Annotated in this window: 93 protein-coding genes (1 of these 93 running past the window's edge); 43 read left to right on the forward strand and 50 right to left on the reverse strand. The window is 50.9% G+C overall.

Annotated elements, in window-relative coordinates; all coding sequences use genetic code 11:
• The 5 genes from I0P70_RS04750 to I0P70_RS04770 all read left to right on the forward strand — a co-directional run.
• Positions 1-390: UDP-glucose/GDP-mannose dehydrogenase family protein (locus I0P70_RS04750; protein WP_255530921.1), on the forward strand; the 390-nt coding region annotated here is incomplete at its 5' end.
• A gap of 6 nt (positions 391-396) precedes the next feature.
• Positions 397-1,020 carry a sugar transferase gene (locus I0P70_RS04755; RefSeq protein WP_196115044.1) on the forward strand — a complete coding sequence of 208 codons (624 nt, stop codon included), beginning with the start codon at positions 397-399 and terminating at the stop codon, positions 1,018-1,020.
• A 157-nt stretch (positions 1,021-1,177) separates the two neighbouring features.
• Positions 1,178-1,777 (forward strand): acetyltransferase, encoded by a 600-nt coding sequence (locus I0P70_RS04760; protein WP_196115045.1) that lies wholly within the window; start codon positions 1,178-1,180, stop codon positions 1,775-1,777.
• Positions 1,778-1,779: 2 nt separating this feature from the next.
• Entirely contained in the window at positions 1,780-2,913 is a 1,134-nt protein-coding gene (locus tag I0P70_RS04765) for a DegT/DnrJ/EryC1/StrS aminotransferase family protein (RefSeq protein WP_196115046.1), read from the forward strand.
• Between the two features lie 352 nt (positions 2,914-3,265).
• The gene (locus tag I0P70_RS04770) at positions 3,266-5,197 is read left to right on the forward strand and encodes a nucleoside-diphosphate sugar epimerase/dehydratase (RefSeq protein ID WP_196115047.1); all 1,932 of its coding nucleotides are present in this window, start codon (positions 3,266-3,268) and stop codon (positions 5,195-5,197) included.
• A gap of 184 nt (positions 5,198-5,381) precedes the next feature.
• Here I0P70_RS04770 and fahA read toward each other — a convergent pair whose 3' ends face one another.
• From fahA to I0P70_RS04785, 3 genes are all read right to left on the reverse strand, one after another.
• Complete coding sequence (gene fahA, locus I0P70_RS04775) at positions 5,382-6,653, reverse strand: fumarylacetoacetase (protein ID WP_196115048.1); 1,272 nt, start codon at positions 6,651-6,653, stop codon at positions 5,382-5,384.
• Between the two features lie 136 nt (positions 6,654-6,789).
• Complete coding sequence (locus I0P70_RS04780; RefSeq protein WP_007656779.1) at positions 6,790-7,056, reverse strand: NifU family protein; 267 nt, start codon at positions 7,054-7,056, stop codon at positions 6,790-6,792.
• Between the two features lie 5 nt (positions 7,057-7,061).
• Entirely contained in the window at positions 7,062-8,165 is a 1,104-nt protein-coding gene (locus tag I0P70_RS04785) for an Mrp/NBP35 family ATP-binding protein (RefSeq protein WP_007656776.1), read from the reverse strand.
• Positions 8,166-8,463: 298 nt separating this feature from the next.
• On the opposite strand from I0P70_RS04785, the gene dnaG reads away from it, so the two are divergent.
• The 3 genes from dnaG (at position 8,464) to I0P70_RS04800 (ending at position 12,776) form a co-directional block, all read left to right on the forward strand.
• Positions 8,464-10,392 (forward strand): DNA primase, encoded by a 1,929-nt coding sequence (dnaG, locus tag I0P70_RS04790; RefSeq protein ID WP_196115049.1) that lies wholly within the window; start codon positions 8,464-8,466, stop codon positions 10,390-10,392.
• Between the two features lie 254 nt (positions 10,393-10,646).
• Complete coding sequence (locus I0P70_RS04795) at positions 10,647-11,888, forward strand: bifunctional 3,4-dihydroxy-2-butanone-4-phosphate synthase/GTP cyclohydrolase II (RefSeq protein WP_007656772.1); 1,242 nt, start codon at positions 10,647-10,649, stop codon at positions 11,886-11,888.
• A gap of 210 nt (positions 11,889-12,098) precedes the next feature.
• The gene (locus tag I0P70_RS04800; RefSeq protein WP_196115050.1) at positions 12,099-12,776 is read left to right on the forward strand and encodes a hypothetical protein; all 678 of its coding nucleotides are present in this window, start codon (positions 12,099-12,101) and stop codon (positions 12,774-12,776) included.
• Positions 12,777-12,785: 9 nt separating this feature from the next.
• On the opposite strand, the gene I0P70_RS04805 is transcribed toward I0P70_RS04800, so the two are convergent.
• The 3 genes from I0P70_RS04805 to I0P70_RS04815 form a co-directional block, all read right to left on the reverse strand.
• The gene (locus I0P70_RS04805) at positions 12,786-13,556 is read right to left on the reverse strand and encodes an ABC transporter permease (RefSeq protein ID WP_196115051.1); all 771 of its coding nucleotides are present in this window, start codon (positions 13,554-13,556) and stop codon (positions 12,786-12,788) included.
• 7 nt (positions 13,557-13,563) lie between these two features.
• Entirely contained in the window at positions 13,564-14,454 is an 891-nt protein-coding gene (locus I0P70_RS04810) for an ABC transporter ATP-binding protein (protein WP_196115052.1), read from the reverse strand.
• 207 nt (positions 14,455-14,661) lie between these two features.
• Positions 14,662-15,417 (reverse strand): DUF2490 domain-containing protein, encoded by a 756-nt coding sequence (locus tag I0P70_RS04815; protein ID WP_196115053.1) that lies wholly within the window; start codon positions 15,415-15,417, stop codon positions 14,662-14,664.
• An 83-nt stretch (positions 15,418-15,500) separates the two neighbouring features.
• Here I0P70_RS04815 and I0P70_RS04820 point away from each other — a divergent pair, with 83 nt between their 5' ends.
• The 3 genes from I0P70_RS04820 to I0P70_RS04830 all read left to right on the forward strand — a co-directional run bounded on the left by I0P70_RS04820 (position 15,501) and on the right by I0P70_RS04830 (position 18,024).
• Positions 15,501-16,100, forward strand: coding sequence for a DUF3267 domain-containing protein (locus tag I0P70_RS04820; protein ID WP_196115054.1), 600 nt, complete (start codon positions 15,501-15,503; stop codon positions 16,098-16,100).
• Positions 16,101-16,103: 3 nt separating this feature from the next.
• Positions 16,104-16,763, forward strand: a complete 660-nt coding sequence (locus tag I0P70_RS04825; protein ID WP_196115055.1) for a CPBP family intramembrane glutamic endopeptidase — start codon at positions 16,104-16,106, stop codon at positions 16,761-16,763.
• A gap of 61 nt (positions 16,764-16,824) precedes the next feature.
• The gene (locus I0P70_RS04830) at positions 16,825-18,024 is read left to right on the forward strand and encodes a dipeptidase (RefSeq protein ID WP_196115056.1); all 1,200 of its coding nucleotides are present in this window, start codon (positions 16,825-16,827) and stop codon (positions 18,022-18,024) included.
• A 277-nt stretch (positions 18,025-18,301) separates the two neighbouring features.
• On the opposite strand, the gene I0P70_RS04835 is transcribed toward I0P70_RS04830, so the two are convergent.
• The 4 genes from I0P70_RS04835 to I0P70_RS04850 form a co-directional block, all read right to left on the reverse strand.
• A complete protein-coding gene (locus tag I0P70_RS04835; RefSeq protein ID WP_196115057.1) occupies positions 18,302-19,783 on the reverse strand; it encodes a PQQ-dependent sugar dehydrogenase in 1,482 nt (493 codons plus the stop codon).
• A gap of 122 nt (positions 19,784-19,905) precedes the next feature.
• Positions 19,906-21,657: a M14 family metallopeptidase gene (locus I0P70_RS04840; RefSeq protein WP_196115058.1), complete on the reverse strand. Its 1,752-nt coding sequence runs from the start codon at positions 21,655-21,657 to the stop codon at positions 19,906-19,908.
• A 60-nt stretch (positions 21,658-21,717) separates the two neighbouring features.
• Positions 21,718-22,164: a DoxX family protein gene (locus I0P70_RS04845; protein ID WP_007656753.1), complete on the reverse strand. Its 447-nt coding sequence runs from the start codon at positions 22,162-22,164 to the stop codon at positions 21,718-21,720.
• A gap of 40 nt (positions 22,165-22,204) precedes the next feature.
• Positions 22,205-22,837 (reverse strand): mechanosensitive ion channel protein MscS, encoded by a 633-nt coding sequence (locus I0P70_RS04850; protein WP_196115059.1) that lies wholly within the window; start codon positions 22,835-22,837, stop codon positions 22,205-22,207.
• Between the two features lie 120 nt (positions 22,838-22,957).
• Here I0P70_RS04850 and surE point away from each other — a divergent pair, with 120 nt between their 5' ends.
• Positions 22,958-23,731 carry a 5'/3'-nucleotidase SurE gene (gene surE / locus I0P70_RS04855; protein WP_196115060.1) on the forward strand — a complete coding sequence of 258 codons (774 nt, stop codon included), beginning with the start codon at positions 22,958-22,960 and terminating at the stop codon, positions 23,729-23,731.
• A gap of 67 nt (positions 23,732-23,798) precedes the next feature.
• Here surE and I0P70_RS04860 read toward each other — a convergent pair whose 3' ends face one another.
• From I0P70_RS04860 to I0P70_RS04885, 6 genes are all read right to left on the reverse strand, one after another.
• Positions 23,799-25,061, reverse strand: a complete 1,263-nt coding sequence (locus I0P70_RS04860) for a TonB family protein (protein WP_196115061.1) — start codon at positions 25,059-25,061, stop codon at positions 23,799-23,801.
• Positions 25,062-25,163: 102 nt separating this feature from the next.
• Entirely contained in the window at positions 25,164-26,603 is a 1,440-nt protein-coding gene (locus tag I0P70_RS04865) for a M56 family metallopeptidase (protein WP_196115062.1), read from the reverse strand.
• On the reverse strand, positions 26,587-26,979 hold the full coding sequence (locus I0P70_RS04870; RefSeq protein WP_196115063.1) for a BlaI/MecI/CopY family transcriptional regulator: 393 nt from the start codon (positions 26,977-26,979) through the stop codon (positions 26,587-26,589). Before I0P70_RS04870 ends, I0P70_RS04865 begins: the two co-directional genes overlap by 17 nt.
• Positions 26,980-27,122: 143 nt before the next feature.
• Positions 27,123-28,490 (reverse strand): RagB/SusD family nutrient uptake outer membrane protein, encoded by a 1,368-nt coding sequence (locus I0P70_RS04875; RefSeq protein ID WP_196115064.1) that lies wholly within the window; start codon positions 28,488-28,490, stop codon positions 27,123-27,125.
• Between the two features lie 20 nt (positions 28,491-28,510).
• Positions 28,511-31,606, reverse strand: a complete 3,096-nt coding sequence (locus I0P70_RS04880) for a TonB-dependent receptor (RefSeq protein WP_196115065.1) — start codon at positions 31,604-31,606, stop codon at positions 28,511-28,513.
• A 249-nt stretch (positions 31,607-31,855) separates the two neighbouring features.
• On the reverse strand, positions 31,856-32,449 hold the full coding sequence (locus I0P70_RS04885; protein WP_196115066.1) for a histidine phosphatase family protein: 594 nt from the start codon (positions 32,447-32,449) through the stop codon (positions 31,856-31,858).
• Between the two features lie 406 nt (positions 32,450-32,855).
• Between I0P70_RS04885 and I0P70_RS04890 the strand changes: the two genes are divergently transcribed.
• The 3 genes from I0P70_RS04890 (at position 32,856) to I0P70_RS04900 (ending at position 35,774) form a co-directional block, all read left to right on the forward strand.
• The gene (locus I0P70_RS04890; RefSeq protein WP_230392005.1) at positions 32,856-33,965 is read left to right on the forward strand and encodes a glycosyltransferase; all 1,110 of its coding nucleotides are present in this window, start codon (positions 32,856-32,858) and stop codon (positions 33,963-33,965) included.
• A 40-nt stretch (positions 33,966-34,005) separates the two neighbouring features.
• Complete coding sequence (locus tag I0P70_RS04895; protein WP_196115067.1) at positions 34,006-35,103, forward strand: glycosyltransferase; 1,098 nt, start codon at positions 34,006-34,008, stop codon at positions 35,101-35,103.
• A gap of 107 nt (positions 35,104-35,210) precedes the next feature.
• On the forward strand, positions 35,211-35,774 hold the full coding sequence (locus I0P70_RS04900; protein ID WP_230392006.1) for an NUDIX hydrolase: 564 nt from the start codon (positions 35,211-35,213) through the stop codon (positions 35,772-35,774).
• Positions 35,775-35,777: 3 nt separating this feature from the next.
• Here the strand turns inward: I0P70_RS04900 and hisC are convergent, their stop codons facing one another.
• Complete coding sequence (gene hisC / locus I0P70_RS04905; protein ID WP_230392007.1) at positions 35,778-37,931, reverse strand: histidinol-phosphate transaminase; 2,154 nt, start codon at positions 37,929-37,931, stop codon at positions 35,778-35,780.
• Positions 37,932-38,139: 208 nt separating this feature from the next.
• Between hisC and I0P70_RS04910 the strand changes: the two genes are divergently transcribed.
• The 3 genes from I0P70_RS04910 (at position 38,140) to I0P70_RS04920 (ending at position 40,819) form a co-directional block, all read left to right on the forward strand.
• The gene (locus I0P70_RS04910) at positions 38,140-38,592 is read left to right on the forward strand and encodes a MarR family winged helix-turn-helix transcriptional regulator (protein WP_196115069.1); all 453 of its coding nucleotides are present in this window, start codon (positions 38,140-38,142) and stop codon (positions 38,590-38,592) included.
• A gap of 76 nt (positions 38,593-38,668) precedes the next feature.
• Positions 38,669-39,469, forward strand: a complete 801-nt coding sequence (locus tag I0P70_RS04915; RefSeq protein WP_196115070.1) for a TerB family tellurite resistance protein — start codon at positions 38,669-38,671, stop codon at positions 39,467-39,469.
• A gap of 159 nt (positions 39,470-39,628) precedes the next feature.
• A complete protein-coding gene (locus I0P70_RS04920; protein ID WP_196115071.1) occupies positions 39,629-40,819 on the forward strand; it encodes a serine hydrolase in 1,191 nt (396 codons plus the stop codon).
• 74 nt (positions 40,820-40,893) lie between these two features.
• Here the strand turns inward: I0P70_RS04920 and I0P70_RS04925 are convergent, their stop codons facing one another.
• The 4 genes from I0P70_RS04925 to I0P70_RS04940 all read right to left on the reverse strand — a co-directional run bounded on the left by I0P70_RS04925 (position 40,894) and on the right by I0P70_RS04940 (position 47,015).
• Positions 40,894-41,751 (reverse strand): DUF4846 domain-containing protein, encoded by an 858-nt coding sequence (locus tag I0P70_RS04925; RefSeq protein ID WP_196115072.1) that lies wholly within the window; start codon positions 41,749-41,751, stop codon positions 40,894-40,896.
• Between the two features lie 235 nt (positions 41,752-41,986).
• Positions 41,987-45,280 carry an amidohydrolase family protein gene (locus tag I0P70_RS04930; protein WP_230392008.1) on the reverse strand — a complete coding sequence of 1,098 codons (3,294 nt, stop codon included), beginning with the start codon at positions 45,278-45,280 and terminating at the stop codon, positions 41,987-41,989.
• Between the two features lie 301 nt (positions 45,281-45,581).
• Positions 45,582-46,439 (reverse strand): hypothetical protein, encoded by an 858-nt coding sequence (locus I0P70_RS04935; RefSeq protein WP_196115073.1) that lies wholly within the window; start codon positions 46,437-46,439, stop codon positions 45,582-45,584.
• A 33-nt stretch (positions 46,440-46,472) separates the two neighbouring features.
• Positions 46,473-47,015, reverse strand: a complete 543-nt coding sequence (locus I0P70_RS04940) for a hypothetical protein (protein WP_196115074.1) — start codon at positions 47,013-47,015, stop codon at positions 46,473-46,475.
• Between the two features lie 368 nt (positions 47,016-47,383).
• Here I0P70_RS04940 and I0P70_RS04945 point away from each other — a divergent pair, with 368 nt between their 5' ends.
• The 6 genes from I0P70_RS04945 (at position 47,384) to I0P70_RS04970 (ending at position 54,355) form a co-directional block, all read left to right on the forward strand.
• A complete protein-coding gene (locus I0P70_RS04945; RefSeq protein ID WP_196115075.1) occupies positions 47,384-47,665 on the forward strand; it encodes an ATP-dependent Clp protease adaptor ClpS in 282 nt (93 codons plus the stop codon).
• Between the two features lie 11 nt (positions 47,666-47,676).
• Complete coding sequence (gene recR, locus I0P70_RS04950) at positions 47,677-48,285, forward strand: recombination mediator RecR (protein ID WP_101445725.1); 609 nt, start codon at positions 47,677-47,679, stop codon at positions 48,283-48,285.
• Positions 48,286-48,513: 228 nt separating this feature from the next.
• The gene (locus I0P70_RS04955) at positions 48,514-49,722 is read left to right on the forward strand and encodes a pyridoxal phosphate-dependent aminotransferase (RefSeq protein WP_196115076.1); all 1,209 of its coding nucleotides are present in this window, start codon (positions 48,514-48,516) and stop codon (positions 49,720-49,722) included.
• A complete protein-coding gene (locus I0P70_RS04960) occupies positions 49,722-50,741 on the forward strand; it encodes a bifunctional heptose 7-phosphate kinase/heptose 1-phosphate adenyltransferase (protein WP_196115078.1) in 1,020 nt (339 codons plus the stop codon). Before I0P70_RS04955 ends, I0P70_RS04960 begins: the two co-directional genes overlap by 1 nt.
• Positions 50,722-52,521: a TrkH family potassium uptake protein gene (locus tag I0P70_RS04965; protein ID WP_196115080.1), complete on the forward strand. Its 1,800-nt coding sequence runs from the start codon at positions 50,722-50,724 to the stop codon at positions 52,519-52,521. Before I0P70_RS04960 ends, I0P70_RS04965 begins: the two co-directional genes overlap by 20 nt.
• Before the next feature lie 34 nt (positions 52,522-52,555).
• The gene (locus I0P70_RS04970; RefSeq protein ID WP_196115082.1) at positions 52,556-54,355 is read left to right on the forward strand and encodes a TrkH family potassium uptake protein; all 1,800 of its coding nucleotides are present in this window, start codon (positions 52,556-52,558) and stop codon (positions 54,353-54,355) included.
• Positions 54,356-54,568: 213 nt separating this feature from the next.
• Here the strand turns inward: I0P70_RS04970 and hemE are convergent, their stop codons facing one another.
• The 3 genes from hemE to I0P70_RS04985 all read right to left on the reverse strand — a co-directional run bounded on the left by hemE (position 54,569) and on the right by I0P70_RS04985 (position 57,183).
• Positions 54,569-55,606 (reverse strand): uroporphyrinogen decarboxylase, encoded by a 1,038-nt coding sequence (hemE, locus tag I0P70_RS04975; RefSeq protein ID WP_196115084.1) that lies wholly within the window; start codon positions 55,604-55,606, stop codon positions 54,569-54,571.
• Positions 55,607-55,759: 153 nt separating this feature from the next.
• The gene (locus I0P70_RS04980) at positions 55,760-56,380 is read right to left on the reverse strand and encodes a MarC family NAAT transporter (protein WP_196115085.1); all 621 of its coding nucleotides are present in this window, start codon (positions 56,378-56,380) and stop codon (positions 55,760-55,762) included.
• A gap of 185 nt (positions 56,381-56,565) precedes the next feature.
• The gene (locus I0P70_RS04985) at positions 56,566-57,183 is read right to left on the reverse strand and encodes a MarC family NAAT transporter (protein WP_040575002.1); all 618 of its coding nucleotides are present in this window, start codon (positions 57,181-57,183) and stop codon (positions 56,566-56,568) included.
• Between the two features lie 150 nt (positions 57,184-57,333).
• On the opposite strand from I0P70_RS04985, the gene I0P70_RS04990 reads away from it, so the two are divergent.
• Together I0P70_RS04990 and purE are read left to right on the forward strand one after the other, a co-directional pair.
• Complete coding sequence (locus I0P70_RS04990; protein ID WP_196115087.1) at positions 57,334-58,464, forward strand: 5-(carboxyamino)imidazole ribonucleotide synthase; 1,131 nt, start codon at positions 57,334-57,336, stop codon at positions 58,462-58,464.
• 1 nt (position 58,465) lies between these two features.
• Complete coding sequence (gene purE, locus I0P70_RS04995) at positions 58,466-58,990, forward strand: 5-(carboxyamino)imidazole ribonucleotide mutase (protein WP_007660413.1); 525 nt, start codon at positions 58,466-58,468, stop codon at positions 58,988-58,990.
• 118 nt (positions 58,991-59,108) lie between these two features.
• On the opposite strand, the gene I0P70_RS05000 is transcribed toward purE, so the two are convergent.
• The 4 genes from I0P70_RS05000 to dnaK all read right to left on the reverse strand — a co-directional run bounded on the left by I0P70_RS05000 (position 59,109) and on the right by dnaK (position 64,434).
• Positions 59,109-60,344: a porin family protein gene (locus tag I0P70_RS05000; protein ID WP_196115089.1), complete on the reverse strand. Its 1,236-nt coding sequence runs from the start codon at positions 60,342-60,344 to the stop codon at positions 59,109-59,111.
• A gap of 46 nt (positions 60,345-60,390) precedes the next feature.
• On the reverse strand, positions 60,391-61,629 hold the full coding sequence (locus tag I0P70_RS05005; protein ID WP_196115091.1) for an outer membrane beta-barrel protein: 1,239 nt from the start codon (positions 61,627-61,629) through the stop codon (positions 60,391-60,393).
• A gap of 35 nt (positions 61,630-61,664) precedes the next feature.
• Positions 61,665-62,330: an outer membrane beta-barrel protein gene (locus I0P70_RS05010; protein ID WP_196115093.1), complete on the reverse strand. Its 666-nt coding sequence runs from the start codon at positions 62,328-62,330 to the stop codon at positions 61,665-61,667.
• A 172-nt stretch (positions 62,331-62,502) separates the two neighbouring features.
• The gene (dnaK, locus tag I0P70_RS05015; RefSeq protein WP_196115104.1) at positions 62,503-64,434 is read right to left on the reverse strand and encodes a molecular chaperone DnaK; all 1,932 of its coding nucleotides are present in this window, start codon (positions 64,432-64,434) and stop codon (positions 62,503-62,505) included.
• Between the two features lie 504 nt (positions 64,435-64,938).
• Between dnaK and I0P70_RS05020 the strand changes: the two genes are divergently transcribed.
• Positions 64,939-68,124, forward strand: coding sequence for a glycosyl hydrolase (locus I0P70_RS05020; protein ID WP_196115106.1), 3,186 nt, complete (start codon positions 64,939-64,941; stop codon positions 68,122-68,124).
• A gap of 152 nt (positions 68,125-68,276) precedes the next feature.
• On the opposite strand, the gene I0P70_RS05025 is transcribed toward I0P70_RS05020, so the two are convergent.
• A complete protein-coding gene (locus I0P70_RS05025; protein WP_196115108.1) occupies positions 68,277-68,747 on the reverse strand; it encodes a hypothetical protein in 471 nt (156 codons plus the stop codon).
• A gap of 146 nt (positions 68,748-68,893) precedes the next feature.
• Between I0P70_RS05025 and I0P70_RS05030 the strand changes: the two genes are divergently transcribed.
• A complete protein-coding gene (locus tag I0P70_RS05030) occupies positions 68,894-69,460 on the forward strand; it encodes a PepSY-associated TM helix domain-containing protein (protein ID WP_196115110.1) in 567 nt (188 codons plus the stop codon).
• Positions 69,461-69,465: 5 nt separating this feature from the next.
• On the forward strand, positions 69,466-71,877 hold the full coding sequence (locus tag I0P70_RS05035; protein ID WP_196115113.1) for a TonB-dependent siderophore receptor: 2,412 nt from the start codon (positions 69,466-69,468) through the stop codon (positions 71,875-71,877).
• 2 nt (positions 71,878-71,879) lie between these two features.
• Here the strand turns inward: I0P70_RS05035 and I0P70_RS05040 are convergent, their stop codons facing one another.
• From I0P70_RS05040 to I0P70_RS05050, 3 genes are all read right to left on the reverse strand, one after another.
• Positions 71,880-73,238 (reverse strand): M24 family metallopeptidase, encoded by a 1,359-nt coding sequence (locus I0P70_RS05040; RefSeq protein WP_196115115.1) that lies wholly within the window; start codon positions 73,236-73,238, stop codon positions 71,880-71,882.
• Between the two features lie 70 nt (positions 73,239-73,308).
• Positions 73,309-73,890, reverse strand: a complete 582-nt coding sequence (locus I0P70_RS05045) for a hypothetical protein (protein WP_230392009.1) — start codon at positions 73,888-73,890, stop codon at positions 73,309-73,311.
• A gap of 205 nt (positions 73,891-74,095) precedes the next feature.
• Positions 74,096-77,032, reverse strand: coding sequence for a glycosyl hydrolase (locus I0P70_RS05050; protein WP_196115117.1), 2,937 nt, complete (start codon positions 77,030-77,032; stop codon positions 74,096-74,098).
• A 201-nt stretch (positions 77,033-77,233) separates the two neighbouring features.
• Here I0P70_RS05050 and I0P70_RS05055 point away from each other — a divergent pair, with 201 nt between their 5' ends.
• Positions 77,234-78,211 carry a YpdA family putative bacillithiol disulfide reductase gene (locus tag I0P70_RS05055; protein ID WP_196115119.1) on the forward strand — a complete coding sequence of 326 codons (978 nt, stop codon included), beginning with the start codon at positions 77,234-77,236 and terminating at the stop codon, positions 78,209-78,211.
• Between the two features lies 1 nt (position 78,212).
• Here the strand turns inward: I0P70_RS05055 and I0P70_RS05060 are convergent, their stop codons facing one another.
• The 6 genes from I0P70_RS05060 to fabG form a co-directional block, all read right to left on the reverse strand.
• Positions 78,213-78,770 (reverse strand): hypothetical protein, encoded by a 558-nt coding sequence (locus I0P70_RS05060; RefSeq protein ID WP_196115121.1) that lies wholly within the window; start codon positions 78,768-78,770, stop codon positions 78,213-78,215.
• Positions 78,771-78,788: 18 nt separating this feature from the next.
• The gene (locus I0P70_RS05065) at positions 78,789-80,072 is read right to left on the reverse strand and encodes an LVIVD repeat-containing protein (RefSeq protein ID WP_196115123.1); all 1,284 of its coding nucleotides are present in this window, start codon (positions 80,070-80,072) and stop codon (positions 78,789-78,791) included.
• A 117-nt stretch (positions 80,073-80,189) separates the two neighbouring features.
• Positions 80,190-80,873, reverse strand: a complete 684-nt coding sequence (locus I0P70_RS05070; RefSeq protein ID WP_196115125.1) for a pseudouridine synthase — start codon at positions 80,871-80,873, stop codon at positions 80,190-80,192.
• Between the two features lie 277 nt (positions 80,874-81,150).
• On the reverse strand, positions 81,151-81,762 hold the full coding sequence (locus I0P70_RS05075; protein ID WP_196115127.1) for a GNAT family N-acetyltransferase: 612 nt from the start codon (positions 81,760-81,762) through the stop codon (positions 81,151-81,153).
• A 16-nt stretch (positions 81,763-81,778) separates the two neighbouring features.
• On the reverse strand, positions 81,779-83,860 hold the full coding sequence (locus tag I0P70_RS05080) for a vWA domain-containing protein (protein ID WP_196115129.1): 2,082 nt from the start codon (positions 83,858-83,860) through the stop codon (positions 81,779-81,781).
• 198 nt (positions 83,861-84,058) lie between these two features.
• Positions 84,059-84,805, reverse strand: a complete 747-nt coding sequence (fabG, locus tag I0P70_RS05085) for a 3-oxoacyl-[acyl-carrier-protein] reductase (RefSeq protein WP_007652979.1) — start codon at positions 84,803-84,805, stop codon at positions 84,059-84,061.
• 277 nt (positions 84,806-85,082) lie between these two features.
• On the opposite strand from fabG, the gene I0P70_RS05090 reads away from it, so the two are divergent.
• Positions 85,083-86,420, forward strand: a complete 1,338-nt coding sequence (locus I0P70_RS05090) for a peptidoglycan DD-metalloendopeptidase family protein (protein WP_196115131.1) — start codon at positions 85,083-85,085, stop codon at positions 86,418-86,420.
• Between the two features lie 497 nt (positions 86,421-86,917).
• Here I0P70_RS05090 and I0P70_RS05095 read toward each other — a convergent pair whose 3' ends face one another.
• Positions 86,918-87,586, reverse strand: a complete 669-nt coding sequence (locus I0P70_RS05095) for a tetratricopeptide repeat protein (RefSeq protein WP_196115132.1) — start codon at positions 87,584-87,586, stop codon at positions 86,918-86,920.
• Between the two features lie 211 nt (positions 87,587-87,797).
• On the opposite strand from I0P70_RS05095, the gene lpdA reads away from it, so the two are divergent.
• The 6 genes from lpdA to I0P70_RS05125 all read left to right on the forward strand — a co-directional run bounded on the left by lpdA (position 87,798) and on the right by I0P70_RS05125 (position 95,161).
• Complete coding sequence (gene lpdA / locus I0P70_RS05100) at positions 87,798-89,192, forward strand: dihydrolipoyl dehydrogenase (RefSeq protein WP_196115134.1); 1,395 nt, start codon at positions 87,798-87,800, stop codon at positions 89,190-89,192.
• A 140-nt stretch (positions 89,193-89,332) separates the two neighbouring features.
• Positions 89,333-90,085 carry a hypothetical protein gene (locus I0P70_RS05105; protein ID WP_196115137.1) on the forward strand — a complete coding sequence of 251 codons (753 nt, stop codon included), beginning with the start codon at positions 89,333-89,335 and terminating at the stop codon, positions 90,083-90,085.
• A 370-nt stretch (positions 90,086-90,455) separates the two neighbouring features.
• Positions 90,456-91,568, forward strand: a complete 1,113-nt coding sequence (locus I0P70_RS05110) for an acyl-CoA desaturase (RefSeq protein WP_196115139.1) — start codon at positions 90,456-90,458, stop codon at positions 91,566-91,568.
• A 224-nt stretch (positions 91,569-91,792) separates the two neighbouring features.
• The gene (locus I0P70_RS05115; protein WP_196115141.1) at positions 91,793-92,911 is read left to right on the forward strand and encodes an acyl-CoA desaturase; all 1,119 of its coding nucleotides are present in this window, start codon (positions 91,793-91,795) and stop codon (positions 92,909-92,911) included.
• A gap of 209 nt (positions 92,912-93,120) precedes the next feature.
• Positions 93,121-93,711, forward strand: a complete 591-nt coding sequence (locus tag I0P70_RS05120; protein WP_196115143.1) for a hypothetical protein — start codon at positions 93,121-93,123, stop codon at positions 93,709-93,711.
• 220 nt (positions 93,712-93,931) lie between these two features.
• Positions 93,932-95,161, forward strand: coding sequence for a DEAD/DEAH box helicase (locus tag I0P70_RS05125; RefSeq protein ID WP_196115145.1), 1,230 nt, complete (start codon positions 93,932-93,934; stop codon positions 95,159-95,161).
• Positions 95,162-95,367: 206 nt separating this feature from the next.
• Here I0P70_RS05125 and I0P70_RS05130 read toward each other — a convergent pair whose 3' ends face one another.
• On the reverse strand, positions 95,368-95,646 hold the full coding sequence (locus tag I0P70_RS05130) for a glycine zipper domain-containing protein (RefSeq protein WP_196115147.1): 279 nt from the start codon (positions 95,644-95,646) through the stop codon (positions 95,368-95,370).
• A gap of 216 nt (positions 95,647-95,862) precedes the next feature.
• Here I0P70_RS05130 and I0P70_RS05135 point away from each other — a divergent pair, with 216 nt between their 5' ends.
• Together I0P70_RS05135 and I0P70_RS05140 are read left to right on the forward strand one after the other, a co-directional pair.
• On the forward strand, positions 95,863-96,387 hold the full coding sequence (locus I0P70_RS05135; protein ID WP_196115149.1) for a GNAT family N-acetyltransferase: 525 nt from the start codon (positions 95,863-95,865) through the stop codon (positions 96,385-96,387).
• Positions 96,388-96,406: 19 nt separating this feature from the next.
• Positions 96,407-96,913 carry a hypothetical protein gene (locus tag I0P70_RS05140; RefSeq protein ID WP_230392010.1) on the forward strand — a complete coding sequence of 169 codons (507 nt, stop codon included), beginning with the start codon at positions 96,407-96,409 and terminating at the stop codon, positions 96,911-96,913.
• A gap of 11 nt (positions 96,914-96,924) precedes the next feature.
• Here I0P70_RS05140 and I0P70_RS05145 read toward each other — a convergent pair whose 3' ends face one another.
• Positions 96,925-97,827: a DMT family transporter gene (locus I0P70_RS05145; protein WP_196115151.1), complete on the reverse strand. Its 903-nt coding sequence runs from the start codon at positions 97,825-97,827 to the stop codon at positions 96,925-96,927.
• Positions 97,828-97,908: 81 nt separating this feature from the next.
• Here I0P70_RS05145 and I0P70_RS05150 point away from each other — a divergent pair, with 81 nt between their 5' ends.
• The 4 genes from I0P70_RS05150 to I0P70_RS05165 all read left to right on the forward strand — a co-directional run bounded on the left by I0P70_RS05150 (position 97,909) and on the right by I0P70_RS05165 (position 103,850).
• Complete coding sequence (locus I0P70_RS05150) at positions 97,909-99,075, forward strand: AI-2E family transporter (protein ID WP_196115153.1); 1,167 nt, start codon at positions 97,909-97,911, stop codon at positions 99,073-99,075.
• A 164-nt stretch (positions 99,076-99,239) separates the two neighbouring features.
• Complete coding sequence (locus I0P70_RS05155) at positions 99,240-100,508, forward strand: replication-associated recombination protein A (protein WP_196115155.1); 1,269 nt, start codon at positions 99,240-99,242, stop codon at positions 100,506-100,508.
• A gap of 542 nt (positions 100,509-101,050) precedes the next feature.
• Positions 101,051-102,814, forward strand: coding sequence for a signal peptide peptidase SppA (gene sppA, locus I0P70_RS05160; protein WP_196115157.1), 1,764 nt, complete (start codon positions 101,051-101,053; stop codon positions 102,812-102,814).
• A 220-nt stretch (positions 102,815-103,034) separates the two neighbouring features.
• A complete protein-coding gene (locus I0P70_RS05165) occupies positions 103,035-103,850 on the forward strand; it encodes a purine-nucleoside phosphorylase (protein WP_196115159.1) in 816 nt (271 codons plus the stop codon).
• A gap of 79 nt (positions 103,851-103,929) precedes the next feature.
• Here I0P70_RS05165 and I0P70_RS05170 read toward each other — a convergent pair whose 3' ends face one another.
• From I0P70_RS05170 to I0P70_RS05210, 9 genes are all read right to left on the reverse strand, one after another.
• Complete coding sequence (locus I0P70_RS05170; protein WP_196115161.1) at positions 103,930-104,697, reverse strand: CPBP family glutamic-type intramembrane protease; 768 nt, start codon at positions 104,695-104,697, stop codon at positions 103,930-103,932.
• An 8-nt stretch (positions 104,698-104,705) separates the two neighbouring features.
• Positions 104,706-105,521: a DUF4249 domain-containing protein gene (locus I0P70_RS05175; RefSeq protein WP_196115163.1), complete on the reverse strand. Its 816-nt coding sequence runs from the start codon at positions 105,519-105,521 to the stop codon at positions 104,706-104,708.
• Positions 105,521-107,836, reverse strand: coding sequence for a TonB-dependent receptor (locus I0P70_RS05180; protein WP_196115165.1), 2,316 nt, complete (start codon positions 107,834-107,836; stop codon positions 105,521-105,523). Before I0P70_RS05180 ends, I0P70_RS05175 begins: the two co-directional genes overlap by 1 nt.
• 160 nt (positions 107,837-107,996) lie before the next feature.
• Positions 107,997-109,868: a peptidase M61 gene (locus I0P70_RS05185; RefSeq protein ID WP_196115167.1), complete on the reverse strand. Its 1,872-nt coding sequence runs from the start codon at positions 109,866-109,868 to the stop codon at positions 107,997-107,999.
• A 24-nt stretch (positions 109,869-109,892) separates the two neighbouring features.
• Positions 109,893-110,345 (reverse strand): DoxX family protein, encoded by a 453-nt coding sequence (locus tag I0P70_RS05190; RefSeq protein ID WP_196115169.1) that lies wholly within the window; start codon positions 110,343-110,345, stop codon positions 109,893-109,895.
• 3 nt (positions 110,346-110,348) lie between these two features.
• Positions 110,349-111,569, reverse strand: a complete 1,221-nt coding sequence (locus I0P70_RS05195; protein WP_196115171.1) for a hypothetical protein — start codon at positions 111,567-111,569, stop codon at positions 110,349-110,351.
• A 116-nt stretch (positions 111,570-111,685) separates the two neighbouring features.
• The gene (locus I0P70_RS05200) at positions 111,686-114,076 is read right to left on the reverse strand and encodes an ABC transporter permease (protein WP_196115173.1); all 2,391 of its coding nucleotides are present in this window, start codon (positions 114,074-114,076) and stop codon (positions 111,686-111,688) included.
• Between the two features lie 159 nt (positions 114,077-114,235).
• Entirely contained in the window at positions 114,236-114,955 is a 720-nt protein-coding gene (locus tag I0P70_RS05205) for an ABC transporter ATP-binding protein (protein WP_196115175.1), read from the reverse strand.
• A 47-nt stretch (positions 114,956-115,002) separates the two neighbouring features.
• A protein-coding gene (locus tag I0P70_RS05210; protein WP_196115177.1) for an efflux RND transporter periplasmic adaptor subunit crosses the window boundary here: on the reverse strand, positions 115,003-115,343 show its 3' end. The gene runs 913 nt beyond the window's last position; the window shows 341 of its 1,254 coding nt (coding positions 914-1,254); its start codon lies beyond the right edge, outside the window; its stop codon occupies positions 115,003-115,005.

Genomic DNA, 115,343 nt, shown 5'->3' on the forward strand with positions numbered 1-115,343 from the left:
TGGGGCCTCTCCTTCAAGCCCAAGACCGACGACATGCGCGAGGCGCCCTCGCTGGTCATCATCGAGAAGCTGCTCGAGCGCGGTGCCAGGGTGAAAGCCTACGACCCGGTGGCCATGAAGGAGGCCCGCCACACGCTGGGTGACTCCATCGAGTACGGCAAGGACGAGTACGAGACGCTGATCGACGCCGACGCGCTGCTGCTGGTGACCGAGTGGCCTGAGTTCCGCTCGCCCAACTTCGCCGTGGTGAGCAAACTGATGAAGGAGAAGGTGGTCTTCGACGGAAGAAACATCTACGACTGCAAGGAGATGGAGGAGAAGGGCTTCACCTACTTCGGCATCGGCATTAAGCAGGTCCAGGTGACACAACAAACGAAGGAGACGGTATAACGCAACATGAAGATATATAGCCGTTTCTTCAAGCGCCCAATTGATTTTGTGCTTAGCCTGGCGGCTTTCATCGTGCTGCTGCCCGTATTCATGGTGGTCACGCTGCTGCTGGCGATTGCCAATGACGGCAGACCTTTTTTCCTGCAGCCGCGGCCAGGCAAAAATGGGTATATCTTTCGCGTCATCAAGTATAAGACTATGAACGACCGGCGAAACGAAAAAGGCGAGCTGCTTTCCGATGCCGAGCGTCTAACGCCGATCGGTGCTTTTGTGCGCAAGACCTCCCTGGATGAAATACCGCAGCTGCTCAACGTGATCAAGGGTGACATGTCGCTGATCGGTCCGCGCCCTTTGCTGGTAGAATACCTGCCCCTCTACAACGAAACCCAACGCCGCCGCCACGAAGTGCGCCCCGGCATCACTGGTTGGGCCCAGGTAAATGGCCGCAACGCCATCAGTTGGGAAGAGAAGTTTCGCTATGACGTGTGGTACGTGGATAACATTTCCTTTTGGCTGGATGTGAAGATCATCTTTAAAACCATCGGGAAAGTGTTTAAGTCTGAAGGAATCAGTGCTGAGGGGGTAGCGACGATGGAACGGTTTAGGGGGAGTAACTACGTAAAAGATTAACCCACCCGTGCCCCTTTCGAAGGGGCACGGGAATCCTTTAAATCATTAAATCCTGTAAATCCTGATTCAGACAAGCAGGTTTCCAGATTTCTCACTAGCGTTCGGAATGACAAATTGAGAATTCTTACCTTTGCATCTGCACTAAGTCAAAATAACTATGTACCTGTACGGCGCGAGCGGACATGCGAAAGTGATCATTGACATCCTGCGGGATAGTGGCATTCCTGTGCTTGGAGCTTTTGATAAGAACCCCGCTATAAAAGAAGTAGGCGGTATACCTGTACTGGGGGCTGAAATAGAAGAGGAACTGGAGCAGCCGGTGATTATCAGCATTGGAGACAATGCTATCCGTCGCCGCGTGGCTGAAAAGCTGGAAGTCGTTTTCGGCAAAGCCATCCACTCAACAGCGATCATCTCGCCCTCTGCCACTATCGCCGAAGGCACCGTGGTGATGCAGGGTGCCATTATACAGGCTGATGCTATAATTGGCAAGCATGCCATTATCAATACAGGAGCTAGCATCGACCATGACTGCCAGATCGGGGATTATGCCCACATCTCGCCATGCGCAGTGCTCAGCGGGAACGTGCAGGTAGGAGAAGGCACACATATAGGAGCCGGGGCCGTGGTAATCCCGAATCTGAAAATAGGCAAGTGGTGCAGAATAGGGGCAGGTGCCGTAGTCATACGCGATCTGCCTGATGGCGTAACAGCAGTTGGTAACCCGGCCCGAATCATAAAAGAACATCAGCAATAACTATGAATACAAAAATCTGGCTCTCTTCCCCGCACATGGGGACAAACGAGTTCAAAAATGTAAATGAGGCTTTTGACACCAACTGGATCGCGCCACTTGGTCCGCATGTAGACGGCTTTGAGCGTGATTTGGCGGAGTTTCTGGGTGAAGGCGTGCATGTGGCAGCTCTGAGCTCGGGCACAGCAGCCTTGCACCTGGCGCTGATCATGCTGGGGGTGCAGGCCGGTGACGAGGTGATCTGCCAGAGCATGACCTTCTCGGCTTCTGCCAACCCGATCGCTTACCAGGGTGCTACGCCAGTGTTTGTAGACAGCGAGGCCCTTACCTGGAACATGTCACCTGAGCTACTGGAAACCGCGATCGAAGACCGCATCAGCAAAGGCAAAATGCCGAAGGCCATCATTGTGGTTCACCTTTACGGTATGCCAGCAGAGATGGACCGCATCATGGCCATTGCCGATCGTTTTGCTATACCTGTGGTGGAGGATGCAGCGGAGGCGCTGGGCTCAACCTATAAAGGCCGTAAACTGGGTACCTTCGGGGCGATGAGCATTCTGTCCTTCAACGGCAACAAGATCATTACTACGTCTGGTGGCGGTGCGCTGGTGTCAAATAACGAAGCTTATATCAAGCAGGCCCGTTTCCTGGCTACGCAGGCACGTGACGCAGCTCCGCATTACCAGCACTCGCACATCGGGTATAACTACCGCATGAGTAATATCTGCGCTGCCATCGGGCGCGGCCAAATGGATGTGCTTTCGGATCGTGTGCAGCAGCGCCGTGCTAACTATACCTTCTATCGTGAAGAACTGGCTACTATACCTGCTATTCAATTTGCAGAAGAGCCGAATGAAGATTTTTATTCTAACCGCTGGCTCAGCACGGTGCTGGTGGATAATACCCAAGGAGTGAGTCGGGAAGATATCCGACTGGCGCTGGAACGTGAGAATATTGAAACACGTCCGCTCTGGAAGCCGATGCACCTGCAGCCTGTGTTCGCTGATTCTCCTTATTACGGCGACGGCACCAGCGAGCGCCTGTTCGACAAAGGACTCTGCCTGCCTTCCGGATCCAACATGTCAGACGAAGAGAGGGAACGTGTACTTCAAGCCATTAAGGATTGCTTTGCGCGATAGGCGCGCGACAGAGCAAATAAAATAAAATCCACCTGCGCAGCGATGTTATTCGAAAAGCGCAGGTGGATTTTTACGTATAGGCTATTAGCTGTGCTACTTGATTAACAGTAAGTTAAAAGCTGAACTTTTCAGATTTTTTGTGTAATTTTGGACGGCATCTATGTCTTTTAAAATGTAAAGGATATAAGTATGCAGGTGAAGTGGCATTATGAATTAGTTAATGTGAGAACTATTGAGTGAATCTTAACGTAAGCTGGAACTTTTGATTGGACAAAACAGGTATTAATTTAAATCAAAACGAACGCCAGCTTAATGCCGTAATCTAAGCTCTTCTCTACCCTGAGACTACCGTATGAAAACATTTTTACAGAACAAAGCTTTACCGAAATGGATCATTCTGATCATCGATCAAATTATCTCCACCTGGTCTTTCGCTTTGTCTTTCTTTATTATCCGCCAGTTTGATTTTGAAACGATCCTGCGCGGTCACTTCTTTGTTTACAGCGGTATTTACCTGATGATCTCTGTGATGGTGTTTTACGCCATGCGCATTCATACCGGTCTGATCCGCTACTCCAGCACTGACGATATTTACCGCATCTTTACCGCTGTGCTGATGGCCAGTCTGGTTTATGGCGCCATCGTAGGTCTGTGGGTTGCGCCTGCCTATCACATCGACTCTGTGAACATCTATGTAGTGCTCCTGGTCAACTTTTTTATAAGTTCTTCGGTGCTGATTATGATGCGCCTGGGTGCCAAGGCGTTGTTTTACTACATTAAGCGTGGTGACAGCGGCAATAAGGAAACAGTGCTGATCTACGGAGCTGACAGCTTTGCCATTCTGGTGAAGCAGGCGCTCGAGGTAAGCAATGCCGGTCGCCTGACAATTGCCGGTTTTGTAGATGACAACCCCAATAAGATCGACAAGCACATCCAGCAGAAGCGGGTATACCACATCAACGATATCGAAAAACTGCAGAGCAAACTGCATATTGATAAATTGGTAATCCTGAGCGAGGACCTGAAATCAGACGCCCGTAAGAACGCCATCGAAACTTGCGTTGAGCTCGGTATAAAAGTAGTAACCGTGCCTCCAACCGAGCAGTGGATGTCGGGCCAGTTGCGCATGAACCAGATACAGGACCTGCGCATCGAGGACCTGCTGCAGCGTCCACCGATTGTGATCGAGAATGACAAAATATCAGCTGACCTGGCCGGTAAGCGTATCCTGATCACAGGCGGTGCCGGTTCTATTGGTTCAGAAATTGTGCGCCAGGTGCTTTCTTACAAACCAGAAATGGTGATCATCTGCGACCAGGCCGAGTCGCCCCTGCATGACCTGCAGCTGGAGATGGAGGAAGAATTCCCGGATGCGAACCTAAGGCTCTGCATTGCGGACATTCAGAACTTTAACCGCATGTATGCCTTGTTTAAGGAGTATACTCCCCAAGTGGTATACCATGCTGCCGCTTACAAGCATGTGCCGATGATGGAGAGTAACCCATCCGAAGCTATCCTGACAAACGTGCTGGGTACCAAAAACCTGGCAGACCTCTCCATGACCTTTGATGTAGAGAAGTTTGTGATGGTCTCTACTGACAAAGCTGTTAACCCAACCAATGTGATGGGTGCTTCGAAGCGTATCGCAGAGATTTACATTCAGTCACTCAACAACATCAGTGCACAGCCTCGGCTTCAGGACAATGTACAGGGTACAGCCCTGCAGCAAACCCGCTTTATCACAACTCGTTTTGGCAACGTGCTGGGCTCGAATGGCTCAGTGATTCCCCGCTTCCGCTCCCAGATCGAAAAAGGCGGCCCGATCACTGTTACACATCCGGACATCACCCGCTATTTCATGACGATACCAGAGGCGGTGCAGCTGGTGCTTGAAGCTGGTACGATGGGCAGAGGGGGTGAGATCTTTATCTTCGACATGGGGCAGCCCGTGAAGATCGTGGACCTGGCCCGCAAGATGATCAAGCTGGCTGGTCTGACAGCAAACGACATTGAGATTGTATTCTCAGGACTTCGTCCGGGTGAGAAACTCTACGAAGAGCTGTTAAATCAGGAAGAGCACACCATTCCGACCCACCACGAAAAGATCAAAGTATCGAAAGTGCGCGAGTATACCTATAACAAGGTCCTCGCCAGCATCAACGAGCTCCTTAACCTTAACAAGGAGGGCGACGAGCTGGATACAGTCAAGCAAATGAAAAAGATCGTTCCCGAGTTCAAGAGCAAAAACTCCAGGTTCGAAGAACTGGATTCGATGGTGCAGTAAGACCTCCCAGTGTTAGATAAAAACAGCAGAAGGCCCGGGCTAGCCCGGGCCTTCTGCTGTTTTACCATTTAACGTTTTTTAAGTGTTGAGAAAAGTCCCCCTTCAAAGCGGGACTTTTAATCAAAAATGCATGAAGCGATATTGAATTCTGGGAAGGGATCCATCGGCAAAAGGAAAACAGCGCTTACAACGCCGGCAGCACCTTACTTTTCACTTCCCCAAAACCAACTCTTATGCCATTCCGCTCCGCAAAGCCGCGCATGATCACGGTATCATAATCGTTGATAAACTTACGCTCGGTGCCGTCTGAAAGCTGTATAGGTTGGGTGCCGCGCCAGGTGAGCTCGAGCATGGAGCCGTAGGAGGTTTTGTCCGGGCCGCTGATGGTGCCGGAGGCATACATGTCGCCTACCTGTATGTTGCAGCCGTTGCTGCTCTGGTGGGCCAGCTGCTGGTTCATGTTCCAGTACATATACCTGAAGTTGGAGCGGCAGATGCTGTTCTCAGCTCCGTCTTCCGGTTGCAAGAGCACTTCCAGGTTAATGTCATAGTTGTGGTCGCCGTGGAACTCCAGGTAGGGTAGTGGTTTCGGGTCCTGCACAGGGCCTTTCACGCGGAAGGGCTCCAACGCATCCAGTGTCACGACCCAGGGGGAGATGGAAGATGCAAAGCTCTTGGCCAGGAATGGGCCTAGCGGTACATACTCCCAAGTTTGCATGTCGCGGGCTGACCAGTCGTTGAAGAGTACCAGACCAAAAATGTAATCATCTGCTTCATCTGGGCTGATCATTTCGCCTAGCTTTGTCTCGCGGCCTGTGATAAAGGCCACCTCCAGCTCGAAGTCGAGCAGGCGGGAAGGGCCAAAGGTAGGGGCAGCGGCATCAGGGGCTTTGGTTTGCCCGTTCGGGCGGCGAATGTCAGTACCTGATACAATGATGGAAGAGGCCCGACCATGGTAACCAATCGGGATGTGCTTCCAGTTGGGTAATAGGGCATTTTTAGGGTCGCGGAACATAGTCCCCACATTGGTAGCGTGCTCAATGCTGGAGTAAAAGTCGGTGTAGTTACCTACTTTGACGGGCATCAGCATACGAACTTCTGCTTGCTTGATCAGGCATTCCTGCATCAGCCTGCTGTTACCGCTGATCTCGTCGTTGTCGTTGCGCAATAGCTCCGACACACGGTTGCGCACGGCACGCCAGGTGGGCTTACCCAGTGCGATAAAGTCATTTAGGTATGGGCGATGGAAAACAGTAGGGTCAACATCAAGGAGCTCGAACAGGTTGTGCTGGGCAACAGCGCAAAGGTCGAGCACGTAGTCGCCGATGGCTACGCCTACACGCGGGTCTTTGGTAGCTGACTCGAATATACCGAATGGAAGGTTCTGTATCGGGAAGTCGCTCTCAGGAGATATTTCGATCCAGGAATGCAATGCAGGGTCATTCGCTTTTATCATAGTGCAAGAAAATCTGGGTTGTTAGACAAATATAGGGATTTTGAAGGGTATGGGGAAACAAAAAAAGCAGGTACTGATTTCTCAGCACCTGCTTACAATTTCTCTTCTTTATTAGGAAATCTTTTATCTACAAAGCCTAAGGCAGTGGCGTCACATTGACAGCCTCTACGGCTTTAATTTCCGGGATAGCTTTGAGCACCGACTGTTCCACGCCGGCCTTAAGCGTCATGGTAGACATCGGGCAGGTACCACAGGCGCCCAGCAGCTCCAGCTTCAGGGTCATATCATCGGTTACTTCGAGCACCTTGACGTTGCCGCCGTCAGCTTCCAGGTAGGGCCTGATCTGGTCGAGGGCACTCTCGATGCGAAGTAAAAAATCGTTGTCAACATTAATGGTTGCCATCTGTCTTAGCTTTTAATTTCTACTGGTTGTGTTTTGGCCAAAGTCGCATTGCGAACAGACACCTGCTGGGCAACAGCCTGGGCCAACTCTCTGAAAACACCGGAAGCCGGAGAATCGTTCTGCAGGGCCACCGGAGTTCCCTCGTCGCCGCATTCGCGTATACCTTGCACCAGTGGCACCTGGCCCAAAACCGGCACATCAAACTTCTTGGCCAGGTTCTGACCGCCTTCCTGTCCGAAGATGTAATACTTGTTCTCTGGAAGTTCAGCAGGCGTAAAGTAAGCCATGTTTTCGACTACACCTAGTACCGGCACATTGATCTGAGGCTGACGGAACATCTGCAGACCTTTCTGCGCATCGGCAATCGCCACTTTCTGAGGCGTCGTCACGATCACAGCGCCTGTAACCGGCAGCACCTGCACCATGGTGAGGTGAATATCAGAGGTCCCCGGAGGAAGGTCGAGCAACAGATAATCCAGCTCGCCCCATTCTACATCGCTGATAAATTGCTTCAGGGCAGAGCTTGCCATAGGGCCTCTCCAGATCACTGCGTGATCAGGCGGCGTCAGGAAACCGATTGACATCAGCTTTACACCATATTTCTCAACCGGAATGATGTAGTTTTTGCCATGATCTCCCTGCACCATGCTCGGGCGCTGGTCTTCCACACCAAACATAGTAGGTATAGAAGGTCCGAAAATATCGGCATCAATCAGGCCAACCTTAGCACCCGACTGCGCCAGGGCAATGGCCAGGTTACTCGTAACAGTCGACTTGCCCACGCCGCCTTTACCGGAGGCAATGGCGATGATGTTTTTTACGCCGGTGAGTACTTCGCTACTGCCCGCACGGCCGGAAGTAACACGGGAAGTCATGTTCACGGTCACTTCTGCCTCTTTGTCTACCATTGTATGGATGGCGCGGATGCAGGCATTGCGAATGAGGTCTTTAAGTGGGCAGGCTGGAGTAGTCAGGATCACGGTAAAGCTCACGTTCTTTCCATCCACCTGCACATCCTCGATCATGTTGAGTGTCACCAGGTCTTTGCCAAGATCCGGTTCCTCGACATAGCTGAGGGCTTTTAGTATATCTTCTTTTGTAATTGCCATAGTATTAACAGCTTTTGTAAAGCCTTACAAAGATACAAACAAAAAAACTTTAAACATGATTTGAGGGCAGGGGATTATGTCTGAATCAGGATTTTCAGGATTTATGGATTTACAGGATTTTCGTGGAAAACAAACGCTTATACCGCAAGTTTAGCATTAGCGCAACTTGCGGTATATATGGTACAACCTGGGATTTGCGCTCCCCTCTGGCATGATCCATTCTGAAAATTCTTTAATCCTTCAACCCTTATTCAGAGAATTTAAACCTTATATTTGTAGCCCCTCAACCAGTATACCCATGTCCCTGATCCCAAAAGAAGTAGTTGACCAGATCCTTGCCCAGGCTGATATAGCGGAAGTGGTGGGGGACTTTGTGTCGCTCAAGAAGAAGGGACAGAACCTGTGGGCCTGCTGCCCTTTCCACCACGAGAAGTCACCTTCTTTCTCCGTTTCCCCTGCTAAAGGCATTTACAAGTGCTTTGGTTGCGGCAAGGCGGGCAACTCAGTGCAGTTTATCATGGATGTGGAAGGCACCAGCTTTCCGGAGGCGCTCAAGTATTTGGCTAAGAAGTATGGCATCGAGGTGCCGGAAGACCAGCCGAACCCCGAATACGCCAAAGAACAGAGTGAGCGGGACAGCCTGTACATCGTCTCCGATTTTGCCAGCAAACACTACCAGCAGTTGCTGCAAAGCCACGATGAAGGCGCCATTGGGCAGTCTTACCTGAAGGAGCGTGGGTTGAGCGGTAACACTATTCGGAAGTTCGAGCTAGGGTATAGCCTTGATGCCTGGTCTGACCTGACAGATGCTGCCCTGAAGGCAGGGTATAAGCAGAAGTATCTGGAGGCGACGGGACTGACTATTGCAAAGGAAGACGGGAAAAAGTACGACCGCTTCCGGGGACGTGTCATGTTCCCGATCCATAATATATCAGGACGTGTCATCGGCTTCGGTGCCCGTACCCTCAAAAGCAACGATAAGAAAAGCCCGAAGTACCTCAACTCTCCTGAGTCGGAGATCTACCACAAGAGCAATGTGCTCTACGGCATGTACCAGGCCAGGCAAGCGATTCGCATGCAGGACATGTGTTACATGGTGGAGGGCTACCTCGACGTGCTTTCGCTGCACCAGGGCGGGATTGAGAACGTAGTAGCCTCTTCGGGTACATCACTTACCGAGGGACAGATCAAGCTTATCGCCCGCTATACCCAGAACATCACAGTGCTCTACGACGGTGATGCGGCAGGTATAAAGGCCTCCCTGCGCGGGATTGACCTGATTCTGGAGAATGGTCTGAACGTGAACGTGGTCACTTTCCCGGCAGGGGAGGACCCGGATTCCTATATACACAAAGTGGGCGACGAGAAGTTCAAAGCCTATGTGGCAGAGCATGCGCAAGACTTTATCTCGTTCAAGACTAGTTTGTACGCTGAGGAGTCGAAGGGCAACCCGGTAAAGAAAGCGGAGGCCATACGGGAGATCGTGACCTCTATCTCCAAAATTCCGGATCCGATCAAACGGACTGTTTTCTTTCAGAGCTGCAGCCTGATCTTTGACATTGATGAGCAGCTGCTGATATCGGAGTACAACAAGATGCACCTGCAGGAGCGCCAGCAAAAGCAGCAGCGCTCGGGTAGTCCGGAGGATTTAGCAGAAGCGGAGGCCTATGAAGCCGAGCAAATGGAGGCTGAAAAGCCAGCCACGGAAGCTGATGGTCTGAAACGCTACGAACGGGAGATTGTGCGTATGCTGCTCAATTACCCGGATAAGGTGCTGGTGGATGGACAGAATACCTGCCAGTATATGCTGGAGCAGTTGGAGGATGTGGAATTCCGGACGCCGCTCTACGCCCGCCTGATCGAGGTGGTAAAAGAGAAGTTACAACAAAGTGTTATACCTTCTGCAGAGGACTTCATCAACTACCCGGACCAGGAAATACGAACCGAAGCAACCAACCTGCTGTCGGACCCCTACGAGCTTTCCCACAACTGGGAAACGCATCAGATTTACGTTCCCCACGAGTCGGACCTGCTGCCCTATGGCGCCGAGCGGGCTGTGCTACGCCTGAAGTGGCGTAACGTGCAGCTGCTTATGAAAACCGAAATGGAGAAGCTCCGCCTTGTCACCGACCCCACCGAACAGGACCGTGTACTACAAATCATCTTCCAGCTCAAATCCTTCGAAAAGCAGATCGGGGATCTGCTGGGGATTGTGGTCAATAAGTAGCACTAGTGTTTATTATCTGTGAGAGGACTATCTCTTCAAGGGTATCATTGCCAGAATAACCAGACTGGTTATGATCTAGTGTATTTTAGTCCGTGCAATGTTCACGTGATCTTCCATTGAATACTTCTCTCCCAGATTGTGTTGTGAAATAAGAAGGCAATGCGGTATAAACTTTTTACCTTTGCAGCGCATTTCATAGTATAGACAATCACCTTGCTGATAACCATAGGTATAGCAGGTATATGGAGTAACACATGGAAACTAATTCATTAGAGCCAATCAAGCTCGATTCAATAGAAGAAGCGATCGAAGACATCCGCCAGGGTAAGATTATTATTGTGGTGGATGACGATGACCGCGAAAACGAAGGTGACTTTATCTGCGCCGCAGAAATGGTTACACCGGAGATCATCAACTTCATGGCGACGCACGGCCGTGGTCTGATCTGTGCCCCTCTTACTGAGGAGCGCTGCGATGAGCTGGGTCTCGAGCTGATGGTAGGCCGCAACACGGCCCTGCATGCCACACCGTTCACGGTATCCGTTGACCTGATCGGCCATGGCTGCACCACCGGTATATCCGCCTCTGACCGTGCCAAGACCATTCAGGCGCTGGTTGATCCTAATACAGATCCGAACTCGCTTGGTAAGCCTGGACATATTTTCCCGCTCAAGGCTAAGAAAGAAGGCGTATTGCGTCGTCCAGGCCACACAGAGGCTGCCGTTGATCTGGCCCGCCTGGCTGGACTTGCACCGGCTGGTGTGCTGATCGAGATCATGAACGAAGACGGTACGATGGCCCGCCTGCCGGATCTGGTAAAAGTCGCGGAGCGTTTCAACCTGAAACTGATATCGATTAAGGACCTGGTAGAGTACCGCCTGAAGAAGGAAAGCCTGATCGACCGTGAGATCGCGGTGGAACTGCCAACTGACTTTGGAAATTTTGATCTGTATGCCTTTACACAGCGCAGCAACGGTGCCAAGCACCTGGCCCTGGTGAAAGGAGACTGGAAAGATGACGAACCGGTGTTGGTTCGTGTGCACTCCTCTTGTGTAACAGGTGATATCTTCGGATCATGCCGTTGCGACTGCGGTCCGCAGCTGCACGAAGCCATGCGTATGGTGGAGCGTGAGGGCAAAGGTGTGATCGTATACATGAACCAGGAAGGACGTGGCATCGGCCTCATCAATAAACTGAAGGCCTACAAACTGCAGGAACAAGGCCGTGATACGGTTGAGGCTAACCTGGAGCTTGGTTTCGGTATGGACGACCGTGACTATGGCGTAGGAGCCCAGATTCTGCGTGACCTTGGTGTAACGAAGATGCGCCTGATCACCAACAACCCGAAAAAACGTGTTGGCCTGATTGGTTATGGACTGGAGGTAGTGGAAAATGTGCCGATAGAAATCGCACCGAACCCGCATAACCAGAGCTACCTGACCACCAAGCGCGACAAATTGGGGCACGAGATCCTAAAAAATACGGTTGTGCGCTAAACAGCCTTGAATTACTGAACAGAGAGCCCGTACCGCCAGGTACGGGCTTTTTTTTGTACCAGGCGCAGGAGCGTAGATAAACAATTATTTGGTGAAAGGTCTATCCCGCTTCTGTTTTCTTACGTTATGAATTGTATGTAATCTTTTGTGAAACAATAGGTTAGGTAGGTAGTTTTATAATAGGTTGTTCACAATTTTAACGTTTTGCTAATGAAAAGACTGAGTACCAAATATTTGTTTTTTACATTATTAGTGGCATTTGCCTGCGAAAGTGGATGGGCTTGGGCACAGATGCGGGAAGGATTTGACACAGAGCGATGGCTGTATGGAAAAGTTGTACTAACCAGCGGAGACAGTTTGCAGGGGGCAGTAATTTATCATCCGGCAAAAGATGTTGTGCAAATAGCATCAGAAGACGGCACTATCAATTCTCTTTCTGCCGTTAATGTCAGCCATTTTATGATCAGCGGTGTTTACGATGGCAAGCCACAGATCTTTCGCTCACTGCCCTGGAACAGAGGGAGCTTTCAGAGTGATTTTAGGGTACCGGTATTCTTCGAGCAGATAAATCAGGGGGAACTCATGCTCATGAAAAGATACGTGGGCGTGACAGCTGCGAAAGGTGAACAGCATCAGCAACAGGCAACAGCATCGCTGCAAACACATTATTTTCCGCACTTTGCCACGGCCGGAGACGAACTGCAGGAAATTATGTATGTGATGCTACCGGACGGGGAGATAGTGCAGCTACGCAAGCACAAAAAAGACCTGCTTAAGCTTTGCGGTACGCAAGCAGGAAAAGTGAAGCAGTATGTAAAGGCTAATAAGCTTGACTACAATAATTCCAAAGACTTACTCAGCATCGTCGACTATTATAATTCTCTCTAGAGCAAAGGCTTAGAGATCGCGGAGCCGCACCAGCAGAATGGATGCGAATACAAGCACTGCGATATAAAATAATGCGGGCAGCACAGCCCAGGCCGGACTAAGTGCCATCATGGGGCTGGTGAGGCCATCTATAATCTCCTGCCCCGGCGTAGGAGTAAGGCTCCCAAACACCTTCATGGGCATAAAACGATCGATCTGGTCATCGATCTGGTAGTGTATGATGGGCTCCACTATTTTAGACCAGGCCAGAAAGGCGATGATGGCCAGCCCGCTCTTACGGATCAGAAAGGCAAAGAACATGGCCAGGCACATGTAACCGACAGCCTGCACAAAAAAGTAGGAGAGGTGATCGATCTTGCCGAATATGGCTCCCATGCTGGTGTCGGAGCTGTAAATTAATCCGAAAAACAAGCCCATCACCAGGAGAAACACAGCGGCCGATGCTGCCAGGCCCAGCGTGACGTAAAATTTGGCCAGAACGGCCTCTGTGCGCGATCGCCCATCTATGACCTGTTGTCTGAGCGTGCGATAGCTGTACTCATCCGTGATCAACACGATCACCAATATACCCAGGAGCAAGTTGAAAAAGTAGGCGACGTAAGTGAAGCGCATCCAAAGGTTAGGGAAATCATAAAGCGATTTGCCCAGCGACTGCCCGCCTACCATCATGTTGCTGCTGAAGTAAATCAGCAGCACCTGCAGTAGCACATAAGTGGCCATGATCGCCCAGAAAGTAGGGTATTGGAGTATCTTCCTGAGCTCAGTTCTGATCAGATTCATGCGGGGCTTATTTTTGGGTGATTTCAAGAAATTGCGCCTCCAGGCTTTTGCGGCGCACCAGGAGTTGGGATAGCACAATGCCCTGTGCAAACATATCGCGGTTGAGGTCAGTACTGGTGTAGCCTTCAGAGAGTGTGAGGCTGATGTAATTCTTCTCCTGCGCAAATTTCACGATGTAAGGCAGACGCTCCAATAGCTGCAGTACCGGGGCTAACTCATCGGCGCTAATCAGCAGCTGATCCTGCGTAGAGAGTATGTCCTCCACCGGACCATCGGCCTTGAGTTTGCCTGCCTGCAGCACGGCTACGTGTGTGCATACCTTCTCTACCTCGTCAAGCAAATGACTGGCCAGCAGAATTGTTTTGCCTTGTGCAGCAATCCGGGTGATCAGGTCACGTACCTCGGCTATACCTTGTGGATCAAGGCCATTGGTTGGCTCATCGAGCACCAGCACTTCCGGATCATTGAGCATGGCGGCGGCTAGTGCCAGACGCTGTTTCATACCCAGCGAGAAGCCTTTGAAGGTGGTGTGGCTGCGTGTGCCAAGGCCTACCATATCGAGCATCTTGTTGATATGCCGGTGGTCTGCCTGCTTGGTGTCGGCTGCTACTTCCAGGTTGGCGCGTGCTGTGAGGTAGGGGTAGAAATTGGGCGTTTCGAGCAGAGCGCCGACCCTACGCTTCGTTTCGCTGCTTATGGAATCCCCAAACCATTGAAAACTGCCTCCGCTCGGCCGGATCACGTCCAGCACCATACCAAGCGTAGTAGTTTTGCCGCTTCCGTTCGGGCCAAGCAAACCGTAAATGCTGCCTGCCTCCACTTGCAGGGTCAGCCGATCCACGGCCTGCAGGCTTCCGTATTTCTTTGAGAGTTCGTTCAGGTATAGGACTGTTGCCATAGCGGAGAGTCGTTTAGACAAATATAGCGTTTTTCTGATATCGGCTGAGAAAAGAAAAGCGCCCCTGCTATACCTGAGCAGGCGCGCTTTTCTTACAGTAAAGTAGATTTAATGCCTCTTGTCTTGCTGTTCAGTGCTTTAGTTTAAGTGATGGCAGGCCTCTGCTATCTACTACCAAGATCCTTACAGGATGACAAATAAGGACGGCTAATTGTTCTTGCTGAAGTCGAGGTTGTAAAACAGGCTTACCTGCAGGGTATGGTTGTGTTCGAACACAGTGCCATTGGCCTTCTGCACAATCTGGTTAAGGTAGCCCAGTTCTAGCGTCGCAGCACTGCTGATCTTATATCCTAGGGCAGCATAAGCCCGGTTCTGGTCGAAAATGTTTCGCTGGATGTTGTTACCAAAACCAATGAAAATCTCGTCATAGGCTGCCAGGAAGGGCTCGCCCACATCGATGCTGGTACCGATGAGTGGCAGGGTGGCCTTGAGCATGTAGCGTGCCCGGTTGAGGTAGGTGGTGGTTTCGGCTCCGGCTGGTTTGATCCAGCGTTGCTCCAATCGGTAGCGGTGCATCAGGCCTACACGCGACACACTGTTCCTGAGCTGCAGCTGCTGGTAAATGCGATGCTCCGGGAAAGTACCCGCCGCCGGAAAGTCGCCGTAAGGGTGCGTTTCGATGTAGCCGTAGCCGAGCGTGAACATGGCTGATGGCGTCAGATCATAGTTTATACCGGTGCGAATAAGCAGTTGCTGCGGGTCTTTGAGTATATTGTGGCGGCGCCATTGCACCTCGGTATGCAGTCCCCACTTCTCGTTGAGTTTGTGGTCGCCGAAGTACATGTACCAGCCGTTGCTGTTGAAATCTTTTACACGCTCGCTTTGCGCCTGTGCCGGAGCGCTCAACCATAGGAGCAGGCTCAGGGCCGGTAAAATTCTGAAAAGTACACCTTTGATATCCATGCTGACAAAGTTCGACCCCAAAAGGCTGAAATTCAACTTGAATATTCGCCTATTTTTTGCTACTTATAAGTGATTATTAGCTTATGCAAGTAGATAAAGAAAAATACAAGACCACAGAACTGAGCATGACGGTTGCCGAGGCCAATGTACGGGCACTGGTTTTCATCGTGCCGATTCTGGTGATCTATGTGGGGGCTTATCTGCTCATCTGGCCGGAACAGTTCTCTTCCCATAACCTGCGGCAGCTTGTGCAAACAAACCGGGACCTGCTGATGATCTCCCCGATGCTCATGCTGCTGGTTTTTATAGTTGGAGCAGTGGTGCACGAGTTGCTGCATGGGCTCACCTGGGCTGTGTTCTGCAAAAACGGTTTAAAGTCAATCAAATACGGCGTGTACTGGAAAATGCTGACACCCTACTGCCATTGCAAAGAAGTACTACCGCTGAGGCAGTACGCCATAGGCGGGATGATGCCGGGGCTGGTGATGGGGCTGTTGCCAGCTTTGGCAGGTATAGCCATGGGGCATTTCCTGCTCTTCCTGTTTGGCCTGTTCTTCAGCATGGCCGCTGCCGGTGACTTGCTCATTCTTTGGATGCTGCGTCATCAGCATAGCTCCGACCTCGTGCAGGACCACCCCGACAAGATCGGCTGTTATGTGCTTAGCTCAAGAAAATCTGCTTAATAGATGTCAATACCTATCCGTCCGCAAGATGTCAGCCAGAAGCGCCTGCTATTGCCAGGCTTTCTGCTACTGCCCGTAACCTTTGCAGCCTTTTATTTCCTGCCGCAGCTTTTGGGCAAAACAGCTGGTTACCTGGCTAGTTTTGTGCTGTACTGGAGTTGGTGTATAGTGCATGGGCTGGTGTTGAAGAAGGGTGATGTGGTCAAACGCTATAGCTGGCCTCCTCACACAAGTACAAACATACTTTGGGCGGTGCTTTGCTTTTTGCCGGTAATCGGTGCATTTACGGCAGCATTTTTGGTCGCATATCCTTTTCTTAGCCCTGAGCTATACCTGATGCTGGCACTTGCTGCACTCACAAACGGTTTTGTGGAGGAGTTTTACTGGCGTGGTGCCTATACGAGTAGGTATGGACAAAACAAACTGTACGCCTTCGTGCTGCCTACGCTGCTCTTTGGGCTCTGGCATATTTCGGTTTATGCCGCCTATGGCATCAGCTACCAGGGAGGGTTCTTACCTTTGGTTGGTGGCGCATTTTTTATGGGATTGATTTGGGGCTATACCGCTTTCCGGCAACAACGCATCCTTATACCTACGCTGGCCCATATCCTGACCAACTTTTTTGCCTTCTCTAATCTGATCGTGGAGAATTGGATACGCTAGGAAAGTCGCGCCTTTTGGCTATATTTAAGGTATGGCTCTATGAGACTTTAAGCACCAGACTATGAATTATAAGAAACTATTAGGCGGAGGCCTCACCCTGGCAACCGTGCTCTGCGGCAATCTGCAGGTATCAGCTCAGGATTACAAGCAATTGCACGAGCAGGCTATTGTGGTAGACACGCACAACGATGTGTTGATCTCGGTACTGGAAGGGCTGCGACTGGAAGATGACCTTCGAGGCAAAACACACTCAGACCTGGCACGCTTCAAGGAAGGAGGAGTCGATGTACAGGTATTTTCAGTCTGGAGTGATGGTACGTATGGGAAAGGCAAAGGCTTCAAGTTCGCCAACCTTCAGATCGATTCCCTCTACGCCATCGTAAACCGAAACCCTGACAAGATGATGATTGCCCGCACACCAGCCGATATAGAGCAGGCCGTCGCACAAAACAAAATGGCGACTATGATCGGGGTCGAGGGTGGCCACATGATGGAAAGCAACCTGAAGTACCTGGAAGCACTGCACAAGCGCGGTACCATCTACATGACCCTGACCTGGAACAACTCCACTCCCTGGGCCACTTCTGCCATGGACGAGGAGGGAGGCAAGCTGCCTAAGAACCGCAAACCCGGACTTACCAAATTTGGCAAGCAGGTGGTGCGCAAAATGAATGAACTAGGTATGCTGGTCGACCTGAGCCACGTAGGGGAGCGTACTTTCTGGGATGCCATGGCTACGACCACCAAGCCAGTACTGATCTCGCACAGCTGCGTACATCACTTCAACCCGCATTTCCGCAACCTGAAAGACGACCAGATAGAAGCCATCGCCAAAAACGGCGGTGTGATCCACCTCAATTTCTTCTCCGGCTTCCTGGATCCGGAGTACGACAAGCGCATGAATGGTTTCCGGGCCAGACACAAGGCCGAAGTAGACTCGCTGCGCAAAGAAGGAAAGAACTCTATTGAGGTATTTGACTGGGCGATGGAAAACTATCCGGAAGAAGCCTCAGAACTGCGTCCACCCCTGTCTATCCTGCTCGACCACCTTGACCACATCGTGAAGCTGGTCGGCGTAGACTACGTAGGCCTCGGCTCTGACTTTGATGGTGTCACTTCCACACCGCAGCAGCTCGACAGTGTAGCCGATATGCCAGTGATTACCCGTGAATTGCTTGCCAGAGGGTATAGCGAAGAGGATATCAAAAAGATACTAGGCGAAAACTTCCTGCGCGTGCTGCGTGCAAATGTGAGTTCATAAGCAGGTTTGGGTATAATTGCAAAAGGTCAGGCCCTTATCCAGAGCCTGACCTTTTGCAATTACTCCCTCGCTCGCGTCCCGCGAGTGTGAGCTATCGGGTGGACTCTGGCCGCTTTGATCTGTAGCCTTGGTACTAGTGGCGGGACACCACAGGGTAACCCACACTCGCGGGACGCAAGTGTGGGTAGTGCCTATACCTATACCTATACCTATACCTGGGCCAGAGGCCCCACCATAGTAGACACGAGCGAGGACGCTCGCAGCATACTAAATCCTACTACTCCACAGGAACTACCCTGTAAATCGTCCCCGGGCTCTCCACTGCGACATAGATATACCCATCCGGTCCCATTTTCACATCACGCACGCGGCCGATGTTTTTGAGTAGCTTCTCTTCGCTCACAATCTTATCGCCATCCATTTTGAGCTTGCTCAGGAACTGGAAACGCAGTGACCCTACCAGCAGGTCACTTTCCCAGCCTTTGTAGCGGTTGCCCGTCACGAAAGCCATACCGGATGGGGCGATTGATGGCACCCAGTACCAAAGCGGCTGTTCCATTCCTTCTTTTTTGGTCAGTTCAGTCAGCACGGTGCCGTTGTAGTTGATGCCATAGGAAATCACTGGCCAGCCGTAGTTCTTGCCTCGTTCAGCAATGTTCACTTCGTCGCCTCCTCTTGGGCCATGCTCGTTTGTCCAGATGGCGCCAGTACGCGGATGAATGGTCATCCCTTGGATATTGCGGTTACCGATGGTCCAGATAGAGGCGATGGCTCCTTTTTCGTTTGTGAAAGGGTTGTCGGCAGGTATAGCGCCATCGTCTTTGATGCGGTGCACCTTGCCTGGGGCACGCTCAATGGTCTGGGCATTTTCGTGGTGCTGGCCACGGTCGCCTACCGACACATACAGCATGCCGTCACGGCCGAACTCCAGGCGGGAGCCGTAGTGGTGGCGGGTGCGTGCCCAGGGATGTGCTTCAAAGATCACTTGCTGATTAGTGAGCTTGTTCCCCTCCAGTTTGGCGCGCATTACGGCCGTAGTAGACAAAGTCTGTTCACCTTCTTTCTTGAAAGCAGAGTAGGAGAGGTAGATCAGAGTGTTCTGGGCAAAATTAGGGTGCAGCTCTACATCCAGCAAACCACCTTGTCCCTGTGCCAACACCTCAGGTGCACCGGAAATTTGCTGCAGCTGTCGACTTCCTTTTGGCAAACGGTAGAAAGCTCCGTTGCGGTCCGTGATCAGCATATCGCCGTTTGGCAGGAAAGCCATCCCCCACGGAATCTCCATACCTGTCGCCACGGTGTCGAGGCGGTAGCGGAGGTCTTCGGAGGTATAGACGGTAGTAGCGGTGGCTTCTTCGCTGAAGTCGTACTGTTTCACGTTCTGTATACCTTCCTGAATGTAAGCGACCAGCGCGGTGATCTCCTGGTCAGAGAATGTCTGCTCAAAGGCAGGCATGCCTTCCTCGGGGTAGCCGTGCTTGATGGCGGCAAGTAGATTTTCAGCAGAACTACCATGCTTCCATTTGCGGTCAGTGAAGGCCTCCATCTGTTCGCCGTGACAGCCGGAGCAGTAGCTGGCGTAATTGGTGCGGGCTTTCTCCAGCAGAGCCTCGGACAATGCTACTTCCTGAACGGAATTTTGGGCGACTGTTTGTGTATCCGGATTGCTTGTGCTGGCGCTGCTGCCAGAACTGGTGCAACCAGCCAGTGTGATAAGGGCTAGTCCCAGGAGTGGGAGTAGGTGATTTGTCTTTAACATAGTAGTTGTGTTTCAATCTTCAGGGTGTGCATGGTTCGCAACCTTGTGTATACAAATATAGTGGGTGTAAAAGCAAAAGCCACCTTCATCAGGTGGCTTTCACGTTTTATATTGATTCTACTTTACAGCGGCAGTTTCACATCTTTCATCAACCTGCCCACCGGGTACCTGTTGTGTGTAGGCTCGTAGTGCGGAGAATTTCTGTACACAAAGTCCAGCTGGGCGCGGGCATTCTTGGCAAACTCCGGATCCTGCTTTTTACGGGCTTCCAGTTGCTTGCGCAGGTCTGGGTTTTGCTTCAGGATATCAGCGGCCAGGTCCTCAAACACATAGCTCGAGAAGTACTCTTTCTGCATCAGGATACTGTCAAAGAAGTTCCAGTTGAAGTAAGAGTCAACGGCCTGTGGCTCCAGTGCCTCCACCAGAAAGCGGTTGGCCTCCTGGTTCAGGTATACCACGAAGTCGCCTTTCAGAAACTGGCGCGGCATGGTGCGTGTCTCCACCTGCGTACCAGTGTGCAGGTAGTGGCCCTCGTAAGCACGAGGAGAAGTTTTATAATCGGTGATGTAGTAGGTGTCAAGGGTAAGGGTGGTGTCTCGCTTGAGCTGGCGCATTTCCACTTTGTTTAGCTTCAAACGCTCGATCACTTCGCGCCAGGCCTGCGGAATGATGTAGGCCACCGGCTTTTCCACAGTCACAGAAGGGGTGAAGGTATTGTAGTAATTGATGTTAGTAGAGTAAGGGGCCTTACGATCGTAGTAAAGACGCTCAAGTCCGCTTACTTCGCTTGGCTTATACTTGGCAGCATAGCCCAGGAAAGGGATCTGCTCCACCTTGGTAGTGTCCAGTTTCCAGTCCAGTGCAAAGGTCTTCTGTGTCAGCGTCTCTTGCTTGGCTTTGGCTCTCAATTCGCCTATTTCTTTTGCGTCACGGCTCACGGTGCTGATCATGTGCTCCATCAGTTTGTATGTGGACTGCACTCGCTGATCAAAAGGCTTGAGCATGTGTGTCTCCGGCACAAAACCGATGGTATTGTATAGAGCTGTGTAGCCAGTGGCGTAGCGCGGCGATTCCATAAAGCCAATGATGCCTTTCTCCGGTGTTTCACCAATAGTATTCATGTAAGGCACCATCGGGAATTTGTCTTTTTTCATGCCTTCATACAGCGTAGGCAGCATCTTACCCTGCAGGTAACCGGCCAGTGTCGGGTTCAGTTTGTTGTGCTGCGTGGCGATCAGCGTCATCACGTGCTGGTAATCGGCGCCGTTGGAGGTATGGTTATCCATGAACACATCCGGGTCCCAGTCGCGATAGATTAGGTGGAAGGCCTGGGCGTTTTTGGAATCGGTCTTGAGGTAGTCGCGGTTCAGGTCGAGGTTGCGGGCATTGCCTCTAAAGCCGTAGCTCTCCGGTCCGTTCTGGTTGGTGCGGGTATGGCTGTTGCGGTTGAGCGCGCCACCAATGTTATACACAGGTATAATTGCCAGCACTACATTATCAAGCTGCTTGCGTTTGTTCTTATCCTGCAGGTAGTCGCGGGCCAGCAGCATGGTCGCATCTATACCTTCGGGCTCGCCCGGGTGGATGCCATTCTGGATAAGCAGTACGCGTTTGTCTTTCTGCTTAATGGAGCTCGGGTCGAAGTCTTTGTCGGTGGAGATGATGACCAGGTGCAACAAACGACCGGAGTCGGTATAGCCGTAGGGCACCATTTTTACTTCATCGTAGGCGGCGTCGAGCTTGCGGTACCAGTCAATGGCCTCGTCGTAAGTGGCAGTCTGGTTTTTGTTGCCTTTCTCGTAAGGCGTTTTGAGGTCGGTTTTGTCAGGTGTTCCGGTAGCCAGCAGCGCGGCTAAGAGTAGGGTGGTTAGCATGTGTGGTGTAACAATTGGTCTTGCAGAGCAATGTTAACCAATTCAGGGCAAAAATCCTGCTTATACCTGAAAAGTCTTCCGGTGTTTGTTTGTCGGGAAGAGTTGCTTGTCCAGGCTATACTTGCCCGGGCCAATGAAGTAGAGGGCAAAGAAAAGGATAGCTGCTTCCAGTGCGTGCGAGTAACCGCCAAATCCGTCGCCGGCGCTCATGTGGCGCAGCGTAGCCACCAGCATGGTGATAACCAGCAGGATGGTCGTCGGGCGGAAGAAAAGGCCCAGCACCAGCAGCGCACCGCCCACTGTTTCCGCAAACGCAGCCATAAAACCCCAGAATTCCGGCATGAAGTCTATACCCAGCAACTGCATGTTCGCTCCTATTTTGGCCCAGCGCTCGGGCCCGCCGACCATTTTAGGCCAGCCGTGCAGGATGAACATAATGCCGATGCCGATGCGGAGCAGCAGCAGGCCGGTGTTTTTATAGCTGTAGCGGGTGCGGAGTAATGACATGAGAGCAATAATACGTAATCCGCTGAAGTATTACAAAAATCTAATATATTAAAATACCGCGTACAAGGGTATTGGCAGGAACCTGATCAGGTTTCAGTTTGTGAAGGTTATTCTGGTCTAACTGGCTGGTATCCAATAAAAAAGACATACCCGTGGATTCACTTACTGCCACAAAGCCCGCCTCACCCAAACTGGTGTAGGAAATCGGATGGTGCTGTGTTACTTCACTGTATTTTGATCCAATTCCTAAACCCTGGGCCGTTTTGTACTGTTCGCCCTGTACCTGGATGCGCCATACCTGGCAATCGGGCTCGCAGGTTTGCTCCACCAGCAGCCCGCGTGGACTGTCGGGACCGCTGAAGACATAAGCCGTAGACTGCTGACCCTCGAGCTGCAGGGTGGTATCCCGTATCTGCAGACCTGCCGGCACCTGGTTGCGCATTTCCTCGATGGGCATACCTATCCGGATGTTGCCCGCCTGCCCCTTACGAATGACAAAGTCGGCAGGCTGGGTTGCGGGGGAGGGGGTACCTGATTCAACGGTTTCTGTCATCGGCCCGCCTTCGATTGCCGTATCGGTAGTATTGGCCGCATCATCGGTGTTGTCACGGTCGGCCAGGCAAGCTGCCATGCCCACCCCCAACAGGATGGCGTAAAGTATATTCTTAAGCATGAGGTGAGATTAGGAAATCATTATATTCATCTTAACCCTGTTGTGACTGCCGGGGTTGTCGTATATTAGCACGAAAACGTAATTCGTTTATTTTGTCATACATCAACTAAAAATAATAAAATGGCTTTACCATTAATACTGGTTTCGAACGACGACGGCATTACAGCGCCAGGTATACGGACGCTGGTGAAAGTGGCCAAGAAAATAGGAGAGGTATTGGTTGTGGCACCTGACGGACCGCAGTCAGGTATGGGGCACGCGATCACGATCGGCAACACGCTACGCCTCGATCGCTCCATTGCTTTTGAAGACCTGGGTATAGAGGCCTACGAGTGCTCCGGTACGCCGGCCGACTGCGTAAAACTGGCCAAGCACCATGTGTTGAAAGACCGCCGGCCTGATCTGGTGGTGAGCGGCATCAACCACGGTTCCAACTCCAGCATCAGCGTGCTATACTCCGGCACCATGTCAGCGGCTATTGAGGCGGCTATTGAAGGCCTGCCAGCTATCGGTTTTTCGCTTTGCGATTACGGGCACGAGGCAGACTTTTCGCATACCGAAGAGTTTGTGGAGCTGATCATCCGGCAGGCGCTGGAGCATGGTATACCTGAGAATACGGCCCTGAACGTGAACTTGCCAAAGAAGAGCAGCGAGCCGATCAAAGGTGTGAAGGTATGCCGGCAGGCTCATGCCAGGTGGCAGGAGGAGTTTGACGAGCGCCTTGACCCGCGCAACCGCCGCTACTTCTGGATGACGGGCAGCTTCGTGAACCACGACAAAGGAGAGGACACCGACGAGTGGGCGCTGCTGAACAACTTCGTATCCGTAGTGCCCTGCCAGTTCGATATGACGGCCTACCATGCCATGGCCACGCTCAATGAATGGGATATGTAAGGTATAGAAAAACCCCTGGGCTGTGAAGATCAGCGCCAGGGGCAACCTAACATTTTGTGTTTATAGCTTATTTCTTTCTGGTGACTACCACATCGGCATTCTTTGCATTCGAGTCTGCAGGCTTTCCTGAGCCGTCGTTTGTCACGAAGAGGATGGTAAGCTTTTGACTAACCGCTACAGGCTGGCCATCTACCTTGCCGGGATTCCACATACCTTGTGTTTTCTGAATTGTGCCAGAGATAGCATCATGCATCTCTTTTCCCATACCTACCGAGAACATGCTGATTACCTTACCGTCTTCCTTTATGATTAGGTGTACCTCAACGGCTCCTTCGAAGTCAGTATTGGCAGGGTAGCGCAGGTTTTTAGCCAGGTATCTTTCAAAGGATCCCTCTTTAAAAGTTGGCTTCACATCTACTTCTTCTATCTTATAAGAATGCTTGGTATACTTGGTCATAGTCGGCACGCCCATTTTCTCGCTGCCACGGCCAGACTCTGAGCTCAGGAATTGCACCGGCAGCACTACTTCAGCACCGGTAGGTTGACCGCTTTTTAGGGCAGGCTCCCATTGGCCCGAAGTTGCTTTCACGGCCGCCATAGCTGATTCTGATAGTTTAGCCAGTATAGTTTTGTTCTGCAGTTGGAAAGTAGAAGCGTCCATATAATCCAGTTCGGAGCCAGGCCCAACCATTTTCTTCAGTTTGGTGCCTTCCAGTCGCACATTCGATACCTGCCCTTCTTTATCAACATAGAACTTCACCACTACACGGGCATTCAGGTTTTCCTTTTTAGCTTCGGCGGGTAGTGCCAGGTGCGCCTGCATAGCCTGTTGCATTGCCTCTGTGCCGCCCTTAAAGGCAGGCATACGATTGGCCACACTGGCTGCGGCGGTACGGTCAGCTTCGCTCAGGGCAAACCTGATGGGCAAGGTATAGCGCACTCGTACGACCTCTTCATTTTGCCGGCCTGGGGACCAGTGACCACTCATCAGCTTCACCACCCGCATCGCTTCCTCGTCAGTTTCTTTGCTGAGTGGTTTTACAGTTTTTACTTCACTGATCTTACCATCGGTTTCTACCACAAAGGTCACCACGGTCAAGCCTTCCACTCCATTGCTTTTAGCAATAGCAGGATACTGGATGTTGGTGCCCAGGAATTTCATCATCTCAGCTTCACCACCCTTAAACTCTGGCATTTGCTGGACATAGCTGTAGGGTTCGCCTGCAGGCTTCTTTTGCTGTGCAAGTGCGTCTGTTTGCAACCCGATGTTGAGTGAGAGAGCCAGCAGGGGAGCGACCAGTAAGATCTTGATTGAGTTTTTGTTTTTCATGAGATGTAAGTTTTATGGTTCTGTTTTAGGAAAGAAAAGGCAATAGTGACCCTGCCCCGGTTTTTAAACCGGGTTTAGCAGGTATAAAATAGGGTGAAACTATTATTTTATGGCGAAGCGCACGGGCAAGGTATAGCGGACAGGCACTGTTTTACCGTTCTGTCTGCCAGGATCCCACTGACCTTGCATGGCTTCTACTACTCGTATGGCCTCTTTGTCCAGGTCCTCGTGCAACGATTTTAGTAGCGTTATTTCGTTTAAGCCGCCAGTCTTATCTACTACAAAGCTCAACACTACCAGTCCCTCTACGCCTGCATCCTGTGCACTCTTTGGATAGCGAACTTGTCGTGCCATAAACTTCATCATCTCCGTTTCACCGCCCTTAAACTTAGGCATCTGGTCTACATAGGTATAGGGCTTTTCATCAGAATTGGCATTTTCAGTCGCAATGTTAGGTGTAGCAGTTGGTTCTACCATCTTGACCTCTTTCTTCACTGTTTTGGCCGATTCGGTGGTTGCTGCGTTGGCCGTCGCAGCTGCAGGCTCTATCCCTTCGTGCTTCTGCTCGCCTATTGGAGTTGAGGCTTTTCGTGCTGGAGCCATTACGAGCAGCTCCGTCAGCGAAGCGGGTTCTTCCACGAGAGTTGTCACATCAGCGCTTACTTTGCTACTTGAGAATGCTACCAGCAGTATGAGTATTACGGGCAGGGAAAGCAGCAGACGCGCTTTGTTTACAGGCTTTCCATGCAACTGCAGCATGCGCAGGCGGCGGAACACTTGCGGCTTCTGGAAATAACTTCCCACCGGTATGCCCGCCATGTAAAGTGCCTCTTTGGCCAGTAACGAGCTGTATTCCTGTGGCTGGCAGTTAGCGAGTACCTCCGCATCCGCCTGAAACTCATGCACATTACGCAACTCTTCTTTCATAAGCCAGACCAGCGGGTTAAACCACAGCACAGCGGTCAGGATCTCATAGTAAAGCACATCGTAGGTATGGCGCAGACGCACGTGGGCCATCTCGTGCGAAAGGATCTGCTGCTGCTCCTGCGCAGACAAATGCTTCATATCTCCCAGGAACACATAGTGCAGGAAAGCGAACGAGGGGAACTGTCCTTCAGTTTGGAGCACGGTTGCCTCAGACCCTGATGAATGAAGCGGTTTGGCGGCAGACGCCAGCGTCCGGATGCGGATCACCTGCATGCCCAGCCTAAAGAGTAGCACAAGGCCAATTACACCGTACAGCATAAGGAACCATTGGCCGGTTGTAAAGAGTGGTGCTGTAGCTGGTGCAGTCGAATTATAGCCAGTTACCTGTATTTCCTGCAGTTGGATGGCAGGTATGACATCCGTGGAGGGAAGCACGGCCTGGAATGGCAGTTGTAATTCCAGCAGCGGAATAGTGAGCGCCAGTAGGGGAGTCAGTAGCAAGTATAGCCTATTAAAAAGCAAGCCTGGCTGGTTATGCAGCACTAGTCTGTAAAACAGGTATAGCACCAGCAATGCTATGGCCGACTGCAGCAGGTAATTAAGCATTGTTTCCATCGCGTTGGTCCTCTTCTTTAAGGTCGTCCTTTACATGACGCATCAGCTGGTCAAGCTCTTTTACGTCGAGGTTGTTGTCTTTGGCAAAGAACGAAACAAGCTTTTCGAAAGAGCCTCCGAAATAGCCGCTCATGAAGTTCCTCAGAAAAAAGCTCTTATACTTGTCCTCGGCCACCAGCGGGTAGTACTCGTGTGACTTACCAAAGGCATTGTAGCCGACGAATCCCTTCTTCTCCAAAATGCGAACAACGGTCGATACCGTATTATAGGCTGGCTTAGGTTCGGGCATCTCTTCCATAATATCTTTCACGAATCCTTTTTTCATTTTCCAAAGGATCTGCATGATCTCTTCTTCGGCTTTGGTGAGTTCTTTCATAGGGCTTGTGGCTGTTTAATAAGATAAATATATAACTAATTACTTAGTTTTCAAACTAAATGTTTAGTTATTTGAGAATATTTTAAATAAAAAATGGCTCCCTGCAAGGGGAGCCATTTTTTATAAGGTATAAAAATCAGGGATTAGTAGCCCTCGTTTCTTACCAGGTTCGGGTTACGCTCCATCTGCTGAAGCGGAATTGGCCAGAGGTTACGGAAAGCCTGTCCGTTGCAGAAGCCAAGCACCTCGCATGTCAGGTTGTAGCGACGCAGATCCATGTAGCGGAGGCCTTCACCTACGAACTCCAGACGGCGCTGACGCAGAATCTCATCAAGTGCTGCCGTTACAGAGAGTGCACCCACATCAGGTAGACCGGCTCTGTTTCTGATCATGTTGATGTCCTCAAGAGATTGCTCTGAAACAGTATTTGACTGTCTTATGGCAGCTTCTGCTCTGATCAGGTACATTTCTGCCAGACGGATCACAATTACGTTATCGGCATTATTCACGGCGTCTTCATACTTGAGCAGTCTGCGGCGGTTGGCAGAGCCTTCAATGCGAACAGTTGACTCAAAGCGGGTGTCACCGTTAGCAGCCGATGCTTGCAAAGCCTCGTAAGTGCCCTGACGCACGTAGAATTTCTGACCAGGTGTGTTCGGGTTAGTGGATGAACCCAGGCTATTTTGGTCGTTTGTAGTGAAGTCGATCTCAAAGATGGACTCTCTGTTGCCGCTGCCTTCTGTGGTGAAGATGCTGGCAAAAGTAGGCATCAGCTCGAAGGCGCCGCTTGTGATAACCTGGTTGGCTTTGGTCTGTGCCTCACCATAGTTGCCAACCTGCAGTTGCACACGGGCTAGCAGGGCAGTTGCCGCAAGTCCTGAAGCACGGCGAGGGTCTGATCTTTCCTCAGTGCCCAGCATGTTCTCTGCATTGGTCAGGTCACTGATGATGGAGTTATACACCTCCTGCTCAGATGCGCGTGGCAGGAACTGAATGTCTGGCAAGCCAGTAGTTGCATTCAACTCAAGTGGTACTCCCCCAAACACCTTCACCAGATCAAAGTATGCAAGCGCTCTTACAAAGTACATCTCACCCTGAATGGCATCACGCTGCTCAGCTGTGATAGTACCGGCTGAAAACAAATTATCTGCCTGAGCGATAACGGTGTTAGCACGGTTGATTACAATATAGATCGTACCCCAGGTGTTGTCAATCTGTAGGTTGGAAGCCGTAAAGGTACGTCTGGTTGCCTCGAGGTCAGTGGTAAATGTACCGATGAACTCCATGTTATCAGAGTATACCTCATTGTAGAAGGCGTAACGGTAACCGTAATAGTCCTCGGACTGCATAGCGCTGTAAGCACCAAGGGCAGCCTTGTCCAATGAATTGAAATCTGTTACGGCAACATCAGCCTCCACCTGTGTGGTCGGGGCCACTTCCAGTCTTTCCTCGCAGCCGGTCATCACACTCAAACCAAGTGCTGCGGCCAATATGTATGAATATTTTTTCATCTTGATAATCGGTTTAATGATTAAAATCCAACATTAACACCAAATGTGATGGTGCGGCTCTGAGGCACTGTGTAGAAGTCTACACCCAATGTTGTATTGCTGGTGCCTGCAAAGTTCACTTCCGGGTCGAAACCAGGGTAATCTGTGAAAGTAAGCAGGTTCTGAGCCTGAGCATACACACGCAGTGATCTCATTCTCAGGCGCTCGCTAACAGAAGTAGGCAGGGTATAACCCAATACCATGTTCTTGAGGCGCAGGTAAGAACCATCATAGATAAAGCGTGAAGTGTTGCTTCTGCCATTGTAGTTGTCATCAATATAAGTAGCACGCGGTACGTCTGTTACGTCACCTTCCTGGCGCCATCTGCCCAGTACATCCTCCACCATGTTGTCGTCATACACACCAAGGTGCATCTGGTACTGACGCGATGGCATCGCGATTTCGTTGCCGTAAGAGAACTGGAAGAACACATTCAGGTCAAAGCCTTTGTAGCGGAAGGTGTTTGTCAGACCACCGATGAAGTCTGGCTGTGCGTTGCCAATTACGGTGAAGTCATCGTCTGTGATAATGCCATCTCCGTTGATATCACGGAAGTTTACGTCACCAGCCTGTGTATCTATAATACCATTGCCGTTTCTATCAACTGCTCTGGACTCCGGGACATCTTCTGTTCTGCTGAAGATGCCATCAGAGATCAGACCGTAGAACGTACCTATTGGCTGACCTTCACGCAGTACAAGCGAGTTACCGCCGAAGCCGTAGAAGATGTCCTGTCCTTCGTAAAGCGACGTTACCTTGTTGCGGTTGCGGGCAATATTGAAATCAGTAGTCCAGTTGAAGCCATTGCCTGGGTTAGAGATGTTTACTGTGTTCAGGGCAATTTCAAAACCTTTGTTTTCAGTAGAACCTACGTTGAACTGCACACTAGAGAAACCACTCTGTGTTGGAATAGGACGGGCAAAAAGCAGGTCGTCTGTCTTCTTGATATAATAGTCCAGTGCCAGGTTAACACGGCCATTCAGGAAGCCAATGTCAGTACCTACGTTAAACTGTCTGGTTGTTTCCCACTTCAGGTCCGGGTTGGCCAGCTGAGACTGGGCCAGACCAGAAAGGTCAAGGTAGTTGCTACCGCCTGTGTAAAGCGGCAGGTATCTGAAGTCACCGATCTCCTGGTTACCGGTTACACCGTAAGAAGCACGCAGCTTCAGTTCACTCATGTAGTCAAGACCTGACATGAAGTTTTCTTCAATCAGTCTCCAGCCTGCCGAAACAGACGGGAAATAACCATAACGGTTGTTCGCACCAAAACGGGAAGATCCGTCAGCACGGAAGTTAACGCCCAACAGGTATCTGTCTCTGAAGGAGTAGTTCACACGGCCGAAGAAAGAAACAAGTGAAGACTCGATTTCAGAGTTTGTACCAGCGTTCACGCGGGCAGCACTCGATACGTAACGGAAACGCTCACTTGCAAAGCCCTCACCTGTTACACTGGCGCTGCGGATCTGGTTGTCCTCGTTGCTGGCACCGATCACAGAAGACAGGCTGTGTACCTCGTTGAAAGTTTTGTTATAAGCCAATGTAGCCTCCAACAAGCGTTTGGTAGCAGTAGTAGTGGCATTAATGGCTTGACCATCCTGCGCCTCAAAAGTAGAACCAGGGAAGTTAGCGGCGCTGTAACGACGTTCTTCCACATTCAGCACATCTATACCACCTTTCACTTGCAGGTCGAGGCCCGGAATGATTGAGTATTTCGCAAACGCGTTACCAACAGCACGAAGGTTACGGGTTTCGTTATCATTTTCAAGACCTTCCGCTACCGGGTTAGTATAGTAGAAGTTAGGGTAAGAGTAAGTTCTTGTTTCTACATCAGTGAAAACCGGCCAGAGCGGAGACGCAGCCAGCGCATTGGCAAAGGGGCTGGTGATGGAGTTGTCGCTGATGATACGATCACTGTCTGAGCGGCTTAGCTGAATGCTGGTGCCCAGTGAGAACTTATCATTTGCCTGGTGGTCCAGGTTCAGTCGGGTAGAGTAACGCTGATAGCGGCTACCGATTACAACACCTTTCTGATCGAAGTAGTTACCAGACACATAGTAGCGCGTCTTCGGGTCACCACCGCTCAAAGAGAGCTCATAGTTAGAGATACCAGCCGTGCGGGATATCTCATCCACCCAATCCGTATCTGCTAATGGGAAATCAAGTCCACCATAATAGAAGTCAGCGAATTCCTCTGGCGTATACTCACCCTCCGGAATAAAGCCATCATTCACGAAGGCTTCCATCATGATCTCAGAATACTGCTGAGAGTTTAGAAGCTTCGGCTTTTTCCAGTAGTTCTGAGTACCAGTGTACATATTGAAGTTAACCTGCGTCTGACGGGCAGAACCACGCTTGGTTGTAATCAGTACCACACCGTTGGCAGCACGCGAACCGTAGATGGCTGCGGCAGAGGCATCTTTCAGAATGTCGATTGACTCGATATCGTTCGGGTTGATGTCTGTTACTGCGTTAGTAGACTGACCACCAAAGCCTAACTGAGAGAAGTCACCTGTTGTTAGCGGAACACCATCCACTACATAAAGCGGCTGGTTGCTGGCAGAGATTGAAGTAGCACCACGCACACGCACTGTGATACCGCCACCTGGTGTACCAGAGTTCTGAGAGATCTGCACACCGGCAGCACGTCCCTGCAGTGCCTGGTCAACACCAACAACCGGCAGGTTCTGGATGTCTTCCGACTTCACTTTGGCTGTAGCGCCTGTTACCTCACGACGCTCCTGCGTACCATAACCCACTACCACTACTTCGCTTAGTTGACGTTCATCAGCAGCAAGCTGCACGTCAACTGTGGAGCGACCATTCACTGGCACTTCCTGACGCTGCATACCGATGAAGCTGAACACCAGGGTTGCGTTTGGCTGTACCGATAAGGTGTACTCGCCATTGATTCCGGTCGTAACACCATTTGTAGTGCCCCGCTCCAACACGGTAACACCTGGGAGCGCAGAGCCATCATTGGCTGCTGTTACTCTACCGGATACAGTTTGAGTCTGAGCCCAGACACTGCTTACCAGTGTCAGGACTAAAAAGAAGCTCAAGAGTATACTCTTCTTCATAGTAGTTAAATTAGATAAAAAATTGATTTAGGAATTAACATTAGTCTTGCCAATTGGTTAAGAAAAATCAAAAAAACCGACTTAACTAATTTAGCAAATATAAAAAAATAATAAACACATTCCTTTAAAATGTTGGACAGATTCTAGTTTGTTTATAATAAATATCTAAAGTCTTAGAAATCAGAAGAATTCATGTTCGAACTTGGGTTAAGATGGTGTTCTGTGCCCAAAACCCTGCTTATGAATCGGTTAATTTTTCTCCAGCACCACCACGCTCAGAAATCCGCTGCCCTCGTGAATGGCTGACTTCCAGCCCAGGTCCTGCAGGTACCGGCGTATAAAATTGTTGAGCAGGCCATGCGCCACCAGGATCACATGCGGCTTGTGCTCAGCTTCCTGTGCCAGAAAGGTGGCTGCCTCACGTGCCCGCTGTTTTGCCTGCCTGAACGTCTCTATTCCCTTGCTGTTCATACCCATCATCCAAAGCAGCCTGGCGCTCACCAGCCAGAGCCTGATCGGGAGTCGCAAAAGAGGGAGCGAAAATATACGACGCTCAAACTCCCGGAACTCATGTCGCACGATCAATTCTACCTCATCACCAAATATCTGCCGTGCAGTGAGCTGCGACCTCACCAGGGTGCTGCAGTACACCCGCCGGATCTCCTGGTAAGGGATGGCCTCGTGTTCCAGGACAAACTGCTCTACTTCCGCTGCATCGTAGTCACTGATATAATTGCGTGCGCCGGCCTTGTTAAAGTAGCCCTTCTTCGAAACCATAGGCCGCGCATGACGGATCAGGAAGATGCGCTTTCTGGTCTGAGTACTGATTGATGGTGCTGTCAAGGCATGCTTGGTTGGTTTAAGCAGTGTATACGCAAGAGAGAATTCCACGATGCCTGTGGCCCCAGGCTGCAACTCAACTTATATCCATCATTTCAGGTGCAGAGATCGCAAGGTATAGGCATGATAAAAAAATGTAAAAAACCTGAAATCGCATTAACGGAATTTGTCTTGCACGCGTAATAGAAGGCACTGATAGCAACTGCTGGAACACATGACATGGACCACCCAGCGGGAGTACAATTTTTCAAAAACATCTTCCGGCCAGCCTTTGGCCTTCATCTATACCTGGCTGGCTATTAATTAATAGGCATACACCTGTCTCTAAGTGCCATGTTGCAACCTAGCGGAGATGAATATTGGCCCGAACCAAAAAATGATGTAAAACATATCTACACCAGAAAAGATAATGAAAACACCGCATTACCCATCGATGATCCTCATGACTGCCGATACGGTTGGCAGCGTATGGACCTATGCATTGGAGCTAACAAGAGCCGTAGCAAGCCACGGTACAAATGTAGCCCTGGCCACCATGGGAAATCCTATGAGTGAAGAGCAGCGCGCTGAAGCTGAAAGTATTGCCAATCTCACGGTTTATGAAAGTGAGTATAAGCTGGAGTGGATGGATGATCCCTGGGAGGATGTGGCGAAGGCTGGTCAGTGGCTTTTGGAGCTGCGTGATCAGGTGCAGCCGGATGTGATCCACCTCAACCACTTGAGCTTTGGCAGCCTGGAATGGGGCAAGCCCGTGCTGGCGGTCATCCACTCCTGCGTGCTGTCATGGTGGCGTGCCGTGAAGCAGGAGGAGGCTCCCAAAAGCTGGAACAAATACAGCGAAATGGTGCGAAAAGGCCTTCAGGCAGCCGATGTGGTGGTAGCACCAACTCAGGCTATGATGCACCAGGCCGAAGAACTCTATGGTCCGTTTAAGCAAAGCACTGTGGTGTACAACGGTCGCGGACAGCAGTATTTTCAGTTTGGGCGTAAGGAGCCTTTCGTTTTCAGCCTGGGCAGGGTATGGGACGAGGCCAAGAATATCTCCATGCTGGCACACATTGCCTCAGACCTGCAGTGGCCGGTTTACATAGCAGGTGAAGGCAAGCATCCGGATACAGGAGAAGCCATGGAGCTGGAAAACGTGTACTTCCTGGGGCAGCTCACAAACAAAGAAGTGTCTGATTGGCTATCCAGAGCGTCGATCTACGCATTGCCTGCCAAGTATGAACCTTTTGGACTTACCGTGCTGGAAGCGGCCATGTCAGGCTGTGCCCTGGTGGTGGGCAAAACTGAGAGCATGGCTGAGGTATGGGGTAATGCCGCCCGCTACGTAGACCCAAACAGTGCAGATGAATTGCGTGATGCGATCGAGAACCTGATAGACGATGAGTTCTGCCGCAATATAATGGCTTGCCGGGCTGTGAAGCGCTCGCATGGATACACCGCCGACCAGATGGCCCAGGATTACAGTTATCTGTACGGGCAGCTGATTCAGGCACCGGTTTCGGTTTCAAAATGAAAAACTAGCTTATCTTTACCAAAAATTGTCAAACAACGAGATGAACATCGTTATACTTGGCCTTTCCATTACAACTTCCTGGGGCAATGGCCATGCCACCACATACCGTAACCTGGTACGGGCGCTCAACTCCAATGCGCACCATGTGTTGTTTCTGGAGAGAAAACTGCCTCAGCGACAAGCCGCGGCTGATCTGGGTGCGCCAGACTTCTGCCAGTTAGGTACTTACGCTACGTTAGAACAGCTGAAGCAGTATACGGAGCAAGTGCGTGAAGCTGATTTGGTGATCATGGGTTCGAGTCTGTCTGAAGGCTCAGTGATTGGGAAGTGGATAATAGAAACGGCAAAGGGCATAAAGGCTTTTTACGATCTGGATGCACCTGCTACCCTCACAGAACTGGAAGGCCAGGGGCCATCTTACCTGAGTGCGAGCCTTATTCCTGCCTTTGACCTATACCTATCCTGCACAGGAGGTCCTGCATTGGAGCTGTTTGAGCAAAAGTACGGTGCCAGCATGGCCCGTCCGCTCTACTTCTCAGTTAACCCGGAGCTATACCATCAAGAGTACCGCGAGATCAAGTGGGATCTGGGCTACCTCGGTGCTTATTCAGAAGACAGACAGTCGGTCCTGCAGAAACTGATGGTGGATGCGGCCGCGCAGTGGCCAGAGGGACGCTTTGCGGTAGCTGGTACGAAGTATCCTGAAGACATGGGCTGGCCCGGTAACATCAACATGCTGCATCACCTGACCCCGGTTGAGCACCGCGATTTCTTTAACAGCCAGCGCTTTGCGTTGAGCTTGGCCCGCTCCGGAGCCAGCAGGTTTGGTTATACCCCGAGCATGCGTCTCTTTGAGGCGGCTGCCTGCTGCACACCTGTTATTTCGGACTATTGGGAAGGTATAGAGTCGCTGTTTGAGCCTGAATCGGAGATACTGATTACCAAAAGCGCCTCCGAAACATTGCGCTACCTCCGCGAGATTTGTACCTCGGAGCGCAAAGCCATTGGAACAAGGGCCCGCCGCAAAGTGATGGCACACCACACAGCCGCCCACCGTGCCCATGAACTGGAAACGTATGTGGGAGAATTGATGTCCCTGAATACTTCGAATGAGCCAAAGCTGGAAACGATCAGCTGATACTGAACTGAGTTTAATTAATAGGAAGCCATACCCGATTTGCTGGCAAGCGGGTATGGCTCTTTTTTGTGCAGAGCGCAGCCACGCCTGACTGCACTAACGATTACATGACAATGACAAAAAAAGGAATAGAACGCTGGAAGACACTGAAGTCGCAGGTGGTATTTGAACATAAATGGTATACCCTGCGCCGCGATCACGTGGAGCTGCCTAACGGATATGTGATGGACGACTACTTTGTGAGTGTGCGGCCGGATGTGGTGCTGACTTTCCCGTTGACCGAAGATGGGCACGTGCTGTTTGTGCGACAGTACAAGCATGCTGCTTCCGATATCTTTATTGAACTACCCGGTGGCGTGATCGATGCGCATGAAACAAATCCCTTGGAGGCGGCCAAACGGGAGCTGCTGGAAGAAACCGGCTATACCACCGACGACATAGAATCGGTGCTGCAGGTGATTGACAACCCGACCAAAGACACGAATAAAATTTACTATTACATCGCCCGCAACGTACGCGAAGTAGCTGCTCAGGACCTCGATGAGAGTGAGCACATCGAGGTCCTGAAGGTGCCTTTGCAGGAGGTGGAGCAGATGATCATGAGCGGAAAGATCAACGTGGCCGGTTCTATTGCCCTCTGCCTGCTCGCTCTCCGGAAGCTGGGTGCTTAAAGCTTACTGATCTTCCTGCCAGGCAGTAGCTGCAATGATGTTGGTGCCTTTCCAATGCAAAGTATAGCCTGCCGTGTGCGGGGCGAGGCTGAACTGTGGGTGCAGGTCGAGTTCCTGGCGAATTTGGGCTGCTGTTACCTGAAGTGGAGCCGGTTTAAACCCATTGCGTGTCAGGCGGTGCTGCCAGGCATCCAGTCGTTCGTGGCGCTCTACGCGGTCATTTCCTTCAAAAGCTACCACATTGAGGATCTCCCTGCCAAAAAACTCCTGCTCAATCACACGGCGCTCCGGCATATTGGCCGGTAACAGCGTATCCAGCACATCAAACACAGTATGGTAGTGACGCAGCGACTCACGCAGGCGTGGAAGGAAGTCGAGGCGGTTATGCTCTGAGTCAGGCTCTGTCAGGGTGAGCAACTGCGGACGTAATGCACGTATCTGTTGCAGTACGCGATCACGTTGGTCAGGTATAGCCACCAGTTCATCGGCGAGGTGGTGTAGGGTGAGTGCCGCGTTCACGATCAGGTTATGCGAAGCGTCAATCTCAAGCGACTGCAGATCAAAGTCCTCGAGGCGGGTAGCCACATAGGTATAGCTGAAGTCCAGGCCGAGCCGCTCGGCGTGCGCAGCCAGACGTGCACCTGTTGCCTGCAGTTTATAAGCCGGATCAGGGTTGCTGTGGTCCGGTATGTCGATGCCTGTGAGATGCAAAGCTGGACGCTCGCCCGGCAAAGCTGCCAGCTGTTCCATCAGGTGAAACCACTGCAAGCCGCTGCCTATACCTAAGTCGAGCAGGTATACCGATGACTTACCAGCAATAGCAGAAAGTATAGAGTGATTGGCAAAGCGGTGCCCGAATGTAACTAGCGGCGTAGCTGTCACCAGCACATTGAAGGCTGCGATCATGTCCATCTCCCCAAAGTTAGAGGCGTACAGGTTGCCTGACGCTTTCGTTGTGCTTTGCTGACAACGCAATGCCAGGGCCCGTGCAAATGCCTGCACAATGCGGCCTTCTGCACCAGTCTGCTCAGCAGCTCTGTTCAATAAGTCGTGTGCATTAACTACGGCCTCTTCAGGCTGGTCCTGAACCTGGTAGCCCAGGTCGAGCACCTGTGCTAATAGCGGTTGTGTGGCGTATACGCGGGAAGGATGTAGTAATTCTTGTAGCATTTGCAGGAGGTATAGCTGATGTTCGTCAGGCCCGATAGTCAGGCGCAGGGTATGGTGGTCGGCGCGACGCACTAGGATGTTGTTGGCAAGCAGGTAGCTGTGTATGTCATCGGCACTGTAACCACCGGCATCCAGCAGCAGAAAATTGCTCTGTGATGGCCAGAACTGTACGCCTATCTTTTGCAGCGCCTGCTCCAGCTTGGTTTTGCCGGCCTGTGTGGCCTCTAGGGTCATGTGCAGGAAGTTCTCGTCGTCCAAAGCAGCCAGTGCGGCAACCTGTGCCAGCTGGTTTACATTGTAGGGTTGTTTTACTTCGTGTACCTGCTCAATCAGGTGCCGCTGCGCGATCATGTACCCGATGCGGACGGAGGCTAGTCCGTAGGCCTTGGAGAAGGTGCGTAGCACCACCAGGTTTGGGTAGCGGGAGAGCATCGACACGGCATCAGCACAGTCAGGAGCTGTAACATATTCTATGTAAGCCTCATCTACCACAACGGTAACATGTGCAGGGATCCGGTCGAGTACCTCCTCCAACTCAGCGGATGTGAGATAAGTGCCGGTTGGGTTGTTGGGGTTGCAGATGAAACAGAGCCGTGTAGAGGGGCGCAGCTGACGCATAAAAGCCTGCATGTCAATCCGGAAAGCACTTGTAAGTGGGATTTCGGTGCAGGGGATGCGCAGTGCACGGGCTTCCTGGCAATACAGTGGGTAGGAGGGTGTGAAAGTCAGCACTTCTCCATCTTTGTCGTAACCGCAAAAGCGGCGCACGAGCAGCGAAATCAACTCCGCCGAGCCGCTGCCTACTGTGATCTCATCTGCCTGTACTCCCAGTTTCTTAGAAAGCGCGTGTCGCAGGTCGGCTGCATCGGGTGTTGGGTAGCCATGGATGCTGGTGAGGGCCTGTTGCATGGCGGCCAGTACCTGCGGAGATGATCCAAACAAGTTTTCGTTCGTTGCAGCTTGATAAGGGAGGCGTTTCTGTTCCATAGCAGGTTGTAGCGGCATAAGATTTTGCATTGCAATATAGCAATTCAAAAATGTATATTATATTTTAAATGATGGTTAAGCATAAAAAAATGATAACAAAGTGAAATTATGAAAAAGTGCTTTCCAAGAGCTGATAACTAATTGTCTGAAAACGTTGTATATACAATTATTGCAAGCGTTATTGCATCCTATCTTAGATATTTTCGATATGAAGTTAGAACATGAATTAAAGATGCCAAACTTCAGGAGCCCTTATCAGAGAGCTTCTCTGAATCTGATGTTCACGGGTGAGTGGATGATGGCACGGGTCGACAGTCTGCTCAAGCCCTATGACATTTCTTCGCAGCAGTACAATGTCCTGCGCATCCTCCGGGGGCAGCAGGGCAAGCCGATTAACCTCTTTGCCATACAGGAGCGAATGCTGAACCGCATGAGCAATGCTACCCGCCTGGTTGAAAAACTGCGTCTTAAGGGGCTGGTTACCCGTGAGCTTTGCGAGCAAAACAGACGTAAGGTGGAGATCGCCATCACAGACAAAGGGATGGAATTGCTCGATAAGCTAGACCCACTGATGAAGCAGCTCGAAGAAGACACTTTTAAGAGCCTGTCGGCAGAAGAAGCACAACACCTGAGCGACACACTGGACCGGGTGAGAGAATAATTCCGGCAACACGTTTGTATTGCTTAACTTCTGGCAGAGCCTGTCGTTTAAATGTCAGTATGACAAACGAATAGCTATGGAACAGGAACAAACCACTTTGTTGAAAGATTATACAATGGAAGAGAAGGGCGCCTACCTGGCTGCGCTTGCTTCGGTTGCTTCCGCAGATGGACACGCCTCTGAAGAAGAACTGGAATTTTTGAGGGTGCTAAGTGAGGCAGCCGAGATGCCGGAGAACGTGGAGGAGGAGGTGATCTCAATTGCTAAAAATCCTTCACAGATCAGCGTGCAGCGGGTGCTCGATGTGCTTAAAAAGAGCGAACTGCGCTTCTCTTTCATCACTGATATCATCAGCTTTGCTAAAGCTGATGGCGAATATACCCATGAGGAGCAGAAGCGGATACAGGAGATGGCCGATTACCTGGGCGTAGACCAAAAGCAGTACAGTGTGCTGGAACAATTTGTGAACAAGGCCGATGAGGCCCAGCAGCACGGGGAGGATCCGAGTTCTCAGGCATTTATGAACAAGAACGGTTTTGGAGACATGTTTAAGAACGTTGGTATCTCCCCACAAATGGTACAAGGTATACTAGGCATAGCAGCGCCGCTTGTTCTGGCCCGCATGATGGGCGGCGGCAGACGCCGCGGTGGAATGGGCGGCGGTCTGCTGGGAGGACTGCTTGGTGGCATGATGATGGGCCGGGGCGGGCTGATGGGGGGCGGTCGACGCTCGAACAGCGGCTTAGGTTCCATGGCCTCCGTGCTGGGAGGCCTTAACGGTCGCAACCGCTACGGCAGCATGGGCTCCGGCGGACTGGGAGGCCTGCTTGGAGGTCTGCTCGGGGGAAACAAACGGGGCAGCGGCACAAGCTGGTAGGTATAGCGGTGTATTTTCATGATCTTCAAAACAGCTGTATCTGAAAGGAAAGGAGCTGGTGGCAATTCTGCCACCAGCTCCTTTCTATTTGGACATGCCTTAATCTGCTATGATATATTTTGTAGTTTTAGCGAGCAAATCTGAAACGCATCAGTCACTATGATAAAAAGTAATTTTCTATACCTGGCATTGGCTTTGAGCCTGGGTTTTTCTGCCTGTCAGCAGCCACCACAGCAACCTGCAGCAACTGCTCAAACACAAACCACCGAAGCGAAAGTATATTATCCTGGCAAAGGCGATAACTGGGAAAAGAAACAACCAGAGCAGGTAGGTATGGACGCTGCTGCATTGCAGGAAGCTGTAGAGTGGGCCAAACAACAGGAAACTACCCAAATGCCCAAGGACTTCTCTACACAAGAGGAGATCTTCGGCAAAATGCTCGGGCCTATACCTGACGACCGGGCCAGTACCAACGGCATCATCCTGAAGAACGGCTACATCGTGGCGGAGTGGGGGGAGACCGATCGGGTGGATCCGACTTACAGCGTCCCCAAAAGCGTGCTCTCCACCATACTAGGTATAACAATTGACCGGGGTATGATCAAAAGTATACAAGACCCGGTGGCGAATTATGTGCAGGACGGCGGCTATGACTCAGAGCAGAACCAGAAGGTAACTTGGGAGCACCATGTGCGCCAAACCAGCGAGTGGGAAGGTGAACTGTGGGGCAAAAAGCATGACTTTGTGGGCAAGGAGGAATATGGCCGAGGTGAACGCAAACCACGCGAGCTGCAGGAACCGGGTACTTACTACGAGTACAACGACGTGCGCATCAATCGCTTTGCTTTGTCCTTGCTTCGTTTGTGGAAAAAGCCGCTGCCAGAAGTATTCAAAGATGAAGTGATGGACCCGATTGGCGCCTCTAACACGTGGCAGTATGTGCCTTACCGCAATTCCTATGTAGAGATAGACGGCAAGCGCATGCCATCAGTGAGCGGTGGTACCCGCTGGGGAGGTGGCCTCTGGATCAGCGCCCGCGACGAAGCCCGCTTCGGCTACCTGTTCCTGCGCAATGGCCGCTGGAAAGACAAGCAGATCGTGTCGGAAGGATGGGTGAAAGAAGCAACCACTCAACGCGGACCTGTAGGTCCTGACTACGGCTACCTGTGGTGGTTGAACACCGAAGGCAAGGCCTGGCCAAGTGCGCCAACTACCAGCTATGCTGCTTTAGGTGCCGGGCAGAATACGATTTGGGTAGATCCCGAGCATGACATTGTGATCGTGTGGCGCTGGCACAATGGCAATCCGGATGAGTTGATCAAGCGTGTGCTGGCAGCGGTGAAGAAGTAGTATTGCGTGAGCGTCCACGCTCGTGTCTACTATGGTGGGGCCTCCGGCCCCTTTTTTATTCTATTATTAAAATTCTAGAATCGCTTCAAATGGCTTCGCTGGAAGGTCCACTCGGGAGTGAAAAGCGGGCCGCTGAAGTTGCTACTGTACCAAGGACTAATACCTGGATTTATGGGATTCTTCAGGATTTGTATCTCCTGCGCCGGCATATAGCTTTGCGCTAACAGGAAAAGCTTTTCTCCGGTTTTGTCATTAGTAACCATATCCATCACGATCACAGCATGACCGGGACTTCCTCCTTTGATGAATACATCTCCGATCTGTAGATCATCCATCGAAACGGCTTTCATTTCTTTCTCGAGCGATATGGTACCGGCATAGGTAAAGACTATCTGCAGGTAATCTTTGAAAGAGGTATAGGAAGTTGATGCAGCTGCTTTTTTGATCCAAGTGCAATCATTTCCCTTCACCTGTACCCGATACCCTTGCCGCCACTTGCTATATTCAGCCCGGAAACCGCTTGTGAAATTGAAGTGAATGGCATCATAACGTTTCTGTTCAAACAAGTATTCCGCCCGCAAACGCATCACCGCATCAGCGCATTGTTGCAGATCTCGCTTGCCCACATCAATGTCGAGCACCGCATCATAGATATTGTCGTTGGGTTTAACCGCCCCGTTGTAATAATATACCTGTGCGCCATGTGGTTTGAGACTGAAGTTTTGGAGATAAGCGCCAAAGCTGTTTTCTACTTGCGTGGCTCTGGTGAATCCTTTTGGTGGTAAAAACCTCTCTGCTACTGTCTTGCCTTTAGGGTTTACTAATACTTCGGTTTCGACTATACTCTCCGGAATTTCATCTGTCACTTGCTCTGCTTTGGAACCGCAGGCTGTGAGTATAAAGAAGAGAAAGCTGTACAGGTATAACGACATCTGGCTGCAATTTAGTTTTGAACTAAATTAATAGTTTAATTTGGATTTGCAAGCAGTTGATGTTGTTTGGTTTAGCTGATGTACAGAGAAAACATGGATGCTATCCAAAGGGGCCAGAGGCCCCACCATAGTAGACACGAGTGTGGACGCTCGCGCCATGCGTGTACCTTGCATAAACAAAACGAGCCGACTCAGTTGAGTCGGCTCGTTCTTTATCAGGATATACCTTTGGATCTTAGTGACGGCAAGTGCAGTGCTCGCCGGCTATACCTTCTGTGCGGGTGTCAGTACCTTCATGCCAGTCGAAAGCGGCCGCATACTTGTTGTTCTCCCACCAAAATTTGCCCGGCTTGCGGTCGTAGTTACCTATTTCGTTCATAGTGGCAGCATCATACAGACGACCGTTTACCATGGTGTAGCGCACGTGTTCCGAGTTCTGGATGTTCTCCAGTGGGTTCTGGTCCAGCACGATCAGGTCGGCTAGTTTGCCAGTTTCCAGTGAGCCAATCTCTTTGCCCATACCCAGGTACTCCGCACCATTTAGAGTGGCGGCACGCAGGGCTTCCAGGTTAGTCATACCGCCTTGCTGCAGCATCCATAGCTCCCAGTGCGCACCGAGGCCTTGCAACTGACCGTGGGCACCAAGGTTCACTTTTACACCGGCATCGGTCAGCGCCTTGCAGGCTTCGGATGTTTTGAAGTAACCGTTGCGGTATTCTTCGTCCGGCACCTGCATCACGAAGCGTGAGCGACCGTCGATCACCGAGCGTGGTGTGAACTTCAGGAGTCTTTCCTTCTCCCATACCTTGGTGTTCTGGTACCAGTAGTATTCGCCGCTGGTTGCACCGTAGTTCACGATCAGGGTAGGGGTATAGCCCGTGTTCGAAGCTTTCCATACTTCCACCACGTCTTTGTAAAGTGGCGCGATCGGGATGTTGTGCTCAATGCCAGAGTGACCGTCGAGAATCATGCTCATGTTGTGGAAGAAAGTCGAGCCGCCTTCCGGTACCACGGTCATGTCGAGTTCGCGGGCCGCCTGAATGATCTGCTGGCGCTGCTCACGGCGTGGCTGGTTGTAGCTCTTCACCGAGAAACCACCGGCAGCCTGAATGCGGCGCAGGTGCGAACGGGCATCGTCTAGGCTGTTCACCACAGCTTTAAAGTTGCCATCAGCTCCGTATAGGATCGTACCAGTTGAGTAGATTCTAGGACCCACCATGTGGCCGGCCTTCACGGCTTCTGACTGGCTAAATACCATCTCAGTAGTAGAAGAAGGGTCGTGCGTGGTCGTAACACCGTAAGCTAGGTTGGCCAGGTACGACCACTGCTGTTTCGGGCTCATGCCGTTACGGAACGTACCGAGGTGTGCGTGTACATCTACTATACCTGGCATGATGGTCTTGCTACTGGCGTCGATCACTTTGGCGTCTTTCGGCACAGCTATACCTTTGCCAACCGACACAATGCGGTTGCCATCTACTACAATCGTACCGCCTTCAATCACTTCATCGCCCTTCATGGTGATGATACGGGCATTGGTGAAGGCCACTTTGCCTTGCGGAGCATCTGTCTTGAACTCCAACCCAATTTTTATACCTGTCGTGTCGATGGCAGGCAGTTTCTCAGGGGCACCCTCCAGGAAAGCAAAGCGATCTTTCAGGTCGTTCGAGAAGTACTCGTCACCCAGTACCCAGTTCACTTTCTTGCTGTCGCCTGACCAGTGCACACTCGTACCGGCGTCTTTAGTGAAGCGGGCAACAGGCACTGCTTTAGTCTCTGCGCTCAGTTCCATACCGGCACCATTGGCCGAGAAAGGTACCACGTAGCCGTTGAACAGCTCCACAAAAGCCAGCCATTTGTTGTCCGGACTAGGGTAGAACTGGTCGGTGTAGGTAGAGGTATAATGCGTACGCTCCTCTTTCCCGTTCAGGTCCACGCTCTTGAAGGTATACTTACCACCTCCACCAGACGTGAAGAAAATGCGGTCAGATGTGGCGTTGAACAGCGGGTTGAAGCCATTTTTCATGATCAGCGTCGGATTTTTGCCTTCTGCAGTCATGTAGTAGGTGCCACGTTCATTGCCGTGTGCATAGCCCATGTGGTTGTTGCCTCCGTCTTTGCTGTACACGATAAGTTTACCGTTCGGTGAGAAAGAGGCGTTTGTGTAGAAACCTTTCTCAGCAGTCAGCTTAACTGGCTTCGCGTTCTTCTTGCGGATGTCCACTTTCACCAGTGCACCCAGGTTCTCGTCATCCCAGGTAGAGAACACGAGCGTCTTGCCATCAGGCGAGAAAGTCGGGTAGAATTCGAAATCCTTGCTGTTGGTGATGCGCTCTGGCTTACCGTTTGGCAACTCCTTCTTGTAGATATGGCCTGCAGCGTTAAACACGAGGAGCTTTCCGTCAGGCGAAGTCACAGCATGGCGAATGGCCTTGGCAGTAAACTGCGCTGGTGAAACGCCCTCTTTGCTGAAGTCGTGGCGCACAGCTTCGGCGATGTGGTGCGTAGCAGTTGCTTCGAAGGGAATGTTGGTTACCTTTTGGCTGGCTACGTCAATCTTGTTGATCTTGCCACCTGCCCAGAATACCAGGCTCTTGTTATCAGGCGTCCAGGCAAAGTTCGGATATACCCCGAAGATGGCCCAGGCTTCCTGCTGGTCGTTGCTCAGTTGATCGTAGATCGGCCACTGCTCACCTGTTTTCAGGTCGTGGATGAAGAGCACCGACTTGGTACGCACGCGGCGCACAAAAGCCAGCTGCTTGCCATCGCGGGAGATCACCGGACGAACCGAGCCACCGTTGCCGGTCACCACGTTCTCGATCTCACCTGTGTTACGGTCCACGCGGCGAATCACATAGATCTGGCTGTTCGGGTCTTTGTTATACTCGAATGTTGTGCCGCCGCTCATGTCTTCGGAGAAATACACATACTTGCCATCCGGCGAAACCATCGGCTCACCCGCATCCTGCTGGTCGTTTTTACGCTTGGTCAGCTGCACACCGGCACCACCTGCTCGATGGTACATCCACATTTCGCCGGCGCCCAGCGAACGGGAGGCCGTGAAGTGCTTGCGAGCGATCAGGTACTCACCGTCTGGCGTCCAAACGGCGTTGTTCAGCAAGCGGAAATTTTCTTTGGTGATCTGTTTGGCGTCAGAACCATCGCGCTTCATCACCCAGATGTTATCGCCACCACCTGCGTCGGATGTGAAAGAGATGAACTTGCCATCGGGACTGAAACGCGGCTGCACCTCGTAGGCACGGCCGCTGCGGAGCAACTTAGCCTTACCACCAGACATTGGCATAATGTAGATATCGCCGAGCATGTCGAACACGATCTCCTTGCCGTCCGGACTCACGTCCACGCTCATCCAGGTGCCTTCGTCGGTTGTTACAGTGATTTCTTTTTGAGGACCGCGGGCTTCTTCCACGTTCCACTTATTGTCTTTTTTGTCCTGCGCCGTGGCTGTGCCCAATGGTAAGGCAAGCGCCGCCGCCAGGAACATACTCAGATAGGTATGCTTCTTCATGACAGGGTGTAAGTCGATTAGATTAGTTTAGATTCTCAAATTTAATGATTTGAGGGGAGAAATCAGAAAAGGTTTAAACTGGGTGGCAGGATTGGGAATGTTGGGGGCCTTCCGACCTCACAGTGTCTTCCAGACCTGTGAGTGTCTTGCTGGCTTCAGTGGTATAGCTTTTATGAACTATAAAAGGAATCTGTAGAGACCAGTCGTGACCTGTCCATATGATGGCTTGGGCTGAAGAACAGAGCGCACTCTGTATAAACTGCGAATATTGGGAAACTAGAATGGCTGAATAAGACTAGTTTTAATAAAAAGCTAAGATGCTTATTTTGCCCTTATCGTCTATGTGCACCTGAAAATGGATTTGAGAATTTACAGCCTTGCCCATAAAACGGGCGGGTTCCCATTGCCTGGAGGCTTTGAGGGCCTGTAACAGGTCGTTCTGTAAAGCATTCCGGTCTTCCAGCGGTGACCATGTGAAAGCCTGCACATCATACATTTGATGGTGCTCCAATTTTGCTTGTCGGTCAGGTATAAACAATTGTGTGATATTGCCCAGCGAATCAATGCGTGCTATAAAGTTCTCAAAGCTGAACCGGCCAGCTAATCCATATTTCTTACTGTCGATGTGCGCTAACAAGCTTGCTAACTGCATTTTTGGAGAGGGACCTATATATCCAATAGTTCTAATGGCCCTAAGTGCGGAACCATCAAAAAGAATATTTCTGTAATCAATCGCATGGCCCGATTGCAGGATTTCCAATTCCTGTTCAGGTATAGCTTCAAGTGATTTTACTGGTTTTGAATTAGAACCGTGATGGCCAAAAGTTAAAACACCATCGTGTTCGTAGGTGTATATCAACCAGTTCTGTCCCAATGCAACACCATAATCGCAGGAGCTATACCTGCCAGTTATTTCACCACCCGAATTAAAAGTGTAGGAAAGCGTTACTGGTAGGGAAGTTTCCTGTTTAAAGTGCTTCGCGATAGTGAATGAAACGTTATAAGTAAGAGAGTCCTTGGCGTATACCTTGGAGGTTGCCTGGCCCCAGAACACGTATTTTGCTTTTAGAAATTCTAAGGCAACGGGAGGTGGGTCTGCATCGCAAGCAAAAGTCGTGAATGGCGCCAGGAAAATGAAAATTAGCAGTAGCCGTATCATTTCTCGTGATTTAGATCTAGGTTAAATCTGCGATTACTCCACCTCAAACTCCCTCGGCAAGTCAAAGCTCAGCGGCTTATTACGGCTGTGTATCTGCTCCAGAAAGCTGTCGAGCTCGTCTTTGTACTCCAGGTGATAGTCTTGGTGCAGGTTCTTGCGAATAAGCTGGATCGTGCGCTGCAACAGACGGGCAGTGGCGGTATAAAAAGCTTTGTAGTAGCTGTCGAACTGGCCCGTGAAATTGTCAAAGATCAGGCGCAGCAGGTATAGGTGTAGGTCTGTTTCCAGCTTTACGTCCTTGGTGATACGTTTGAAACGGGCGATTTCCTTGGCAGACTTGCGCAGCGACTTAGTTAAGGCACGGCCGAGGTAACGACCAGTGGTACCAATCATCAGTTCGTGGATTTTTTCAACGGTCTGCTCATAGGCCTCTTCCGGCGTGAGTTCGCCCAGCTCAATTGCCAGTAAGTCATAAAGCTCCCCGTCACGTCTGGCGGCTTTTAAAATAATCGCTTCCTTTTCTTTGTCGCTCAGCTGCTTAACAGCTTTTTTAAAACCAGTGGAGACGGTAGGCATAGATTTCTAGGCAAAATATGAATAAGCCAGAACGGTAAGGCTTTGCTATAGTTGCAACCGCAACGGCTATACCTGTAAAACTAGGCAAAATTGACTTGCTGTTCAAGATAGGGTGACGGGAAAACAATTTGGCTATACCTTGTTTAAAAATTATAATATTATCTAGAGAGGGTAACTCAATCCTGTAAATTCTTTTTAATCCTAAAAATCCTGATTCAGACAGAATAATATCCGCCTCCACAGGAATTATGCCCGACTCTGGATTGTTTTAACCTATACCTTTTTTGGATAGTCGGAGCTGGACGGGAAGTGCTGTTTTATAGTTGCTTCTGTTTCCGTAGCTCCGTAAAAATTCGTAATTTTGCACTATGAATATTGAGACAGAAATTTTACATCAGGACGATGTCGCTTTGCTCGAAGAGAGCACCGATCTGCGCAACCTGATTGTGTATAACGACGACGTGAACACATTTGACCACGTGATCGCTACCTTGATCAAGGTATGTGGTCACTCGGCGGAACAGGCGGAGCAATGCACGCTGCTGATCCACTACAAAGGCAAGTGCACCGTGAAGGTAGGGTCTTACGAAGAATTGGCAGGTATGTGCACCGCCCTGCACGACAAAGACTTGTCGGCCAACATCGAGTAGCGGGAGGTTGAATGGAATTTCCGTCTAAATTGATTGAAAACGCCGTTGAGGAGTTGGCGAAACTCCCGGGCGTAGGGCGCAAGACTGCCCTGCGATTGGCGCTGCACATGCTCAAAGAGGAGTCTGAGGAGACCTTTCTGCTGGCTGAGGCGCTCGTGAAAATGCGCACCGAGGTGAAGCATTGCAAGGAATGCCACAACATATCCGATACAGAGGTGTGCGGTATTTGCCTAAATCCGTTACGCGACCGCAGCCTATTGTGCGTCGTGAGCGACATCCGGGATGTGATCGCGATCGAGAACACTTCGCAGTTCAAGGGACTGTACCATGTGCTGGGTGGGGTGATCTCGCCGATTGAAGGCGTGGGCCCGTCGGACCTGCACATTGACTCTCTGCTGGAGCGCCTGCCGAACTCTGAAGTAAAAGAGATTCTGCTGGCCATCAGCCCGACCATGGAAGGCGACACGACTGCTTTTTATCTGACCCGCAAACTTCGTGACCACAATGTGCGCATTACTACCATCGCCCGTGGTGTGCCGGTAGGGGGCGAGTTGGAGTATACCGATGAAATTACCCTGGGACGCAGCATTGTGGAGCGTACGTCCTATGGTAAGAATTAAAACTCGCGGCTTGTAATAGCTGGAAAAGGACATGCGGACAGCATGTCCTTTTTGTTTTTGGTGAGGTATAGGTCTGGTAGGCAGTTGTTCCAGGGCCAGAGGCCCCACCATAGTAGACACGAGTGAGGACGCTCGCGCCATACCTTAGAACCCTCCCTATAATCCCAGCCCCTTATCACTGGTTTTCTCTTGCATTATATTAACTTTGGAGCTTAATTCAGAATAAGCATGCAGAACACAGCATTGAACATACTTTCAGACAGAATCATGGCCCTGTCGGAGTCGCAGACCATCGCGATGGCTAAAAAAGGCCGTGAACTTGCCGCACAAGGTCATGATATCATTAACCTAAGCTTCGGAGAGCCGGACTTCCAAACGCCGCAATACATCAAAGATGCGGCGAAAGAGGCGATTGACGAGGGATTTACCTTTTATACCCCGGTACCGGGCTTCCCGGCCTTGCGCCAGGCCATAGCCGATAAGTTTAAGCGCGACAACAACCTGGACTATGGTCCTGAGAACATCGTGGTGTCGACCGGTGCCAAGCAGTCCATTGCCAATGCCGTGATGTGTCTGGTGAATCCGGGGGATGAGGTGATCATTTTCTCCCCTTACTGGGTATCCTATGAAGAGATCGTGAAACTGGCCGAAGGGACGCCGGTGCCGCTGCAGGGCCGTTTGGAGAATGACTTCAAAGTAACACCGGAGCAACTTGAGAACGCCATCACGTCCAATACCAAGGTGGTCATGTACTCTTCGCCTTGCAACCCGACTGGTTCGGTGTTTGACGAGGAGGAACTGCTGGCAATTGCCAAGGTGCTGGAGAAGCATCCGCAGGTATACATCATCGCCGACGAGATCTATGAGTACATCAATTTCGGCGGTAAGCACGCCAGCATGGCCAGCTTCGACTTCATCAAAGACCGCGTGATCACCGTGAACGGCTTTTCGAAAGGCTATGCCATGACCGGTTGGCGTGTGGGCTATATCGCCGCGCACAAAGACATTGCCACTGCCTGCGAGAAAATGCAAAGCCAGATCACATCCGGTACTTGCTCTATCGCCCAAAAAGCGGCTCATGCAGCGCTATTAGGTGGAAACGAATCAGCTTTGGAAATGCGTGATGCGTACCGTCGCCGTCGTGATCTCGTGCTGGACATCATGCAGGATATACCCGGCTTCAAGACCAACGTGCCAACCGGCGCATTTTATATTTTCCCGGATGTGAGCTACTATTTCGGAAAGAGCTGCAATGGCAACATCATCAGCAGTGCGCTCGACCTGAGCCTATACCTGCTCACTGATGCGCATGTGGCGCTTGTGAGTGGAGAGGCCTTTGGGGCACCGCAGTGTATCCGATTCTCTTATGCTACATCCGACGATAAACTAATTGAGGCGCTCCGTCGCATTAAGGAGAGCCTCGCCAAATTGCAGTAATGAACCAGCATACCAATTTAGAAGATATTTTCAGTGCCTTCGATAGGCTGACCGTGCTCATCGTGGGCGACGTGATGATTGACTCATACCTGTGGGGCAAGTCGACACGCATTTCACCAGAAGCGCCTGTGCCGATCGTAAACGTGGTGAAGCGCGAGAAACGACTGGGCGGAGCGGCCAACGTGGCCTTGAATGTGCAAGCTATGGGCGCGACACCACTGCTTTGCTCCGTGATCGGCGACGACCCGGACGGCGGTGACTTTCTGCGCCTGATGGAAGAGCGCAACCTGTCTACAGAAGGTATCGTGCAGAGCCCAGAGCGGATAACCACTATCAAGCATCGTATCATTGCCGGTGCACAGCAACTGCTGCGCGTGGACGCTGAGATAGAGCATAACCTGGCCGACTACGAAGAGCGTCATCTGGAGGAGCACTACCTGAAGCTGCTCGACCGGGCCGATGTGGTCGTATTCGAAGACTATGACAAAGGTGTTTTCTCCGAACAGAATATTGCCCGTTTCATCCAACTGGCAAACGAGCGCGGTATACCGAGCGTGGTGGACCCAAAAAAGAAAAACTTCCTGAGCTACAAAGGCTGTACGCTGTTCAAGCCAAACCTGAAAGAGCTCAAAGAAGGTCTGAAAGTAGACTTCGCCGACGAGAACCTGCATGCTTTTGAAGAGGCCGTGGCCCAGTTACAGGAACGACTTTCGACCAGGCAAGTGCTCGTTACGCTTTCTGAGCGTGGCGTGTTTGTGGCCGACGGCAACGAAAAAACTTATATACCTGCCCATCGCCGTTCTATTTCGGATGTGTCGGGGGCCGGGGATACGGTGATCAGTATTGCGGCGCTGTGTATGGCACTGCGCACTTCGCTGCCATTTATGGCCGGCCTGAGTAACCTGGGCGGCGGACTGGTATGCGAACAGGTAGGGGTAGTGCCTGTCGACAGAAACCGCTTGTTCGAAGAAGCAAAAGAGAACAGGCTGTACGAAACACATGAACACCGAACAGCTTAACAGGCTACTATACGGCAGCAAACTGCGGGCATACATGCTGATGCGCCGCACTACCTATACGCTCACCATCGTAGCGATAGGCTTGCTGCTGTATGCCCACGGTGTTGTCACCAACCCTGAAACCATTCAGCTCATTTTCTACGCCATCGACGCCATCCTTGGAGTCTTTGTCGTGATATACCTGCTGCGCATCCTCTATGGATTTGAGCGGGTCAAGTTTCTGCGGCGAACATGGTTTGAGGGTGTCCTGATGGCCATCATTCTGGTCAACCATGTGGGTACTTACCTGTTCGATTTCCCTGTTATCTATAATATTTTTGAAGGCATAGGCATGCCGCTCTCGGTGGAGATCTACCGTGTGCTGGTCTCGCTTTACATGCTCTTGCTACTGGTGATTGAGTTGCTCGAAACAAGAGTGCACCTCAAAACCCTGCAGGTAAAGCCAGCTGTGACATTCCTAATGAGCTTTCTGACGCTCATCGCATTGGGCACAGCCATGTTCATGTTGCCCAAAATGACCAATGACCCGGACGGTATGCGCTTTGTCGATGCGCTCTTTATGGCGACGAGCGCTTCCTGTATCACCGGCCTGACGGTAGTAGACCCGGGTACTTATTTCACTTTTTCGGGTCAGGTTATTCTGCTTCTGCTGGTGCAACTGGGTGGTTTGGGTGTGATGACATTTGCTACCTTCTTTGCCACCCTGATGCGGCAAGGTATAGGTATAAAACAGCACGTGGCCATGTTTGAGATCATGGAAAGTGAATCTATCTCTTTCACAAAAGGCTTGCTCCGCAAACTGATCATCATGACGCTGTCCATTGAGGCCATCGGAACTGTGATCATCTTCGCAACCTGGGGCAATGAAGTAGAATTTGTAGGACTTGGGAGTAAGATCTTCTTCTCTGTGTTCCATGCCGTGTCTGGCTTTTGCAACGCCGGCTTCTCGCTGTTCCCGGAGGGGATGTATAGCAACCCTTTACAAAAAGCTTATGTGCTGCATCTGACCATCGCCACACTCGTGATATTGGGAGGTATTGGTTTTCCAACTATTCTGGATATTCTCTCGCCCAAAGCGATGCGTGCCCGCATGGCGGCGCCATGGCGCAACTGGAAAATGATGACGCGCGTGACAGTGTACTCATCGGCTGCCTTGCTTGCTTTCGGTACGGTCACCTTTTTTCTGTTAGAGTACTTTAACACGCTCTCACATCTTAGTTTCGTCGAGGCGCTTATTACTTCCTTTTTTCAATCCATGACTACCCGTTCCTCCGGGTTCAACACCGTGGATACCTCGGCCATTTCGGTCCCAGCCTTATTGATTATGATGATGCTGATGTTTATCGGTGCCTCGCCGGGCTCGATGGGCGGTGGTATAAAAACGACTACTTTTACAGTGATCATCCTGTCGGTCTGGACGACCATCGTGGGCAAGCGAAACATTGAAATCGGAAAACGAACCATTCCGCACTCGGTGTCTTACAAGGCTTTCGCTGTGTTTACCTTTGCGGTTGGCTTCAATATTTTGTTCCTGATCATTCTGTCTATATCTGATGCCCAGTTCGACATACTTCGACTGGCGTTCGAACAGGTGTCTGCCTTTGCCACAGTGGGGTTGAGTACAGGTATAACGGCCGGCCTTTCTGATGTAGGGAAAACAGTGATCATCCTGTCCATGTACATCGGGAGAGTAGGAACGCTTACGCTGGCGCTAGCTATCAGCACACGGGCTACTTCTACTGCTTACAAGTACCCGGATACACATTTGGCTATTGGTTAAGCTTGTGTTAGCTTTGAGACTTCAAATTCATTAAATGCGCACAGAAGAGCTAAACAGGCTGCTTTATGGGAGTAAGCTCAGAGCTTACGCCCTGATGCGGCGCACCACCTACCTGCTTACCCTTATTTCGGTGGGCTTGCTTATTTATGCGCATGGCATTGCACAGAAACCAGCGACAATACAGCTGCTCTTTAATGCGATTGATGCCATCCTGTCAATATTCGTAGTCATATACCTGCTGCGCATCCTCTATACCTTCGAGCGGAAGAAGTTCCTGAGGCGCACCTGGTTCGAAGGCCTGCTGATGGCTATCATCTTGATTAACGAGGTGAGCACCTACGGACTGGAGGAATCAGCGATCTATACCTTCTTCGAAAGCATCGACATACCACTTTCCGTGGAAGTGTACCGGGTGGTCGTGTCGCTGTTCATGCTGTTACTGCTAATCATTGAGTTGCTGGAAACCCGCGTGCACCTCAAAACACTTCAGTTTAAGCCAACAATCACATTTCTGCTCAGTTTCCTGTTTCTGATCCTGATAGGCGCAGGCTTGCTGATGATGCCTAACATGATTACCACACCAGGCAGTATGCGCTTCATCGACGCCCTCTTTATGGCAGCCAGTGCTTCTTGCGTGACAGGTCTGGCGGTAGTTGATCCGGGAACTTACTTTACTTTTTCGGGGCAGGTGGTGCTGCTAATGCTCGTGCAGTTAGGAGGTCTGGGTATTCTGACTTTCGCTACCTTCTTTGCCACGCTGATGCGACAGGGCGTAGGTATAAAACAGCACGTGGCCATGTACGAGATCATGGAAAGCGAATCACTGTTCTCCACTAAAAACCTGCTGCGCAAACTGGTGGTAATGACTTTCTCCATTGAGGCTATCGGGGCTGTTATCATCTTTATGACATGGGGACAGGAAGTACAATTCGAGAGCTTAGGCAGCAAGATTTTCTTTTCGGTTTTTCATGCCGTATCTGCCTTCTGTAATGCCGGACTGTCGCTTTTCCCCGAGGGCTTGTACACTGAGCCTGTACGGTTTTCCTATGTGATGCACCTGACCGTGGCGGGCTTAATTATTTTCGGTGGCATCGGCTTTCCAACCATCCTCGATGTGCTGTCGCCACAATCCATGCGGGCACGAATGGAAAGGCCTTGGCGAAACTGGCGCCTGCTTTCCCGAATCACCATTTTCACCTCTGCCGTCCTGATCGCTATGGGCACAGTGGGCTTTTTCCTGTTGGAGTACTACAACACACTGGCGCAGCTCAGTTTTGTGGAAGCCGTGATCGCATCATTTTTTCAGGCTGTGACTACCCGTACTGCTGGCTTCAATACCCTTGATATCTCGGCACTCACTGTGCCTACTCTGCTGATGTTTATCTTCCTGATGTTTATTGGCGCATCGCCGGGGTCTACTGGGGGAGGTATCAAAACAACCACTTTTGCGATTATTCTACTGTCGGTATGGGCTACCATTCGCGGCAAGCGAAACGTGGAAATCGGTAACCGGACTATACCGCATCTGGTGTCTTATAAGGCCTTTTCGGTTTTTACGTTTGCCGCCATGATCAACATCTTTTTCCTGTTCATCCTAACTATTACGGACTCTCAATTTGATATTTTCAGATTGGCCTTCGAGCAGGTGTCGGCCTTTGCTACCGTAGGCTTAAGTACAGGTATAACCGCTGGCCTTTCTGACACAGGCAAAGGCATTATCATTTTGTCGATGTTCATGGGTAGGGTCGGTACGCTGACCTTGGCTCTTGCTCTTAGTACCCGCGCCACCACTACTGCCTATAAGTATCCGGAGACGCATGTGCCGGTAGGGTAAAAGAGTTTGAGAGTTAGAGGTTTTGGGTTTTAAGACTTGAGGAATTTGAGGAAATCCAGGAATATTAATCATAACCTTATATTTACCACCAACCTAAATTATAAATAAAGAAGGTCCGCCAAATTTGGTGGACCTTCTTTATTTATAATACTCTGATGAGGTCGGTACTGACAGTTTGTATGCTTTACAGCTAATCTTCAACTCCTAAACTTTCTAACCTCTCACTCCGCTATACGCCTTCACCGTCTGGATAAAGCATTTTACTTTTTCCGGGTCGGTATCTGGGTATACACCATGGCCTAGATTGGCTATGTGGCGCTGCGGGCCGAATTCCTTCAGCATGTTAATGGTTTCACGCTCAATTGTCTCGAAGGAGCTATACAGCAAGCAAGGGTCCATGTTACCCTGCAGGGTCTTGTTCGGACCAACCTGTGCTCTGGAAGTTTTGATGTCCATGTTCCAGTCGAGGCCGATGGTTTCGCAGTTCAGTTTGCTAAAGTCCTCCAGGGCAAAGAAAGCGCCTTTGGCGAATACCGTTACCGGAACATCGTTGATGGCATTGCAGATCTCGCTAATGTATGGCAAAGAGAACTCGCGGTAATGTGCTGGGGTGAGTATACCTGCCCACGAGTCAAACACCTGAATCAGGTTGGCTCCGGCTTCTACCTGTGCTTTCAGGTATGCAATAGTGGTATCGGTGATCATGCGCAGCATCTGGTGTGCCAACTTCGGGTTGGTATACAGCAAGCCGCGTGCATGCGAGAATGTCTTGGAGCCGCTACCTTCTACCATATAAGCCAGAATAGTCCATGGCGCACCGGCAAAACCGATCAAGGGCACACGTCCGTTAAGAGCTCTTTTGGTCACCTTGATGGCTTCCAGCACATAACCCAGGTGCTCATGAGGGTCGGCTACACGGAGGCGGGCCAGGTCAGCTTCGGTACGTATGGTCTTAGGGAACCATGGTCCGCGTTTCTCCACCATTTCGTAGGTACAGCCCATCGCCTCCGGCACCACCAGGATGTCAGAGAAAATGATAGCAGCATCCACGTCGAGAATATCCACGGGTTGGATGGTCACTTCAGCGGCCAGATCCGGTGTTTCCACTAGTTCTTTGAATCCACTCAGGCTCTCGCGTACGGCTCTGTATTCAGGTAGGATGCGGCCAGCCTGGCGCATCAGCCACACCGGAGTACGTTCTACGGTTTCTCCTTTGGCGGCTCTTATAAGCAGGTCATTCTTCAATTGCATGGCACAAAGATACGTTAAAAATGCTGACTGTCGGAAGATGATTGTTATCATCATGCGGCAGGGCAAATGTCATATAAAGTTGGTGTACTCTGTGCGAGGTGATGGGGTTGGGGATTTTTGGTTGGTGTATTTAAAATATCTGTGTAGTCGTGCCTATGTGAAGAACAAGGCTTTTATACCTGTTACAATAAAGTTTACCCCGATTGACAGTACCAGGAAGCCCATAATGCGCGAGAGTGCTGACAAACCGGCTTTGCCCAAAAATTGCAGCAATTGGTGCGAGAAGATCAGAATCAGGTAGGCCACTACCGCCAAGGCGACAATAGCTGTTACGACTAGGCCCAAATCAGTTATTAGAAGTGCATCGGAGTATAGGCTGATGCTTACGGCAATGGCTCCCGGGCCCGACAGCATCGGCATGGCAAGTGGTGCAAAGGAAATGTCTTCTTTCTGCATACTCTCTTTCAGCACGCCTTTCGATACTTTTTTACCCCGGTGCGCTTTGCTGGAGAGTAATTCAAAACCAGCTTTCATGATCATCAGGCCGCCTGCAATGCGGATGTCGTGCAGCCGGATGCCGAAGAAATTGAGCACATACTGCCCCGCCAGAAAAAACACTCCCAGAATGAGTGCCATGTAAATGCAGGCCCGCAGCGCTTGCTGGTTGCGGTTGGAGGGGGTGTCGTCTTGCGTGAGGGTCAAAAAAACGGGCATAGCCCCGAAGGGATTTACCACACTAAATAAGGCCGAAAAGGTGGCCAGCATCATTTCCATAGCTTGGTCAGGTTGTTTTCTGATGCAAAGCTAGTATGGTGAAATTACGCCTGCGTTAACGCCGTATTGTATGATTGTTAAGTGTAAAGAATTCTTTTTTCTTGTGGGACAATGACTAAAGTTCAATTAAGGATGACGTTGTAGCTTCGAAATCCTGTCAATCTTTTAATCTTGTCAATCCTGAACTACGACAAAAACAGCGCATAAATGGCAGACACGATGAAGTTCACACCGATCGATAGCACAATAAAGCCCATGATGCGGGAGAGTGCCGACAGACCTGCCTTGCCCATGAAACGGGTAAGCTGCGTTGAGAAGCGCAGAATGACATAAGAGATCACAGCCAGCAAAATGATGCCGACCAGAATCAGGGTCATGTCCCAGAAGGAAAGGGAAGTCGTGAACAGGCCGATACTCACCGCAATGGCACCCGGGCCGGAGAGCATGGGCATGGCCAGCGGCGTGAAGGAAATATCCTCTTTGTGCTGCGCCTCTTCCACCACATCCGGCGACACCTTTTTGTTGCTGCCTCCCGGCGTGAGCAACTCAAAACCGGCCCGCATGATCATCAGACCACCCGCAATGCGCAGGTCGTGGATGCGGATGCCGAAGAAGTTGAGTACGTACTGCCCTGCCAGGAAAAATACGGCCAGTATACCTACCATGTACAGACAAGCTTTAAGCGCCTGTTGGTTACGTTGGGCAGGGGTATCATTTTGAGTAAGTGTCAGGAAGACCGGCATGGCTCCGAACGGGTTCACAACGGAGAAGAGAGCAGAAAGCGTGGCGAGAATAATTTCCATGGGAGCGATAAACGTAGAACCTCCAATATAGTTTTTAATCAATATAAAACCAAAGAACAGCGTTCTCCAGGTATAGAAATGCAATAGAAGGCAAGGCGATTAAAACTTAATCCTTAATTTTGGGTAGTCAACACCCTAAGCAACGATACTATGAAAGGAGAAGTAAAGCTCGGGATACTGGGCGGTGGACAGCTGGGCCGCATGCTCATTCAGGCCGGGCTCGATTTCAACATCTATACTCTGGTGCTCGACCCGGACGAAAACGCACCCTGCAAAGATGTGTGTCATGAGTTTTTCGTGGGCAGCTTCCGCGATTTCGACACGGTGTATGAGTTCGGCAAGAACTGCGACATTCTCACCATTGAGATCGAGCACGTGAATGCCGACGCACTGGAGAAACTGGAGCAGGAAGGCGTGAAGGTATACCCGGATGCACGCACCGTGCGCACTATACAAGACAAAGGTCTGCAGAAAGAGTTCTACAAGAAACACGCTATACCTACTGCTGATTTCAGAATCCTGAAAGATGCCGAAGAACTAAAAGCCAATACTGATTTTCTGCCTGCTTTCCAGAAGTTGCGCCGCGAGGGCTATGATGGCCGCGGCGTAACCCGACTGCAGAGCGAAGCCGATCTGAGCAAGGGCTTCACAGAGCCGTCAGTGCTGGAGAAGCTGGTGGATTTTGAGAAGGAAATTTCTGTCATTGTGGCCCGCAATGCCAACGGACAGGTAACGGCCTTCCCGGTGGTGGAGCTGAGTTTCCACCCGGAGCACAACCTGGTAGACTCACTTTTTGCACCTGCCAATGTGCCCTACAAACTGCAGCGACTAGCTATCGAAATCGCTACCCGCGTGATCGAGTCGTTTGACATGGTCGGTATACTGGCTGTGGAGATGTTCCTGACCAAGGACGGGCAGATACTGGTGAACGAGGTAGCACCCCGTCCGCATAACAGCGGGCACCATACCATCAAAGCCAACTATACCTCCCAATACGAACAGCACCTGCGTGCCATCCTCAACCTGCCGCTGGGCAGCACCGACATACAGAGTGCCGCTGTGATGCTGAACCTGTTGGGTGAGCCCGGTTATGACGGCGAGGCCAAATACGAAGGTCTGCAGGAAGCGCTGGCTGTGCCGGGCGTGTATATTCACCTCTATGGCAAAAAATATACCCGCGCCGCCCGCAAAATGGGACATATTACCGTGCTGGGTACCGACCTGCAGGAAGCGCAGCAGCGGGCTGAATCAATCCGTAACATCATCAAAGTAATCGCATAATATGGCTAATGAAACAAATACGCAGCCGCTGGTAGGCATTATCATGGGCAGCCAGTCTGACATGAAAGTAATGGAAGCAGCAGCTGAAATCCTCGAGAATCTGGGCGTACCTTTTGAGATCACGATCGTGTCGGCGCACCGCACGCCGCACCGCATGTTTGAGTACGCTGAGCAAGCACGCAAAAAAGGCCTGAAGGTAATTATTGCCGGTGCCGGTGGCGCAGCCCACCTGCCAGGGATGGTGGCCTCTATCACCACGCTGCCGGTAATCGGGGTGCCGGTGAAGTCAAGCAACTCTATTGACGGCTGGGACTCTGTGCTGTCTATCCTCCAAATGCCGGGTGGCGTGCCGGTGGCGACGGTAGCGCTTGATGGCGCCCTGAACGCAGGTATACTGGCTGCGCAAATCATTGGTACTTCCAATGCCGCAGTAGCTGACAAACTGGAAAAATATAAGGTGAGCCTGAAAGACAAGGTGATGCGATCAGTGGAGGAACTTCGCCGCGGCGACCGTGACCTGGACTAATGCAGGTATAGGTCTAACCATCACAACAAAGGCCCGCAGTTTTGAAACTGCGGGCCTTTGTGTTTATTCCAAGGTATAGCTGCCGTTTAAAGCAGCGTCTCTTTTGCTAGTCCTCAATCTAAAATTTATATCCTGCCATTAGGCTGAAGGTTTTGATACTGCTAGGCAGGCTTAGCAGCATGGAGATACCCTCGGTCGTCTCGTAGCGTGTCTCTAAAAACAAGGTCTTGGTCCTAACCGGATACACTATACCTACTCCGGCCACTGCACCGAACATATGACTCTTAAACTCGCTCCCGGGCAGCGCTTCTTTCTCTTCGGAATAACTGGTGGAGTGAAAGGAGCTATACCTGCTTTCTACCCTCTTTGAATGAACTGCATAAGAGTAAGACGGCCCTATATTGGCAAATGGCCTTATTCTTCCTTTGGGGAAGGTATAGCGGAGTTGCAAAGGGAGTTTAAGGTAGTTCAGATCAAAAAGCAGATCATAGGAAGTAGTGCGGCCTGTATTGTATTTACCCTCCACTTTGCCTTCGAAGCGATAAGGTGCATAGAGCAATTCCACGATCAGAGAGAGCTTTTCACTCATGGATGGATTGGCTACCTGCATGGCAATGCCTCCCCCTAATCCAAGCCCCGTGCTGCGGAAGTCCCCTCTCGCATAATAATGGCTCCCTGACACATGAAGCGACGGGAAAGAAAGTGCAACCACTGGTACAAGGGTTATCGAGGCTTTTTTAGGTTCATGTGTGAACTGTGTACTGCCGACGCACCGGTTATACTCTATGCCCACTTTTGCAAGCGAACTGTGCCTGAGCATAACATTCTCCAGGCGTTTCTCTGTAAGTGCCGGGCAGTCTGAAAAAGCAGATGCTATGACGCCGAGGTATGGTCTGTCCACTACGCGGTATTTCTTACCGGATTTTGGGTCAGTACGGGTATAAACCTGCTCTACCAATTCTACCAGGTTGGCTCCTTCTTTTGAAAGATAGAAGTGGTCGCGGTCGTTCCCATCCCGGTAGGTATAGATGCTGACTTTGCCTTTCACAAGGGCTTGCAAAAAAAGAAGCTGCTCAGCCACAGCTTCTGTGGCAGGTACTCTTTTCGACTCGTAGATCTTCTGCTCTCTGTCAAAGCCGTAGCCTTCCAACTGGTCAGGGGAGAATGCCTGCTCATTGGCGTTAGACGCTGGTTTGAATGTAGTCGTTTTGGAGCTGCGTACCGCTCCCCGGTAGTCGACGTACCCCCGAAGCGTGTCGCCATGCTGAACTATATAACCAGGACGGAAATCTGTTTGGGCAAAGGCCTGGCCAAAAAATAAACAAGTGATAAGGGTCAGATAAAAGTGCTTCATTCTAAGCTGTTTTAAGTTTGATAAACTTACAAAACCAGGCAGCTGGTTAAAAGGTAAACCCGGTCATCACGCTCAGGCTGTGAATAGGTAAGCGTAACTCCCGGAGGTGAGAGAAACCCTCGGCTGTTTCATAACGCGTCTCTACAAACAGGGCCTTATGCTCACTGACATGATAGGATACACCTACTCCTCCAAGCAAGCCAAAGTTGCCTTTTCTGAAAATGCCGACCAGCGCTTCCCGTTCCTGAACAGAGCTGGTGGAGTGAAAAGTGCTGTGAGATTTTTCTACGCGTTTAGAACGGATGACCTGCGAATAAGATACTCCCAGGTTCAGGAAGGGTCGTATTTTGCCCGTAGGCAAGGTATAGCGTAGCTGGGCCGGAAACTTCAGATAGTCCAGGTCAAACGTCAGGTCGTAGTCAGTGGTTCTTCCAAAGTAACTCACATTATTGATCTCGCCCTTGAAGCGGTAAGGTGCATACAGGAGTTCTAACTGCAGCGAAAGCTTCTCACTGAGTGCCGGGTTTCTGACATGGAAGGCCAGGCCACCGCCTATACCCAGACCGGTACTTTCGTAAGTGCCATCTACATAAAGATGATAGCCCGTAGGTTTCAGAGAGGACACGCTATAGCTGATCACCGGCATCATCGTCACCTGAATTTTAGACGGCGGCTGTATGTGGTGAATGTCAGCACCTATGCAATCGTTATATTCCTCTGTGATTTTGAGAAGCGAGTTGGCCTTAAGCTGCACCGAGGAAAGCCGCTTCTCAGTAATAGTGGGGCACTCCACAAAGGCAGAACCCAGTACGCCCTGAAAAGCCCGGTCAAGTACTTTGTACCGTTTGCCGCTGGTTTGGTCTTTGCGCGTGTAAGAGGTTTGTCCAAGTTCTACCAGTTCGCCATTGTCTTTGGAGAAGTAGAAACGGTCGCGGTCTCTTTCGTCCCGCAAGGTGTACACGCTGGCTTTGCCTTTAATGAGGATGTGTAAAAAGAAGCGTTCGAAACCTGTGCGCTCCGGAGTAGGCACCAGCCAGGATTCGAATGCCTTTTTTTCATTGGTAAAGCCATAGGCCTGAATCTCGTCCGGACTGTAGGTATGTACGTTGGCATCAGGACTGGTTTTGAAGCTTGCTATTTTTGAGCTACGGATAGCGCCCCGGTAGTCAACATAGCCCTGCAGGGTATCGCCACTACGGACAATATAGCCAGGTCTGAAATCTTGCTGGGCGATGGCATGCGTCAAGCAAAGGCACAGAAAAAATACAAGGTATAGCTGTTTCATAATGTTTGTTTTGGAGTTGCGGGGGTAAGGGTGTGCTAAAAGTAAAATCCTATACCCAGGTTGGTTTTACTCAGGCTAAAGGAGTTCTTTAACTGACTGCCTCTGTCGAAGCCATATAGATAATCCACCGCGTTAAGCTTCAATTCTATACCTATTCTTTCGTTTGGGAAAAAGACAAGACCAGGTGATAAGGTGCCATAAAGCGAAGCCTCCCTTGAGCGGGATGTTGAAGAGGATTGTGAACCAGGTGAGGGCGTCATGGGGTCACCGAACTGTCCCGTGCCTGAGTAATGTAGCTCCGATCTCTCGCTGATAAACGCAAGGCCAGCAGTGCCCTCAGCAAACAGGGCAAACTTGTTGCCCAGGCTAATGTAGTAGCGGGCCATAGGACCTATGTTATAAGTGTGGGTTATGGTTTTGTTGTCATAGAAATAAAACATACTGGAGCTACTGGGAGCAGATGTTCTTTCCTCCCGATTTGAAGCATACTTATAGCCATAACTAAGGCCGACTACCAGTTTGTCTTTCAGGAAATAGCCCATAGAGGAGGAGGCTTCCAAAGAAGTAACACGGCTAAACTCGTCGGGTTTGGAAAAGCCCGCACCTGCATGTAGGGCGACAAGCTTGTTGCCTGTTTGGAGTTGGGCAAAGGCACTGCTGGCTACCAGCATCAGCAGCAAGAGGAGGTTTGTTGTTTTCATGGCTCAAAGATTTACCATGAAATATAGAAATAAATAAATGTTTTTTGGAAATCAGCAAAGGAAATATTTTGAGGAAGACATCGGGCATTCTGCTGATCTTCAACAGGCTACCAACAAAAAAAATCCCCTGCCGAGAAACTCGACAGGGGATTCCACTATTTTGAGTTAATGCTTATTTCTTACCGTCTACTTCTTCGTAGTCCACGTCGGTCACACCGCCGTCGTCAGTAGCAGCGCCCTGCGGACCGCCAGCCTGCTGGCCGTTTCCGGCTGCACCAGCTGCGCCTTCCTGTCCGGCACCGGCTGCGTACATCTCCTGAGAGGCTGCCTGCCATGCGTTGTTCAGGCTTTCGATCGCTGCGTCAATTCCGGCGATGTCCTTCGCACCGTGTGCTGTTCTGAGCTGACCCAGTGCACTCTCGATGTTAGACTTGTTGCCTTCCGACAGCTTGTCGCCATACTCTTTCAGCTGCTTCTCGGTCTGGAAGATCATAGAGTCAGCTGCGTTCAGCTTCTCAATCTCTTCTTTCGCCTTCTTGTCAGCTTCGGCGTTGGCTTCAGCTTCCTGACGCATTTTCTCGATTTCCTGCTCGCTCAGACCAGAAGAAGCCTCAATGCGGATCTTCTGCTCTTTGCCAGTAGCTTTGTCCTTGGCAGTTACATGCAGGATACCGTTAGCATCGATATCGAAAATTACTTCGATTTGCGGAACGCCACGAGGTGCTGGTGGAATGCCATCCAGGTGGAAGCGACCGATCGTACGGTTGTCTTTCGCCATTGGGCGCTCACCTTGCAGTACGTGAATTTCTACCGATGGCTGGTTATCTGAAGCAGTTGAGAAAGTCTCGGACTTCTTCGTAGGGATAGTCGTGTTAGACTCAATCAGTTTGGTCATCACACCACCCATTGTCTCGATACCCAGTGAAAGCGGCGTTACGTCCAGCAGAAGTACGTCTTTTACTTCACCTGTCAGTACACCACCCTGAATCGCAGCACCGATGGCTACTACTTCATCCGGGTTCACACCTTTAGAAGGCTTCTTGCCGAAGAACTTCTCTACTTCTTCCTGTACCTTAGGTATACGGGTAGAACCACCTACCAGAATCACCTCATCGATGTCAGAAGTTGACAGACCAGCGTCCTGAAGAGCTTTCTTGCAAGGCTCCATCGAGCGACGGATCAGGTCGTCAGACAGCTGCTCGAACTTAGCGCGAGTCAGTTTGCGTACCAAGTGCTTTGGCACACCATCCACCGGCATGATGTATGGCAGGTTGATCTCTGTTTCGTTAGAAGAAGAAAGCTCAATCTTCGCTTTCTCAGCAGCCTCTTTCAAGCGCTGCAGTGCCATTGGGTCTTTGCGCAGATCCAGGCCTTCGTCGTTCTTAAACTCGTCGGCCAACCAGTTGATGATCACCTGGTCAAAGTCGTCTCCACCAAGGTGGGTGTCACCGTTAGTCGAAAGTACTTCAAACACGCCGTCACCCAGCTCCAGGATAGAGATATCAAATGTACCGCCACCAAGGTCGAATACTGCGATCTTCTGGTCTTTGTGTTTTTTGTCGAGGCCGTAAGCAAGCGCTGCCGCTGTAGGCTCGTTGATGATACGCTTCACTTCAAGGCCTGCGATCTGACCAGCTTCTTTCGTTGCCTGGCGCTGTGCATCGTTAAAGTAGGCAGGAACGGTGATAACCGCTTCTGTTACCGTCGTGCCCAGGTAGTCTTCTGCAGTAGCCTTCATTTTCTGAAGTACCATTGCCGAAATCTCTTGAGGTGTGTACTGGCGGTCGCCAATCTCTACACGCACGGTGTTGTTACCACCCTGGATCACTTTGTAAGACACCTGCTTGGACTCTTCGCTTACTTCATTGTAGCTGTGGCCCATGAAGCGCTTGATCGAAGCGATCGTGTTCTGTGGGTTTGTGATTGCCTGACGTTTGGCAGGGTCACCTACCTTACGCTCGCCTTTACCGCCGTCCAGAAACGCGACGATAGACGGAGTAGTTCTGCGGCCTTCGCTGTTAGGAATAACCACCGGCTCGTTACCTTCCATTACGGCAACGCAGGAGTTGGTTGTACCTAAGTCAATACCAATTATCTTTCCCATTCTATAGTTTTATAATGATTCGATTACAATTTCTTTTTACTGTTGGTAGCACTATTACAAGGGATGTGCCAAGGCGATATATAGCTGTTTTGCCTGTCATTCTGTCACAGGATGAGGTATGCTATACCTTGTTTGTCTGACCATGCAACAGGTGCCCCGCTCGTGTGCGACATAATTACTGCAGTATTGGTACTGTGTTGCTTCGCTGTAGGTTCTAAAATAAAGCACTCCTCTGGAGCTAATCATGCGGTGCTGCTTTTGGGCCACCGAACCTTGGGTGTTCATCAATTGTCATCCTGAAAGAATGGAGAGATCTGAAACATGGCTGTGCCTAAACAGGGTGCCGGATCTCTCTTATGGAGAAATAAAGCAGCATCAAGTTTAAGGTGAGGGTATTGGGTGAGGAAGCAGGTTGCTACAGCGAGTCCGTTTGCTTTTTTAGCTAAACTTTTATAAATCAGAAGTTCAAACAAACTGATCCAAAACCTTTTCGCTCACCTTTACATGAAAAGCACCTTTCTTAGAACTGGCACAACGGCTTGTCTGCTGCTGGCACTGACCATGTCGTCGCCGGAGGCGGTGGCCCAGAAACAGAAGCCACGCACAAGCAAACAAAAAGAAGCAGCTGCCCCTTACGAAGCCAAGCTATATAATGGCATGACCTGGCGCTCCATCGGCCCTTTCCGGGGCGGACGTTCCGCTACCGTGACAGGCGTGCCCGGTAAACCAAACCTTTACTACATGGGCACCGTGGGTGGCGGCGTATGGCGCACCACCGATGGCGGCTCTACTTGGGAGAACATTTCCGACGGCTTCTTCGGTGGGTCCATCGGTGCCGTGGCGGTAAGCGAAGCTGACCCGAATGTGATCTATGTAGGCGAAGGGGAGAAGACGGTGCGCGGTAACGTGTCATCGGGGCATGGGATGTGGCGCTCCGTAGACGCCGGCAAGACCTGGGAGCAGATCGGCCTGAAGGATTCGAAGCATATCGGCCGCATTCGCATTCACCCGACAAATCCGGATATTGTATATGTGGCTGTGATGGGTGACCTGTACAAGTCGCACGAAGAACGGGGCGTGTTCAAAAGCACGGACGGTGGCAAAACCTGGAAGAAGACCTTGTTTGCCAACAAAGATGCTGGTGCCGTTGACCTGATCATCGATCCGAACAACCCGCGTCACCTGTACGCCACTACCTGGAACGTGCGCCGCAGCCCGTATAGTCTGTCTTCCGGCGGACCGGGCTCCGGCATCTGGAAAAGTACCGACGGCGGTGACACCTGGAAAGATATCTCAAAAAACGAAGGTCTGCCAAAAGGTACACTGGGCATCATTGGTGTGACAGTATCACCGGTTAACTCCAACCGTGTGTTTGCGATGGTGGAAGCCGATGAAGGCGGTCTGTTCCGTTCCGACGACAGCGGCCTGACCTGGAAGAAGATGAACGATGACCGCAATCTGCGTCAGCGGGCCTGGTATTATACCCGCGTATATGCCGACCCGAAAGACGAGGACGTGGTATACGTGCTGAACGTGGCTTATCACCGCAGCAAGGACGGTGGCAAAACCTTTACATCCGCCTACGCCGGTCACGCTGATCACCACGACCTCTGGATCGCTCCTGAGAATCCGTCGCGTATGGTGATTGCCGACGACGGCGGGGCGCAGGTAACCTCGGACGGCGGCATGAACTGGAGTACGATGAACAACCAGCCGACCGGACAGTTTTACCGCGTCGTGACCGACAACCACTTCCCGTACCGCATTTATGGTGCGCAGCAGGATAATTCTACGGTACGTATCAGTCACCGCTCTGCTGGTTGGGGGATTACGGAAGATGATTGGGAAGAAACAGCCGGTTCAGAGAGTGCGCATTTGGCCGTGAATCCGGAGAATCCGGAGATTGTGTACGGCGGTAACTACGGCGGTTTTTTGTCACGTGTGGACCACAGCAATGGGCAGGAAAGGGTAATCAACGTTTGGCCGGACAATCCGATGGGGCATGGCGCCGAAGGCATGAAGTACCGTTTCCAGTGGAATTTCCCGATCATGTTTTCGCCCAACGACCCGAAGAAACTCTACACCACCTCCAACCACGTGCATGTGACCTACAACGAAGGGCAGTCCTGGGAAACTATCAGCCCGGACCTGACCCGCAATGACTCAACCAAATTAGGACCGTCTGGTGGACCGATCACCAAAGACAATACCAGTGTGGAGTACTACGGCACCATCTTCGCCATTAACGAGTCACCGGTAGAGCCGGGCGTGATCTGGACTGGTTCGGATGATGGCCTGATCCACGTGACGCGCGACAATGGCAAGAGCTGGACCAAAGTGCAGCCAAAGGGTATGCCGGAATGGATTCAGATCAACAGCATTGAGGCGCATCCGACTCAAAAGGGTGCCGCTTATGTGGCTGCTACTATGTACAAGTCCGGCGACTTCAGCCCATACCTGTACAAGACAACCGACTATGGCAAGACCTGGACAAAGATCACGACCGGTATACCTGGGCACCACTTCACCCGTGTGGTGCGCGCCGATCCGAAACGAAATGGCTTGCTGTACGCCGGTACGGAGTATGGCATGTATGTGTCGTTCAACGACGGACAGAGCTGGCAGCCGTTCCAGCTGAACCTGCCGATTGTGCCGATCACGGACCTGACCATCAAAAACGACAACCTGATTGCCGCTACGCAGGGCCGAAGCTTCTGGATTATTGACGATTTAACGCCACTGCACCAGCTAAAGGAAGGTATAGCGAAGAGCAAGTTCCACCTGTACCAGCCGCTGGATACTTACAAAATGGACGGCGGTAACCGGGGCCTTTCCAAGACTGCCGGCGAAAACCACCCGGGCGGTGTAATGGTGCACTATTACCTGCCACAGAAACCGGATTCTGCTACCGTAGTGCAGTTAGAGATCATGGATCAAAACGGTAAGCTGATTCGCAGCTATGCCAGTAATGCGAAAGAGAAAAAGGACCAGTTGGCCGTGAAGGAAGGTATGAACCGCTACGTGTGGGACATGCGCTACCCGGAGGCCAGCCGTTTCGAGGGCATCATCCTGTGGGGGGGTGGCCTGCAGGGACCTAAGGCTATACCTGGAAACTACAAAGCCAAGCTGATGGTGAACAAAGAGAGCCAGGAAACAGCCTTCACAATTCTGCCAGATCCGCGCACCAAAGCCACACCGGAAGACAGGGCGGCGCAGTTCAACTTCCTGACCGAGGTGCGCGATAAACTGACCGAAACGCATGATGCGATCAAAGACATCCGCACCATGCGGGCACAGCTCAACACGCTCAAAGGCAACCTGAAAGGACAGAAGAACTACAAAGACGTGGTAGAGTCTGCCACCGCGATCGACAAAAAAATCACGGCCATTGAAGAGGCGCTGTACCAGACGAAGAACCGAAGCGGTCAGGACCCGCTCAACTTCCCGATTCGCCTGAACAACAAACTGGCGAACCTGGTGGGGCAGGTGAGCACTGGCGACTTCCGTCCGACTGATCAGGCTTATGCTTTCAAAAAGGAAATCACTGCCCAGATCGACGAGCAGCTTAATCTGTTTAAGCAGGTACAAACACAGGATGTGCCAGCACTGAACAGACTGGTGAAGGAAAAAGGTGTAGATGCGATCTCGGTGAAGAAAGCAGAAGCGGCTCCGGCAACAGGATCTTTGTAAGGTATAGCCTGTACCTATAAATAACGAAAGCCCTGCCAGGAATGGCAGGGCTTTCTATTTTGTTCGTGTTGCAAACTGATGTTGTTAAAAAGCAGGATGCGCTATTCTCAAATGACAGGTATAGGTGCCGGAGTCAGGTATAGCTGAAGGACCTATTGCTTCTCCACCACCAATTGTGCTTTTTGCACTTCGCCTTCGTGTGCCTGGCCAGGGTATGGCTTCACATCTTTTAGGGTGAATTTGTAACTGACATCGCCAACTGCAGCTTCTACGGTATGGGTTTCTCTGGCTGCCTCCGTACCGCAGTCTCCAATGCAGAGTGTGATATTTTCATTCACGCCCTGACTGTTGGAGGCCCGCAGCGCAACACTGGCATTGCCTGCTGTCACGCAATTAACATCGGTGGGGCAGCGGGAGTCTTCAATACTTTTCAAAGCCACGATCAGGCGGCGGGGCACTTCCTCGCCGTACAACGTAATTTGCCCGTACTGCTGCAGGAGCGCCTCCTGACCGAACTTCAGGTCGTCGGTATCTTTTTTGAACTCCGTGGTTTCATAGGACTCGTCCTGTTGGCATTGCGTAAAGAGCGCCAGGGCCAGGAGTGGATAGAAAAGTTTAATCATAGTAGTATAGTTTTTCAACCGTAAGAGTCTCTAAAACGGGGAATGGTTGCAATTAGTATCTAAACTTTAAAGACTGGTGTCGCCACATTGTTTATCTGCCGCAATTGTTGGATATTGGGCTTTCATACCTATTCTGATCTATCTACGTGAGTACCAGTACTGCCACCCTTGTAAAACAGAAAATAAAAACGCTTGCCGAACGGCTGCGTAATTTCCGGGTGTATCACCGCTACCTGGGGCTGATTCTGGGCGTGTTTATCCTGATAAGCAGTATAACAGGTATACTGCTGGGCTGGAAAAAAGACGTGGACCTGCTGCAGCCGCCTACTCAAAAAGGAGCCAGCACAGACCTGCAACAATGGCTGCCGTTGGCCGAACTGTCAGCACGTTCGCTCGCCGGCCTGGACTCGGCAGCGGCAATCGACAACAACCCTATTGACCGCATAGAGGCTAGGCTGGACAAAGGCATCGTCAAGACTATTTTCAAGGAAGGAAGCTGGGAAGTGCAGCTGGATGCCAGCACCGGCAAAGTGCTCTCCGTGGCACGCCGCCATTCTGACTGGATCGAGAAAGTGCACGATGGCTCCATCATCAGTGATTTCTTTAAGTTGATTTCAATGAATGTGCTGGGATTTGGACTACTGTTCCTCTCTATCACAGGGTTCTTCCTGTGGTTTTATCCAAAACAGATCAGAAAGATCAAGAGCGAGTAAACTGCATGAAAAAGCTCCTGCATTTGATGGGATGGCTGTGCTTGCTCAACACTCCCACGTTCGGGCAAATCCTGACCGTGAAAGATCAGGTCACGCATCAGCCCCTAGAGATGGTGCAGCTTTACAGCAAACGTTCCGACCAAATCAGCTTTACTGACAGTAAAGGGCAGGTAGACATCAGTTCGTTCAAAGGCCTCGATAGTCTGGTGGTCCGCTTGGTGGGTTATGATCAGAAAATCTTGTCTTACGGGCAACTAGAACGGAAGGGCTTTCAGCTATACCTGCGCGAAAACAACATTTCCCTGCGCACCGTGGTGGTTTCGGCTACCCGATGGCAGCAGGACGCCAAGGAAGTGCCGCAGCGCGTGAGCACCATCAAGCCCAAAGATGTGCTGCTGCAGCAACCGCAGACTGCCGCCGACATGCTGGGGCAGGCAGGGGAGGTATTTATCCAGAAAAGTCAGGGTGGAGGCGGAAGCCCTATGATCCGCGGATTTGCAACTAATCGGGTATTGCTTGCCGTGGACGGTGTGCGCATGAACACGGCCATTTTCCGGAGCGGCAATCTGCAGAATGTTATTTCCCTTGATCCTTTCGCCACAGAAAAAACAGAAGTGATGTTCGGACCGGGCTCCGTCATGTACGGCAGCGATGCCATTGGCGGCGTGATGAACTTCTATACCTTATCACCGAAGTTTTCGGCAGACGCATCACCGTTGATCAAAGGCAGCGCTGCCGTTCGATGGTCTTCAGCCAACTACGAGAAAACCGGCCACCTCGATCTAAGTTACAGCCTGAAAAAATGGGCTTTCCTGACCAGCGCAACCTTCAGCGATTACGGCGACCTGACAATGGGATCAAATGGGCCGGATGATTACCTGTGGAAAGAGTATGTGCGCAGCCACAATGGACAGGATGAAGTGATTACTAATTCTGATCCGGAGCGACAGGTGTACACGGGCTACGACCAGTTGAACCTGATGCAGAAGATCAGGTATAGGCCCAGCAACAAATGGGAATTGCGGTACGGTTTCCATTACTCCACCACCTCCGATGTGCCCCGCTACGACCGCCTGATCCTGTACCGAAATGGCAGACTGCGCTCGGCGGAGTGGTACTACGGTCCGCAGGTATGGTTGATGAACAACCTGCAGGCAACGCACCAGTCTAGCAACATGCTGTTTGATCAAGTGAACATCACCTTGGCGCATCAGCTTTTTGAGGAAAGTCGTCACAACCGCGACTTTGGCAAGCCGGTCCGGTATGACCGATTCGAAAAAGTTAATGCCTACTCCGCCAATCTTGACTTTGAAAAGGCACTAGACCGGCGGCACCACCTGTTTTATGGTCTGGAGGCGATCTATAATAAAGTGAACTCCACTGGCACAGACGAGAATACCAGCACGGGTAGTTCGGTGCCTGGCTCGTCCCGGTATCCGGACGGGGCTGACTGGAGCTCCTACGCCGCTTTCCTGACATACCGCTTTAAGGCTGGCGAGCAATTTACGGTGCTTACCGGTGCCAGGTATAACCATGTTTTACTGCATGCAGCTTTCGACAAGAGTTTCTATGATCTCCCTTTCGCTTCCGCCGATATAAACAAAGGGGCTGTGACCGGAAGCGCAGGTATGGTGTATAGCCCGCAGCCAAGCTGGCAGCTGAGTACTAACTTATCCACGGGTTTTCGCTCCCCGAATGTGGACGACATCGGTAAGATTTTCGATTCCGCGCCGGGGCTGGTTGTAGTGCCGAACCCGGACCTGAAACCGGAGTACGCCTACAATGCGGACCTGGGATTTGCTAAAACATTCGGAGAGGTACTCAAATTGGATGCGACTGCTTTCTATACCTATCTACAGGATGCGCTGGTGCGACGAGACTATACCTTAAACGGCAACAACAGCATCGAATATGAGGGAGAACTGAGCCAAATGCAGGCAATTCAAAATGCCGCCTTCGCCAGGGTGTGGGGTGTACAGGCAGGTATAGAACTGAAATTACCGGCTGGTTTTGGTCTCACCTCCAGGTATAGCGTGCAGCGTGGGCGGGAAGAACTGGATAATGGAACAGAAGCTCCCTTGCGCCATGCCGCCCCTGCTTTCGGAACAACCCGGTTGACCTATAGCCGCAACCGTTTCAAGGCAGATCTATACGCCGTGTATAATGGAGCGATCAGGTATAGCCAGCTGGCACCCGAAGAGCAGGACAAAGCTTACCTGTATGCTAGTGATGAAAACGGGAGTCCTTACAGCCCGGCCTGGACTACGCTCAACCTGAAGGTGCTCTACCAACTGAACCGGCACCTGTCGCTGAGTGGAGGGATAGAGAACATCACCGACAAGCGTTACCGGCCTTATTCCTCAGGTATAGCCGCTCCGGGCAGAAACTTTGTGCTGTCTGTGCGGGCTACTATTTAAGCCTATTGCTGCAGGTAATTAACTACCTTACCTTGTCTCGGAATCAGTAGCAATTCTTTTTGGCGTCCATTGATGTAGCGGATGCCAGCGGGAGTAAGCACCGCCTGCTCTTCCAGCATCACCCGAATCTCTTTATCTTTCCACTCTGGCAGCGTTACTTTTGCATTAAGTTCGATGGCGTAAGCCGTGTTATGCTGCAGCGGGTAATCACCTGTTCCGGGCGCACCTCCCTGTTTGTCCCACATACCGATGGCGGGACCAGCCCCGTGACCATGGTAGCCAATGGGGTGCGAGTAGATGCTAGCCACAATATTCTCCTGCTTTGCCTGTGCCAATGTCGCTTTCAGTACTTCATTGCCAGTTCTGCCTGGCTTCATGTGTGAGGTGAGGATGTCCTGCAGACGGTTGCCGGTGGCGAGTGCATTTTTCAGGTATAGCGGGGCTTCGGTTTCTCCGGGTTTTAGTACATAGGCTAACTGCTGTACATCGGTGTTGAGGCGGAGATAAGTGATACCGAGGTCGCAGTGCACCAGATCACCGTACTGGATAACCTCCTGCGCCGGACGCTCTGCAAAAGAGCGTTCCGAGTCACCCGCTCCCGGGTTGGCACGCTGTACATCCACAGTCGGGTGAAACCAGGCTTCCAGTTTCAGTTCCGCAATGCGCTCCCGAAACCACCACACCACATCATCAGTCGTAGTCGTGCCAGGCTTGATTACCTTCTCCGAGAAACCTTCCGCAATAATACTGTGCCCGATCTGGCTGATTTGTTCATACAGCTCCAGTTCCGTTTCAGTGCGCACCTGCAGCCAGTCCACCGCCAGTTTTTCCGCCGACACTACACGTTTTTGAAATGCCTTGGGCAGGGAGACTACCAGTCCTTCATATTCCGTTTTCACCAGGCCGTCGGCGTGCCCAAAATGAGAGGAGAAATTCAGTCCGATCTTTTTTGGATTGCGCTCGGCAATGAGCGTAGCGAGACGCTTCCACTGATCAGGCTCCTCTTCCGGATTCCAGGCGCCTTTAAACAGATTCCCGATATCGTAACGTGCTACGGCCAGGCGTTCCACTGTTCTGCCATTGTCAAAGAAGAGCAGGATCGTCCTGCGTCGGGCTGCCAACCAGGTAGCGGGCAACATGGTTTTGATCACCGGGTCTTCGTTGTACTCCCGCGCAATGACCAGCCACATGTCTATACCTTGTTTGCGCATCAGAGTGGGCAACAGGTTGTCGAGTCGTTCCTGTAGTATTTTGTCTTCGAGGATGGCCTGCTCTTTTAGGGGTAAAATGGCATGCATCTGCTGTGCGAAAGCAGGCACTGCCAGGCTCAGGAATAGAAGGAGAGGTAAAAGCTTTCTCATAGATGTTCTGCATTAGGGCGTTAACAAAGATAAGAGAATTGTGCAGACATGAGCTGTAGTAACTGACTTCTTACCACCTCCTGTTTTTAATGGTGACACCTACAGCCGCCAGTCGCTGACCGGTGTGGAAACTTTGCACGGAGCCTCTCAATCCGAAAGTGAGATGCTGTGTTGCCTTTATATCCAGGTTCAGCGCCAACGCATAGCCTGCCTGCAAACCATTTCTAGAGCGCATTTCGGGCTCGAAGTCTGTGATGCCACCCTGCCCATTATACTGAATGGAAAGCCCGTACAACTCCCGTTCGCTGGCATACCTGAGCACCGGGCCTGCAGCCGGGTAAATCTGGACAGGGCCAGCATTGATGAACAGGTTATACAACCCTTCAAGCGCTACGCCATTCGACTTTTGAAAGGTCTCATACCCCTGGCCCCAGCGACGGGTCTGCTCAATGTATGTGCCTGTTGCCAGTATCTCAAAGCCGGAGCGATTCGAGATTTGCGTTTGCATACCACCTATGAACCAGTGCCCAGGAATGTCGCCGTTGCCGGCATACACGGTACCATAACCAACTTTGGGAGTCCATTTGTTCTGTGCCATTGCAGTGAAGGAGGAGGTGAAGAGAAGTGCGAAGAGTATAAGTTTGGTTTTCATAAGCTGGGATTTTAGGTAAGCGTTAGAGATGAAAATAATGCAAGAGGATTTGTATTCAATATATGAAATATTGTATAATTTTTTACGACAATATATGTGCCAGTTTAAGTGCTGATCTAAAATTGGGGCTTAAAACTTTATGTATAAAAAGACAAAGGCAGCCCTATAGGAGCTGCCTTTGCAATAGGTATAGTAATTTTCAGAATTAACTTCTTGCTCTTCTTTCCTGCGCTTTCAAAGTAAACTCAGAAGTAGCCTTGCCACCATCGGCCGTTTCTACTTCCACGATGTACTTACCTGGCTGCAAGTAGATCACTTTGTTGTTAGCAGATTCTACTTTTACGGCTTCTTCACCATCTTTCTTGCTGCCGTTCAGGGCCGTTTCGTAGGCTTTGGCATTGGCTTCGTCTACCGAGAAGTTGTAGCTCACATAGTTCAGACCACGCTCGTTCTCGTCCTTCATTTCCTTCAGCACCTGTCCTTTATCGGTTTTGATGCGGATGGTCGTAGTGCCAGCCTGTGCCGTGTAGAATGGAATTTCTAGGGAAGATTCTGCTGGCTCACCCCAGGCACCCCACGACTGTCCCCAGCGCGGGTTGTAGTTGGTTGGCTGGAAGGCGAACAGGTGCAGCTTCTGATTCTTAATCTCCGGTGTAAGCTGCTGCAGGTGTTCTACGTTGGCAATATAGATGGAACGGCCGTGCGTACCCACAATCAAATCGTTGTCACGTGGGTGTACCACCACATCGTGCACTGACACAGCTGGCATGCCGTTGCGCATCTGCATGAAGGTCTTGCCTCGGTCCATTGAGATGTACAAGCCATGGTCGGTGCCTACGTAAAGCAGGTCCGGGTTCTTCGGGTCTTCCTTTACCACGTTGATAGCCTCTGCTGGCAGGTTTGTGCCCAGGCGCTCCCACTTTTTACCGTTATCTTCCGACACGTATAGGTATGGCGTGAAGTCATCCCAACGGTAACCGTTGAGTGAAGTATACACGCGGTTCTCAGCGTGGTTAGAGGCTACTACAGTTGATACCCACATATTTTGTGGCAGTTTCTTGCCGATATTCTCCCAGTTATAGCCACCGTCTTTGGATACATGGATCGCGCCATCATCGGAGCCTGTGTAGAGCAGACCGAATTTCAGCGGCGACTCATCGATGCTTGTTAGGGTACCGAAGCCAACGTCACCTTTCAGACCACCGTTGGTCAGGTCGCCGGAAAGGGTCTGCATCTCTTCGCCCTTCTTCATGGAGCGGTGGAATTTATTGGAGCCGAAGTATAGGATGTCCTGGTTGTGGCGGCTCAAGTGGATCGGGCTTTCCCAGTTGAAGCGGAGCGGCGTTTCACCCAGTTCATGCGTTGGCTTCACAGAAACACGCTGGCCGGTACGCTTGTCTACGCGGGCATAGTTGCCGTACTGCGAACCCAGGTATACCGTGTTGTTGTCACGGAAATCCACCTGCACCATCATGCCGTCACCCCCGCCTAGGCGCTGGTATGGGTAGCGGCCGTTCTGGGTCCAGGCAGAGCTGGCCTTGTAGTTGCTAGGACCGTACCATGTACCGTTGTCCTGCAAGCCGCCATAAATGTTGTAAGGCTTCTCCATATCCACGGCCACGGCGTAGAACTGCCCTACCGAAGGAGAGTTGGCAATCGCCCAGGTTTTGCCGTCGTCGTAGGTGATGTTCAGGCCACCGTCGTTGCCGTTGATCACGTAGCCTGGTTTGTCAGGGCTCACCCATAGGGCCTGATGATCGGAGTGCACGTTGTCGCCCTCAATGTTGCGGAAGGTCTTGCCTCCGTCGTCTGAGGTCAAAAGCGGCACACCGAGCAGGTATACCTTGTCAGGGTTGTGCGGCGCTACACGTACCACACCGAAGTAGTAACCGTAGCTCGAGTACATGTCGTCGATTGGCTTCTCGTGCGTCTTCTTCCAGGTCTTGCCAGCGTCGTCGGAGCGGTATAGCTCAGCACCTTTCACCGGAGCTTCTGTGGTCACCGCTAACGGGTCTTCCAGGTATGCGGCTAGGGCAGCCGGCTTGATTTTACCGCTCTTCACGTCGGCCTTAACCGTTTTGGCGGTATACTTGGCTGGGAAGCGGTTGTTGTCGAGGAAGCTGTTCAGGTCTTTTTCGTTCAGGGCCAGGAAAGCCTCAGTCGTCATGCCCTTGAACTGATCTTTCTGCAGCTCGCCTGCTTTCGGTTCCTTCTTTTCTACCTGGCACAGCTCCTGGTTGTCCAGGAAAGCGTAAATGATGTTCGGGTTGCCCGGGTGGATGTCGAGACCGATACGGCCTACGCCAGCAGAAGTCGGGAAGCCGCTGCCCTCGGTGCTCACACGAGTCCAGGTGTTGCCACCGTCTGTTGACTTATGGATGCCGGAGGTCTTGCCGCCTTCCACAAAATCCCAGGCGCGGCGCTCGCGGTGCCACATGGCCGTATACAGGTTGTTAGGATTTTTCGGATCGATCACCAGGTCAATCGCTCCTGTGTTATCGTCGATGTACAGGGTCTTCTTCCAGGTCTTGCCGCCGTCAGTGGTTTTATAGATACCCCGGTCTTTGTTAGGTGAGTACAGATGTCCAACCGCAGCTACCCAAACGGTGTTAGGGTCAGTTGGGTGCAGGATGATGCGACCGATGTGATGCGTGTCATCCAGACCCATGTGCTGCCAGGTTTTGCCGCCGTCGGTGCTCTTGTACACACCCACGCCTGAGTAGGAGGAGCGGCTGGAGTTACTCTCGCCGGTACCGATCCAGATCGTTTCGTTGTTGTTCCAGTCCACAGCAATGTCACCGATGGTCATCACCGCTTCGTTGTCGAAGAGGGACTCAAAGGAGATGCCGTTGTTCATGGTTTTCCAGAGTCCGCCCGATGCATAGGCTGCGTAGAAATTAGTCGGATCTTTCGGGTTCACATCCAGGTCAGTGATGCGGCCGCTCTGCACGGTAGGGCCCACATTGCGGAAGGCCAGGTTTTTAACAAGGGAGTTCTGTTCCAGCTGCTGTCGCTTTTCAAACCCCTGCAGCCTTTCTTTGGCGGGTGTGGAAGCCGGCTGCTTTGGTGCTTTCTTCTGAGCCTGCACAGCGCCCCCGCTCAGGGCCACCAGCAGCGCTACAGAAAGTATACGCTTTTGCATTGTGTAGATGTAGGTATAGTTTAGAGTAGATTATTTGAGTTTCTAAAGCTAAGAAATTGTACCGGATTTTGGAACAAAAAGGAACACCAGGTATGGCGCAACCGATTTTCGTGCTGATGGCAAACTGGCTGTTACTTGTTTTTGGCTAAATCCCGTATTAGCTTCACATAAACCTATAGCACTACGGGCTGTTGCCTGTACATGAGAGATAGCACATTGAACAATACCCTAGATATACTGATAGTGGGCGGTGGTCCCATCGGGTTGGCCTGCGGACTGGAAGCGAAGAAGGCCGGACTTTCTTACCAGATCATCGAGAAAGGCACCATCACCAATTCGCTTTTCAACTACCCGCTCAACATGACCTTCTTCTCTACCGCCGACCGGCTGGAGATCGGAGGTTTTCCCTTTCCGTCGATTCACCCCAAACCCAACCGCAGCGAGGCGCTGGAGTATTACCGACGGGTAGCGGACATTGGAGAATTGAACATCCGTTTGTTCGAAGAGGTGACAGGTATAAGTAGGGAAGGAGAGCTATACCTGACGAACACCAGCAAGGGCAGTTACCAGTCGCGATACGTTATCCTGGCGACCGGCTTTTACGACATCCCCAACATGTTGGCTATACCTGGCGAGGATTTGCCTAAAGTGAAGCATTATTACTACGATCCGCATTATTACTACAAACAGAAGATCGTGGTGGTAGGCGCCAACAATTCCTCTGCTGACGTGGCCTTAGAAACCTGGCGCAAAGGAGCTGACGTGACCATGGTGGTGCGCGAAGGTGAACTCGGGCGGATCAAGTACTGGATCAAACCCGACCTGGAAAACCGGATCGCGGAGGGCAGTATCAAAGCCTACTTCAACTCCAGTCTGACTGAGATCCGAGAGCAGGAAGTGGACATACAGACGCCGGAAGGCAAAGTGACGATCCCCAACGATTTCGTAATGGCCATGACGGGCTATCAACCCAACTTTGCTTTCCTAGAAAGGATCGGGGTGAAACTATCCGACGACTTTTACCGGCACCCTTACCATAATCCCGAAACAATGGAGACCAACCTGCCTGGGCTATACCTGGCAGGTGTGGTGTGTGGCGGCATGGAAACGCATGTGTGGTTTATCGAAAACTCCCGAGAGCATGCCGTGAAAATAGTGAAGCATATCGTGGCGAAGTAGGCTAAAACATAAAGCCCAACTGCACTGATAAGCGTTTGAAAGTGATCTTTTGCTCTGTGAAACTATTTCCCCAAGAGCTGACGGTTTCTGCCTTTTGGGTTTTATAACCGGCCGCAAAGGTATAGGCGGTGCTATTGCCTGTTCTGACACGGAAACCCAGTGCCGGATTAAACATCCAGCCACCTTTCTTGCTGTCATCACCAGATTCATGGCTCAGAAAAGCGGAGCCATACCCAACATCGATGCTGTAGACCGGGCTGATACGTGTGTCCAAAGCCTCGCCACGAACACCTAAGGCAAAAGGCGTGATCAGCAGGTTATCATAAAAATCGAATCCGGTCGTGGCACCGACGGCCAATAGCCGGTGCAGGCGGTAGCCATTGAAAATCTCCACTGTAGGCGCAGCCACAAAGTTGTTGACATCATGCTGCTTGTTGTCTCCATACAGATAGCCGAGTTCGACAGCGCCCATGTAACGCTTCAGAGGCTGTTCTTCTGACTGTGCTAGAGCCAAGCCGGAAATAAATAATGACAGAGTGAGCAGGTATAGAAATTTCATGTAGTGGCGATAGAGAGATTAGCGGGATACGGGCAGCTTGCTGAGCAGCTTGATGTCTTTCGGATTGCTGTAGTCATACTGGTAGAGGCCGTCCTGGCCTATCAGTAACAGGTTGCTACCCATCGGTATGACGTCAAAGGCATCATGCTCTTTGAAGTGAGAAATCAGATTTTCGCTCACTTTCAGGTGATCCTTCGCATCGAAAATCTTCAGACCATACTTGCCTTCACAGAGAAAGAGTGTCGAGCGGTCTATACCTAAGCCGTGCGGGTTTTGCATAGGGTAGGTTTTGATAAGCTGTGGACTGCGTGGATTGCTGATGTTGATCACTTCAAGCTGGTTCGTGAAACCGGCGCATTCGTTGCCAGATCGCAGTGTTACCCAGGCCAGATCGCCCTCCACCACCACCGGGTCGCAGCTGTTGACGTGTGCATAAGTAGACAGATGCACCGGGCTTACCGGGTTGCTGTTGTCGTAGATGTGCATACCTGTGGTAGAACCGATGAACAGCTTGTTATCGTAAGGGAAGATCGTTTCGATGCCCCAACCCAAGCTGATTTTCTCGCCCTTTTTTGGATTAGCCGTGTTGCTGATGTCGAGCACCTGCAAGTCAGAGTTGCTGACGGTATACAGGTGATTCCCTGAAATAGTAAACCTCGCCATCGAGCCGCCTTTGCCGGAAGAGTTGCTAGGCTGCGCCACAGAAGCGGAAGCGAAGGAACGTCCATCAGCAGTCATCCAGCCATTGCGCCACCCGGGGCCAGCGCTACTGCAGTCAGTACCGGCTGGCTGTTTCAGCTGTGTCTCCACAAACTCAGAGATGAAAAAGGCTGCGGTGTCATTTACCAGCATCCCAAAATAAGTCGGGAAAATATTCTCGACGCGGCTGACCAATTTAACATCCAGCGGATTGCTGATGTCAAAGGCCACCAGGTCAATGTAGTTGTCAGCATACAAAATGTTGCCTTTCACCGCCATGTCCAGATTGCCCGGAATATCTATAAAGCTGAGGAAACGCGGTGCGCTCGGGATAGCGTTGTCTATTATGTGGATACCTTTGTTTATTTCATTGATGAAAAGGTAGTGACCCTTTGTATAAATCTTGCCCGGTTCTTTGAGGGTTTGAGCAGGCGTAACTTTCACAGCATTTTTCAGCTCTGCCCGCATCAAGTACACGGGTTCGTATACAATAAATGTTGTGGTCGACTCACATTCGTCGGAGCAGGAACTTAGCAGCATGGCCGGCAGAAAAAGCAACAGGGCGATAGCCTGCTGTAAAGCGGGTAGAGGTCCTTTCTTCATAAGTGTCCTTTTTAATGTGAAACCAAATTAGTGGCCTTTGTAGTGTACTATTACATGCCCCTTAATTACAGGACCCTGAAAGGATAGCAATGGTTGTAAGGTGTTAAGAATATCTGCCTAAAATTTTTTCTTCCTGCTGGAATTGTTGCGACTGTCATAATGCCTGCCGCCTGTACTTTTTTTGGCGCCGTCTGGTCGCTTAGGTCTGCTGCCAGTCCCGAAGCTACTGCCCGCTATCAGGCTTTTCAATTTGTCTGCTTCATCCCCTGTTAGTTCACGGTACTCACCAGGCTGCAACTCGCCCAGACTCAGCGGACCAATGGCAGGGCGAATGAGGCGCAGTGTCGGGTAACCCACAGCGGCTGTCATGCGACGCACCTGCCGGTTCATGCCCTGCGAGATCTTGATTTCTACCCAGCTTGTAGGAATGTCCTTTCGGAAACGGATCGGTTTGGAGCGTCCCCATACCTGTGGTTCCTCCTCGAGTAGACTGGCTTTGGCCGGGGCAGTTTTCGTGTTTTTGATCATCACGCCGCGTCGCAATTCCTCCAGCGCCTCCTCGGTAGGTATACCATCCACCTGCACCCAATAAGTTTTTTCGATTTTGAACTTTGGGTCGGAGAGGCGATGCTGCAGGGTTTTGTCATCGGTCAGCAGCACCAGCCCTTCACTGTCATAGTCGAGGCGGCCAACCGGGTAAATGTTAGGTACAGGCACAAAGTCTTTAAGCGTGGTACGACCTCCCTCGTCCGTAAACTGGGTGAGCACTTCGTAGGGCTTGTTGAGGATGATGTATTTCAAGGGAGTTTAGGAGTTTAAGAGTTGAGGATTTAGAGAGTCCTTTGAGTTAAAAATGTAAAAAATATAGCTTATACTGTCATCCCGAAAGCTTTGAGAGATCTGGATTATTGCAGGGCAACGGACTGTTTTAGATTTCTCCTAAATAGAGGTGCCCTTACCTCGATCGAAATAACGAATAAACCTTAAATTGATGGCATTTGGTTGTAATCTGGACAATCGTGCACCGGGAATCATGCACTAGCAACAATCAACCATCAACAATTTAAAAATCAACAATTCATACCTTCTCAGGCTGATGAATTTTGAACTGCAGGTTCCAAAGAGGCTTGAGCCGATCATAGTCGGGGCGGATGATGGAGTAGAGCACCGAATCTTCGTTAATGCCATCGACCACATAATGCTCCCGAATCACGCCTTCCAACTGCATCCCAAACCGCTTGAGCAGCTTGACGGAGGGGGTGTTGTAGTCGGCCGCCATCGCTTCAATGCGGCGCAGGCCCATTTCCTCAAAGCCATAGGCAATAACGGGCCCCAGTGCCTCCGTCATGTAGCCTTTTTGCTTGTAGCTGTCGTCGAAAAGCACATAGCCTACCTCAGCCCGGCGGTGACTCATAATCCAGGTATGATAACCGCAGCGGCCTAGCACAGTAGATGTCAGCTTGTCAATAATTCTGAAGTTCCTGAAGCTATGGAAATAGGTGGTGAGGCCTTTACTGAACTTGTCTTTTTCTTCAGCCAGTTCAGCTGCATTCTTCAAGCCAAGGTATGCGGTGATCTCCTCATCGCTGCTGACTGTAAAGAGGTGCTGGTAGATGGCAGGCGTCAGTGCGCTTAGGTATAGGCGCTCTGTCTCCAAAACAACGGGATGTGGGAAGTCTGAATTGGTCATAATACGTTATCAAAAACTAATAACTCCCATTGTACTTGCGCACAAACCACTCTGCACAGACTAATGCGAGAACCACAAAGAACAGCCATTTCAGGTCAACCAGGTCGTTGAGTGACTCAGAGCTGTAGATCAGTTCCTTGTGCTCGGCCTGCAGGATGTCCTGCTCCAGTTGTTGCAACTGTGCAGGGTAGTAAAGTTTAGAACCGGTATTGGCACCAAGCTGGTACAGCAGGTTATGATCGGCTACGGCGTGCAGCGCTTCCAACTGCTGCTCCTCTACTACAAACTCGCCCTTGTCCTGCTGCAGTGAGCCGTTGATGCGGGCCGAGGCTGTATAGGTATAGCGACCGCCCGGCAAAGTGCCAATATTCACGCCGGACTGGTTCTCGCCGTTGGCAAATTCAAAGGATTTTTCAGCTCCTTCCGTATCCTGTATTTTAAGGGTAATGTTCTGGCCATAGATCGGCTCGAGGGCTTCGTTATAGGCTTCGGCCGCAAACCTGATTTCGTCGGAATTGCTGTACTCGTTCAGCTGCGGGTACACGTTGAGGCGCTTCTTGTTACGGGGAGCCGTCAGGAGCTGCACCAGGTTGGTGATCAGCTTGTCGTACACGGCGGCGTTTTCATGATTAGCCGTTTCTGTAAGTCTCCATTGCCAGGTACCCGATGCCAGTAGGGCCGCATTGCGTTTGTCGCCCACTGTCTGCACGGTGAGCAGTGGCTTGTTTGTGCGCACACGCCCCACTTGCTGGTAGAGCACGGTTTCCGTATTCGGTGTCAGCTGATAGTCGCCGTAAGGTACAGTAGCAGGGGGGTATTGCTGCAGGCGCTCGGTAGCCTCTTCCGCTACTTTGAAGGTGCTAAAGCTAGGGTTGATCACGCTGGTCACCTCGTCTGACTGTCCTGGCGTGTTGATGCGGATACCCACATTGAGGCGGTTGAAATTACCGATATCGCTCTGCGGACCGAGGATATAAAGGGCCGGCAAGTTCTTCTGACGCACCAGGTTGAGGGCTGCCTCGCCACCGGCTGTTCGCCCAGGCAATTGGTGCAGCACCGCCACATCATAGTCCTGCTGCTTCAGTGTAGTCAGACCAGGTATAAACAGCTCCGTTTCATAATTCTCATTCGATTCAATGGCAGCTCGGAGCGCCTTGATATCCGGGTGAGGAGAAGCGGCGGCTACCAGTACTTTGATCTTGCCCTTCACCACATCAATGTATGCACTGCGGGAATTGTTCAGCTCAGTAAACTCGCCTTGCTGCGGTAGTACTTCCACTTCATACTGTCGCTTACCCAACCCGCTGGCCATCACCTGAAAAGGTATTTGCTGTAGTGGCTGACCAGCCTTCAGGGTAACGGTTTTGCGGTCAATCACCTTCTTGTTTTCCTTCAGCTGTACCGTCACAGTGGCGCCGTCAAAGCCCTGCTGCTGCAACTCTGCCTCCAGTGGGAAGCGGTTGCCGCTGTAATTTACCTTGTTGTAGCGCAATGAAGCCATTACGATATCTTTCTTTGGCACGGTGTCACCCACAGCTACCGGGTATATAGTGTAGTTGTAGTTGGCGTAGGTAGGCGAGGTGCCTTGGTTCACGATGCCATCCGAAAGCAACACGACGCCGGCCAGGTTCTGCTGCTCAAAATCACGTTGCACATTCGTAAGCAGCTGACTTAGGTTGGTGGTTTCTGACTCATACTGCAGCTCTTCCAAGTTCTGCGGTGCATCAGATTCTCCCAGCACACGCACTTCGGTCTGTATACCTTTCTCCTGCAGCTTGTCGCGCAATGCCTGCAAACCTTGCTGCGCCTGACGGAGCTGTACCGAGTCTGAGAACAATGCCACCGACTGCGAATTATCTACCGCAAACACAATAGTGGGCTGCTGGGTGCTGTTACTAACGTAGCGCACCAGTGGCCCGAGCAGCAGAAAGCATAGAAAACTCACCACCACAAAACGCACCGCCGCCAAGGTATAGTTTATACCCTTAGTCCAGGGTGTTCGCTTGCTATACAGCAGCCAGGCGTAAAGCGCACCAACAGCCAGGCAGGCCAGGATCAGCCAGGGAGAATAGGTCGTTATGAGGCGGAAGGAATCCAAGTAAGTTTAGGCGTTAAAGAGTTTAGGAGTTTTAGAAGTACTTATTCTACAGAATCAAATAATTTCAGAATTAAAGATAAAAGAAAAAGACCAATGCTACTAACGTAAACGCTAAAGCATTGGTCTAATTAAAATGACGAATGAATAATGGTGACTTATTCAATTATTCATTCGTCATTATTAATTACTCATTATTTATTAGGTCAGCATACCACCGTCTACCTGCAGCACCTGGCCGGAGATGTAAGACGACTGGTCAGATGCCAGGAAGGCTACGGCATTGGCCACGTCCTCTGGCGAACCGCCGCGCTTCAATGGAATTGCCTTTCTCCACTCATCAACCACTTTCTGGTCAAGTTCGCCAGTCATTTCTGTTTCAATGAAACCAGGGGCTACTGCGTTGCAGCGTATATTGCGGGAGCCGAGCTCCAGCGCCACAGACTTCGTGAAGCCGATGATACCCGCTTTAGAAGCAGAATAGTTGGCCTGTCCGGCGTTTCCTTTTATACCTACCACCGATGTAATGTTGATGATCGAACCGCTTTTGGCGCGCATCATGTGCTTGGTGGCACCTTTTGTTAATGCAAACACAGATTTCAGGTTGGTATTGATCACCGCGTCCCACTGCTCTTCCGTCATGCGCATTAGCAGACCATCGCGGGTGATGCCGGCGTTGTTTACCAGGATGTCGATCTTGCCAAACTCGGCTACTACATCCTCGATCAGCTTCTCGGCCTGCGCCATGTCAGAGGCGTCAGAACGGAAACCTTTGGCTTTGCCGCCGTTGGCAGTTAGTTCCTGCTCCAGGGCCTGGCCTTTTTCAACGCTTGAGAGGTAGGTGAATGCTACCTGTGCGCCCATCTCTACCAGCTTCTCGGCGATGGCGCGACCTATACCTTTTGATGCCCCGGTTACAAGGGCTACTTTTCCTTCTAGTGCTTTCATAGGGGTCAAAGTTATAAAAGATTTTTTTATTCAGAAGAGCCGCCGCATTCTCCAGTTTTAATTAGCCTCAATTTTCTGATTTTAAGTCTGTTAAGTTGCAGTTGGCAGGTTAATGTGCAATTGGGTTTAGGGTTGGTAATAGCCTTTGGTGCTATATTGTGTATCTAGAATAGGATTGCAACATATTTATAATCTGAATATTGTATTGTAAATGATTTTTATTTCTATCGGTTAAACCATATTTTCGTGCCATTCTTCCAACCAAAGGTACCTTGTAATGTTCATACGTAGTGTCGGACTAGCCATCCTGATCGCGGTGTCGCTGTTCGTGTTTATCACGGCAGCGCAAACAATCAGCTTTAAAAATTTCAATTTTTCGCCAAAAGAAAAATTAGACGAACCGGAGCCCGAACCGGAAGTCACAGTCAAAAGACCAGCCCCGGTCATCTTTGGCATCCCCACCGACACACTCGAAATAATGGAAGGAATTGTGGAAAGAGGCGAAAACCTGTCGCAGATCCTGGCCAGCTTCAACATCTCACCTGTCACCATCGACCAGCTAGCCCGCAAATCAAAAGAAGTATTTGACGTGCGCCGTATCAATGCCAAGCGCAACTACATCATTCTGCATGCCCAAGACTCTGCTCAGACGGCCCGTTATTTTATCTATGAACCAAATGAGGTGGAGTATGTGATTTATGACCTCAACGGTGAGTTGGACGTTCGCCTGGAGAAGCGCGAAGTTGAGGTTGTGGAACGTGCGATTGCCGGTTTTATCGAACACTCCCTGTTCGAGTCTATTCTGGCTGCCGGCGGATCACCACAACTGGTAAACCACTTTGCGGATATCTATGCATGGCGTCTAAACCTGAGCCGTTTGCAGCCCGGCGACCACTTTAAGCTTATTTATGACGAAAAGCAGGTAAACGGCAACGTGATCGGATTCGGCAAGATTAAGGCTGCCTATTTTGAGCACGAAGGCAAGCCACTTTACGCCATTGCGTTTGAGCAGGAAGGTCAGAAAGCCGGTTATTACGATCAGGATGGCAAGAGCCTCAAGAAAGCTTTCCTGAGAGAGCCACTGGAATACAGCCGCATCAGTTCCCGCTTTACCATGAACCGTTTCCACCCGGTGCAGAAGCGCTACAAGCCACACCTCGGTACTGACTTTGCCGCGCCACGTGGCACACCGATCCGAACAGTGGGTGATGGCGTAGTGTTGGAGGCCGCCTATACCCGAGGCAACGGCTACTACGTGAAGATCAAGCACAACAATACCTATACCACGCAATACCTGCACATGTCAAAGTTTGCGAAAGGCATCAAACGCGGAAGCCGTGTTAGCCAAGGTCAGACGATCGGCTATGTGGGCAGCACCGGACTTGCCACTGGTCCGCACCTGTGCTACCGCTTTTGGAAAAATGGCAGGCAGGTAGATGCCCTGAAAGTGCAGCTGCCGTCCGCCCATCCAATCGATAAAAAGTACCGAACTGCTTTTGAAGAAGTGAAGTCTGAGCTGGAAGGCAAACTGATGGCGATCGAACCTAAAGGTCAGCAGCAGGACTTGTTAGCTTCAGATCAGACAAGTAAGAAACTGAATGAAGACGAGGTATAACGTTTATTATATGTGAAAAGAAAAGGGACGCTACAAAGCGTCCCTTTTTTGTTTATGAAAGAGTTATCATGTTTTGTTTTTAATAATGTACGCTATTTGTAATACACCCTTGCCCCTCTGGAGAGGGGAATAGGGAACGATTGTCATCCCCCTGCCCCTTTCAAAGGGGGACTTGCTGCCACTACCAATTCTCAGTTAGAAGCGTTGTAGTGACTACACACCACTGACAGGTATAGCAAGACTAACTCGCACGGAATCTACACAGCAAGCATCTTTGCCATGTGCGCCTAAATGACGCTCCACTGTTTGAGCGTTCAGCGAGTTTGGAGCGTCTTGATTTTTTTGCTTACTTTTTTCATCAAGGAAAAAAGTGAGTGCCCGCCGCACAGGCGAAAAGCCAGCTATGCAATAGCACATCAGCTACACCTGGGCCGGAGGCCCAATCATACCCGTCACGAGCGTGGACGCTCGCGCCATACCTAAAGAGATAAATTTGATTACTTCGCTGATTTTGAAGTGGCAGTAGAATTCTGCTCACAATAATCCCGCAGGTACTGCGCCGCTTCTTTCAGGCCAAGCTGCTCGGCTTTTACCCAGTCTTCGCAGGCGCCGCTTTTGTCGCCGCTTGTATACCTGGGAGCGCCGCGGTTGTAATAGGCTTCGGCGTAATCAGGTTGCAGGGTGATGGCGCGGCCATAGTCGATGATGGCGCTGCGGTAGTCTTTGAGGGCGTAGCGTACCAGACCCCGGTTGTTGTAGGTGCGGGCCTGCAGCTGATCAATCGAAACGGCTGTGTTGAAATCGACAAGTGCACCTTTGTAGTCCTGCAGGTTATACTTTGAGAGGCCACGACTTACCCAGGCTTCCACGTGCGTAGGATCCAACGCCAGGGCTTTGTCAAAGTCAGCAATGGCACCGCGGTAGTCCAGTATGCGGTCGCGGGCAATGCCCCGGTTGGTCATCGTGACGATATGCTCGGGCTCCTGCTTCAGCACTTCGCTGTATTCCTTGATGGCTTCGGTGTACTTACCCGACTTAAATTTTTGGTTACCCGCATTAAAGTGCTGCAGCGCTGTCTTTTGCGGGGCAGGCTGCGTGGCGGCCTTCTGCGAAAAAGCCGGTAATGCGAAAAGTACAGGTATAATGAGCAGTAAAATTGTTTTCATGCAGTAGGGCTTACCTCATGTTATGGGGTGCAAAATACAATAGTTCAGACCAATACGGAACAGGTCAGCTGTTTTTTGTAGCAATTCTTAATATAGTGCGAGCGAAGTCTTTGCAGAGTGCTAATTGAGAGGCAGATACTTCTGTAATAGAAGTGGTTTTGTGAAGTTGGGATTATCGTTTAATTTTGCTCAGCATTTAAAAAGAGAAACTATGGCATCAAAATACGATTTAGTAGTGCTGGGTAGTGGCCCAGGCGGTTATGTGGCGGCTATCCGTGCGTCGCAACTGGGTTTGAAAGTAGGTGTGATCGAGCGTGAGTCGCTGGGCGGCATCTGCCTGAACTGGGGCTGTATCCCGACCAAAGCATTGCTTAAGAGCGCAAACGTTTTCGAGTACATCAACCACGCCTCTGACTACGGCATTACCATCGGTGAGGCGTCTGTAGACTTCAACGCCGTGATCAAGCGCAGCCGTGGTGTAGCCGACGGCATGAGCAAGGGCATTCAGTTCCTGTTCCGCAAAAACAAGATCGACGCCATCATGGGTACTGGTAAAGTAGTAGCCAAAGGTAAGATCGAAGTGACAGATGCTGACGGCAAAAAAGACACCGTAGAGGCGGATCACATCATCCTGGCGACGGGAGCTCGCTCACGCGAACTGCCTAACCTGCCAATCGATGGCAAGAAGATCATCGGCTACCGTCAGGCGATGGCCCTCGACAGGAAGCCAGAGAGCATGGTAGTAGTAGGTTCTGGCGCCATTGGCGTGGAGTTCGCTTACTTCTACAATGCGATGGGTACGAAAGTGACTATCGTGGAGTACCTGCCGAACATCGTACCTGTTGAGGACGAAGAAGTATCGCGTCAGCTTTCCAAGTCTTTCCGCAAGTCGGGCATCGATATCATGACCGATTCTTCTGTGGAGTCAGTGGATACAAGCGGCGACCTGTGTAAAGTGACTGTGAAAACAGCTAAAGGCGAGCAGACACTGGAAGCGGAGGTTGTACTTTCTGCAGTAGGTATACAGACAAACCTGGAGAACATCGGTATCGAGGAGCTAGGTATAAAAGTAGACAAAGGCCGCGTGATTGTGGACGAGTACTACAAAACCAACGTGGACGGTATCTATGCGATCGGTGACATCGTGCCGGGCCCTGCGCTGGCGCACGTAGCTTCTGCCGAGGGTATCATCTGCGTGGAGGCCATCACAGGTCACGACCCGGAGCCATTGAACTACGGTAACATCCCGGGCTGTACATACTGCTCTCCTGAGATTGCCTCAGTTGGTCTGACGGAGAAAGCTGCCCGTGAGCAAGGTCTGGATATCAAAGTAGGCAAGTTCCCGTTCTCAGCGTCTGGCAAGGCAAGTGCCGCCGGTGCAAAAGACGGTTTCGTGAAAGTGATCTTTGATGCGAAATACGGTGAGTTTCTGGGTGCCCATATGATTGGTGCCAACGTAACGGAGATGATCGCTGAGGTGGTGGTAGCCCGTAAACTGGAGACAACCGGCCACGAGATCATCAAGTCGGTACACCCACACCCAACCATGAGCGAAGCCGTGATGGAAGCTGCCGCAGCTGCTTACGACGAAGTAATTCACTTATAATTTATAAGTTAGCAACCTGATTAAGAGGCTGGCCACTAATATGGTCAGCCTCTTTTTTTGTAGAATTTAACTTTCCTTGCAGCCCTCTGTGCCGTTTTGGGGTCTATCTTCTATATCATATAACTTAATTCCAACCAACTATGAAGAGGATTTTCCTTTTAGCCATTGCCACACTCATCACGGCCTATGCAAGCGCCCAGACCGACACCCTTAGGGTCACATCCAAACATCTGAAAGTAAAGCAACTAAAACCAGGTACAAGACAATACTTAGTTACTGTACAGACGCCAGCGAACCCCAAGGTGCTCAAGCAGAGCCTCTGGACCCGGAATGTGAGCTTCGAGAAAGTGGCGGGTAAGGAACAGCTGGTCATACAGCAAAACTGGGTAGGGGCAGACACCCTCACCAACAGGCAACTTTACTCTATCTGCGAAAAGGACTTCAGACCTGTTTTCCATACAGGTACCTCTGCCAGAGGAACGGCAGCCTTTAATTTTGAGTCAGATAGAGTAGTCGGTGCCGATACTGTATTAAATAACGGCTTCAAAGGATTCAGTATAGCTGCTGAGGCGGCTACATTCAACTGGGAGCTGGATATGGAGACGTTCGAAAGCCTGCCACTGAAGGCGAACACGGTATACCTGATTAATTTTTATCACCCGGGCAGCAAAACCGCACCGCAATACTACAGTTACAAGGTAACGGGCTCGGAAAAGCTGCTTACAGTCAACAACACCTCTGTCGACTGCTGGATGCTACGGATAGATTACAGCGATACCAATTACGGCACCTTTTGGATAAGTAAGAAGACACACGAAGTACTGAAGATGGAAGAACTCTTTGATGGTGTGAAGCGCTTCAAAATAAAGCTCGGAACGGTGGTTCAGGTATAGGCTTTGCAGGTAGCCTAGCTTGTAGAAAGGCCTGGCCGCATTTTCGGTCGGGCCTTTCTGTTTCTTGTAAATTAAGTCGTATACCCAGCGTTTTCGAGCGAAGTATATTTTTTGTAATATATCGAGAGAAGATAATTTTCCAGTTCTTTTTATCTAAATTGCAAGCTAAGTAGGGAGTGTACGACAAGTATAATGTAGCATTCGGCCAGATAATAAGTATTTATATATAAGTAGGTATAGATACATGAAAGTCGTTGGATATCTGAACTTATAACCTCCTGATTACATTTTAATAAGTATCCGCGATTCACTCTCTTTGCCTTTTGTCCCTACGTGTGAGTTCTAATTTTTCACACATCACCTTAAAACTATGAAGCTGCAGAGCAAAGTCAAGTTTGTCAACAAAGACAAAAGTCTATTCTTTCCTACCCTCCGGAAACGGGTAGACGCCTATTTTACAGAGAACAACATTCCCAAAACCGCCAACACCACCATGATCGTGAAGAGTGTGGTGCTGCTGCTAACCTACTTGCTCCCTTTCGTGTTACTGCTGGTATTTCAACCAGCTTTTCCACTTAGTCTGCTGCTGTGGTTCGTAATGGGCCTGGGTGTGGCAGGTATAGGTATGAGTGTGATGCATGATGCCAATCACGGGGCCTTCTCCAATAGCAAGCGGGTTAACGATCTGATGGGCCATACCCTGAACCTGGTGGGTGGTTCGGCCTTTAACTGGAAACTGCAGCACAACATCCTGCACCATACCTACACCAATGTGGTGGAGATGGACGAGGATATTCAGGACAGGCTGGTACTACGTTTCAACCCTCATTCCAAGGTGAAGTTTTTCCACAAGCTGCAATGGGTATATGCCTTTGTGTTTTATGGATTGCTCACCCTGTACTGGGTGGTGGCAAAAGACTTTGTGCAGTATTCGCTTTTCAAGAAGAATGGTGTGAACAACAATACAGCAGCCGAAAACAGAAACTGGTTTATGAAATTGGTAGCTATGAAAGCCACTTACTTTTTCATCATTCTCGCTGTGCCAACGCTTTTCTTTGGAATTCCGTTTTTGCAGGTGCTGCTTGGGTTTTTAGTGATGCACTTTGTAGCCGGCATCGTACTGACGGTTGTGTTCCAGTTGGCGCATACCGTAGAGGGTACGAGTCACCCTAGGCCAGACGAGCATGGGGTAATTGAGAATGACTGGGCGATACACCAGATGAACACCACTGTTAACTTCTCGCGTCATAACAAGATCCTGTCCTGGTATGTGGGCGGCCTGAACTTCCAGATCGAGCATCACCTTTTTCCGCGTGTGTGCCATGTGCACTACCCGGCCATTGCTGAGATCGTGAAAGAAACGGCCGAAGAGTTTGGAGTTCCTTATATGGAAAACAAGACCTTTGCACAGGCCCTGCGCTCACATATTGCCACACTGCATCGCTTTGGCAGACTGCCGGGCCTGAATGAGGCCATCGGTTAAAAAATCAAATAAGCAGCAAGCGCTTATAGTATCCTGTTTCACCTCTATATTTGCAGCCTCTTTGTGTAGCAATGCACTTTGGGTTTGATTTGAAAGCTTTTCCATCCGGATTTATGAGTGGATGCAACTAACATTTAACTAAGGATGTGTAAAACACATAACCTGCAGAACCGTTAAATAGCTTTCAGAGTGTGAGTACTTTATAAGAATATCAAGTAGATTAAATGAAGCTTAAAGGCAAAGTAAAATTCGTTAACAAAGACAAAAATTTGTTTTTCCCGACGCTCCGCAAACGTGTGGATGCGTATTTTTCAGAGAATAACCTGCCCAAATCGGGTAATTCCCGCTTACTTATCAAAAGCATTATCCTGATGCTGCTCTATGTAGTGCCCTTTGCGGTTCTGCTTACCTTCACACCGCATGTGGCTATCAGCTTAGTGCTATGGCTAGTGATGGGTGTAGGTGTGGCCGGCGTGGCCATGAGCGTGATGCACGATGCCAACCACGGCGCTTTTTCCAAGAACAAGACCATGAACTACCTGATGGCACACTCCGTGAACCTGCTGGGTGCCTCGGCTTTTAACTGGAAACTGCAGCACAACATCCTGCACCATACCTATACCAATGTGGTGGAGATGGACGAGGATATTGACGACATGGTGTTCATGCGATTTTCACCTCACACCAATGTGCGCTTCTATCATAAGCTGCAGTGGGCATACGCCTTTTTCTTTTATGGCTTGCTCACGCTTTACTGGGTTATCATAAAGGATTTCGTACAGTTCTTCAAGTACATCAAAAGCGGCGTGAACGCTAATTCCAAATCAGACAACACGGTTGCTTTCTCCAAGATTGTCGCTTTCAAACTGTTGTATTTCTTCTCGATTCTGGTGGCCCCGACACTTATTTTTGGTATACCTTTCTGGGAAGTGTTGCTTGGTTTCTTTATGATGCACTTTGTGGCGGGCATGATTCTCTCCACGGTGTTCCAATTGGCGCATACTGTGGAGGGCACGCATCATCCGCTGCCGAGCGAGACTGGTGTGATCGAAAACGACTGGGCCATTCATCAGTTGAGCACCACCGCCAACTTTGCCCGCAAAAGCAAGTGGCTCTCGTGGTATGTGGGCGGTCTGAACTTCCAGATCGAGCACCACCTGTTTCCACGCATCAGCCATGTGCATTACCCGGCCATCGCGGATATCGTGAAGCAAACTGCATCCGAGTTTAACCTCACTTATATTGAGAGCAAAACCTTCCTGCAGGCTGTGCGGTCACACTTGAATACCCTGCATCGATTCGGGCGGTTGCGTCTGCCGAACCTGAACGAGGTGATGGCTTAGAATAGAAAAAAAAAGATAAATGAGGGCCTGCTCGAAGCAAATTCGGGCAGGCTTTTTTTATATGGCTTAAAAATATCTTAAGTATAGGTTTTATTTAATATTTGGCACAGTACTTGAATATGCGATGAAAATTGCGGCGATTAAACCTTTTGGTTAAGTGAAGCAACAACATGTGATACCAGCAATACACTTGTCAAATAAATAAAACTATGAAGAAATTACTCCCCTTTGCGCTTGTAACGTTAGCGCTTGCGTCTTGCGACAAAGAAGAAAGAACAGTAGAACCGATTGCTATTGAGCATGTGACCATCAACCAATCCTTTAAACCTGATGCGCCCCTTTATCTGGATGTAAACAAGGATGGAAGAAATGACTTTATGTTCAGTAACGTGCTTGTGTTTGATGCCCGTGGGGCACACAATCTGTTTTACATAAACTCCCTGGACGGTAACGAGATACTCTTAGACGAACAACCCATGAAGCCGCATATCGGACACTGGCATGTCGGTCTGCAGGAGGGCGGGACAGTGCTCGAAGACAAATCTTCAAACCATGTGTGGAGCTCTGACAGAGCCTATCTTTTGGATATTCGAAAGCCAGATGAAGTGTTTACTTACTTTGAAGGTCCGGCAGCCAGCGAAACCACCCCGTATGTTGCCATCCGGTTAAAAGATGGCGATGGCTATAAGTCAGGCTGGATTAAACTGAAGTACGAGACTGGTGATGATAAGCTTCAGGTAGTGGAGGCAGGAATTTCAAAAATTGAAAACCAAGTGCTCAAAGTGGGGAAGGGGAAATAGCTTCGATTGGAAATTGCAAAAAGGCAGGTGCTAAACCTGCCTTTTTGAGTTTATAGACGCGGGTTTTAGGAACTGAGTGGGCATAGGTCTACTTTTGCAGCAAAACCATCTTTCAGAAGATAAGCGTATTTGAGGGGCTATTTCAACTGTGCTACTATTAATTCAGTTTTAGAAAAGTAGGCAGCATTACGGTTTAATTCCCCAACACTGCACTTTGCGCATGACATTCAAAGACCTACACCTGATTTCCCCTATCCTGCAGGCGCTGGAAGAGGAAGGCTATACCCAGCCAACACCTATCCAGACGCAGGCTATACCTGAAGTGCTGCAGGGCCGCGACTTGCTGGCCACAGCCCAGACAGGTACTGGCAAAACAGCAGCATTCGCGCTGCCTGTTCTGCAGCTTCTGCATGGGCAGGCTATACCTGAGCCACAGGTTATTCGTGCACTGGTGCTCACGCCCACCCGTGAGTTGGCCAGCCAGGTAGGCGACAGTTTTGCAGCTTATGGGAAGTACACCGGACTGAAGCATTTGGTGGTATATGGAGGCGTGCCCTACAAGGTACAAACGGAGGCGTTACAAGCAGGTATAGACATCCTCGTAGCCACGCCCGGTCGTTTGCTAGATCTTCTTGATCAAGGCTTTGTGAGTCTGGAACAGGTACAACTACTGGTCCTCGACGAAGCCGACCGCATGCTCGATATGGGCTTTCTGCAGGATATTCGACGCGTGCTGCAGGCTATACCTGAAAAGCGGCAGACGCTGTTCTTCTCGGCGACCATGGCACCGGAGGTGAGCAAACTGGCGAAGAAGATACTGACTGAGCCTGTAAATGTGGAAGTGACGCCAGTTTCCTCGACGGCAGTTACGATCCGGCAGGAGCTCTATTATGTGAAAAAAGCCAACAAAACACCTTTGCTGCTCCACCTCTTGCAGCACGCAGGTATAGACCGCACGCTGGTGTTTATGCGCACCAAAGAGGGAGCCGATAAACTGGCCAAAGAGCTAAGTATTGCAGGTATAACTGCCGAAGCCATTCACGCCGACCGTGCCCAGCGCGACCGGGAGCGTGTGCTGCAGAGCTTCAAAAATTACGAAACGAAGGTACTTGTTGCAACCGACGTGGCCGCCCGGGGCATCGATGTGCAGGAGCTCTCGCACGTCATCAACTATGAGCTGCCTTTTGAGCCAGAGACCTACGTGCACCGCATTGGCCGCACAGGCAGGGCAGGGGCTGCAGGCATCGCCATCACCTTCTGCGGCGCCAGCGAAACGCCTCTGCTGATCGCCATCCAGAACCTCACCGGCAAGGCTATACCTGTAGTAGACCAGCACCCATACCCGCTCACTGCACAAGATTTTATGGAAGCAGCCGCCTCTTCGTCAGCCAAAAATGACAAGCGCAAGCCTTCAGGCAGAGGAGGTAAAGGAAAACGGGGGAGGAGGTAGGTTAGACCTCACAGTGTCTTCCAGACCTGTGAGTGTCAGAAGAACTGCTGCAGAAACTCAAGTGCTATAACACGAGTGGGTAAAAACTAAGAGAGAAAGCAAGATAAATACCGTTAGAGGGTAGGTTGGAACTATAAGCCCAAACACAAAACGGCTATCGGAGATACCGATAGCCGTTTTGTCCTTTAAAGCAGGTATGCTATACCTTACCGCTGCAATTGTTCCCGGTTTTCACGGTTTTCCCTATTTCGTTTACGTTCCTTCTTTTTGTCTTTCTTACGGCCAATGGCACCACCGGCCACTGTGCCGGCCGCACCGCCAATTACTGCGCCCGAGGTGCCACCTACCGCAGCACCTGTAGCTGCGCCAGCCGTGCCGCCTATTACGGCGCCTTTCTTTTTACTGCTCCAGTTATCGGAACCAGCACATCCACCTAGTAGAAATGCTGATAAAATGGCAAATGAAAATATTCTTATGTGTTTCATAACTTGTTGAATTTAAGCGAGTATTATACGCTGTTTGCTGAGTCATTGTTTGTGATGAGCTCAAAAACAGTGCAATTTCAGGCTGGCTTAGCGGGTCCGTTCTGCTGAAATGGAAAGACGAGTGATGGTATTTGAAAGAAATTTCAGCGATTAGTCTGCACAAAAGCGGCGTCTGTGCAGTATATTGGTCTGAGCAATTTCTATCTCTGATTTTCCATGACCGACATAGCCATTACGCCCTGTACACTTGCCGACCTGACCGAATTGCGGGACATAGCCGTGGAAGCTTACAACGACCACTACACCTACCTCTGGCACGACGGAGGGGACTGGTATGTGGAACGGTGCTTTACAGAGGAGGCCCTGCGCGATGACATGGCCAATCCCAATGCCGCCTATTTTCTTATCCAGTACAAAGACGAACCGGTTGGGTTTATGAAGTTCAACAAAGACAAAGCACTGGAGGGCTACACAGACGCTGAATGCCTTGAACTCGAGCGGTTATACCTGGTCGATCGTGCCTCTGGTATAGGCATAGGTAAGTGGGCGGTGGATTTTGCCGTGCAATATGCGCTGGAAAGCAACAAAAGCGTTATCTGGCTCAAGGCCATGGACAGCAGTCGCTCTGTTGACTTCTATGAGCAAAACGGCTTTGTGAGATGGGGTACCGACGAGCTCGACTTTGAGCAGATGAAGGAAATATACCGCGGCATGGTCGTGATGAAAAGAGATATTGCCTGAAACGATTCTCTTTATACCTTTGAGTTCGACAAAGCCGCACCACCACATGAAGCTTCGCCTTTTATTTGCCTTCTGCCTATTCACGCTCGTAGCCTGCAACCAAAAAGAGGAAGAGCAGTACGAGCGGATCGATCAGGAAGTCGCAGTGTCTGACCCAAACAGCTGGGTGAAAGCTGATCTGCAGTGCGAGGAGATCCAAAGCGCTGACGAGGACAACCCGCTGGCGGTGGTATACCTGAGTCAGGTGGAGATACAGTACGTGCTTGATACGGTGTATACCTGCTCCGTCATTGCTCCGCAGATGTATACCTCATTCGGGGTGCCGCGCCAGGCACTTTCAGCCTGCGGCGGCTGGTGGGCCGGACGGGGCAACTTCTACTATACCCTGCATGAAGGCGACAGCATCACAGTCATGCATGCCCGACCTGTGCAAAGCGATACCGTGGACTTCCGCTATACCTTGCTGCGTCGTATACCTATCGCACAAAGCACAGCCGATCTTCCCGAAGACAGTTATATGCCGTAGCGCGAGAGACTTTAGGCTACTTTCTGCGCTACATGCTGTTTAGTTCTGCTCACCAGGTATACGCCCGCAAAGATCAGGAGCGCATAAAAAGCCTTCTCCAGCGTAAATACATCCTTGCCTACCGCAACTGCAATCAGAATAGCCATGACCGGCTGCAGGTAGATGTAGGCACCTACCAATGAGGGATTGGCGTAGCGTAGTGCCCAGGTATTGAGCAGGTAGGCGATGATCGTAACGGCAAAGACCATGAACAGGATCGCCAGCCAGATAGACATCGGAAAAGTACTGTAGTCAGGACTTAGCAACTGCTGCCAGCCGAACGGAATCACCAGCACGGCTCCCACCGTGAAAATGCGGCTCACAATCGTGATAGCCTGGTACCGCTGCATGAGCGGCTTCACCAGCACCAGGTATAGGCCAAAGGAGGTGGCGTTCAGAATGATAAGCAGGTCACCCCACATGTTGCCGGTAGCCTGCTCTCCACGGGAGGTATAGATCAGCAGAAAAGCACCCGCACAGGCCAGGGCTATACCTGAAACCTTGCGCTTTCCGATACGCTCCCGCAGCAGTAAGGCCGAAAAGACAAGCACCACCACCGGCACAATGACCATCAGGAGCGCCGCGTTGATGGGCGCAGTAAGATTCAAACCGGCAAAGAAGCACAACTGATTCACAGCCACTCCGGTCACTCCACAGAGGATCACGCGGATATTATCAGCACGTCCCACAATTTTCTCTTTCACCACCAGCCGGGCAAATATGCCAAAGAACAGCGCCGCCGACACCACCCGTATCAGGATCAGACCGAAAGGGCCTACATATTCCGGCATCACCTCTTTGGCGATGCTGTAATTACTACCATAGATCAGTGCCACCAGAAAAAGCGAGGCATGCACCTGTACCTGTTTATTCATGCTGCAAAATTACGTGCTTATTCGGTTTGTGCCGTATAAGGAGAGGCAATTAAAACCTGTACGCTCAAACCACATTATTGCATGAATCAAATGCCGCTTACGGTCCGTCGGGCCATCGAGGTAACCGGGCTCTTTTTTCTGGGCTGGATCATTGTACTGGGCCGTGACCTGCTGGCTCCGTTGCTCGTCGCTTTCTTCATCAGCATCATGCTGCTGCCTATCTACCGCTTTTTTAAGCAGCGAAACTTCCCCGACGCCGTGGCCATCGGCATCAGTCTGCTCACGCTGATTGTGGTGCTGGGCGGCATTATCTGGTTCTTTTCTTCCCAGATGCGGGTGCTGATAGAGGACTTCCCGATGATCCAGAAGAACGTGATGAAACACCTGACCGCCCTGAGTGAGTGGATCGGCAGCAAAACGCCCTTTTCGACAGCAGAGCAGACGAGTTTTATAAAAGAGCAAAGTAACAACCTGCTCACTTACGCGGGTAACCTGTTGGGCGGCGTGGCTGGCGGTGTGACTGGTATGGTGGTGTTTGTCGGTTTACTGCCCATTTACATCTTCCTGCTGCTGTTCTACAAAAACCTGTTGCTGCGCTTCGTATTCCTTTGGTTTCCCCGCGAGCGGCATGAAAAAGTAGAAGAAACCTTAAGCGAAATGCTGGTGATCATCAAAAGCTACCTCTTCGGGCTGCTCATACAAATCACCTACATGACCGTGCTTTTAGGAGGTCTGCTCATGATTATCGGGATCAAACACGCGCTGCTCATCGGGGTGATCTTCGCCTTCCTGAACCTGATACCCTATGTGGGGGCGCTGCTGGGCAATATCATCGGCGTGCTGCTGACACTGGCGTCTTCGGAGGAGCTATGGCCGGTGCTGGCTGTGCTCGGTACGATCGCCGCTGTGCAGTTTCTGGATAATAACATCCTGATGCCACGGATTGTGGGCTCCAAGGTGAAGATCAATGCCTTGGCAACGATCGTGGGCGTGATTGTAGGCGGAGAGATTGCAGGTATAACGGGTATGCTCCTGTCGCTGCCCATTATCGCCATGCTCAAAGTGGTGTTCGATCGCACCGACCAGTTTAAGCAGTGGGGCGTGCTCTTCGGAGACGAACGGCCTGGCCTGAGCCCCATGGCTATACCTGTGCTGCGTTGGGATACAAAGGCCGTCCGCCGCCAACTGGAAGAGGAAAATGACATAGAGCCACCTCATGAAGGAGAAGAGGAGAAACCAAAAGAATAGCATACAGGCCCATGCTGGTGGTAAGCGGATAATCTGGTACTATGGCATTGGCAGCAGCTGTTTGCCCAACTGCCAGGTATAGGGACCGCTTTGTCGCTTCCTTCCTGCTTTGCCTGCAAATTCGTAACTTTGTTTAGACCGAATCCTGAGAAAGAAAAGAGCAGATGAATCACCCGAACATACCTTTGGCCGAGCGCATGCGGCCGCACAATTTAGATCAATATTACGGACAAAAACACCTGGTAGGGCCAGACGGTATCCTGCGTCGCTACATAGAGGGTGGCGTGATACCGAGCATGATCCTGTGGGGACCTCCGGGCGTGGGCAAAACCACCCTGGCCAACATCATCGCTAACCAGATGAAGGTGCCTTTTGTAGCCTTGAGTGCCATTAACTCGGGCGTGAAGGACATTCGTGAAGTGATCGATCAGGCTAAGAAGCGTCAGGGCACGGTGTTGTTCATCGACGAGATTCATCGCTTTAACAAATCCCAGCAGGATGCTTTGCTCGGAGCTGTGGAGAAGGGTACGGTTACCCTGGTGGGCGCCACAACCGAGAATCCTTCCTTTGAGGTAATCTCAGCCTTACTTTCCCGCTGCCAGGTATACATCCTCAAGCACCTCACCAAAGACGAACTGATCGAGCTGGTGGACAAGGCCCTGGAGCAGGACGAATGGATGCGCCACCGCAAGGTACGGATCGAGGAGTACGAGGCTTTGCTGACCATATCGGGAGGTGATGCCCGCAAACTGCTCAACCTGCTTGAGATCGTGGCCGAAGGTATAAAAGCCGACGAAGTGGTGGTGACCAATGACCTGGTGAAGCAGGTAGCCCAGCAGAACATCGTGATGTATGACAAATCGGGCGAGATGCACTATGACTTGGTGTCAGCCTACATTAAGTCCATTCGTGGTTCTGACCCTAATGCGGCCGTATATTGGCTGGCCCGCATGATCGAGGGTGGTGAAGACCCCAAGTTCATTGCCCGTCGCTTGCTCATCGCCGCTTCTGAGGATATCGGCTTAGCTAACTCCAATGCCCTGCTCATGGCGACTTCCTGCTTTCAGGCGGTGCAGATGATCGGCTATCCGGAAGCGGAGATCATCCTGTCGCAGTGCACGGTATACCTGGCCACGTCTCCGAAGAGCAATGCGAGCTACAAAGCCATCAAGCAAGCCCGGCAGTTAGTACAGCAAACCGGCAACCTGCCCGTGCCACTACACATCCGCAACGCCCCAACCAAGCTAATGAAAGAGATCGGCTACGGCAACAACTACAAATACGCCCACGACTACGAAGGCAATTTTGTAGCGCAGGAGTTTATGCCACAGGAGCTCAGCAACACCGCCCTCTACCAGCCCGGCAACAACGCCCGCGAACGCGACATGCTCAAGCAACTGCAGGCGCAGTGGGGGAAGAAGTACAGGTATTAGTCAGATGGGGAATTTGAGAGCTTAAGAGTTATAAAATAGAAGAAGTGAACAGAACTATTTATGTAATTTTATTGGTGCTGCAAATTGTATTCTTTTTTGTTTGGCGGCACTTGGGTTACAATTACGGTGGGGCGTATGTTTTCCTCTCAGGAATCGTGCTACTCTATTTCCGCAGACGCTTTCTGGACATGAAGCCTTATTGGGGCAGCGATCTCAGTGATATTCCTAAATACTTCACAAGAAAATAAAAGCTTAATGTCAGGCAGGTAAAGCGAAGGTAAGCTGAAATCGAATCTTCAAAGAGTTCAGTCGCGCCCTGCTCAATTGTGCTGGTGATACACTAACTCGTGTATAAACAACAATCAACAGTACAACCATCAATAATTCAACAGTTAAGTTAGTCTATGAAATGGACCGATTGGTCGAAATTGCGGTTTATTGGGGCTTAGTATTGAACTTTAAGCGCTATTTTTGTTTATTGTATGCAGGGACCTATATTTCCCGTCACTAAAAAAACAGAACCTAAACATTAAATAGAACCTATGCTGAATTTCCTTAGATATGTGCTGGCTACCATTCTTGGCCTGTTCATATTCTTCTTCCTGGGCTTGCTGATCATGGTAGGCATCATTGCGGCATCAGCTTCCAAAGGCGATGTCACCGTTACCGAAAACTCGGTGCTGGAGCTCAAGCTTGATAAGTCTATTGTAGAGCGTGAGCAGGAGAATCCTTTTGGCGATTTCTCTATCGGCTTCTTCTCGATGAACAGCAATGATGGTCTTGATCAGATCAAAGCCTCTATTCGCCGCGCCAAAACAGATGACAACGTAAAAGGCATCTTCCTGAACATGCGCTTCGTGGATGCCGGTATGGGCAAGCTGGAAGAGATACGCAACGAACTGATCGACTTTAAAGAGTCTGGCAAGTTCATCGTGTCCTATGGCGACATGACCAACGAGAAGGCTTACTACCTGTCTTCTGTGGCTGATAAAATTTACCTGAACCCGATGGGTACGCTGGAGTTCAACGGCATCAGCTCTGAGGTGTTCTTTTTCAAAGGCACACTGGAGAAGCTGGACATTGAGCCGACCATCTTCAAAGTAGGTGAGTTCAAGAGCGCTGTAGAGCCTTTCTTCCTTGACAAGATGAGCGATGCCAACCGGCAGCAGATGACCTCGTTCCTGAATTCGATCAATGACTACCAATTGCGCAAGATTGCGGAGGCACGTGGCAAAACTTACGAGGAACTGAAAAAAGTATCCGATGAGGTGCTTGTTCGTGAAGCTGAAGACGCCAAAACCCATGGTCTGGCAACAGATATTGGTTACTATGACGAGGCTGTTGATTATATGAAAGAGCAGATGGGTGTTGATAAAGACAAGAAACTGCAGCTGGTGAGCCTTGGCAAGTATAAGAAAGTGAAAGACACTGAGAAGAGCGGCTCTGCTAAAAACCGCATCGCTGTGATCTACGCCGAAGGCGACATTGTGGACGGTGAAGGCGGCGATGATGAAATCGGCAGCATGCGCTATGCTGAGGCTCTTCGTAATGCCCGCATGGACAATAATGTGAAGGCTGTTGTACTGCGCATCAACTCACCGGGTGGTAGCGCACTTGCCTCTGACGTCATGTGGCGCGAGATTCAGGAGACCCGCAAGGTGAAGCCTGTCATCGCTTCCATGTCAGACATGGCTGCCTCTGGCGGTTACTACATGGCTATGGGCTGCGATACGATCGTGGCGCATCCGAACACCATCACAGGTAGTATCGGTGTGTTTGGCATCGTGCCGAATTTCGAAAACTTCTTCAAGAACAAGTTAGGCATCACAGTGGATCGCGTAAGCACTGGCAAACACTCTGACCTGCCGACTGTGACCCGCGCCATGACACCGTTTGAGAAAGAGATCGTGCAGCGTGAGATCAACAAGATTTACGAAGTGTTCACGCAGAAAGCAGCCGACGGCCGTGGCATGTCACAGGACCAGCTGAAGGAATTTGCCTCAGGCCGTGTGTGGTCAGGTATAGAAGCCAAAGAGCGCAACCTGGTGGACGTACATGGTGGATTAGAAGAAGCTATTGAGATCGCCGCTGCCCGTGTAGGTATAGAGGATGACTACCGCATCAAGGAACTGCCGCGCCGTAAGTCTTTCTTTGAGGAGATGTTCGGCGAAGCTGGTTCGCAGGTAAAAGAGCGTGCTGTGAAGGCCGAACTTGGACAGCTGTACCCTGTGTACAAAATGTACAAGAAAGTAGAGAACATGCAGGGTATCCAGACCCGCATGCCTTACGAACTGACAATCCAATAACAGCACTGGCAGGATCTAACCTGCCGCTGGTGAAGTACCCGAAAGCCCGCTGGTGTAAACCAGTGGGCTTTTTGTTTCAGGTCCAAGCCATTTTTTGCAAATTGCGGAAAAGAAGAAGGTATGAGCTTTGAAAGAACACATGATATAAGTCATTTATTCTCTCAAATTAAATAACCTATTTCGCGAACTATAATAGACAGAACATAAAACGATGAACGATATGATGCAGCAATTACGAGAGTCCGCTTCTTACATACAGGACCACACGGGCAACTTTCAACCTGAGTTTGGCATTATCCTGGGTACGGGCTTGGGCGCCTTGATCACAGAAATTGAAATTGAATATAGCCTCAACTACGCCGACATACCGCACTTTCCGGTTTCTACAGTAGAGAGCCACTCCGGACGACTGGCTTTCGGTAAGCTGGCTGGTCGTCGTGTGATCGTGATGCAGGGCCGCTTCCATTACTACGAAGGCTATACCATGAACCAGGTCGTGCACCCGGTGCGAGTGATGAAGCTGCTGGGCGTACAGAAGCTTTTCATTTCCAATGCCAGTGGTGGTTTGAACCCTGCCTTCAATACATCCGACCTGATGGTGATCACCGACCATATCAACCTGCAGCCATCCAACCCGCTGATTGGTCCGAACCTGGACGAACTGGGGCCTCGCTTCCCGGATATGAGCGAAGTGTATGATGAGAAAATGGTGCGCCAGGCGATGGTGATCGCTGAGGATGCCGGTTTCAAGCTGCAAGAAGGTGTTTATGCCAGCGTGCCTGGACCAATGCTGGAAACACTGGCAGAGTACAGCTACATCGCCCGCATCGGGGCTGATGCCGTAGGTATGTCCACCGTGCCAGAGGCCATTGCCGCCCGCCACATGGGCATGAAGATCTTTGGTATTTCGGTAATCACGGACATGGGTACGCCGGATCGCATCAAGAAAGTGATCCTGGCGGATATTCTGGAAGCAGCCGCGATAGCTGAGCCACGCATGACCATGCTGATCAAAGAGCTGGTGCGTCAGCAGTAATAGCTGAGCACAGGTGCGACAGCACTTAAAAGAGCAAACAGGGGCGGCCAGATGGCTGCCCCTGTTTGTTTGCAGTATTTTACATGGTCAGATAGGCGAGGGCGAGCAGCGCTGCGTTAAACAAGCCGTGTGACACGATAGCCCAGGTCAGGCTGAAGCGAAGGCGGATATAACCCCAGAACAAGGCACCAATAAACTGCGGCACCACCAGTAAAGGTACAAGGGCGATGGGTAGGTGCAGGTTTTCATAGTTGGCCAGGTGCACCAGGCCAAATACGATTGTGAAGGTATAAAACACCGTTGGGAAACGCTTTTCCCAGAGGCGCCGCAAATACCAGGCACGCATATCCGAAAGTACTACCCAAATAGCCAGCATCAGGGCCACAAGCCAGATCAGGGCACTCAGGAGTGTGCTGATCTGCAGCATCTCAAGCAGGGTAGGGAGTATAAAAAAAATGATGGTCAGGAAAGCAACAAACAGCCGCATGCGGGTATAGCGCAAGGGGGCACGGAAGAAGAATTCCTCTATCGCAGGAACGATCACGGCTACAGCCAATAGTACTAGCAGCGGGTTATTTTCCTCCAGGAAACGGCCCAGGCGATGACTGGCGAATGGGTTGTAACCCATCAGCTTGATCAGGCCGAATATGATTACTGCTATACCCAGGCTCAGGATGAACTTGAGTACGAACAGTTGCAGCAGTGGCCTCCATACCTCCTCAGGCTTTTGATGCAGCGCCTCCAGTTGTTTAGGAGCTTTCAGAAAACGCCAGAAGGCCAGTGCGGTTTCTTTTGGACGAGGGCTTGGGTTCTCTCTAACCCGGTCAGGAGGTAAAGGTGCTTCCATCGTTTGTTTTACTTCTCAATTACGACCGTTTTGCGGTTATAGGAGAGGTTTGTGAAGATGCCGATGCCTCCCTGCACGGAAGACACAATGCGCGAAGGCTGGGCAAATGGGTTTCCGTTGGCCCTGCGTGCATCCGAAATAGAGCTCAGGAAGTCGTAGTACTGCTTCTCGATGTGAAACAGCGATACGATCAGTGTATCGCCCTCTTCGTGATCATAGCCCGACCCGTAGGACACGCGCTGGCCATTGGTAAGCTGGTCACTGGATACGAAATCCCGCTGGGAGGAGTTGGACAGGCTGTCGCGGTGCACCATGTAGCGATAATAGTTCGCGGCATCCGGGTCGTCCTGGTAGGAAGTGAGCAGGTAGGCCTTGTTGCTTTCATTGAACTTCCACTCCACAGCCTCAATCGGAACCTGCCCCATGATGGTGGTAGTACCGGTCACGTGACGACCTTTCTTATCTTTGACCTCCAGCATAAGCACATCGCCGGGTTGCAGGTTGAGTTTCTCGTTTTTGCGATGAGTATAGTATTTGCCCGTCGCCTTGTTTTGAATGGGGCTGAAAGGCAGTTTGATCGTTCTGCCCTGGTGGGTGATGAACACTTCCGCATCCGGCACAAGGGGCAATTCGGGTTCGTTGAAGTAACTCACACTCTCCAGGACAACAGCCCGAAGGGGCTTGCCGGGCTCCAGGTAGCATTCAACCACGAGTTGTGATTCGTAGGGGGGTAACTTAATTTCCACTTCCTGCTCCATGTCACAGGATAACAGCAAAAAGAGTAGGGGCAACAGCAAGGTATAGATCGCTCGTCTGGTCTTCATCAGAACTTGAAATTATAGGTAACAGAAGGTATAACCGGGAATAGCGACACCTGCTTGGCCCGGAAGCCGAGGGTTTCGTTGTCGTCTTCGTCCTTCACCTGTTCAAAATACACAAAGTATGGGTTGCGACGGTTATAGGCGTTGTAGGCATTAAAGGTCAGGTCGGCCTCGCCACGTTTGGGCTTAAACTTGAGCACAAGGCCCAGATCCAGCCGGTGGAAAGCATCCAGGCGGAAGCTGTTGCGGTCGCTGTATACAGGCACCACGGTAGCACTTTTGCCCTGCACATCCTGAAAGGCGAAGCGGGCCACGGGCAGCGAATAGGCATTGCCGGTGCCATACACAAAAGCACCGGTCAGGTTGATGCGCTTGCTCAATTCGTGCAGCACCACCACACTCAGGTCATGGCGGCGGTCGTAGCGGGTCGGGAAGCGGCGGCCTCCGTTGATATCGTCGAACTGGCGGTAGCTCCACGACAAGGTATAGCCTACCCAGCCGGTGGTGCGTCCTTTTATCTTTTCGAGGTATACCTCATTGCCGTAGCTCTCGCCCTTGCCAAACAGAAACTCCCCTTCCAGGTTGTCATTCACAAAGAGATTGGCCCCGTCGCGGAAATCGATCTGGCGGTGCATCCACTTGTAGTAGAGTTCGTTGGTGACCATGTAGCGGCCTCCGCCAAAGAGATGGCTTATACCTGCGGCCACCTGTTGGGAGCGTTGCGGCTTCACGTAGTCATTGGATGGATACCAGATGTCAGTTGGCAATGAAGCACCTGAATTGGCTACCAGGTGGATGTACTGCATCATGCTGGCATAGCTGGCTTTCAGAGAGGTGTTCTCGCTGAGGCTATACCTGGCAGAAGCCCGCGGCTCAAAAGCACCGTAGGTTTTGCCACCGCTAGTGAAAGCCGACATACGAAGGCCGTAGTTAAGCGAAAGCTGGCTACTTACCTGGAAGTCATCTGCTATATAAGCAGCGGCTTCTGTGGCTTCGTAGTCATTGCCTGCCCCAAAACTGATGCGGTCATCATCTGAATCGAAATTGAGGCGGCCGATCGTGAAGTTGTGCCGGGTGGCCATAGCACCGAATTGCAAGGTATGTCCTTTGTCCAGGATCAGGCTGAAGTCGGTTTTGAGAGCAACATCACGGATATCGGAGGTCAGGCTGAAGCTGAACACGTCGATCTTGTTGCTGACGTTGTACTGGTAGCTGCTGCCCGAAAGCGTCGTATTTACCTGAAAGCGCGGATTGAACTTATGCTGCCAGCGCAAAGCGCCGACCTTATTCCCCCAGTCGAAACCAAACTGAAAGTCTGCATCGTTAAACCCGAAGAAATCATGACCAAAATAGCCACTTACAAACAGTTCGTCTTTCTCACCAAGCTTATAGTTTGCCTTGCCATTCAGGTCATAAAAGTAGTAGTCAGGTATAGGATTGTAGTCCTCTTTGCCTTCTTGTATGCGGTTGATCTGGCGTGTGAATACATCAAAATAGGTGCGCCGACCGGAGAGAACAAACGAAGATTTGTCTTTCACAATAGGCCCATCTACGGTCAGGCGCGAAGCAATCAGACCGATGCCGCCCGTTACACCAATGCGCTCTTTGTTACCTTCCCGCATCTTCACATCCACCACAGACGACAGTCTGCCGCCAAACTGTGCCGGGAAACCACCTTTATACAGTTCCACACTTTCAACCGCATCCGGGTTGAACACGGAGAAGAAGCCGAACAGGTGGGAGGCATTGTAGACCACGGCGTCATCGAGCAGCACCAGGTTTTGGTCAGGACCACCACCGCGCACATACAGGCCCGAGGCTCCTTCGCCGCCCGATTGCACACCCGGCTTCAGTTGCAGCGCCTTGATGAGGTCAACCTCGCCGAAGATGGCCGGCAGGAGTTTGGCTTCCCGAGTGGTCAGCGTCTCAACGCTCATCTGGTTGGCATTGAGTTTCTGCTGGAGCGAATTAGCTTCGATCACAACTTCACGTAACTGACTGTTGGCTGGCAACAAGGCAAAGTTAATAGTTAGGTCCCGGTCAGTAACCTCGATGGTACGGGTAGTAGTTTCGTAGCCGATGTAAGTGGCCTGTAAGGTATGGCTGCCTTCGGGCAGTTGCAGGGTATAGAACCCAAGGGCATCCGTTGCAGCACCGATACGAAGCTCGGGAACAGATACAGTAGCCCCTATCAGGGCGTCTTCGCTGCCGGTGCCCCGAACGTAGCCACTAATGGTGTAGGTGCTCTGTGCAAATACATCAGGGGCAAGGAAACTGAGTAGACAAATAATGTATACAGCGAAAGCTGGTAAGCGCATCTAACTAAAATTAAAACCGGGGGCTTTGAGAATCAGGCACAAAGGTACATACAAATAACCTGATCCGCCCCAGAAAAACGACCCTTATCAGATCGTCTTAAGTAGAATTTTTTAATGAAACAGCGCGATTCTCAAAATGTTCCTTTTTGGGGAGGGATTCTTAAGGCATGGTATCGTTTAGCCAGGAGGCTCGCAGGCGAAGCTGTCGCTCCGATGGAGAGGCAACCGGCTCTAGCAGGTGCAGTACTTCCCGTTTGACAGCGGTCACTTTTCCGGTGAGTTTTTTGGGTTTCACATTGCCCTTAGCGTCTTTGCGTCCTACGGTGATCTCTATTTTGCTGCCCGGCTTGGCCTGTTGTAGCTCTTCGCCTATGATGTCGCGGATGTTCATGGGTGTGATCTCTCTACCGTTAAAAGCCAGCAGTTGGTCTCCTTCCTTAAAGCCCATTTGCTTTCCGAACTCGTCCATGTCATCCGCCTCAGCCACCGTGATCTTGTCGGCTTCGCGGTCATAGCCTGGCACAAAGCCTCCGTAGGAATTGACCAGCTGCACCGAAACAGGCTCGTATTTAACTCCTACCTTGTTGAGCAGTTCCTCCAGCGGCAGGCGCTCACTGCCTTCCACATAGCGGGCAAAGAAGGTGCGAATCTCCGGGTAAGTGAGTTCGGCTATCTTATCAAACAGCTCGTCGTCTTTGAAAGGACGGCCTTTGCCGTAGGTTTTGGCCAGGTCCTGCATCAGGTCTACCAGACCGTACTTGCCATCTGACAGGTCGCGCAGCTGTATATCCAGCGCCATCCCGATCAGAGCTCCCTTTTGGTACACATTACCATATTGGTTTTCGTGCTGGTCCAGCACTTTGGCACTCATTTCCGTGAAGGGCAGGGTATCGTTAAAAGCCATGGAGTTGAAAATATACTCCCGGATCTTCTGCATGAACTCGTCTACCGAGACCAGGTTTTCGTGCACCTGCACATGCGAAGCAAAGTATTCTGTTACGCCCTCATACAACCACAAGTGCTTCGACATGCGCGGGTTGATGAAGTCAAAGTCGTGGATTTCTTCGGATTGAATGGAAAGTGGCGTCACAATGTGAAAGAACTCGTGGGCCGCCACGTCGCGCATGGTGCTGTTGAAACGCTCCTCTGGCATCTCAGGCAGGTAGTAAACCGAAGAGTTGGAGTGCTCCAGTGCACCATAAGAACCCGACTTGCCTGGTCGCTCCGGCACGTAGATCAGGAAAGCGTACTTGTCGACCGGCAGGGTGCCGCCGAGGTAGCTGCGCTGCGCTTCCAGAATATCACGGATGTTGTCGGCGATGGGTTTGGAAGTAACCCGGCCAGTAGGGGAATATACGGATACTAGCACGTCAGTCCCACCCAAATTCAGTACAGTCGTGTCAGGTTGATTGTACATCAGCGGCGAGTCGGCCAGTTCCACATAATTGGGCACTGTATAGGTGTCGGCAGTGGCTGTGCTGGACGTAGCCTGCAGTGCCGTGGAGCCATAAAAACCGGCGGGTTTGGTAACCGTGAGCTCGTAAGGCACCTGCTTTAGTCCGTCGAAATAACCCACGAAGCCAAACGGGTTGAGCAGAAAGTTCTTGCCTTCTTCGATGTTGGTGCCGCCCGGTTCAAATACCACATCCTGCCGTCTTTCGGCATCAAATGTATCGTCTACCCAATAAGTGATTCTGTCCAGGTTCTGAGCCTGCGTAATGCGCCAGCGGTTGGTGTCGATCCGCTCCACTGGCAGCGGCTTGCCCTGCTTGTCCAGCGCCTGAAACTCTGATACGAACTTGCCAAAGTCAGATACAGAGTAGGTGCCGGGCACGATCTTGGGCATGTTATAAATGGCCTCGCCCTGCTTGATGGCCGGTGGACGCAGGCTTACTGGTACCCTATCACCTTTCACCTGGGTGAGGTCGATGGTAACGGCATAGCGAGGTTCAGGTGTCGACTGAGTGGCAACTGAGGAACAGCTGAAATGAAGGCTGAGCAGCAGGAACAGGATCGTTTTGGTTAATTTCATGTAGTGCGGACGTGAGTTAACAACCTAGTTAACGGTCACGGGCTGCTTTTGGGTTTGTACTTGCCTTTTCTCTAAAAAAGAATCGACAGAAAGGGGACCGGCACCGTTGAACAGGTAAAAGAAACCTGCGAAAATAAGCTCAGCTGCCGGATAGTATTGCGGAAAGGTCTGCCCTATGTGCACAATTATAATAGCAGCCGTGAAATTGATGATCAGTAACAAGCCGGCGATCCGGACTCCCCAGCCTAGCAGGAGCATCAGGCCAATCAGAAACTGGGTATAGACCGAAAGATGTGCGGCCACCAGCGGGTAGGGCACTCCATGCGCCTGCAGAAAATCCCGGAACTCGAGCATTCGCTCCCAGCTAAACACGTTATCCTGTACGCCATAGATCAGAAAAATGCCCATTGCAAAACGCAGGAACACCACTCCATAGGCTTTGTGACGACGAAAAAAAGCGAAAGCGTTCCTTGTCATAGGTTACCTGAGAGCACTGATGACTTTGTTCTTCTCATAATCAGAGCCAATGGTATTGGCTGCTTTCTCCACTTCTGCACGCAGATCTTTATTATCGGAAGGTATAGCACTCGCAATATTGCGGAGAACTTTGCCTTTTTCGTAGTCGGAGCTTATGCGGCTTACGACCGGCAGCAGCTCTTTGTACTGGGCCTGTGACAGTTTGTGGTTCTTTACAATTGAGTTGATGATTTTTGCCTTCTCATAGTCCGATGAAAATTTATCGATGATGGAAAAGGCTGACTTGTAGTTGTGCTGGATGAAGTCAGACTGTTTGGTCAGTTGCTGCAGCACTTTGGCTTTTTCATAGTCAGAAGATATTTTGCCCGTCTGTTCCAGCGCCATGGCCATACTCTCTTTGCTCAGATCCGGTGTCTCCAGCAAATAAAGCAATGCCTTGCGCCGCTCGTAGTCAGAACTGATTTTGTCGCTCACCTGTAGGTAGCTGCTCACCACATCCTTGTTTTTTAGATGTGCAGCGGTTACCGTACCCAAAGCTTTTCGGCGCTCATAGTCGGAAGATACGTGCTTGTCCACAAACTGCAACGACTGCTTCACATCGGCAGGTTTCAGGTCTGGCTGCTGGTACAGGTGTTGCACAAAGCGCATCTTCGCATGTTCACTACCTGCTTTTTCTGCTTCAGCAAGTACTCCTTTCGCACCTTCTTTGCCATACAGGTCTTTTACTAACTCGGCTATACCTATGCCGGTGTTGGCCATCAGGTCCGGCATCACCTGCTGCAGCCACTCTCTGCCAGCTGGCTCATAAGCTACCTTTTTCCCATTCTCTGTGTAAGTGCGGGTTAGGTTACCGTTCGCATCGCTCGTGATCTCGAGCCGCTTCGTATCATCATTAACCGAGCGCATGTACTTGAGGTAGCCGTTCGGGGAGATGCTTTTGATGTCTTTCAGGTCATCGGTAAGGGTGACAGTTCCCTGGCGTTTCAGTTCTTCCCGCTTGTTGTTATCTGTGTTGATGTATACCTGCTCTCCGTTCTTACCGTCTTTGCCACCTACCTGTATCCGGACATTGTTGTTTTTCTTCTTTGTCTTCACGGTGTCCTGCTGCATTACTTCCACACCGGTAATAAGGCGCAGACTGGTAGAGGCGGCTGGGCGCAGGTCAAGCATGCTCAGGACGCCAGCGGCAAGTGAAGCAAAAAAGATAGTAGATGGCTTTGTCATAGTTTTTATTTTTAATGATGCATTTTGTTGGGTAAAGGATGCTTCAGCGGGTATCTTTTTTTGACAACCCGCTGAATTCACCTTCAATTAACAATACAAACACAAACTCAATTATATTACTCCGTGCGTAGCGCCTGCACCGGGTCCTCCAGCGCGGCTCGTGTAGCTTTAAAGCTCACGGTCAGGATAGCAATGAGTAGCGCCAACAGTCCCGAGATTAAGAATACCCAGATGCTGATCGGCGTGCGGTAGGCGAAGTCCTGCAGCCACTGTTGCATGCCGTACCAGGCGAGCGGACTCGCGATCAGAATGGCCAGGCACACCAGCACAGCAAAGTCTTTGGTTAAAAGCACTACTATACCTGAGATCGAGCTGCCCAACACCTTGCGGATACCAATCTCCTTGGTGCGCTGTTCTGTTGTAAAGGAGGCTAGCCCAAACAAGCCCATGCAGGCGATGATGATGGTGAGGAAAGTAAAATAGCCGAAAATGGTCAGCATTTTTTCTTCCGCCCGGTACTGCTCGTTGAAGCTGTCATCCAGAAAGAAGTAGTCCATCGGGTGTGAAGGAGCGAGGCGCTGCCAAACGCTCTCCACATGCGCGAGGGTCGCCTCCATGTTTTCAGGGGTAATGCGTGCCATCAGGTAACCATTGTTCTGCGGGGCGAGCATAATCACAAGCGGCTCTATCTGGCTGTGCAGCGAGGTATAGTTAAAGTCTTTCACTACCCCGATCACCTTGGCCCGGGTGGTATCGGAGCCACCAATGCGTTTGCCAACGGGGTCAGTCCAGCCCATCACTTTGGCGGCCGCTTCATTGACCATAATGCCGTACTGCAGGTCCGTGCTCATGTCTTTTGAGAAGTTCCTGCCTGCTACCACAGGTATAGCCATTAGGTCGAAGAACTCATAATCCACCCAAATGGTGTTAAAAGTTTTCTCTACCATCTGGTTGTCGCGCTCCACATTGAAAATGATAACGCCTGTGCTCGCTCCCGGAATCATGGCGCTGGTGGTCGCGCTGGTAATATTCGGGTGCTTCAGCAATTCGGACTTCACGACAGGCATTTTGTTGACTATCGTTGTATCGCCGCTGGGAATGTCCACCACCAGCACTTGTTCTTTATTGAAGCCAAGGTCCTGCGTCTTGAGGTAGTGCATCTGGCTGTACACGACCACCGTGCCGATGATCAGTACCAGCGAAATGGTGAACTGCAGAACCACAAGCCCTTTTCGCAAAAAGGCTCCACTGCCTGATGGCATTTTGCCTGTTTTCAGGATATCGACCGGCTTGAAATGTGACAGCACAAGTGCCGGATAACTACCTGCAATCAAACCGATGAAAAGGCCGATCCCGAGCAGCGTCAGCGCAAAGGAAAGATCTAGGAAATAAGTGCCGGGTATATTTTTGTCAGCCAGTGCATTGAAGGTGGGCAGCATCAGTTCGACCATTACCAGGGCCAGTAGCACTGCCAGCAGTGTGAGCAGCACTGATTCGCTCAGGAACTGGGCGATGAGTTGCGAGCGATTAGCTCCTACCACCTTGCGGAGTCCTACTTCTTTTGCCCGCTTGGTCGCACGTGCCGTCGCCAGGTTCATGTAATTGATGGAGGCGATCAGGAGGATGAAGAGACCAACAAATGAGAAAATATAGATGTAGGATTTTTTCCCAACCGGAAAGGCCTCCCACAGGTAGTCGGTGTTCAGATGGATGTCTGGCAACGCTTGCAGGTGCAGTTTCACACGTTCTGTCGTGTTGGGGCGCCCGGGTGATACACGACGCTCCACAAAAGCGGGCAGTTGTGACCGAAGTGCCGAGGCATCGCCAGCGTTTCTGAGCAGCACATAGGTATAGCTGTTTGTGTTGCCCCAGTTGGTGCGCATGTTATTGCGAGCTTCTGCAGGTATGGTGCTGAAGGAGGTAAGCACGTTAGGGCGCATATGGGCCGCGTCCACAGACTCGAATATACCTGTCACTTTATAGGACTGGTTGCCAATGCGGAGGGTACTGAACATGGCATCCAGCGGATCGTTAAAGAACTTCGCCGCCACATCTTTTGATAGCACCATCGTGTTTGGCTCCATCAAGGCTGACTTAGAATCACCCTCCAGCATTTTGTAGTCAAAGAGCTGAAAGTAATTGCTGTCTGCCCAAAAGGTATAGTCGATGGTAATGGCTTTTTCATCTAAGCGAAGCACCTGCTTGCCACGGTTGATCATGCGGGTAGAAGCTTCCACTTCGGGGAAGTCTGCTGCCAGGGCAGGGGCTAGGGCTGCGTGGGTAACAGAGGCTTTTTCAACTTCATCCTCTACAATCAGGTCGTTGACGACGCGGTATATCCTGTCATGCTTCGAGAAGGCCTTATCATAGCTGAGCTCATGCTGCACATACAGGTATATGAGGACGCAGGAGGCAATACCGATGGCCAGACCAACGATGTTGATGGCAGCATACACTTTGTTTCGTGTCATGTTGCGCCAGAAGATGAGAAGGTAATTCTTGAGCATGGATTTTACCGCTTTAGTCACTCATTTCATTTGGTCAATAGCCTATACCTGCAAAACTATTGTAATGCAGGGACCACCACTCACATTGATGCGAAGCACCTCGCTGCTTTTGCAGATGTGCTGTCATCACATGAGACAGAAAGATTTCTGCTATCAGCCTTAAAGCAGTTCGGCAGCGTGTTTTCTGGCGTTGAGGCTCTCCGTCACGATCTGACCGTCAAACAGGTTAACGATGCGGTGTGCATATTCGGCATCAGAAGGAGAGTGCGTTACCATCACTACCGTAGTGCCGGCATCGTTAAGCTCAGAAAGCAGCGACATCACCTCACGGCCATGTACTGAGTCCAGGTTACCGGTCGGTTCGTCAGCCAGGATCAGGCTTGGGTTGGATACTGTAGCACGGGCAATGGCGACACGCTGCTGCTGACCACCCGAGAGCTGCTGTGGGAAGTGCGCATGGCGGTGGGCGATACCCATACGCTCCATGGCCTCTTTCACACGTTTGTCGGCTTCAGCACGCGGTATACCCAGGTAAGCTAGTGGCAAACCGATGTTCTCCTCCACCGTCAGCTCATCGATCAGGTTGAAACTCTGGAACACAAAGCCCAGGTTATGCTTGCGGATCTTGGCACGCTGGCGCTCCGATGCATGGCTGATGTCCTGGCCCAGGAAGCGGAAAGTGCCGCCCGAAGGACTGTCAAGCAAACCGAGGATGTTCAGCAGCGTGGATTTACCACAACCGGATGGACCCATCACCGCCACAAATTCGCCTTTGGCGATGCGCAGGTCTACACCCGCCAGGGCAGTCGTCTCAACCGTATCGGTGATGTATTTTTTTTCTAACTGCTGTGTTTCGATGATAAAATCTTCCTTGCTCATGATTTCTATATTGTTGATTGATGATTGTTAAATTGTTGTTTTAGCAATTATTTGAGTTCCAGCCGGTCTATGTCGCCGTAGCTCTCATAGGAGGAGAGAACCACCTTCTCGCCTGGCTTTAGGCCGTCAAGTACTTCGTAATGCTTTGGGTTCTGACGACCCAGTTTGATGGAACGCTTGGTCGCATGGTCGCCCGACTTATCCACCACGAATATCCAGCTGCCGCCTGTGCTTTGGTAGAAACCGCCGCGTGGCAGGAGCACGGCCTTGCCGCCATCATTCAGGTTCAACCTGATTTGCAATGTCTGACCGCGGCGTATACCTTGCGGAGTGGCGTCCCCGGCAAATTCCAGGTCTACCTGAAATGTACCGCCCTGCACCTCAGGGA

This window comes from Pontibacter sp. FD36 (assembly GCF_015686655.1).
Lineage (GTDB): Bacteria > Bacteroidota > Bacteroidia > Cytophagales > Hymenobacteraceae > Pontibacter.

Bases quoted from the DNA above. Each gene is read 5' to 3' on its own strand.
- I0P70_RS04755 (WP_196115044.1), top strand. From the start codon at position 397: ATGAAGATATATAGCCGTTTCTTCAAGCGCCCAATTGATTTTGTGCTT.
- I0P70_RS04760 (WP_196115045.1), top strand. From the start codon at position 1,178: ATGTACCTGTACGGCGCGAGCGGACATGCGAAAGTGATCATTGACATC.
- I0P70_RS04765 (WP_196115046.1), top strand. From the start codon at position 1,780: ATGAATACAAAAATCTGGCTCTCTTCCCCGCACATGGGGACAAACGAG.
- I0P70_RS04770 (WP_196115047.1), top strand. From the start codon at position 3,266: ATGAAAACATTTTTACAGAACAAAGCTTTACCGAAATGGATCATTCTG.
- fahA (WP_196115048.1), bottom strand. From the start codon at position 6,653: ATGATAAAAGCGAATGACCCTGCATTGCATTCCTGGATCGAAATATCT.
- I0P70_RS04780 (WP_007656779.1), bottom strand. From the start codon at position 7,056: ATGGCAACCATTAATGTTGACAACGATTTTTTACTTCGCATCGAGAGT.
- I0P70_RS04785 (WP_007656776.1), bottom strand. From the start codon at position 8,165: ATGGCAATTACAAAAGAAGATATACTAAAAGCCCTCAGCTATGTCGAG.
- dnaG (WP_196115049.1), top strand. From the start codon at position 8,464: ATGTCCCTGATCCCAAAAGAAGTAGTTGACCAGATCCTTGCCCAGGCT.
- I0P70_RS04795 (WP_007656772.1), top strand. From the start codon at position 10,647: ATGGAAACTAATTCATTAGAGCCAATCAAGCTCGATTCAATAGAAGAA.
- I0P70_RS04800 (WP_196115050.1), top strand. From the start codon at position 12,099: ATGAAAAGACTGAGTACCAAATATTTGTTTTTTACATTATTAGTGGCA.
- I0P70_RS04805 (WP_196115051.1), bottom strand. From the start codon at position 13,556: ATGAATCTGATCAGAACTGAGCTCAGGAAGATACTCCAATACCCTACT.
- I0P70_RS04810 (WP_196115052.1), bottom strand. From the start codon at position 14,454: ATGGCAACAGTCCTATACCTGAACGAACTCTCAAAGAAATACGGAAGC.
- I0P70_RS04815 (WP_196115053.1), bottom strand. From the start codon at position 15,417: ATGGATATCAAAGGTGTACTTTTCAGAATTTTACCGGCCCTGAGCCTG.
- I0P70_RS04820 (WP_196115054.1), top strand. From the start codon at position 15,501: ATGCAAGTAGATAAAGAAAAATACAAGACCACAGAACTGAGCATGACG.
- I0P70_RS04825 (WP_196115055.1), top strand. From the start codon at position 16,104: ATGTCAATACCTATCCGTCCGCAAGATGTCAGCCAGAAGCGCCTGCTA.
- I0P70_RS04830 (WP_196115056.1), top strand. From the start codon at position 16,825: ATGAATTATAAGAAACTATTAGGCGGAGGCCTCACCCTGGCAACCGTG.
- I0P70_RS04835 (WP_196115057.1), bottom strand. From the start codon at position 19,783: ATGTTAAAGACAAATCACCTACTCCCACTCCTGGGACTAGCCCTTATC.
- I0P70_RS04840 (WP_196115058.1), bottom strand. From the start codon at position 21,657: ATGCTAACCACCCTACTCTTAGCCGCGCTGCTGGCTACCGGAACACCT.
- I0P70_RS04845 (WP_007656753.1), bottom strand. From the start codon at position 22,164: ATGTCATTACTCCGCACCCGCTACAGCTATAAAAACACCGGCCTGCTG.
- I0P70_RS04850 (WP_196115059.1), bottom strand. From the start codon at position 22,837: ATGCTTAAGAATATACTTTACGCCATCCTGTTGGGGGTGGGCATGGCA.
- surE (WP_196115060.1), top strand. From the start codon at position 22,958: ATGGCTTTACCATTAATACTGGTTTCGAACGACGACGGCATTACAGCG.
- I0P70_RS04860 (WP_196115061.1), bottom strand. From the start codon at position 25,061: ATGAAAAACAAAAACTCAATCAAGATCTTACTGGTCGCTCCCCTGCTG.
- I0P70_RS04865 (WP_196115062.1), bottom strand. From the start codon at position 26,603: ATGGAAACAATGCTTAATTACCTGCTGCAGTCGGCCATAGCATTGCTG.
- I0P70_RS04870 (WP_196115063.1), bottom strand. From the start codon at position 26,979: ATGAAAGAACTCACCAAAGCCGAAGAAGAGATCATGCAGATCCTTTGG.
- I0P70_RS04875 (WP_196115064.1), bottom strand. From the start codon at position 28,490: ATGAAAAAATATTCATACATATTGGCCGCAGCACTTGGTTTGAGTGTG.
- I0P70_RS04880 (WP_196115065.1), bottom strand. From the start codon at position 31,606: ATGAAGAAGAGTATACTCTTGAGCTTCTTTTTAGTCCTGACACTGGTA.
- I0P70_RS04890 (WP_230392005.1), top strand. From the start codon at position 32,856: ATGAAAACACCGCATTACCCATCGATGATCCTCATGACTGCCGATACG.
- I0P70_RS04895 (WP_196115067.1), top strand. From the start codon at position 34,006: ATGAACATCGTTATACTTGGCCTTTCCATTACAACTTCCTGGGGCAAT.
- I0P70_RS04900 (WP_230392006.1), top strand. From the start codon at position 35,211: ATGACAATGACAAAAAAAGGAATAGAACGCTGGAAGACACTGAAGTCG.
- hisC (WP_230392007.1), bottom strand. From the start codon at position 37,931: ATGGAACAGAAACGCCTCCCTTATCAAGCTGCAACGAACGAAAACTTG.
- I0P70_RS04910 (WP_196115069.1), top strand. From the start codon at position 38,140: ATGAAGTTAGAACATGAATTAAAGATGCCAAACTTCAGGAGCCCTTAT.
- I0P70_RS04915 (WP_196115070.1), top strand. From the start codon at position 38,669: ATGGAACAGGAACAAACCACTTTGTTGAAAGATTATACAATGGAAGAG.
- I0P70_RS04920 (WP_196115071.1), top strand. From the start codon at position 39,629: ATGATAAAAAGTAATTTTCTATACCTGGCATTGGCTTTGAGCCTGGGT.
- I0P70_RS04925 (WP_196115072.1), bottom strand. From the start codon at position 41,751: ATGTCGTTATACCTGTACAGCTTTCTCTTCTTTATACTCACAGCCTGC.
- I0P70_RS04930 (WP_230392008.1), bottom strand. From the start codon at position 45,280: ATGAAGAAGCATACCTATCTGAGTATGTTCCTGGCGGCGGCGCTTGCC.
- I0P70_RS04935 (WP_196115073.1), bottom strand. From the start codon at position 46,439: ATGATACGGCTACTGCTAATTTTCATTTTCCTGGCGCCATTCACGACT.
- I0P70_RS04940 (WP_196115074.1), bottom strand. From the start codon at position 47,015: ATGCCTACCGTCTCCACTGGTTTTAAAAAAGCTGTTAAGCAGCTGAGC.
- I0P70_RS04945 (WP_196115075.1), top strand. From the start codon at position 47,384: ATGAATATTGAGACAGAAATTTTACATCAGGACGATGTCGCTTTGCTC.
- recR (WP_101445725.1), top strand. From the start codon at position 47,677: ATGGAATTTCCGTCTAAATTGATTGAAAACGCCGTTGAGGAGTTGGCG.
- I0P70_RS04955 (WP_196115076.1), top strand. From the start codon at position 48,514: ATGCAGAACACAGCATTGAACATACTTTCAGACAGAATCATGGCCCTG.
- I0P70_RS04960 (WP_196115078.1), top strand. From the start codon at position 49,722: ATGAACCAGCATACCAATTTAGAAGATATTTTCAGTGCCTTCGATAGG.
- I0P70_RS04965 (WP_196115080.1), top strand. From the start codon at position 50,722: ATGAACACCGAACAGCTTAACAGGCTACTATACGGCAGCAAACTGCGG.
- I0P70_RS04970 (WP_196115082.1), top strand. From the start codon at position 52,556: ATGCGCACAGAAGAGCTAAACAGGCTGCTTTATGGGAGTAAGCTCAGA.
- hemE (WP_196115084.1), bottom strand. From the start codon at position 55,606: ATGCAATTGAAGAATGACCTGCTTATAAGAGCCGCCAAAGGAGAAACC.
- I0P70_RS04980 (WP_196115085.1), bottom strand. From the start codon at position 56,380: ATGGAAATGATGCTGGCCACCTTTTCGGCCTTATTTAGTGTGGTAAAT.
- I0P70_RS04985 (WP_040575002.1), bottom strand. From the start codon at position 57,183: ATGGAAATTATTCTCGCCACGCTTTCTGCTCTCTTCTCCGTTGTGAAC.
- I0P70_RS04990 (WP_196115087.1), top strand. From the start codon at position 57,334: ATGAAAGGAGAAGTAAAGCTCGGGATACTGGGCGGTGGACAGCTGGGC.
- purE (WP_007660413.1), top strand. From the start codon at position 58,466: ATGGCTAATGAAACAAATACGCAGCCGCTGGTAGGCATTATCATGGGC.
- I0P70_RS05000 (WP_196115089.1), bottom strand. From the start codon at position 60,344: ATGAAGCACTTTTATCTGACCCTTATCACTTGTTTATTTTTTGGCCAG.
- I0P70_RS05005 (WP_196115091.1), bottom strand. From the start codon at position 61,629: ATGAAACAGCTATACCTTGTATTTTTTCTGTGCCTTTGCTTGACGCAT.
- I0P70_RS05010 (WP_196115093.1), bottom strand. From the start codon at position 62,330: ATGAAAACAACAAACCTCCTCTTGCTGCTGATGCTGGTAGCCAGCAGT.
- dnaK (WP_196115104.1), bottom strand. From the start codon at position 64,434: ATGGGAAAGATAATTGGTATTGACTTAGGTACAACCAACTCCTGCGTT.
- I0P70_RS05020 (WP_196115106.1), top strand. From the start codon at position 64,939: ATGAAAAGCACCTTTCTTAGAACTGGCACAACGGCTTGTCTGCTGCTG.
- I0P70_RS05025 (WP_196115108.1), bottom strand. From the start codon at position 68,747: ATGATTAAACTTTTCTATCCACTCCTGGCCCTGGCGCTCTTTACGCAA.
- I0P70_RS05035 (WP_196115113.1), top strand. From the start codon at position 69,466: ATGAAAAAGCTCCTGCATTTGATGGGATGGCTGTGCTTGCTCAACACT.
- I0P70_RS05040 (WP_196115115.1), bottom strand. From the start codon at position 73,238: ATGAGAAAGCTTTTACCTCTCCTTCTATTCCTGAGCCTGGCAGTGCCT.
- I0P70_RS05045 (WP_230392009.1), bottom strand. From the start codon at position 73,890: ATGAAAACCAAACTTATACTCTTCGCACTTCTCTTCACCTCCTCCTTC.
- I0P70_RS05050 (WP_196115117.1), bottom strand. From the start codon at position 77,032: ATGCAAAAGCGTATACTTTCTGTAGCGCTGCTGGTGGCCCTGAGCGGG.
- I0P70_RS05055 (WP_196115119.1), top strand. From the start codon at position 77,234: ATGAGAGATAGCACATTGAACAATACCCTAGATATACTGATAGTGGGC.
- I0P70_RS05060 (WP_196115121.1), bottom strand. From the start codon at position 78,770: ATGAAATTTCTATACCTGCTCACTCTGTCATTATTTATTTCCGGCTTG.
- I0P70_RS05065 (WP_196115123.1), bottom strand. From the start codon at position 80,072: ATGAAGAAAGGACCTCTACCCGCTTTACAGCAGGCTATCGCCCTGTTG.
- I0P70_RS05075 (WP_196115127.1), bottom strand. From the start codon at position 81,762: ATGACCAATTCAGACTTCCCACATCCCGTTGTTTTGGAGACAGAGCGC.
- fabG (WP_007652979.1), bottom strand. From the start codon at position 84,805: ATGAAAGCACTAGAAGGAAAAGTAGCCCTTGTAACCGGGGCATCAAAA.
- I0P70_RS05090 (WP_196115131.1), top strand. From the start codon at position 85,083: ATGTTCATACGTAGTGTCGGACTAGCCATCCTGATCGCGGTGTCGCTG.
- I0P70_RS05095 (WP_196115132.1), bottom strand. From the start codon at position 87,586: ATGAAAACAATTTTACTGCTCATTATACCTGTACTTTTCGCATTACCG.
- lpdA (WP_196115134.1), top strand. From the start codon at position 87,798: ATGGCATCAAAATACGATTTAGTAGTGCTGGGTAGTGGCCCAGGCGGT.
- I0P70_RS05105 (WP_196115137.1), top strand. From the start codon at position 89,333: ATGAAGAGGATTTTCCTTTTAGCCATTGCCACACTCATCACGGCCTAT.
- I0P70_RS05110 (WP_196115139.1), top strand. From the start codon at position 90,456: ATGAAGCTGCAGAGCAAAGTCAAGTTTGTCAACAAAGACAAAAGTCTA.
- I0P70_RS05115 (WP_196115141.1), top strand. From the start codon at position 91,793: ATGAAGCTTAAAGGCAAAGTAAAATTCGTTAACAAAGACAAAAATTTG.
- I0P70_RS05120 (WP_196115143.1), top strand. From the start codon at position 93,121: ATGAAGAAATTACTCCCCTTTGCGCTTGTAACGTTAGCGCTTGCGTCT.
- I0P70_RS05125 (WP_196115145.1), top strand. From the start codon at position 93,932: ATGACATTCAAAGACCTACACCTGATTTCCCCTATCCTGCAGGCGCTG.
- I0P70_RS05130 (WP_196115147.1), bottom strand. From the start codon at position 95,646: ATGAAACACATAAGAATATTTTCATTTGCCATTTTATCAGCATTTCTA.
- I0P70_RS05135 (WP_196115149.1), top strand. From the start codon at position 95,863: ATGACCGACATAGCCATTACGCCCTGTACACTTGCCGACCTGACCGAA.
- I0P70_RS05145 (WP_196115151.1), bottom strand. From the start codon at position 97,827: ATGAATAAACAGGTACAGGTGCATGCCTCGCTTTTTCTGGTGGCACTG.
- I0P70_RS05150 (WP_196115153.1), top strand. From the start codon at position 97,909: ATGAATCAAATGCCGCTTACGGTCCGTCGGGCCATCGAGGTAACCGGG.
- I0P70_RS05155 (WP_196115155.1), top strand. From the start codon at position 99,240: ATGAATCACCCGAACATACCTTTGGCCGAGCGCATGCGGCCGCACAAT.
- sppA (WP_196115157.1), top strand. From the start codon at position 101,051: ATGCTGAATTTCCTTAGATATGTGCTGGCTACCATTCTTGGCCTGTTC.
- I0P70_RS05165 (WP_196115159.1), top strand. From the start codon at position 103,035: ATGATGCAGCAATTACGAGAGTCCGCTTCTTACATACAGGACCACACG.
- I0P70_RS05170 (WP_196115161.1), bottom strand. From the start codon at position 104,697: ATGGAAGCACCTTTACCTCCTGACCGGGTTAGAGAGAACCCAAGCCCT.
- I0P70_RS05175 (WP_196115163.1), bottom strand. From the start codon at position 105,521: ATGAAGACCAGACGAGCGATCTATACCTTGCTGTTGCCCCTACTCTTT.
- I0P70_RS05180 (WP_196115165.1), bottom strand. From the start codon at position 107,836: ATGCGCTTACCAGCTTTCGCTGTATACATTATTTGTCTACTCAGTTTC.
- I0P70_RS05185 (WP_196115167.1), bottom strand. From the start codon at position 109,868: ATGAAATTAACCAAAACGATCCTGTTCCTGCTGCTCAGCCTTCATTTC.
- I0P70_RS05190 (WP_196115169.1), bottom strand. From the start codon at position 110,345: ATGACAAGGAACGCTTTCGCTTTTTTTCGTCGTCACAAAGCCTATGGA.
- I0P70_RS05195 (WP_196115171.1), bottom strand. From the start codon at position 111,569: ATGACAAAGCCATCTACTATCTTTTTTGCTTCACTTGCCGCTGGCGTC.
- I0P70_RS05200 (WP_196115173.1), bottom strand. From the start codon at position 114,076: ATGCTCAAGAATTACCTTCTCATCTTCTGGCGCAACATGACACGAAAC.
- I0P70_RS05205 (WP_196115175.1), bottom strand. From the start codon at position 114,955: ATGAGCAAGGAAGATTTTATCATCGAAACACAGCAGTTAGAAAAAAAA.